Raw genomic sequence first — 115343 nt, 5'->3', positions numbered from 1 at the left:
AAATCAGTTTGCAGAAAAAGCGAAAGGGCTGACAACGATCGGCACGATTACTCTTATGGTTACGTCAGTTATGACGATGATGATCGTTGAATCGTCGTTTAATACAATCTGGCGTGTACGTAAGTCCCGTCCACTTGCACAGCGCATTCTAGTGTATTGGGCAATTATTACGCTAGGGCCACTATTAATCGGTGCAAGTTTATCGGTATCATCTTATTTACTTACGCATTCGATGTTTGCTAGTACAGTTGCTAATGTAGCCGGTGTAGCATCGGGCGTTGCGTCACGCGCAATGCCAACATTTGTTGAATGGGCTCTAATTGGTGCAGTATTACCGTTGTCAGTACTAGCTTTTACATTATCATATGTTTATTTGCCTAACTGCCGGGTAGCGTGGTGTGACGCACTTATCGGTGGATTATGTGCAGCGATTGCATTTGAGCTTGCTAAGCGAGGTTTTGGATTTTATATCTTACATATTCCGACCTATACAGCTGTGTATGGCGCATTTGCAACAATCCCAATTTTTTTGCTGTGGGTCTATCTAAGCTGGCTAATAACGCTATTTGGCGCGATGTTGACGTCTGCGTTGCCTGAGATTCGACTCGGGCATTTCCATCGCGTTGACTACGCTGGGAGCGATTTACTTGATGCGCTAGAATTAATTGCCTGGCTTAATGAGGCTCGTAATATGAGCCGCGCTCGCTATACGCTATATGAACTCGCGAGCTTACAGCGCTGCGGGTTGAAAACGGCTGCTCGTTTACTAGATAAACTTGAGGCAATTGACTGGATCGCGCGGATACGGTCTCAGAAAAAACCAGATCACTATGTACTTGTAGTAAATCTGTGGCATGTGAGCCTACGTCATCTTTATCAATTATTTGTTATTGATAAAGATGAATTTATTTACCAGCTGAATCTCGATACTGCGCATATTAATAGCCTGACTTTACTTACTGCGCTTGATCATCATGGCCTAGATATATCTCTAGCTACATTATTAGCCGAACGCTGTGCATACATCCCATCAAGTGGGAGCTGCTATGCATAATCAGTATCAGCGGATTCATCGCACTCACTTGATGTACGTCTGGCATAAATATTCTTTATTTGATTACTTAGTTAAGCTATATTTCCAATCAGTTTTTCTCGAAAAAGCTACTGAGTTACGCGCACTTATGCCCGAGTATAAGTGCTATCCAGCACTATGCTAGGTGCAGCATGGTAGACAACAAGGCAAGTAAATACTACAGCTTAAATAAAGTACGTTCTATCGAACCAATTATAATAAAGCCATAAACTCGTACATACACCTTTTTTAGGAAAGTGCTTGTCTGAATTAAAATTAAGAATAGCTAAACATAAAATAAATACATCATGTAACATTTAATCTGCTATTACGATGTATAAGAGGGATTAATAAAATTTAAATTTATAGACGATATTATTGTTCTAATTCTATAGGGTATAATTCTTTTCAAGAAAAAATTAACTTTATTACAGTAATGTAAGCTAGCTTAGCTTAAGATCTTATTAAGATAGCATGTGTGACTTGATGTCATATCCATGCACAAAACCACGCGTGGTATGCTTATTAAGTTATGCCCTGATTCCATAGTAAGTACTCCACAAATACTTTTTTTCAATTACTAAGCGCGCCCGTAAAGTTTAAAAGGTATGTATCAACCTTCCCATGAGATTAGCATACTGAGTTAGTAAAATTATTTTTATATTCTGTGAATATAAAAATAATTTAGTAGAGGCGTTATTAATTTAATCATATACCGGAAGGTGGGCATGAATGAGGGGAAGATTATGCTACTTAAGCACTATACGCATTAATTTTTAGTATTAAATACACATAATAAATGTGAGCTTATTAATACTAAAATCCCTGAGATTCTTCAGCAGAAAATTTGTTGTTAGGATGCATTTATGCGATGTTTATACTAAACTACTGTCTATGCTATGTATCTTAATTTAGTTGCTAGCGTTTCTTTAATCGAGTTTATAGCTCTTCTAATCACTTAATGCCCCCCCCGCAAAGAATAAACAGTTCGGCACTTCAAATCTAGGAAGTAGTGCATCCTACCTTTACGCAGTAGTCTAAAAATCTGGAAGCAGATCGTCAATAATTTTAACGTAGCGCTTTCATGTAATATGCGAGGGCATAACTATAAGTATGCAGTGAGCAATTAATCTGGAAAATAACCTTCCCTAGAATACTTAATTCTAAGTAGCTTAGATTTATCACATATTCGAGTAGTTTGGTCCGCCATTCTCGGGCGTGACCCATATAATGTTTTGCGTCGGATCCTTAATATCGCAGGTCTTGCAATGTACACAGTTCTGTGCGTTTATCACTAGCTTCGCCTCGCCGATTTCATTGCGCACGAACTCATACACAGCTGCCGGACAGTAAAGGCTTTCTAGACCCGCATACTTGCGTAGATTAATTCGAACTGGTGTGCTTATATCCCTTAATATTAAATGAGCAGGCTGGTTTTTATTATGATTCGTGTTCGAAAGAAGCACTGATGAGAGCCGGTCAAACGTAATCATTCCATCAGGTCTAGGATATACAATCGGTTGGTACTGCGCTGCTGGTTTTAGCTGCTCGTGATCTGCTTTCTGATGATGTAATGTCCATGGTATGCACCCACCTAGTAGCTTTTGTTCGATAAATACCATTAACAAGCCTATATATAGGCCCCTGCTCATCCACTGTTTAAAGTTACGCGCCTTATATAGTTCCCTATACAACCACGAGCGCCTAAACGCTTGCGGGTACGCGAGTAGCTCATCATTGGACCGCCCTGCTTGCACAGCCTCAAACGCAGCATCGGCAGCTAACATCCCAGTCTTGATCGCAGCATGACTACCCTTGATGCGCGCAGCATTCAAAAATCCCGCTTCGTCTCCTACTAGTGCTCCACCCGCAAACGTGAGTTTAGGCAGTGACATCAGTCCGCCTGCAGTTATTGCACGTGCACCGTACGCTATTCGCTTGCCACCCTCCAAAAACTCTCGGATAGCTGGATGTGTTTTGTAGCGCTGGAATTCCTCAAACGGTGACAGGTACGGATTCTTATAGCCTAATCCTACCACAAATCCTATTGCTACTTGATGGTTGTCCAGGTGGTAAAGAAACGATCCACCATAGGTTTTTGTATTCAGTGGCCAGCCAGCTGTATGGATGACAAGTCCCGGCTTATGCCGGGATGAATCTATTTCCCAAAGCTCTTTAAGGCCAATACTATATACTTGCGGATCTATTCCATTTCGTAGCTCAAAGCGCTCCTGCAGCTGTCGTCCTAAGTGCCCATGCGTTCCCTCGCAGAAAAGCGTGTATTTTGCATACAGTGCTATACCTAGCTTGAAGTGTCCCGTGGGATGACCATCTCGACCAACTCCTAGGTTGCTGGTGGCTACTCCCCGCACTGTGCCACACTTACCATATAGAATTTCAGCCGCCGCAAATCCCGGGAAAATCTCCACCCCTAGCGCTTCGGCTCTCTGGCTTAGCCAACGAGTCACGTTGCCTAAGCTCGCTACGTAATTTCCGTGATTCTTCAGATTCTCTGGCAGCGCCCAGTTAGGTATCTTTATCGCTCCCGTACGGCTCATAAATAAAAAATGCTCCTCTACTACTGGCACTGTTAGTGGTGCACTCAGCGTACGCCATTGAGGAATTAGCTCGTTTAGTGCGCGTGGATCTATCACTGCTCCTGATAAAATATGTGCGCCGATCTCTGATCCCTTTTCTAATATGCAGACTGCTAGCGTTACCCCTTTTTCTATCGCTCGTTGCTTGAGCCGGATTGCAGCAGATAGCCCCGCTGGACCGCCCCCTACTACTACTACATCATAGTCTATGGATTCACGTGGTCCATACTGATCGATCCAGCTTTGCGGAGTCATTGGTTCCTTCCTGTGAGAAAGATTTAATTATGTTCTATTACCCGTGGAATAATCTTAATAGAACAACTTGAGATACAACTCGAGATAATAAATTATAGAAATTTTTTTATTTTGATATGTCTTGCGTTACTTGCTAAAATAAAGCAAATAAATTCAAGAGCTAGGCGATACCAGTTACCGGTACAGTCTAATCACCTATGCGGATTGCTCATGTCAGTGATTTTCAGATAAAAAGTAGTCTTGTAAGTCGTATATCCCAGAAAATAGAGGAGAGTATCATCGATATTCGAAAAAAACGCGAAAGCTAGCTCAGTAAACCGCTAGTGCATCTCTAGTTGGATACTATAAGCAACCCGCTAAATACAGCATTTATTTCCGCAGAATTTACATATCGAAGAGGGAAATCACTATCTATTAAATAAGTGACTTGTTGCCACACACCCCTACATGTATCTGGTACCTATAGTCTAGGCACCTAGCTGCCTCTTTTGTAATATTTTTCTTCGAATCCTTAATAACTTACTAGTTAGCTAAAGTATGCTAGCTTATATAGATAAATTCCAGACGAAATCTAAGCATTAGATTTTTATAGTAAATACTTGTGTATGCTTAATCTACACACTGTGGCGCATAGCGCAAATAATAATTTCGCTCTACTTAGAGCGCACCGTCTCTCTGTCCAGGACCTGTAATCTTCCTAATTCATTTAGAGCATATACAAACAGGAAATCGCTTCTTTTAATGAACTGAAGTATTGCAAACTTATTTGCAATATACATCTTAAGTATTTTACAAGCCTGCCAGGCAAAGCCGATTAACGAATACTATTTGTTAGGAGTAGTAACCAAACCGGATTTTTCGGATATAAGCTAGATATTAGCACTAATACAACACAGGTCAGTATTAAACCTGACATGCTACAAACGTACTTATATATACAGCTCTAAAACTCTATCTATATTGTTAAATATGGCCCATATCCGATAGCTCTTTATCAGTCTAGACTAGCAATTATGCATGATATAGATCATGATGATGATAAGTTTATTTTACACTAATACTAATAATTAGCATATTTGATGCTGATTATATTAATGAGCACTACTCAGTGCTCTGAGCTACCGCATAACTCATAACGACTACTAGTTTAATATATAACAAACATTTTCTAGGCGACCAGCAACTGCATTATAATAATTAGGTAATACTGGTAGCTTCAGTAAGAAAATTATAGAAGGGCGTAGAAGTCCTACATAAATTCCACTAAAGAGCAAAATATAAACATTCCTAAATGTAACAGTTCATAATAGTATGTTGTGCTATATGCGCGCATAGCACGCAAGATAGATCATCGAAAATATGCATATATCACACCACAGCTATACTGCTATGATCCAGCTAATATTAGCGGGGCATCGTGCTTGCGCTAGATATTTGAGTGCTTATTTAAGTTAACATTGCACTAAAAATGTGCAACTAAATTTAAGCAAATTGACTATACGCTAAATAGTAGCTTACGCATCGTTAATGACAAACTATCTCGCCAAATTTGCATTCCAGTGTCCGATCATCTTATTACACTCATCAGTAGAAGTCATTTAGAGTAGCGCTATTCTAAATCATTATGTTTTAGAGGGATTGCTAATCTGCATTCCATTATGTAGTCTATCAGACAGCGTCGATAACTTAAATAGATGTGCACTTCTAACGAATCGAGAGATACTAACTACTATATAGTATACTGTTACGCTTTGAAATATAAGACCAGAACATATTAATATAAATTTAATTATTACATGTGTAATATTAATACAATTTATATTAATCAATATAGTATATGGTATGAAAGAATAAAAAGTTAATCTTAATTTATTATTAAAATTAATAGAAAAGCTTAAGTTAATTAAAATTTACTTATCTAGTGTGAGCGCGCCAGAATTTTATAGGCTTTCAATTAAGATGCTGATTAATTTTGTTGTTGATATAGCTGAGGTGTGTTGTATTGTGTTGATGCACATATAACATTTTTATAAGCGCTATTGCTTAGCGATGTACGCATAAAAGATTTTATTTATCATATACGGCTAAATTTTTACAGTGCAAGAATGTTAAAATGTATTACATAATTAGAGAGTTTGCTTGCGAGCCGGAAAACACATCATGTTAGGTATATACTAAAGTCAGATAGTGAAAAACTTATTATCCAAATACCTTACTATTTCCACGTAATGAAAATCTGCACACCACCCTATTCAGGTGCTTCTGCTTAGGGTTATCAGCATACAGCTTACTTAATAAATAAATATCGACTTATAAAGCATGCTTTATTATCGCTATTAAGTTGACAGGGGGGGTGATTAACTTAGTATGAAAGCCATACTAGCAGATATGACTAGGTCATCTTGAGATACCTGGGGTCGTACGTTCGTACGGTGAAATATACTAAGTTACCTTTGCAAGCGTGTCCTTGGGGATTTTGCTATTCCAGTGAGATTTCCCGGTTAATCGGACTGAAAACGTAATGTATCAAAGTGCAAATTTTATTAGTTTAATTGAGAAAAATATAAATTTCTCTTTTTCATAAAACACTTGGCAGAAAATAAAACCTTCCTTAAAATTGGATTTATTTGGGGCTTGTAGCTCAGTTGGTTAGAGCACCACCTTGACATGGTGGGGGTCGTTGGTTCGAGTCCAATCAAGCCTACCAATAAATGCAAATTTAATGCTGCGCAAAAAATACGTGCAAAAAGCAGCTTATAAGTAAAATAGCTATGATACTTAAAAATTTTTTGATATAACGACAGTGAGCGTTTTTTCAATCCCTTGTTTTATATTGAACCTAGATACGGCCCTTATTAAGGGCCGAATTTTTTCAGTGGTTATCTTACTCCGACCTAACCATACATGGCACGGAACCAGGAAAACACAATGATTTCGGTACGACTGCCCGATGGTTCTACTCAGCAATATAATCATCCGGTAACGATAGCAGAAGTAGCGGTATCGATCGGTCCAGATATTATACAAAGCGCGCTTGGCGGCAAGGTCAATGGCACTCTCGTAGATATGTCAACTTTGATTCGGCATGATGCTAGTGTTTCAATTATCACAGATAAAGATCCGGAGGGGCTTGAGATTATTCGCCACTCGACAGCACACTTGCTTGCGTATGGGGTTAAAGAGTTGTTTCCACAAGCCAAGGTGGCGATCGGTCCAGTCATAGAGAACGGGTTCTATTACGATTTTGCTTATCATCGTGCCTTCACGCTTCAAGACCTACAAAATATCGAACGGCGTATGCGTGAGCTTGCAAAGAAAGACGAACAGGTATTGCAGCGTGCTGTATCCCGTGATGAAGCAGTCAACTACTTTAAATGTATAGGCGAGCGCTACAAGACTGAAATTATAGAGGCAATTCCTCAATGCGAGCAAATTAAGCTGTATTCGCATGGTAGTTTTACAGACCTATGCCGCGGACCTCATGTGCCATCTATGGGTAAGCTTAAATACTTTAAGCTTACGAAGCTAGCTGGTGCATATTGGCGCGGTAATGCAAGTGGTGAGCAACTGCAGCGAATCTACGGGACGGCGTGGGCGAGTGAGGAAGATCAGATCGCGCACCTCCGTATGCTCGAAGAAGCTGAGAAGCGTGATCATCGAAAACTTGGTAAGCAGCTAGACTTATTTCACCTACGGGAAGAAGCTCCCGGACTTGTGTTTTGGCACCCAAATGGATGGATATTATGGCAGCAAGTAGAGCAATACCTCAGACGCCGGCTTAGTGCGGTAGGCTACCTTGAGGTAAAAACGCCAATGATTATGGAAAGATCACTATGGGAGCGATCCGGACACTGGCAGAACTATCGCGAGAATATGTTTACGACAGAATCGGAGAAACGAGATTATGCGATTAAACCGATGAACTGTCCTGGGCACGTGCAGATGTTTAATTATGATCTTCATTCATACCGCGATCTTCCGCTACGTTTTGCTGAGTTTAGTTCATGTCATCGAAACGAAGCTTCAGGTGCTCTTCATGGTTTGATGAGGGTGCGTGGATTTGCGCAGGATGACGCACATATCTTTTGTACAGAAGACCAAGTGATATCAGAGTCTGTCGCGTTTAATTCATTAGCGATGAGTGTATACAAAGATTTCGGCTTCCGGCAGATCAACATCAAACTAGCACTGCGACCAGAAAAACGCGCAGGCACAGATGATACATGGGATCGCGCAGAGCAGGGCTTGCGTGCGGCCCTATCTGCCTGCGGTCTACAGTGGCAAGAACTTAATGGCGAAGGAGCCTTCTATGGTCCAAAGGTTGAATACCATATTAAGGATGCCCTGGGAAGATCGTGGCAGTGCGGAACTCTTCAGCTAGACTTTGTACTACCAAAGCGCCTTGGAGCGGAATATGTATCAGAAAGCAATAGTCGATGCTGCCCAGTAATATTGCACCGAGCGATTTTAGGTTCGATGGAGCGCTTTCTTGGCATTTTAATTGAGCACTATGCTGGTGCGATGCCATTATGGCTAGCTCCAATGCAAGTTATTGTGCTCAATATTGCAGAAAGTTCAGTTGTCTACGCAAATATTGTTACCCAATTGTTGAAAAAACAAGGGTTTAGGGCGTCCGCCGATTTGCGTAACGAAAAGATTAGCTATAAAATACGAGAATACGCGCTAAAAAAAGTCCCATATTTAGTAATTGTTGGTGACAAAGAGCGCGATAAGCAAACGTTAGCCGTGCGCGCCCGTGGCGGCATCGACTTAGGTGTGATGCTATTCGAAGACTTTCTCGATCGCCTGCGCAATGAGTTGCAGGTATCTTAGTAAGATATATGCAGTACATCGCGGTAGTTTTTTGATTTTTATAGGAAACTGAACATCGCTACTGATAAATCGTTACACCGTATCAACGGTGAGATTAATGCACCAGAAGTGCGTTTAGTGGGTCTTGATGGAGAACCCATTGGTATCGTAAAGCTGGTTGAGGCGTTCCATTTATCGGAGCAGCAAGATGTCGATCTTGTCGAGATTGCTCCGCAGGCGAATCCACCCGTATGCCGCTTAATGGACTATGGCAAATTTAAATACCAAGAATCCAAGAAGCAGCATGAAGCAAAGCTTAAACAAAAAGTGATCCAGGTAAAAGAAGTAAAGTTCCGACCGGGCACTAATGATGGAGATTACAACGTCAAGTTGCGCAACTTGACAAGATTTCTTGAGGAAGGTGATAAGACAAAAGTTACGTTGCGTTTTCGCGGACGAGAAATGGCCCACCAGGAAATTGGTGCGCGCATGTTAAGCCGTCTTCGCCAGGATCTAGATGACTATGGTCAGGTAGAACAAATGCCAAAGATGGAGGGTCGTCAGATGGTTATGGTTCTAGCCCCTAAAAAGAAGAAATAATAGATGTAAACTATGCGCGCGGCATAGTGCCGATTTCAATAGGGAAGACTACATCCAAAAGTAATGCTCTGTCTTGTAAAAGAGCGCCTCTTAAACGCAAAAACGCGCCGACCACAAGTAGTTCCTGGAGCTCATAAGAGTAAAGTCTTCAGCCCCCGTGTCCAAAAACTGGAGTGGTAGCAATGCCTAAGATGAAAACCAAAAAAAGTGCGTCTAAGCGCTTTGTCGTGCGTCCGGGTGGTACTGTTAAGCGCGGTCAAGCTTTTAAGCGTCACATCTTGACGAAAAAGACGACAAAGAATAAACGCCACCTGCGTGGCAGTACAGATGTTCATACGTCAGATATCAATTCCGTTCGTGCAATGATGCCGTTTGCGTAACTCTAAATCAAATTCATAGGAGAGAAATATGCCACGCGTTAAACGTGGAGTTACCGCACGCGCCCGTCATAAAAAGATCATTAATCTCGCAAAGGGTTATCGTGGCCGTCGCAATAGTGTATTTCGGATTGCGAAGCAGGCGGTTATGCGTGCTGGTCAGTATGCATACCGCGATCGTCGCAACAGGAAGCGCCTTTTCCGGCGCTTATGGATCGCACGTATTAATGCAGCAGTACGTCAACACGGTATCACCTATAGTATGTTCATGAGCGGATTGAAAAAAGTATCTAGTGAACTTGATCGTAAGGTTCTTGCCGACATGGCAATATTTGATAAAGCAGCTTTTTCTGCGATTGTAAGTCAGGTAAAGATTGCTGTTGCCAGCTAATTATAATAATAGGTTATTAGTACCATTAGTATATTTCGCGACTCGCTGTGCCAGCTAACTTAAAGACTTACACATGGAGCTCCTGCTCAAGCCCCTATGTTTGCTTAGCGAAAACTCTTTCATTACAGACAAACGTTGAAATTATGGGATCTCTTGATCTTAAGCGTATTGTCGCCGATGCGCAGCGCGCCTTTGATAATGCCGCGGATACCGTAACGCTCGAAAATGAAAAGGCGCGTTTCCTTGGAAAAACTGGTGCGTTAACGGAACTGCTAAAAAGCTTAGGTAAGCAGCTAGATCCGCAAGTACGAAAAAGCAAAGGTGTTTGTATTAATATCGCTAAACTTCAAGTGGAGGCGGCACTAAATAGGCGTCGGAAAGCGATTGCTGATGCTTTGATGAATCAGCGACTCACGTCTGAAGAAGTCGATGTAACACTGCCCGGGCGATGTTCGAGCGTAGGCAGCTTACACCCAGTAATGCAAACTTGGGAGCGCATCGAGCAGATTTTTAATTCAATTGGATTTGATATAGTCGATGGCCCCGAAATCGAAACCGATTGGTACAACTTTACCGCGCTTAACAGCCCAGAAAACCATCCAGCACGATCGATGCAGGATACCTTCTACCTGAATAAGAAAGACGAAAATGGTAGGGCATTATTATTGCGTACCCATACAAGTCCAATGCAAATCCGGTATGCGAAAATGACAAAGCCACCAATAAAAAGTATTTTCCCGGGGCGTACCTACCGTGTTGACAGCAATGCAACGCACTCTCCAATGTTTAACCAGGTAGAGGGGCTGTGGATTGACAAGAATATTAGTTTTGCAGACTTAAAAGGTGTCTATACAGATTTCTTAAGAAAGTTTTTCGAGCGCAAGGATATCCTTGTGCGTTTTCGTCCATCATACTTCCCGTTTACCGAACCATCCGCCGAAATCGATATGAGATTTGAGTGTGGCAGAAACGCAGGTCGTTGGCTCGAAATTTCTGGCTCTGGACAGGTACATCCACACGTGTTACGCAATATGAACCTTGATCATCAGCGCTATATTGGCTTTGCCTTTGGAAGTGGTCTTGAGCGATTAACAATGCTTCGCTATGGTGTGGACGACTTGCGTACGTTTTTCGAGAGTGATCTACGTTTTTTGCGTCAGTTTGTCTAATTCAATTTTTCACTCCATGCAATTTGCAGAATCCTGGTTAAGAAGCTTTGTTAATCCGAAATTATCTACTGATGAGCTATCGCATGTGTTGACGATGGCGGGTCTTGAAGTTGAGTCATTAGTGCCAGTGGCACCACCGACATCGAAAATTGTCGTAGGAAAAGTGCTAAATGTTGCTAAGCATCCGAATGCAGATAAGTTGAAGGTGTGCAAAGTTGACGTTGGCAGTGGACAAGCTTTAACAATCGTGTGTGGTGCGCCAAATGTGGTGCCTGGTATTAGAGTGCCGACAGCGTTAGTCGGCGCAACATTGCCACCCAAAGAAGAAGTGGGCGGCGCTTCGTTCAAGATTGAACTATTGAAAGTACGCGACCTCGAAAGCCAGGGTATGCTATGTTCAGCTGGCGAACTAAAGTTGTCGGATAATTATAGCGAATTATTAGTGCTACCAAGCGATGCTCTGATAGGACGCGATATCCGCGATGTATTGCAACTTGATGATATAATTTTCAAGATTAAGCTGACACCAAATAGAGCTGATTGCTTATCAGTATTCGGCATCGCACGCGAAATAGCTATGCTTACTCGTGCACCACTAACTACGATTTCTCACAACCTTATTCCGGTTACCTGCAATGCACACTTACCAGTGTGTATCGACGCGCCTTATCTTTGCGGACGATTTTCTGGCCGAGTAATTCAGAATGTTAATCCTTTGGCCAGCACGCCAACATGGATGGTTCGGCGATTAGAGCGAGCAGGACAACATAGCATTTCAGCGCTAGTTGACATTTCAAACTATGTGATGATTGAGCTCGGTCGTCCATCACATATATTTGATCTAGATAAAATTAATGGTGGTTTGCGTGTGCGTTGGGGAGAGCGTGGAGAAACGCTAAAACTGCTTAATGGTAATACAGTTTATCTGAATGAATCGGTCGGCGTAATCGCAAATGATCTGGGGCGTGTTGAAAGCCTAGCTGGTATCATGGGGGGTGATAATACAGCGGTAACACTTAACACCAAGCATATCTATTTAGAAACAGCATTTTGGTGGCCGGATAGCATCCGTGGACGAGCTCGTCAATATAATCTCTTGACTGATTCTGCGTATCGCTTCGAGCGAGGTGTAGATTACGCAACTACTGTTGAGCATATTGAGTACTTGACATACTTAATAACGATAATATGCGGTGGAAACGTGGGCCCGGTGGAAGATCAGATAATTAATCTACCAGAGTATAGACCGATCTCGATGCGCGTCTCACAGGCAAGCCGAATTATTGGCGTGCCAATTAATTCGAACGAGATTAATAGTATCTTCACACGTTTACATCTATCGTTTAAACGCACAGTAGATAATATGGTGTTTATTGTAACACCTCCAACTTACCGTTTTGACCTCGAGATTGAGGAAGATTTGATCGAAGAAATTGCCCGTATCTGGGGATTCGAAAAGATCCCCCTACGCCTGCCGGTAGTAACGAGTAAAATACGAGTTACGAAAGAGAGACAGCGTTCAATCCATGCGTTACGTCGCATGCTAGCGACACGTGACTATGTAGAAACAGTCAATTTTAGCTTTGTTGATGCAGAATCAGAGCGGGATTTTGCCGGTAATGAGCACCCAATCTCAATTCTTAATCCAATTGCAAGCCAGCTGTCAGTAATGCGCTCCACATTATTTGGAAGCTTGGTTAATGTGCTACGGTACAACATAAATAGGCGTGTAAAGCGTATTCGCGTATTTGAGGCTGGGCGAGTGTTTCGCGCAGATCCGACAGTAAAAGCAAATATATTAACCGTAGAAGGCTTGACCCAACCAAAGATGATTGGTGCGCTTGCTTATGGCTCAGTCGTTGACGAACAATGGGGAGTAGCGGAGCGACATGTTGATTTCTTTGATGTAAAAGGTGACGTGCAGGCACTATGCACACCAACTCTACCCCGCTTCATAAAAGCCTCACATCCAGCACTGCACCCTGGGCGCAGTGCTCAGATAGAAATCGATGGTCATATCATCGGTTGGATCGGTGAACTGCACCCGTATTTGCTACGAAAATATGATTTTTCGCATGCGCCAGTACTATTTGAGATCGAAGCTGATAGGGTGGCAACGCATGCTTTTCCAAGCGTGACTAATATCTCTAAACTCCCACCAGTATATCGTGATATTGCGGTGGTTGTGCAGAAGAATATCGAAGTTCAATCAATACTTGATGAATTTGATCGGGCTAGGCTTGATAATAATGCGCTTCAGTTCGCTCAAAAAATGGTTCTATTTGATGAATTCCATACATGCGACGCGAAGAAAACCGATGCCGGTAGCGTTTTAGACGGGCTATTGGCTAACGAAAAAAGTCTTGCATTCCGAGTAACCTTACAAGATTCTGATAGGTCTCTTCAGAATAAGGTAATTCAACTTGCCATGAAAACCCTAGTAGAACGTTTAGCGCAAGTTTTTGGTGCAAGGTTGCGCAGCTGAATTAAATTCTATTCGATCAAAAAACTAAAAACTATTTTTATACAATAAGTATCTAATGAACCCGAATAAATTTGAAGCACTGCTTGCTGCGCAACGCAGTGCTATAAGTTATACCATTCTGCTTACGGCACTCTAACGGCATCAGCAATGCCAACGTTGACAAAGGCCGAGATAGCCGAGTTGCTATACGACCAGGTCGGTCTCAGTAAACGTGAAGCAAAAGACATAATCGAAGCATTTTTTGAAATAATTCGAAATTCGCTTGAAGACGGTAAAAGCATTAAGATATCTGGCTTTGGAAGCTTTAAGTTACGCAACAAACCGCAACGTCCGGGACGTAATCCGAAGACTGGAAAAGTTATTCCAATCTCTGCGCGGCGCGTGGTAACTTTCTATGCTAGTAAAAAGTTAAAGGCGCAGGTAAATCAGATATCATAAACCTGCAGTTACGCTAGATATAGCGATATTAGAATCAGTTTTATCTTTAATACTGTCATATATCAATTTTATTAAGATACTAATTAGGGTGAGTATTCGCGTAGTTAACCCCTGGTTAGGCACTGTGGAAACTAATTCCAGTATTGCTAATATAAAATGTTATTTACAAATCATATTATTAATCTGCTTTGTAAGCAGAGATTTACAACAAACAGTATGCGTCACTACTGCGCTGCATAGGGTGCTGCATCGTTAATAGTAACTTAGGCAGGTCCAGCTAACTGAGCTTAGCATCTCAGTTGGACCCAATTTGTTATCTTACTCTTTTCGACGATTTTTATATACTACCCATGTCGCTAATTTATTAAATATAGATTTAGAAACATTCTAATTAAAAATAGAGCTGTAATTAGTACAGTAGCATTCGCTATTTATTTAAAAATCCATATCCTTATTAAGGATTTTGCTATACTACTTTTTATGCTGATATGCTCAATTAGTTCCTTTTCGATGAATAACCGCCATAAAGGAACCAATTGAGATTTCTATTAACTGCATTACAATAAGTAAAACAAAAAACAATAAGATGAGATCAAGATTTGAAGATCTTAATAAGCACGAGATATAATATCTTATGTATAAACTTCTAACGAAGAGTCTCTTCTATAAAAAATAAATAATTGATTTTAGTAAACGATTAGTAATCCACTTTATGAAACTACACCACATATTGTCGTCAATCAAATTAAAGACGAAATTAATAATATGTATGTGGTAGGTAATGTACAAGAGGCATTTCGCGTGCAGCAGGGAGGGGTAAGAGAAAATCAAAAAATGTCAGATAAGAAAATCGAGAAAAAAATTAAAAAACGTTAAGATTCTAGAGTATGCGAAGAATATTAAGTTCGAAAAGCCGCGAAAATACTAAAGCAATTATAATAATTACAGAATCGCAAATTTGTCATAATAATAAATCCCTCGGTCTAAAGTCGGGTCATCGAGCTAGTGTGTTACACATGCCAACATTGGATAACATTGCAGATCAATGCTAGACTAGTTTTGAGTGAGAATTGTTCTTATTTCTATCTTTATATACTATCGGGAAAAATATCAATGACCTATTTTCGTCTGATCCGTGCTATTGCGGCGGTAGCATCATTTGCTTTATCAATAAATACTCCCAGGGTAATGGCTGCCGAGTATCCGCTAGGTAAGCCACAGATCCAGGGCGGCATGGAAATCGGTGCAGTATATCTGCAACCGATTACAATGGACCCAGCGGGCATGATGCGCAAAGCGTCTAACTCAGACATTCACCTGGAGGCAGATATCCATGTAACCAAAAATAACCTAACTGGGTTTGCTGAGGGTGATTGGATGCCATACCTTCGAGTAGACTACGAGTTAACAAAACCAGGCACAAACTACATACAAAAGGGTAATCTAATGGCGATGGTAGCAAGCGATGGTCCGCACTACGGTGATAATGTGAAGCTTTCTGGGCCTGGAAAATACCACTTGAATATGTTTGTCGCGCCACCCGAGCAGACTGGACGCACAGCTTTTGGTCGCCATATTGATAAAGAAACCGGTGTTGGTCCTTGGTTTAAGCCGTTCGAATTACATTATGACTTTCCATTCGCTGGAATTGGTAAAAAAGGTGGTTACTAATTAATGAAATACGCTATTAAATTTCGGGGTATAGTGTGTTTGCTATCCTGGAGCATTATATTTGGCAGCCTTGGATACGCTGCAGACTTACCTACATTTCGGTTAGAGATAGCTGACGGCAAGCTTAATCCGACGCGTATTAAGGTACCGGCCGATCAGCGTATTAAACTAGAGTTATACAATACTGGACAAGGTGCTGTTGAGTTTGAAAGCATGCAACTGCGCAAGGAAAAAGTGCTGGCGCCAGGCGCTGAGTCATTTATCGTAATAGCGCCACTATCGCCAGGTGAATATAAATTCTTCGATGATTTCCATCAAAGCGGGCAAGGCGTAATAGTTTCAGAGTGATGGGCTATTAGCTATTGCGAAGGAAGAAGTAATGGGTCAAATTCTGTTTGTTGTATGGCGAGAAAGCATCGAAGCACTACTCGTAATAGGCATTCTGCATGCCTGGTTAAATAACGGCGATGCTTCCGCACGTCAGGGATTACTCTGGTTATGGCTTGGTGTTGGTGCAGGATTACTAGCGGCAATTAGCTTGGGTGCTATGCTAGTCGGCCTCACCGAAGTACTATCTAGTGATGCGCAGGATTATTTTCAGGCGGCGATCATGCTACTTGCGTGCGCACTCATCGTACAGATGGTGCTATGGATGCGGCGGCATGGTCGTACGTTTAAGTACGACATAGAAATGTCTTTAGCTGAAAAAAAGCGTAATTCAAATTGGTTTGGCATCTCACTGCTTGCAGCACTTGCGTGTGCTCGAGAAGGTAGTGAAACTGTAATTTTTTTATATGGCCTGGGCTTCGGCCGGTCGGGCCATATTGACTTGATACAATGGCTAGGGGTATTAGTTGGTATAGCTCTTGCGTTTCTTACGTTTTATCTGGTACAACTTGGTGGTCGGATATTTGCGTGGCGTACATTTTTTCGTGCAACAGAAATCATACTCTTATTCCTTAGCGTCGGTTTATTCGAGGCTAGCATCGATAAGTTAATTGATAAAGGGGTCATTCCTACCGGGATCGATATGATTTGGGATACATCTTATATTTTAGATGACTCAGGTATAGTCGGCTCAGTAGTAGCGACGTTAACTGGATATCGAGCACATCTAGCACTAGCCAACCTACTCGCATATGCATTGTTCTGGTTAGTAGTCTGGGTGCTGCTACGTCGGACCCAGAACCGACAATTCTCATGTACCCAGGTGGCTACATATGAATCTACTGCCCGCTCTACACACTAGCCGGTTAACAAGGGCTGGACACTGGATGCAGCGCCATTATGTGATAATCCGAAGTGTGCAGTGGATTGTTTTGTTTGCTTATGCGATTTTAATTTTAATTCCGCCGTTCATGTCACTGCCGGGAGATACCGCGCATATCTGGTCCAATCTCACAGTATTTGCGCAATTTGTATTGTGGGGAATCTGGTGGCCGTTTGTTTTGCTATCGATGGTGATACTTGGGCGTGTATGGTGCGGTGTGCTATGTCCAGAAGGTACATTATCTGAGTTTGCTAGTAATTATGGTTTGGGGGGGTCAATTCCGCGTTGGATACGCTGGAGAGGATGGCCATTTATTGCATTCGTACTCACGACCATCTATGGGCAAATGATTAGTGTGTATCAGTATCCGAAGGCTGCGCTGCTAGTGCTTGGTGGGTCAACGATTGCTGCTGTTATCATTGGTTTACTATACGGTCGGAGAAAACGAGTATGGTGTAGGTACCTCTGTCCAGTTAATGGCGTATTCGCACTGCTAGCGCGATTTGCTCCGCTCCATTATCGGGTGGATGGGTATGCATGGCGTTTTTCATACATGCAAAATCAGCATGACCGTCGAGCAATTCCAGTGAATTGCGCACCCCTAGTGCCATTGAGAAGCATGAAAGGAGCGTCAGCCTGTCATATGTGCGGTCGTTGCAGCGGCTATCGAGATGCGATCTCACTGCAATGGCGCTCACCAGCACAAGAAGTTGTTGAGCTAGGTGAGCAAGGAGCAAGCCGTTGGGATACCGTGTTAATTCTATATGGGATGCTTGGTATTGCGAACGGTGCGTTTCATTGGAGCGTTAGCCCGTTATTTATCTTAATTAAGCAATTTCTAGCTACATGGCTAATCGATCACCGTATCTTATGGCCACTAGAAACTAATGCATCATGGTTTATTTTTACGCACTACCCCGAACAGAATGATGTATTCTCGTGGCTAGATGGAAGTTTAGTAATTAGTTACATAGTTACGACTGGCTTTTTCTATGGTACAACACTGCTCGGATGTATTGCATGTGGTAATTTTATACTCGGCCGGTGGAGTACATTACGGCTACATCATTTTACGCAGGCATTAATTCCAATAGCCGGTATTAGCGTGTTTCTAGGCTTATCGGCTACCACTATATCGCTGTTGCGCGGTGAGCATCTGCTATTATTAGTTAGCTGGGTTCAAAACTTAGGGCTTGCATTGCTAGTAATGGCTAATATAGCAAGCCTATATCTCGCGATAAAAATCGTTATGAAACATATGCGTCGCATCGGTTCTAGTGTTTTACGAAGCGCAGGAGCACTATTATGTTTTATCGCAGCATTATCTGTTGCTGATAGCGCATGGTGGCTCATTTTCTATGTCTGGGTATAGTCTAGAGCTTCAGCAAAAAGTTTAAATTTGGTCAGGTATAGAATACAGGAAGAGTTATCGGGCGTGAGTAATCTAGGTTTTAGAGTAATGCGTTAGATTGAAGCTAGTGCTAAATATCTGTATATTTCTCGAAAGTTTTCCGAAAAACTATATTCGCCGCCTCTGGCGAGGGCAGCCTATCTATCAAACCAATATAGCAAGACGGGCTGTGTAGGTATATGCGCCTTCTGCGAAAATACACCCGTCCTTTAATTGCAAGATAGGTCTGTTTAATAAGCGTAGTAATTAGCAATTTAGGGTGCCTCTAGTATTCTGGGCAGTGTTAACACAAAGCACCAGTACTAATAACTAGCCCCCCCCTACAAGGCTCTTATAAGATAAAACATAAAGGAGATAGTTTGATGACTTTTTTAAGTACTTAAAAAATGTATAGACGTGATTCGTATAACTATAATTATTCGACTAAGCTAGGCAATCCACAAGCTACTGCGTTAAAGCCGCTGTCAACATAAATAATCTCAGCAGTAATCCCTGAGGACAGCTCTGAGAGTAAGAATGCAGCTACGTTTCCAACTTCCTCGATAGTTACATTCCGGCGCAGCAGTGAGTTTCGCTCGACAAATTGTAAAATTTTGCTAAAGTCTTTAATACCACCGGCCGCTAGCGTTTTAATCGGACCTGCTGAAATACCGTTGACACGTATACCTCTCGGCCCGATCGAAGCCGCGAGGTAGCGTATACTGGCTTCTAATGAAGCTTTAGCAAGTCCCATTATATTATAGTGGGGTATTACTCGATCGGCGCCTAGATATGTCAAAGTTAGTAAAGACGCGGTGTTTTCTAACATTGGGGCGGCAGCCTTAACCATAGCCGAGAAACTGTAGGTAGAAATATCGTGAGCGATTCGGAATCCTTCTCGCGATAGGCCGTCGAGGAAATTACCAGAGATCGCTTCTCGCGGCGCGAAGCCGATAGAATGCACAAGTCCATCTAGGTTTTCCCAATACCGCTTTAGCGATATGAATAGTGTATCGATTTGCGAGTCATGAGCCACATTGCAGGGAAAAACTAAATCGCTACTAAAGCGGGCAGCGAACTCAGTTATACGTTTTTTAAAACGTTCATCAACATAGGTAAAGGCAAGTCTCGCACCTTCTCGGTGAGCGGCTTTTGCGATACCGTACGCAATCGATCGGTTTGATAGTAAACCAGTAATTAAAATGCGCTTTCCAGATAAAAAACCCATAAGTACTTCCCATATCATCGCATATTAATCGAACTATTAGTGTTCTCATGCATAAGTGAGACATACTAATTTAGTACCGATTTTTATAAAAAATCATATAAATTTAACTCTAGGCTGTTTTTATGATTACAATTGAAAATTATTTTCTTTCTGATTTCTGGGTATTTCTTAGATTACTGACCTTGTTCTATAGGAGTCTAACCTCGGAGGGTTTTATACTTTGATCAAGAATTCCTGTGCCCATTAGATTATATTCTGTTATTGGCATTTAGTGTGTTAGATATTGTGCTTACACATTACGAATGTATAAATTCGTTGTGTTTCAAAAGTAACTTTTTAAGTTGATCTAACGTTTATTTAGACATTAATTATCTAACATTCAGACGCACTAGAGATGCTTTAGGGGTTTTAGGGGTATATTATTAATACCACTATGCGAATTGAGCTAAACTTTAAAAGACTATTAGAAATAAATAATCATCTCAATAATGCTTTGATAGGGGAATAGTATTACTTCATGACGCGGTAGCACGCTTTTAGCTTTTATAAAGAAGGTCGTACCGTACTCTTTATGTTAGTTATATACCACGACGGTACCGTACACTAAAACGCAATGAAATCTATTGCAAAATTGATATTAGAGATCTCGTTGCTCGGCTTATATTAGTGTCTAATGCTTAAGACAATATCTATTCTCATAGATAGTCTTTCGTATATATATATGTTAGTACTAATAACGTGCATTACACGATTATATTTGCATTATTTCAAATATATTATGTTTACCATAATGGTGGTCTAATCAATTATCTTGAAACGCTATGCTACGTATATCAGGCTTGAACATGGCTACATAAATTTGTCAAGATTTTTTAAATTACGTGATGTAAACATGAATTAGAGTAGATTATTGTATAATACGAACAATTTTTTATAGGACGAATTTAGTAAATAATAAATTACATTAAAATACGATAATCATAATTAATACATTATTTTAAATAACTAGCAGAAAAATAAACTTTAGAATAAATTATTCGATCGAGTTATTATCCGTTCTGATAAATAGAGTAAATAGAATGCACACCGACGGATGACATGGGAAGCTAGAAGAAAAATTCTAATACTAGAGCAGAAAAGTGTATATAGTTAGCGGTATAAAGCTGCACGACTCAGAGATATTCTCAGAACTGCTGTTGAAATAACAGCGCTCGAGTAGCTTTCAGAGTGACTGCACAATTCATATCCTAGAGAAAATTCTTTTAATTGATATCTATATCACTTAATTCGATGTGTAGTTATATAGTACAATGTTTGTATCAAGTTATCGCCTGGTCCTTAATAGAGATGCATATTGATCGTTAAGGCGAATCTATTTATATATTCTAAGCTTCTTACGTGTACCAAGTACAAAATTTAGTGATATATCGATATTGCCTCCCCAGAGAGTTAGTGATTATCCTAGTCGGATTTTGGAGATTGGGTATATAGGAAACAGCCCGCGCAAAACAACAGATATTTCAACGAAATCTCAAGCATAATCAGCGCAGATAGTATTTATGCGCCACGATGACTAGGTCATTAGCATATGTTATAGGTGGGGTAATTTAAGCATACCGATATAATAACGTCGTGATTAATCCCGCGGCTAGGTCTCGAATCTATTATTTTAATGACTACTTCCGTACGTACCCGCTTCGCGCCGAGCCCAACTGGTTTTATCCACCTTGGTAATATTCGCTCCGCGCTCTATCCCTGGGCTCTTGCCAGGAAACATTACGGGACTTTCATTCTTCGAATTGAGGATACGGACCTTGAGCGCTCAACCGAGGCGGCTACACAAGCCATCTTTGATAGCATGAAGTGGTTAGGGCTTAATTTCGACGAAGGGCCATATTATCAGATGCAGAGGATGAATCGCTATCGCGAGGTAGTCAGGAAAATGCTTGACCAGGGCTTAGCATATCGGTGCTATATGTCGATCGAGGAACTAAATGCAATGCGCTCGCTACAGCGCGAGGCAGGGCTAAAGCCTAGATATGACGGTACTTGGCGACCTAAACCAGGTAAATTTCTATCAGCTCCCCCATCTGGCGTGCAGCCTGTCATACGATTTAATAATCCGATTACCGGAACAGTAATATGGGATGATGCAGTTAAAGGTCGCATCGAGATTGCTAATGATGAGCTTGACGACCTAATTATTGCGCGATCTGATGGCACCCCTACATATAACTTTTGCGTTGTCGTTGATGACTTAGATATGGCGATTACACACGTAATTCGCGGTGATGATCATCTGAATAATACTCCACGCCAGATTAATATCTTGCGTGCTCTAGGCGGCACACCACCTATTTATGGGCATTTGCCTACTGTGCTTAATAAGCAAGGCGAGAAAATGAGTAAGCGCAATGGTGCAATGAGCATAATGGAGTATCGCAATGAGGGCTACCTTCCTGAAGCGATATTAAATTACCTTGCCCGGCTTGGTTGGGCTCATGGCAATGAAGAAATATTCTCATTAGAACAGTTCATAGAATGGTTTGACCTCGAGCATTTGGGTAAATCTCCAGCGCGATACGACGATAATAAACTGAAGTGGCTAAATAAGTATTATCTGAAAAACATTGACAACTCACGGCTCACGTCACTTGTACTACCAATACTGATTGAGCTAAATGTCGATGCTACGCAGGGAGTTCCGCTGGATGAGGTTGTCGCATTGTTGAAGGATCGTGCGAATACCGTCAGGGAGATTGCTAGAAACGCTGTAATATTTTATCGGACACCGGCACCTATAGAGCATGAGATAAAACAATATCTAACGGATATTGTACGTATAGCGCTCTCTAGATTTATTGAATCCCTTTCTGGGATTCCTTGGACGAAGAATGCAATTGGTATGGCGTTGGAGGTAGTACTAAAAGCTTACAAACTAAAGCTGCCTCAGCTAGCGATCCCAGTGCGTTTACTGATAGTTGGAACAAAACATACCCCACCCATTGATGCAGTTCTGTATCTATTCGGCCGAGAGACGGTACTCAAGCGGCTACAAGTGGCGCTGCCTTGATCTAAGATATAAAATCACGCACAAGAAGACTTTACAAAAAATTGTTTTTTAAAATTTTCGTACTGGGGGTATAGCTCAGCTGGGAGAGCGCTTGCATGGCATGCAAGAGGTCAGCGGTTCGATCCCGCTTACCTCCACACTCATATAACACAAATACAAGTAAAATTTACCACAAATAATATATTTTATATATTTCATTTGTTTTTTGGTCAGCCTAAAAATATTGGTTTTCGCAAAAAACAATTCCATTTTTTATTTAAAAAAATAATAAAACCTTAAAATTCTAGTGCTGAAATTACCACTAAAATGTAAAAAATTTTTACATTAAATTATTTATTATCAATAGTAATCTACTATAATCACAAGCACTCATTAACTTACTTGGTAATCATTACAAAACAGTATTTATATATAGTATAATTTCTTTAGAACCATAATTTCTATTTAAAAAATAAATATAGTATGTGACTATATCATAAAAAAATTATAATTGAATATAATTCACGGCATAAATCGTAAATATAAATCATTAAAAATTACTATGAGTTCTTAATATAGTTAATAACTATATATTTATATATAAAATGATGTGGAAAAATTAATACTCAAAATTATTTGAGGATATAGATATCAAAATGATTCGTACGTTATTAAATCTTGGCTTGATTAGAAATAAGTAGTATTTATAGATATATTTAGGATGTCTAATCCTATCTAATGTATGCATATTTACTACCAATGACCTAAAAAACTTACACATAGTGTAGCTTAAGACATGTAACATATCAAAATCCAGACCGATTTAAGAGCAGTTCTTAATCTATGCCCCGAATTCTTGCTATTGCTAAAAGCAATATTTTTAATTCTGGGTACATTATTGTGTCTAGTTGACATGTATGAAGTTTTCATTGAAATCAAGAAATATCAAAAAAGACTTCACAAACGTAAAGAAGTTATCCATAATCAACTATAGTTAAAATTTATGTCCCCTTCGTCTAGGGGTCTAGGACATCACCCTTTCACGGTGAGTACAGGGGTTCAAATCCCCTAGGGGACGCCATCTACTTTAAAAGTAAATAGCATATAACACTATAAAACTCATTGGAGTGGTAGTTCAGTTGGTTAGAATACCGGCCTGTCACGCCGGGGGTCGCGGGTTCGAGTCCCGTCCACTCCGCCAAAGTTAAAAAGCCCGCGCAAGCAGGCTTTTTATGTTAGTTAATATTACTATTCAAATAAAAAAATATAAGATGATATATATCTTGTTTTTTATCTAAGAAATTATTACCCCTAAGGTAAAACTTAGGATGTGATATCTAAAAGACGTGTGTTGTGCTAGAGCATTGCGTAAATCTAATCCCATATAGAAAATCTTTTTATGCACATTCTTATTTAGGATACCAAGAGCATGATCTGTATTTACAATATTAAATAATATTATTGAGAGATTCTCATATCTACTAACGTACTATCGCTAGTTAGCGAGTGCTTTTTCAGAACACCCTTGGTTGACTTATAGTACCGCACTAATACTATCCATAAGCTTAAAGTAGCCTAAATTCTGGCTTAGATCCTAGTCTAGTAGTTGCATAAAGTTATAGCTAGAATATGGGGAGTTAGTCATCAGGGCCTCAATCTAGATTATTCATACTAAAATATTACGATGCTTAGTATTGAATAAATCAGTAAACTGTATTAATTTCGACTGAGCTTCAAAGCTAATAATTCAGAAGCAGTAAAAACCGTAAGCAGTTCGCTGTATATACTTATATAAAAGGAATACAGTTGTTAGCAATGAATTTCTAGCAAACGTAACAATCTGAGCACGATTTTAATCTATGGGGCGCCTCATAGAGCGTTCTTATCTTCGCCGTCGTCCGTCTGTACTATGCCGCAGTATGCATAACTGAGTTTATCATTACCCTATCGATTTGAGGAATTTTTTGCAGTGTTAGTTAGTTGAGTGAAGTTTAACGCTCTTAATAAGTACTATCGGCGTAGACCTGTAATTCAGGAGTAATAGCAAATTGCTCAGTGCTCTAATTAGAATTCTAGCTAATATAATAGATATGTACTATACTAAATAAGTACCATATTACAAAATACGCCTACTCATAGAGAAGTTCGCTAGGTGCCATTGAGCTATCGAAATAAATCGTGCGGATTGTTTTTCTAAAAATTATAGAGAAATAGACTATTTATCTCACACCACAATAATACAAATTGTTATTAAGATACATGCGATAATACGTTGGTAGCTGAGGATCGCTTATCTGTTAGATTACATGACCCTTATGCCTAATTATAAGATCCGTTCTTAAAAAAACAATACAGTATTTAGGTATCTAAATCGGCGCTATTAGATAAAGAAAGAGAACCGCTATCCGGGGCGGGGCTAGCTACATTAGTAGCTAGCCCTATGTAGTATATTGCGAGCAACATTAGCAGGTACCTATAGCGCCCCCCCCCCTTCGATCTATGCGGGCAATGTTTACTTCGCGATCCTTGCACTAGCAAGGCTTCCAAACTTTTGTCGGAATCTTTCAACTCGGCCAGTCGTATCTAAAAACTTATTTTGTTCACCAGTATAAAAGGGGTGCGATTCAGAAGATACCTCAACCTTCGCGAGAGGATAAATTTTTCCATCAATCTCAATCTTCTCGCGGGTCTTAATTGTTGAGCCTATGATAAATGTTTTTCCATTAGACATGTCCTGGAATGCGACTGCATGAATATCGGGATGAATATTTTTTTTCATAATGCGTTTAATTTTAAGTGATAGCAATTGCTGCGGAGTAATACTCACCTCAACACTAGTTTGAGAGGCTTTGACAAAAATAGAAAAACAAGAATTATGAATTAGCGCGTTGGTAACTAGATTTTATATTAATAAATAATTAAAAGCAGATAGTATAAATCTCAATAGTATTTAGAGAACTTATTATCTAGATTCAGAGCAAGGGGATTAGATAATTGTATTTATCCTATATAAAATAAAAGATGTAGTGGAATCAAGTCCAGGTGTTAATTAGGGGGGGGTATTTTAGATGATTTGTTTTATTAGATAGCTATGTCCAGGCTTTGCTGATCTATTATCATCCGCTTATAAGCTATAGGCTACTAACTTAGTTATCGATAGTTTTGTAGATCACAATCTGTTTATACCATGAAATCTGTTTTTTACTTATGCCTTTAAAAATCTAGTTTGCAACCGGTAAAAGTCTAAGCACTAGTATCTATAGTAGGTCTGTTAGTTTAATCGTTCTCATCCATGATCATCATGCTTTTTCTTTGGTAAAACTAAGAAACTATCCAGTAAGAAATATTTCCGTCAGATTCGCTTCAATATCCTGTGCGCGGCAAGGAATAGTTATTAGATAGGTGCTCCTGCGCATAAAGTTAAAGTTTTACTAAATACATCCTGTCATAGCGATTTTTGAGTGGGAGCGTAGCTACAGTAGCGATACCGTAAATTACTAGTAATTTCCCCAATTCAGGGTACAACGTCTAATGTTTTCCGGTATTTTAGAAGAATCTAATACTAAAAATGGTAGATTTGACAAAATACGTTTCTTACAGAGAACGGACTAATATGCGCGACTAGCTCATACTACTATAAATGCTTAAGATAATACTTGTTATTGCTAACAACCGAAATCGCTAATAACCGAAGAGTACCCCAGGAGTCAGGTCGCATAATACTGCCCATATATATAGATACTAGGGTGTTATCACAGCTATTTTAGCGGTCACAGCTAACGCCTATTCTACGCAGCGCGCGGTAAAAATAGAGTTTTTATAAGCCTAGAGTGGTGCTATCTTTATAGCATGCTGTAACTCACACGTGCGCTATAAATTCTAGCTGTTTTAACATCATATTTAACATCATATTAACCAGCCTCTAATCGTATAGAAGCTCTATCTTAAGGCGCACTGTTTTTTAGCTCACCAAGATTTACGTAGTACGTTTATCTTGGGGTTTATACAGACATATGGTTAAGAACATATAGATAGTATCTCGAACAAATCTTCAGCACCATGCTTTTACCATACTTATATAAACTTTTGCACTTTATTTACAGAAGATGACCCACTGGCACAAGCATCTGCGGCTAATGTATTGCTAAGAGCTATAGATCAAAGATGTGTACTCTGAAACTATCCACCACGGCGCATCATGTCAAAGAACTCCGAGTTATTTTTAGTCTGTTTTAGTTTATCAAGCAGGAATTCCATGGATTGGATTTCATCCATATCATGGATAAACTTACGCAGTACCCAAATCTTTTGCAGGATTTCTGGCTTAATGAGTAATTCTTCTCGACGGGTACCTGATTTATTTAGGTTGATTGATGGATAAACCCGCTTTTCCCCAAGGCGTCGCTCTAGATGTACCTCCATATTGCCGGTTCCCTTAAACTCTTCATAAATAACATCATCCATCCGACTTCCGGTTTCTATAAGCGCAGTGCCGATAATTGTGAGCGAACCGCCTTCTTCGACATTCCGTGCTGCACCAAAGAAACGCTTCGGGCGTTGTAATGCGTTGGCGTCTACGCCTCCAGTTAAGACTTTGCCCGACGCCGGAACAACAGTGTTGTAAGCACGCGCGAGACGCGTGATAGAGTCTAGTAGAATCACTACATCGTGCTTCATCTCAATGAGTCGCTTCGCTTTTTCTATGACCATTTCAGCAACCTGCACGTGACGCGCTGCTGGTTCATCAAACGTAGACGCAATTACCTCACCAGCTACCGAACGTTGCATTTCAGTAACCTCTTCAGGGCGCTCGTCGATTAGTAGTACAAATAATATAACATTCGGATGGTTCGACTTAATTGCATGCGCAATGTGCTGAAGCATTACAGTCTTTCCAGACTTTGGCGACGCTACTAGGAGTCCGCGTTGGCCTTTTCCGATCGGTGCGATCATATCAATGATGCGTCCAGTGACATTTTCTTCGCCTCGCATATCTCGCTCGAGAGACAGGGGCTTATTTGGATGTAGTGGCGTGAGATTTTCGAACATAATTTTATGTTTCGACGCCTCTGGTGGATGTCCGTTAACTTTATCTACTTTGACAAGTGCAAAATATCGCTCCCCGTCTTTTGGCGTACGCACTTCGCCCTCGATTGTATCGCCAGTGTGCAAGTTAAAACGTCGGATTTGCGACGGACTAATATAAATGTCGTCAGTGCTCGCTAGATACGATGTTTCAGGTGAGCGTAGAAAACCAAAACCATCTGGCAGTACTTCGAGTGTTCCGTCGCCAAAAATTGTTTCACCAGTCTTGGCCCGCTTCTTTAAAATTGCAAACATTAACTCCTGTTTGCGCAAGCGATTCGCATTTTCGATTTCTAGACCATGAGCCATTTCGATCAAAGCGGATACGTGTTGCGACTTGAGCTCGGACAAATACATACAGGAATCCCGCTAAGGAAAGAGAAGAAGCGACAAAAGGGGAGCCGTCAGGCGACGGGCTTAATTATTATACGGTTTGAAACGTATTCGCTTTATGATATCAGCATAGCCGAATACGGTGCTTATTACAAAATGTAACAAGCACCGCCAGGGTTTAAATACTGACGAGAATCAAATATAACTATCAATAAGTGCTGTAATTTGTGCTTTCGATAATGCGCCAACCTTAGTTTGAGCCACTACACCGTTCTTAAACAGAATTAATGTCGGGATTCCTCTAACGCTAAACTTAGCCGGTGTTTCTGGATTCTGATCAACATTGATCTTCCCAACCTGCAGGCGATCGCTATATTCACGTGCCACCTCGTCTAGTAGCGGCGCAATCACTTTGCACGGGCCACACCATTCTGCCCAAAAGTCGAGTAGGATGGGCTTGTCTGCCTTAAGCACGTCTTGCTCAAACGAAGTGTCAGTAATATGCTTGATTTGTTCGCTCATTATTGCGTTACCTTTAAGCTTACGGGGGGTATAGCTTTATAATGCTCGATACACCCGATCTCCAAAAATCCGCTCAACGTCAGCATATCGTCGAACGGCAGTCTTCGCGAAACGTAGGGGCAAGACCTACCCCCTCTGATCGTTCGCATATTCTATAGTCGCAATCTTAACGTAATTTGTTCCATGTCGGGCGTACTAGCGTTGCGATATAATCTAGTGCTAAAATGTTTCTTGACGGGCCTCCTCGCATGGCGGTAAGGTCAACCTGGTCAGATCGGGAACGAAGCAGCCATAGCCATTTTCCGCTAGTGCCGAGGGTTGGGCTCGTCACCTTCTTCTCGAAATTATCTTGATTTTAGACTAATTTACCCAAGTTTAGACTAATTTACCCAGGGTAGCCTGGTGATAACATGCCTATGCGTTATGCACCAGTTTTTGCCTCATGCCTCATATTCCCCCGTTCTTTACTGGCATACCCGCATCGCAAGCCTAGATGGCCAACTTCGCGAGTATCGCCCCGATTATTACTGATATAATTTTCGATGATTCATCAAGTTCTTGCGCGTAAGTGGAGACCCAGAGATTTCGCATCGTTAGTTGGCCAGGAACACGTAGTGCGTGCACTCACCCATATTTTGCAAGCGCAACGGTTGCATCACGCCTATTTGTTTACTGGAACGCGCGGCGTCGGCAAAACAACATTGTCGAGGATCTTGGCAAAGTCGCTCAATTGCGAAACCGGTATTACTGCTACTCCGTGCGGTGTATGTACGGCATGCTGCAAAATTGAAGAAGGTCACTTTGTTGATTACCTTGAAATGGACGCAGCCAGCAACCGAGGTGTTGACGAGATGGCGGCACTACTCGAGCACGCTGTATACGCACCAGTCGATGCGCGCTTCAAGATTTATATGATTGATGAAGTACATATGCTAACTCATCATGCTTTTAACTCAATGCTCAAAATGCTCGAGGAGCCTCCATCGCATGTGAAGTTTATTCTTGCTACAACCGATCCCCAGAAAATTCCTGTCACAGTATTATCACGCTGTTTGCAGTTTAACCTCAAACAAATGCCAATAGGCTATATTGTGTCGCACCTAGAACTTATACTAGCTAACGAAGGTATTAGTTTTGAGATGCAAGCATTGCGTCTGTTATCACGCGCTGCTGACGGTAGTATGCGCGACGCACTGTCGTTAACTGATCAAGCGATTGGGTATTCAGCTGGCATGATTACTGAACAAGCTGTACGCAGCATGCTTGGTGCACTAGACCAGAGTTATCTAACACAGCTGCTCGATGCGATTATTATACGCGATGGTACTACAGTTCTCTCAATATCTGATGAGATAGCGGCACGCAGCCTCTCATTCTCGACTGCGCTACAAGATTTGTCTGGATTGCTGCATCGTATTGCGTGGGCGCAGATAGTTCCAGATTCGATACTAGACGAATGGCCTGAGGCAGAGAATATTCGGCATTTTGCGGCGCAGATAGCACCGGAAGATGTGCAGTTGTATTATCAGATCGCAACAATTGGTCGTGCTGAGCTAGGTCTGGCCCCGGATGGGTATGCTGGTTTCACAATGGCGCTATTGCGTATGCTTGTGTTCGATACTATGCATACGGCATGCGGGTCTGTATCAGGGGATACGCAGCCTACTTCTAGCACACCTCTAGTGGGCTATCCAGATGCCGAAGGCTTAATATCTAGTAGAATATGCGTCCCCGAGACAGGGAAAGCGTCCATATATTTTCCCCGCTTACCTAAATTTGTACAAGATAGGGCTAATACGGACGAGGTAATACAAGCAGAAGAACGCAGCATGCAAGTAATGTGCATGAATGCAATAGGGCAGATCAACATTAGTGCTGATTTAGGTGGTATAGATACAGCTCGGTCACGGCTAGATGAGATTCACGAAGTGAAGATAGCGAATGCACTATCGGATGTAACGGAATCCTCTTCGATTCAACTTGAATTAAAGGGGGATATTATTGCCCCATCCTTATCCAAAGCAGCTGTCTCATATCTAGACATATTGTGCGTTAATACTCTTGCTAAGAGCAAGATACTTAGTCTGCGGAGCCAAGTAGATAGTATTTCCAGTAGGTGCACTCGTACACCGGCGGTCGCATTAAAGAACTCTCCATTTGAGGTGAGCATAAAACCAGGCATACAAAGAACTTCTTTTAAATCGGAATCATTCGTATCCCGAAATGATACGTTGCCAAACAACCAGTCCGTACCACTCTCTGCTTCTAACCGTACCTTCGATGTTAATACACCTCATTTCACCTCAATGGTAGATAACGTTACACACGACGTGCGGACTACGGTACCGTCTCCAGTGCCGGATATATCTCTTAATTCTCTTGGTTATGACGGCGATTGGCCAACGTTAGTGACATTACTCCCGCTCCGCGGCATTGCATACCAGCTTGCACTTCATAGTGAGCTTATAGCGTGTAACTGTGACGAACTTGTATTAAGAGTATCGGTTCCACAATATACCAATGTAGCACACGTTAATAGGTTGAAAACTGCAATTGAACAGGTTCTGGGTAGGCTGATTCATGTAACCGTATCTGTCGGCCCTGCATACCAAACAGCTGCAGCTGTAGAATTCGCGCGCCGGGCACAGCAACAGCAGAAAGCCGAGCAGGAGATTAACTCGGACCCGTTTGTGCGGGGGTTAATCCGCGAGTTTGGGGCAACAATCGTGCTAGATTCGATTCGCCCACTGGCCGTTCATTATTAATCATTAACTACATGTTATAGGATAATGCAGTATTCTTATTTATTTGAAGGAGTTCTATTATGATGAAGAGTCAACTGGCTAGTTGGATGAAGCAAGCGCAGCAAATGCAAGAGAACATGAAGAAGATGCAGGAGCAACTCACGCATATTGAAATTGAGGGCCAGTCTGGTGCTGGTCTGGTAAAAGTAACGATGGCCTGCAAAAACGAAGTGCGTCGTGTCTCAATCGATCCGAGTTTATTAACCGATGATAAAGAGATGCTTGAAGATCTAGTTGCTGCTGCATTTAATGATGGAGTGCGTAAGGCAGAGGCAATAGCACAGGAAAAAATGTCTGGCATGAGTGCAGAGTTTTCTCTGCCACCAGGCTTTAAACTGCCATTATAATTTTACACAGGCCCCCTTCTATGAACGCATGTGTCGCGTTTCAACTGCTAGTCCGTATTGGCACAAACCATATATGAAGAGGAGGCAACCTTCCGTGCTAGCAACAATGATTGATGCGCTTCGCAGACTGCCTGGTATTGGGCCAAAGTCCGCGCAGCGCATCGCTTATCACTTGATGCAAAATGATCAAGAGGGAGCGCAACGACTTGGCCGGTCTCTGCTGCACGCGACACAAGTACTTAAGCACTGTGAACGATGTAATACGTTTACTGAGCATGAAGTATGTGAGCTATGCAGAGATGAGCGGCGTGATTCAACACTGCTATGTGTGGTCGAGATGCCTACGGACCAAATTATGCTTGAGCAAACACTTACTTATTGCGGGCTATATTTTGTACTAATGGGGCGCCTAAGCCCGCTTAACGGTATCGGGCCATGTGAGATTTATTTCAACAGATTAATGCGCCGAGCTACTGATAGTGTGGTCACTGAAGTTATGTTAGCCACTAACTTTACAAACGAAGGCGAGGCAACTGCGCATTATTTAGGCCAAATGCTTAAATCTCGGGGCTTAACTGTCACGCGTCTCGCTCGGGGTGTACCTGTCGGTAGTGAACTTGAATATGTCGATGCTGGCACGATCGCCCGTGCGATACTAGACCGTCGCTCAGTCTAAAATTTTACAGCGCGAAGTAAGATTAATAGTTTGCGAGAGATACACTACTTCGTTATCTCTAGCGTACACAAATAAATGTCCTTGACGTTATGCGTTCTGTAGCTACGCCGCTAGATAGCAGGCTCTCGGTTCTATCCGAGGCTGCTCGCTCCGATAACACCTCTAACACCGAAGGCATCATATGCTCATGCCCCCCCCAATTCTGTAACATATCTAACCGTAGCTACTCTAAATTCCCCGTGTCTTTATATGCTATTTGTTGCCGAGATAATTTTTGCAGGATTTTTTAGTGCGTGCTTTGTTAGTTTAAAGCTGCACTTTCTATCGTAAGACGGCTTTAGTGATAATTACTTCATGAAGATTTTGTTTAGTAATGATAACAGTTATCTAGCACTCGCTCTTACCACGCTTACCATGCACCTACACACTTAGGCTAAGTAATGATGGTTGTTCGGAGTATTATTATAATGGCGCATCAAACTCGTTAACGTTATGGAGACTTATACTTATCTTAGTCTTTGCTGCCGAAAATAATGTTCGCAATATGCATTGCACGCTTACTAATTGTGTACACGTGATACTAACCTGGCTACTGGGTAATAAGCCAGACTCAGGTAGTATTTGATACTAAAAATAGACAGAACACAGGTGAAAATACGCTGTATTTTAGCACTGCTGCGGAAGATGTCTAAAGACTTTAGTTCGGTATTCCATTAATCGGTTTCGCTAGTGAACAAAGATTGGGCACACTTAGAATTAAGAATATTAGTTACAAGCACTACTGTCTACCTATACGCTACTAAATATAAATATATATCCTAGATCCGACTTATTCTGAAATAAGAACTGTCGTGTTACTCAGATCGGTCAGTATAGCCATCACAATCCGAGCAAGCGATCCGCTCAAGTGATGGGCTAGGGCTATATATTTGCAAGCGAAGGCGCAGACTTTCATGCAGTGCGACAGCTGGCGTATCTTACTTACACTGCTACAACTAGATTTGACTGATATGCAATTGATTTCTTCGCTACGGGAATGGATATAGAGTGCTCAATTTAATCTATAAACGTACTAGATTAGTGTAACTAGATCCGTACTGTTAGCATCGAGACTGCCCTAAAGCTGATAAACATGCGAATGCACGAAGATTTTAATTCAAGGAGAGTATTTGATATACAACTGTATTAGTTGAAATTAGTAGAATCTACGTATGGGCTTTATTTATAAAATATGAAACTTTTTCAAGAAGAAATAGCGCCGAAACAGTTGTAAACTATACAATTATTAGTCAGTAGATGCAGGCTACACGAGTTTATTAAAAGACTAGGCCTCTTATCAAGCCCTAGAAAAGGCTTCCTCTAACCATCGTGTTTATGCGAAAATTGGTGGTAGTGCAAAGCTATTTTTCAGATCCGCATATATTTGCTCGGAAAAGTCATTATATAAGCCCGTCAAAAACGAATACGCATCCGATAGGCTTATAAAAATTCGTTCCTACCATAATAGTAGGAGAGACTATAATTTCTCAAGAGATTAGACTATTTGATACTGTTATTAATGGACACTATAAGTGTCTTTTATAGCTACGCCCCCCCCAAACATATTAGGGGGGATATCTAGAAAGCTTAGCATCCTATATCACCTAATGGTCTTTACAGTTGCAAGAAATATGTGCTCTTATTATTAAGCTAGCCTAGAGTGGAAAACGTCACAATTTATAATGTAGTCTTGAAGAGCATATTGCGGAGTAAAGTGTGAACGCAAATCTGGTGAAGGTTGAGCAAACGATTTTTATCGTAGCACTTCTAGTAATGCTAACGGCATGTTCGATGCGGCCAGAGCAGCCTACCCCCATCATTGATCATAGTACCACGCTTCTTTCCGGTAGCGGCGTTACAGTATCAATTGAGCTATCAGATTCTCCAGCGCCATTAGGATACTATCGTGTGAAGTTAGGTGACACCTTATATCGGATCGCACTAGAGAATAATCAGAATTACCGCGACATCGCTTTGTGGAATAACCTAACAAATACGCTCATCAAAATTGATCAGTTATTACTAGTTGTTCCACCAAAAACGAATATCTCCCATTCGTCTAGAATTGTATCTAAAACTAATTCAGCAGCGTATTTATACGATTCGCGTCAGTAATCAGATCCATTCCAGTACTATCAAAATAGCATATGGAAATATTCACTTTATACGCCTATCCGCAGGCGAGTTCTAAGTCATCTCGATAAATCAAAGAATAAGAATATAACTCTTAGCACTTCACAAAGTGAAATGCTAAGATCCCCCCCCGAGAATAGACGCATTGTTTATGTCGGAGACAAGCTGCACAGATATAAAAATCTTACAATTATTAAGTAAAAAACTTACTAACTGCTTAACTAGTTAAAAAAGTTTTTTAAAAACCAGACATTTTCTGAAAAAAGACGTGTAAATTTGAACAAATCAATACTGTATTTTAAGATTTATAAATAAGTGGGGGGGGGGCTATTAATCTAGGAAACTAGCTTTCGCCACAATAAAAAATCTAGAATAAATAAAGCAAAAATTAATCTTTTAACTAAAATGTTATATACTTTACCCATAAAGACATATTCTGGATAATAATCTATATTATATTATGTATGTATAAGTACATACGCATCAGTACATTGTAATAAACTAAATCTAATTTTACCTAAACCACACCAAAATAAACTATTTCTAATTTCCGCAGATTGCGTTAAGCGGCTTATAATTCAATTATTACAACTAGTACTACGTATCACAATTAGCTAAGTAAGATGGGGTGCTGACACGCGACCATTTTTATCTTTTTACTGTATTAATCTAAACGGCTAGTTAAAACTGTTTTGGATTAAATATTTCAGCATTGTCACTCGGATAGCTTATGCGGGAAGATGGTAATCACTATTAAGTGTAGCGAAGAATTAACGTAGTAATAAGTGCGAATTATACGTGACTTGGACACTGCTGATTTTATGGATTGTACACTTCAATATGTAACTAACAAGAAAAATTTTGCAGACCATATCAGAGCTATCGCTCATTAGACGGGCGCGCTCACGCACGCCCGTCTATCTAACTTAGTTATTGCGGTTCCCACCTAAAATGCCGAGGAACACTAGCAGATTCGTGAACACATTATATAAATCTAAATAAATCATTAACGCTGCGCTAATATAGTTTGTTTCTCCGCCCTTAACTACACGTTGCACGTCTAGTAGCATGTAGGCGGAGAAGATTATAATTGATAAAATCGACACCGTTAGCATAAGAGCAGAGAGTTGTAAAAAGATATTTGCGATAGAGGCAAATGCCATCACAAATACGCCAACAAATAACCATTTACCCAAGCCAAAAAAATCTCGCTTGCTTACTGTGGCAATAGTTGCCATCGTGGCAAAAATTAAACCGGTTCCACCAAAAGCTAGCATGATCAATGATGTGCCATTTGTGAATCCAAGCACAAGGCTTAGGAGATGCGAAAGCATGAGACCCATGAAAAATGTGAAGCCAAGCAAGAGGAATACACCTATTGCTCGGTGCTTAGTCTGCTCGATTGCAAATATAAAGCCAAACGCGATCACAAGGAAAGCTAACACACTTATTATTGGCGAAGTAGCGGTGAATAGAGAAAAGCCTGTTATGACTCCGATCCATGCACCAAACACGCTTGGAATCATCGACAGTGCTAATAGCCAATATGTATTACGTAGTACTTTATGTTGAGTTTTAGTAGACACAATGGTGTCGGTATGCCCAAACCTATAGATATGAGGGTCAGCCATAGTTTCTCCTTACAGTATTTGCCTTACTAACGATGCTTGCATCGCCTTAGTTATCTTATGACGACAATTTAATGTCAAGCTGCGCGTCATATAAGTTATAGTCTTGCGGTATTGTGGGCTCTTTCGGTAATGATACACCGCTTCATGCTAGGATGGCAGTTGTGTAGGCCCTATAATTCCCTCATTTTCGGAGCTTTTTCATGACGATAGAGCGAACTTTATCGATTATCAAACCCGATGCTGTCGCAAAAAATGTGATTGGTCAAATATATAGTCGTTTTGAGAACGCCGGGCTAAAAATTATAGCGGCCAATATGGCCTATCTGTCGCGCTCGGATGCGGAAAAGTTTTACGTGATACATAAAAATCAGCCTTTTTTTAAGGATCTAATTGAATTTATGATATTAGGCCCACTTATGATTCAAGTGCTTGAGGGTGACGATGCGATTGCGAAGAATCGTAGGCTTATGGGTGCGACTGATCCCAAGAAAGCTGAAACAGGTACAATTCGTGCGGATTTTGCGGTTAGCATCGATGCTAATGCGATACATGGCTCTGATTCGCAGGAAACAGCGGCTACTGAGATCGCCTTCTTCTTTCCGGAAATAAACGTCTACTCTCAACGTAACGTTTCGTCAGGCACTTTTTAAAAAACTAAGCGCAATAATGACTAACGTAGTAAATCTTCTTGATTTTGATCCTACAGGTCTGGTCGAGTACTGCGCGAGTTTTGGAGAAAAACCATTTCGTGCTCGTCAGTTGCAGCATTGTATTCATCATCGGGGTATGAGCAATTTTGACGCAATGACTATTCTTGCGAAATCGCTACGTGATAAGCTCAAAACCTACGCATCAATCCGCTATCCAGCGGTTCTCAAAGATTACACATCTGCAGACGGCACGAGAAAGTGGCTACTCGATGTCGGCGAAGGTAATGCTATAGAGACTGTTTATATTCCAGAGCAAAGACGCCGTACGCTTTGCATATCATCACAGGCTGGCTGTGCTGTAAACTGTTGTTTTTGTTCGACTGGAAAACAAGGTTTCTCGCGTAATCTCGTCGTTGGAGAGATTATTGGGCAGTTATGGATGACCGAGTTTGCTCTACGTGCCACTCACGGCAGATTTTCTGCGGGTGAGCGAGTAATTACGAACGTTGTGATGATGGGCATGGGTGAGCCACTACTAAATTTCGATGCAGTAGTATCTGCTATGCGATTGATGCTTGATGACCACGCATACGGATTATCACGTCGCCGAGTAACACTTTCTACATCCGGGGTTGTGCCAATGATTAACCGGCTCGCAGATGAGTTACCTGTAGCACTAGCCGTGTCATTGCACGCACCCAACAACGCGTTGCGCGATAAATTAGTGCCGCTGAATCAAAAGCACCCGCTTGAAGAATTAATGGTGTCATGTAGCCGATATCTTCGTGTCTCGCCACGAGATTTTATTACGTTCGAATATTGCATGCTGGATGGTATTAATGACAGCGATAAGTGCGCACAACAGCTACTTGAATTAACTAGCGATGTATCGTGTAAATTTAACTTGATACCCTTCAATCCATTTCCCGGATCCAGACTATTGTGTTCTTCTGCGGAGAGGATTAAGCGGTTCACGCATATTCTGATGGATGGTGGTGTTACAACGACCGTGCGTAGAACACGTGGCTCTGATATCGATGCAGCTTGCGGCCAGTTAGTGGGCGAGGTTCGTGATCGCACCAGGGCGGCAGAGCGCGTGCAACAAGGCACCAATGCTGGTCTCATACTGACTAGTAAGTGCTCTAATAATATATGATAACGGAGGGGAACAAAACGTAAATAAGATCCTGCTTTGGAAAATCTGGGATAGTAACGATATCCAAGGGAATGCTATCTAGGTAGGATATATTGCGTTCTACTGATTTTATGTCATTCGCTCCCATCACGAATTATAATTCGTAGGTTATTATCTTTCTGATAAATAGCCCTTTCTGATCCAATTTTTTAAACATTTGATTCAATCAGGTCATCGGTATGGCAAGGCAGAGAGCAGCGCAAAGAATTCTATAAGGAATTAAGGATGGATAATCAGCAGCATCCGATGCTCCATAACTCGAGTGTCACAGATAAAAATTTAGATCCGAGCGTTGCGATAGAATCCGCTCGGCGGGTTGGTGCGCAGCTTGAAAAGCTACGCAAGGCTAAAAGCTGGTCAATTGAAGATGTATCCGCGCGCTTAAAAGTCTCGCCGAACAAGTTGCGCGAGCTAGAATTAGGAGATTACAGCCACCTGCCGGATACGATGTTTGCAATTGGCGTAGTGCGCAGCTATGCGAAAATGATCGGGATTAATCCCATGCCATTAATCGATACTCTCCGAGATGCTGGTGTACCAATTAAGCCCGATATCTCACTACCCACAAACAGTGGCATTGGATTACCACGAGAACGTATCGTTATGAATTTTAGAGGCACCCCCAGACTTCGGCCGTGGATGTGGATCGTCGGACTTGTGATTACATTAGCGGCAATCGTAGCAGTATGGTTTGCTGGCGGAGGAGAGTTAGCTTATTCGCTGAAAGCTTGACAGTACTAATATAGTTATAGATATCACCACTCTATTATTAGGTATGTAATTAGTATTAGTTTGAGCATACTTATTACATTTCCGCAATACGAGGTAGTCAAGGGGAGTTAGCTTTAGTGTTCCTACAATTCTGGTAAGCGCTATGCCGGGAGATATGTTGGTAACACTAGACGGCATGACTATTTGATAGTAAGGATGGGGGAATCATCAAGGTGTCGCAGACAGTTAGTCTAATTTAACATATCATCATAATATATCGTCATTTCTTCTAAATTTCAGAGAAACGTCTCACGATCTAGTCTACAGTGATACTAGATATAGCTAGTGTAGTAAGCCTATGGGCAGTCAATTTTGCTACGCCATAATGCTACAAAGATTAATGTATTATACGGTGACATAATTCAATTCCTTCTGGGTTCTGTTTGAATCCGGTACTGTGCTGATAGCGAGCTTTATAGTGTCGAGTAAACAAGTATTTGCTGGCTCTGCTCCAAGGCGTCAAGCGCATGCGGTTATAGTACGCTGGCAAGACCATTCAGTAATGATTGGCGGTAGCGCACCAGTTTGTGTGCAATCTATGGCGAGCACCGATACTGCCGATCCAATTAGTACGGCCATTGAGATTAAAGATCTTGCGCAAGCAGGCTCTGAGCTAGTTCGTATCACGATTAATACACCCGAGGCCGCAACCGCGGTGCCAGTAATCCGTGAGAAACTTGATTGTATGGGCGTAAACGTGCCCCTTATTGGCGATTTCCATTATAACGGTCATCAGCTGTTGCGCGACTACCCGGATTGCGCGCAAGCACTCTCGAAATACCGAATCAACCCTGGTAATGTTGGGCAGGGCGCTAAGCGAAGCGTGCAATTCGATCAGATTATTGAGGCAGCAATTTTCTATAATAAGCCAGTGAGAATTGGCGTGAATTGGGGCAGCTTAGACCAGGATCTAGTTGCTCACATGATAGATGAGAATTCACGACGTGTAGCACCATGGAATGTATCAAGCCTGATGTACGAAGCACTGATCCAGTCCACAATTAGTTCGGCTGAGCGTGCTATCGAACTTGGTTTAGGACATGATCGTATTGTGCTTTCGTGCAAGGTTAGCAGTGTGCAAGATCTGATTGCAGTCTATCAGGAGCTATCGATTCGTTGTAGTTTTGCCTTACACCTAGGACTTACCGAAGCGGGGATAGGCTCAAGAGGTATTGTTGCATCAGCTGTTTCTCTATCGGTGCTATTGCAAAAGGGCATTGGTGATACGATTCGTGTCTCGCTTACGCCGGAACCAGGGGCTTTACGTACTAGTGAAGTTATTGTTGCCCAGGAAATTTTACAGACGATGGGGCTACGCTCGTTTATGCCGATGGTGATTGCATGTCCAGGGTGTGGTCGTACTACAAGTGCCGTGTTTCAGAAGTTAGCATCACGAATTCAAAACTATCTTCGAACGCAGATGCTAGTGTGGAAAAAACAGTATCCTGGTGTCGAAACGATGAATATCGCAGTTATGGGCTGCATCGTTAATGGTCCCGGCGAGTCTAAGCATGCAAATATCGGCATTAGCTTGCCGGGAACTGGCGAAAATCCAGCGGCGCTTGTGTTCATCGATGGCGTGAAAACGACCACGCTGCGCGGAACGCGCATCGTGGAGCAATTTCAGGATATCGTTAACGACTATGTCCGGCGTACTTATAGTGTAACAGTAGCGAGCTAAAAAAGCATGTTACGCACATTCTGAACCCGGAGTATCCTAGAATCGACATGATAGAAAATAAACACAAACCAGATAAGTTAACCGGCGTTAAAGGAATGAACGATATCTTGCCATGCGACGTCGGTCTGTGGAGATTTCTTGAGAACGCTATCAAATCGATATTGCATGCCTATGGATATCGGAACATCCGTACCCCAATTCTTGAATATACGTCATTATTTAGGCGAAGTATCGGTGAAGTAACGGATATTGTTACAAAAGAAATGTATAGCTTTGTCGATTCATTAAATGGGCAGCAATTGACGATGCGTCCCGAGAATACTGCTGCGGTAGTCCGTGCGGCGATCGAACATAACCTGCTATACGATGGCCCCAAGCGGCTTTGGTATATCGGGCCGATGTTTCGCCACGAACGTCCACAACGCGGTCGCTATCGACAGTTTCATCAAGTTGGTGTCGAAGCACTTGGATTCGCGGGTCCGGATGTAGATGCGGAAATTATCTTGATGTGCCAGCGACTTTGGAGCGACTTAGGACTTACAGGTATTCGTCTTGAATTAAATTCCCTGGGGCACAAACATGAACGCGCCGCTCACCGAGATCAATTGATTACCTACCTAGAGAAATATATCGAGTTGCTCGATAATGATTCAAAGCATCGGCTATATACGAACCCATTACGTGTGCTAGATACAAAAAATCCTGCACTGCAGGATATTGCAGCGAATGCACCTAAGATAATTGACTTCCTCGGGGAGGAATCGCTCGGGCATTTTAAGGGAGTGCAATCCCTGCTTAGTGCGAATAATGTCTCATTTACTATTAATCCTCGGCTTGTTCGAGGGTTGGACTATTATAATATGACAGTATTTGAGTGGGTAACTGACAGGCTTGGTGCGCAAGGTAGCGTCGGCGGTGGTGGCCGATATGACCCCCTAATCAAACAACTAGGTGGTAAGCCAGCACTGGCGTGCGGCTGGGCTTTAGGTATCGAGCGTATTTTGGAACTGCTACGCGAGGATAATCCGGTTCCATCAGACGACGGTTGCGACGTTTATATTGTGTACCAAGGCGATGTAGCTCATAGTCGTGCATTTGTTATGGCTGAACAGCTACGCGATACGGGGTTAGATGTGGTCTTGCATTGCAGCACAGACAATACGTCGGTAAGTTTGCGGTCACAGATGAGGTTCGCTGATGTGAGCGGTGCTATGTATGCAGTGATAATTGGTGACGACGAGGTGCGGCAGGATGAAGTGTCGATCAAACTGCTTCGTAGCGATCGAACGATCACGAACGCAGATCGTATTCAACAACGGGTGCCAACTAAATGCTTGGCTGAATTTCTAACTAATTTAATAGCAGCCAAGACGAAAAAGTATTAATCAAATGACGAGTAAGTATAAACTGCAGTGAATGCTGCTTATACAATCTTAGATGCTGCAGGCAGCCGTGCTCTAAACATGGCCAGCAAACCTAGGAGACAACCACTAGTCCAAGCATATTCTAATGGATCTAGAGACATGCCTTAGTATGTCTGTTAATTCATTACTCAACGTGACGTCGGCTGCTATAAAATACTTGTAAGTAAATATTGTAGATTAGACATGCGAAATAGGTTTATAGGGATAATAAGATCGTAGTTTTCTATGTTATTGATCGATTATCAGTTTAATTTCTATTAACCGCCTATATGTTATTAATTAATGAATTTTGTTATCTATTACGTTCGACTGTTTGCCTACCTACTTCCACCAGCCATGCTTGCTGCATGCTCGTTTACTAAAGGTATACATTGTTCCTCGACGGCGCTAATCCCGATCAAAACTGCGCATGAGATATCTGAAGTTTGGAGGATTAGTGTAGGAAGATCTGGGAGATATTTTTTCGTCCCATCTTCTGTAGGCGATTATGTATATGCAGCCAGCAAAAACGGGTCCGTGCTAAAGATTGATGCGACTAATGGCAAAGAAATTTGGCGCACAAAATTAGGCGTAGACCTGTCCGCTGGTGTCAGCAGCGATGGAATGATAACTGCAGTTTGCACGCTTGAGGGTAGCGTATTTGTGCTTGACAATGATGGAAAGATCTTATGGAAAGCAAATGTGCTTGGAAAAATCATTACACCACCAGCAGTAGGTCAGGATTTTGTACTTGTACGGACGATTGATGGACGTATTACGGCATTCAACTCACGGACTGGCGAACAAAAATGGGTTTATGTAAACCGCTCGGTGCCTTTAAATCTGCAGACTATCGCTGGTATTACGTTAGCGGGTAAGAATATGCTGTTAGCAGGTTTCCCGGATGGATCGCTTTCTGCAATCAATTTGCAAAATGGTCATGAATACTGGCAAACATTAGTTTCCTATCCACATGGTACAACTGAGGTTGAGCGTATTCATGATGTAGTCGGTGCACCTACGGTCGTAGGCTCACGAACTTGTGCGGTAAATTTCCAGGGGCAAATTGGTTGTTTTGATGTTTTAAGCGGGCGCGTACTGTGGAAACAACCGTTTTCTAGTTATAGTGGATTAGCTCAAGATGATTATGCGGTAGTATCTACAGACGAAGGGTCTGGCATATCGCTATACGATTCCACAAACGGGAAGTCTCTATGGCATAACGTGCATCTACAGGGATACGCTGTCACTGCGCCAACAATTATCGGTAATATAGTAGTGGTCGGCGACTGCCACGGATTTATTCACTTTCTATCACGTGATACCGGGGAATTTGTTGCGCGTAGAAAGACAAGCGGATCCATAATTGCGCAACCGGTTGTTGCTGGGAACACATTAGTTGTGCAGACCAGCGACGGTGATTTATACGGTTTCCGACTACAATAAGTCAGCACATGTGCGTTTTGGAAAAGTAACATGAAGCCCGTAATTGTACTCATTGGGCGCCCTAATGTTGGAAAATCTACGCTGTTCAACCGGTTGACGCGCTCGAGAGATGCACTAGTCGCAGAGCTTCCAGGACTAACGCGAGATCGCCATTATGGCGAAGGACGAGTCGGTGAACGACCCTACCTAGTCATAGATACAGGAGGTTTTGAGCCAGTTTCCAAAGATGGCATTCTATATCAGATGGCCCAGCAGACGCGTCGAGCAGTTGAGGAAGCTAATGTAGTAATATTTTTAGTCGATGGCCGTAATGGCCTTATGCAGCAAGATAAGACAATTGTCCATTATTTGCGCAAAACAGGTCGCCCAATCTTTCTGGTTGTTAACAAGGCTGAGGGCATGAAATATAGTGCAGTATCGGCGGATTTCTATGAACTCGGCTTGGGCGACCCACGAGCAATCTCTGCCGCACATGGAGATGGCGTTACTGAGATGATTAAACAAGCGCTTACTCTTGCCTATACAGACCGAGTGTCACACAACCAAGAGCACAAGATACATGGAGTAAAAATAGCTATCGTAGGTCGGCCTAATGTAGGTAAATCAACATTAGTAAATACCTTGCTTGGCGAGGAGCGAATGATTGCATTCAATCTACCTGGAACAACGCGCGATTCTATTTATATCGATTTTAAGCGCCATGGTCGACAATATACTCTGATCGATACCGCCGGTCTTCGAAAGCGAGGGAAGATGTTTGAGGCAGTCGAAAAGTTCTCGGTAGTTAAAACACTGCAATCGATCGCTGATGCTCATGTCGTAATCCTGCTTCTTGACGCACAGCAGGATATTTCGGAGCAAGATGCACATATTGCCAGCTTTATTGTTGAGCAGGGTCGGGCTCTTGTGATTGGGGTTAACAAATGGGATGGCCTCAATGAACACGTGCGTCAACGCACTAAAACTGACTTAGCTCGCAAGCTCAAATTCCTCAGCTTTGCAAGCGTGCATTATATCTCAGCAGTAGAAAAGACAAGAATAGGTGCATTAATGCTCTCGGTGAATGCAGCGTACACAGCCGCAATGGCCAAACTATCAACACCTAAGCTTACACGGGCACTAATCGCTGCCGTACAGTTCCAGCAGCCACGCCAGCGCGGCCTAATTCGCCCTAAGCTACGTTATGCCCATCAGGGAGGGCAAAATCCCCCAATTATTGTGATTCACGGTAATGCTTTACATGCGGTTACCGATACGTATAAACGTTATCTAGAAAGATGTTTTCGAGAAACTTTTAGCTTAGATGGCACCCCATTGCGCATAGAATTTCGTCTTAGTCGTAATCCTTATACAGACTTAGACTGAATCTTCTGTGATTATTTGCCTATTAAGTGCATTAAATTAAATCTATAGTAAAAGGATTCCCAGCGTTATCTTTTTTGTCGCTTATACTATTAATCTGAAAAGATTAACTCGGAGTTTTCTATGAGTAACAAAGGGCAACTGTTACAAGACCCGTTTCTAAACGCACTACGCAAGGAGCATGTGCCTGTATCGATTTATCTAGTTAACGGTATTAAGCTACAAGGTAATATCGAGTCATTTGATCAATATGTAGTATTGCTTCGCAATACTGTTACACAAATGGTGTACAAGCACGCAATCTCGACTGTCGTACCCGCGCGATTAGTGAACTTTTATCCTGATTCAGAAGAGTCTAATCCGATGTAGAGATAGGTACCCGCTAATTGCATGAAAACTCTTTCCACATCTAATATTTTATCAACTTGATTAACGCGGCGCTTATTAGCATAGATTTTGGAAGAGGCTCTTTTCAAGCTGGATTTGAGGAACTAGGTGCGCTCGCCAATAGTGCTGGAGCTTGCCCGGTGCTTATGCTAACGGGGCGACGATCCAGTCCAAATGCTGCATATTTTATAGGCAGTGGAAAACTTAAAGAACTTCAATGCGGTATTCAAGATCATAATATAAAGATTGTTATCTTTAACCATACACTATCGCCCGCACAGCAGCGCAATCTAGAATACGCGCTAGAGCGACGTGTCGTTGATCGTACCAGCCTGATTCTTGATATCTTTGCGCAACGCGCGCGTAGTTATGAGGGTAAGTTACAAGTAGAACTAGCGCAGCTGCAATATATGTCTACTCGCTTAGTGCGAGCGTGGACCCACCTAGAACGGCAGAAAGGTGGAATCGGATTGCGAGGTCCTGGCGAAACTCAGCTGGAGACTGATCGGCAGTTAATTAGTAAACGAATTAAAATATTGCGCAGCAAATTAAGTAAACTTAAGCGTCAACACGGTATACAGCGAAGACAGCGCGATCGTAATTGTAAATTGTCAGTGTCATTAGTTGGCTATACAAATGCCGGAAAGTCAACACTATTTAATGCATTAACCAAAGAAAAAACCTACGTAGCCAACCAATTATTTGCAACATTAGATACGACATCACGCCGCCTCTATCTCCGTGAAGCGAACAATGTCGTGATTTCTGATACAGTTGGCTTTATTCGTGACTTACCACACCAATTAGTTTCGGCTTTTCGCGCAACGTTAGAGGAGACTGTGCATGCTGATTTACTGCTGCATGTCGTCGATGCGTCTAGCGCAGTGCATGTAAATCAAATTCAGCAGGTCAATGATATATTATGCCAGATTGGCGCAGCATCAGTTCCACAAATTATTATCTTCAATAAGATTGACCAAAAACCTGAGTTAATAAACCAAGGTAACCCTATTAAGAGGAACGATCACGGAAATATTGAGTGCATTTTTTTAAGTGCGCGGACTGGTCAAGGACTTAATGCTTTGTACGATGTGATAGCCGAAAAAGCGCTTAGCTTACAAAAGTGAAGGTGCGATCTAAATAATATTGTCACCAATAATCATGTTACTCATCCTGAACATAATGGAGTTGTATTCAAACAAAACTGACGCAGTAGCTAATAATGCAGTTATACGATAACTGCATTTCGTAATAACCGGCTGCAATAACCGGCTGTAATATGGTCAAAAACAAAAGCATTCAAAGTGTATGGCAGCGTACAAACGCCCTACTTTCAATAACTGCTCCAGCATGGAGCAGCCAAGGAAATAGCAATGTATCATTACATCCACAGAATCAAGGCAATACCAACAAAATTAACCAAGAAGGTCCGCCCGACTTAGAAGAGTTATGGCGCAACTTTAATCACCAAATCAAACGGTTGTTCAGTCAAAGAGATCTTAGGAGCAAAAGTGAGAGACCTGATCCACCAAACTCAAATAGTGGCTATGGTGGATATTTAGGTTTAGGAATCATTCTTAGTGCACTAATTGCTATTTATATAGCTAGTGGTATTTATATTGTGCAGGAAGGACAAGCTGGTGTCGTACTGCAATTTGGTAGATATATGTATACTACCGGTTCTGGAATTCAGTGGCGCTTACCGTATCCTTTCCAAAGCAATGAAAGTGTTAATCTCTCACAGGTACGCTCTGCTGAAATCGGACGAGACAATATGATTCGTTCGACAAACCTAAAAGACATGTCGATGCTAACTCAAGATGAAAATATCATCGATGTACGCTTCTCGGTCCAGTATCGTGTGAAAGATCCAGCTGCATTCCTTTTTAATAATGTCAATACAGAGGACGCAGTAACGCAGGCCGCTGAAACCACGGTGCGTGAAATCGTAGGTAAAAACACGATGGACTATGTATTGTATGAAGGACGTGAACAGGTCGCACTGGAATTGTCCCAGCAAATCCAACAGATACTGGATCAGTACAAGACAGGTATTAGCGTGAGCAGCGTAACAATGCAGAATGTGCAGCCACCACAGCAAGTGCAATCTGCATTCGATGATGCCGTAAAAGCTGGGCAGGATCGTGAGCGTGCGAAGAATGAAGCCCTGGCATATGCAAATAACGTAGTACCGCGCGCTCAAGGCACTGCCGCTCGGATAGTGGCGGATGCTAACGGATACCTTGCCCGAGTAGTAGCTCAAGCTGAAGGCGATGCTGCGCACTTTAATCAAGTACAAGCTGAGTACGCGAAAGCACCAGCCGTTACCAGTGAAAGGATGTATCTAGATACAATGCAACAAATCTACACAAATGTCACAAAAATAATGGTAGATAGCGAGGTTAGCAATAACCTTCTGTACCTCCCATTAGACAAAGTAATGCTTTCGCATAGCTCCTATCCACAAGTTGGCAAAAATATTTCTGAAAATAGTCTTCAGAATAAAGTGTTAGCAGATGAAAGCTTGTCCGATACGCAGGCAGCTCAAGATCAACCCATACTTAATACACCAGTTAATCACAACATGCCCCGATCTCGAGATCTTTTCCGAAATCGCGATAAAGGTCAGTAAGGGATTATGTTATGAATCGAATTATCGCCCTCGTTATTACCATATTTATAATGATGCTTGTTGGATCCTCAATGATATTTATTGTTGACCAACGGAAGTATGCAATCGTTTTTTCATTTGGTGAAGTCAAGAAGATTATTTCAGCGCCTGGGCTACATTTGAAGGCTCCACCACCCTTCCAAAATGTAGTCTATATGGATAAGCGTATCCAGACAATTGATAATCTAGAGGCAGATCGCTACATCACTTCTGAAAAAAAGAATCTACTTGTTGACTTATTTGTAAAATGGAGGATTATCGATCCACGTAAGTTCTACATTAGTGTTCGTAGTGATGCCTCACTAGCACAAGATCGATTAATCCAGGTCATCTGCGCAGCGCTAAACGAAGAGTTCACAAAACGCACAGTTTCGGAGGTGGTTTCTAACGAACGCGAGATTGTGATGAAGGCGGTTCGTAAAAAGGTTGAGCGTGATGCATCAAACTTGGGAATCGATATTGTTGATGTGCGGCTACGTCGTGTTGATTTACTTGAGAATATCAGTGAATCTGTATATCAGCGAATGAAGGCGGAGCGCCAACAAGTTGCTAATAAGCAACGTTCAACAGGTGCTGCCGAGGCTGAGCGCATTCGTGCTGACGCAGATAAGCAACGTGAAGTAGTTATTGCTAATGCATATAAAAAAGCGCAGGAGATTAAAGGAAACGGAGATGCTAAGGCTGCGGCGATCTATGCAAACGCATTCGGTCGAGATCCAAAATTCTATGCTTTCTATAAAAGCTTAGAGGCCTATCGGCGAAGTATGGGTAAAGGTGATATAGTAATCACTGATCCGAACAGCGAATTCTTCCGATTCATGAAAAATCCTGCAGGCTTGTTAGCTACTCCAACTTCAAAGAGATCTAAGCACTAGGTTGTACGGACTCTCCGATCGGATGTGGCTAATTCTTGCAAAAAGTGCGCCATAGCTTTACACCCCAGCTCCTGATCAGATGTATTTTAATCTGTAGTATTTCGCCGATGTTATACCAGTACACTTCTTGACAATATTAGAATAACCGCTGCTAACGCAAATTCGGCGGCATGCCGATGGCAATTGATCTTAGGTTATACTTCTACTAATGTCGGCGAGCTTATCAAACCATACTACGTCACGCTATTAGATTTGAGCTCATGCCAACTTGGTTGTTGCCTGAAAATATTTCCGATGTGTTGCCATCGGGCGCTCGCAAGCTCGAAGAGCTTCGTCGTGTGCTACTTGATCGTTTCCGTTCGTATGGCTATGAGATGGTCATGCCACCGCTTCTTGAGTATCTTAAGTCATTGTTAACCGGTAGCGGTAGTGACCTAGCATTACGCACATTCCAGCTTGTTGATCAGTTATCTGGACATATGCTAGGATTACGTGCAGATATTACCCCGCAAGTCGCGCGTATCGATGCGCATTTACTAAATCGCCAGGGCGTTACGCGACTGTGTTATGCGGGCCACGTGTTACATACGCGTCCACGTGGTTTGCATGCAACACGGGATCAAATTCAGATCGGAGCCGAAATTTACGGACATGCAGGATTAGAAGCAGATGTTGAGATACAGCAACTGATGCTTGATAGCTTGCGCCTCGCAGAGTTGGGGCCAGTACGACTAGACTTATGCCATGCAGGTGTGCTAGCTGCCCTTCTAGGGGCCGACGAACGTGCTGTTGAGCTAGGTCCCGCGCTATATGAAGCGCTAGCTGGTAAAGATGTACCTAGACTGAATGAGCTTACGCGCGGCTTAGAGAAGCCAGTACGTGATGCACTGCTCGCATTACCAATGCTTTATGGAGACGCATCAGTGATTGATGAGGCGCGCTCTAGACTACCAGCATGGCCAGCGCTCACATGTGCACTGAATGAGCTTGAATTTCTCGTGGCGCAGATTGACGATACGCACGTAGCAATTGACTTGGCCGATTTACGCGGTTATGCATATCACAGTGGTGTAATGTTCTGCGCATATGTCGATGGCGTGCCGAATGCTGTGGCACGCGGTGGTCGCTATGATTATATTGGTCTTGCGTACGGGCGAGCAAGACCAGCAACCGGTTTTTCGCTAGACTTGCGTGAAGTAGCTAGAATTTCGCCGAGACAGGCACGCTCTAGTGCCATTATGGCGCCATGGAATCATGATGCTGCGCTGCGTGCTACTGTAGCACTGTTGCGAGATAGCGGGGAGACAGTGATCCAGGCGTTTCCTGGTCATGAGCACACTTTAGATGAATTTGCTTGCGACCGTGTACTTGTTCAGCAAGGTGCTGCTTGGACTGTTGAGCTACGCTAAAAATTAAAAATATTGCATTTGAATATCATCAATAGTTCTATCCAAAAACGTAGGTAGAATACGTTTTTAACCAGTCTAAATAATATTATGTCCGCTAGCGCAGATCAATCAATTCAAGCGATAGCCCAATTTGGACGCAATGTCGTTGTAGTTGGCACCCAGTGGGGTGATGAAGGAAAAGGTAAAATTGTCGATTGGCTTACCGATCACTCTCAGGGTGTTGTGCGTTTTCAAGGCGGCCACAATGCTGGCCATACGTTAATTATTGGTGGAAAAAAAACTGTTCTACGGTTAATACCATCAGGCATTATGCGCAATGGGATTGCGTGTTATATTGGCAATGGTGTTGTGCTATCGCTCTGTGCCCTATTTAAGGAAATTTCTGAGCTCGAAGATGCTGGCATCAACGTACGTAATCGACTGTTCGTATCTGAAGCAGCTACGCTGATCTTACCACAGCATATTGAGATTGATCGGGCGCGTGAGTCAAGGCGTGGCGCTAGCAAAATTGGCACTACCGGGCGCGGTATTGGGCCAGCGTACGAGGATAAGTTTGGACGACGAGCATTACGTGTGCAGGATTTGTTTAATAAACCAATATTCGAGGAACAACTACGCGAAAACCTCGATTTCCATAATTTTGTACTCACGCAATATCTAGGCGCACCGGCAGTTGATTTCCATAAAACACTAGATTTGATGCTTAGCTACACAGATCGACTAGCGCCGATGATTATTGATGTGTCGCAGCGGTTATATGACGAAAATAACGCTGGGCGAAACTTGCTATTCGAAGGTGCTCAGGGCACTCTATTAGATATTGACCATGGTACATATCCATTCGTCACATCCAGCAATTGTGTCTCGGGTGCTGCGGCGGCTGGCGCTGGTATTGGTCCGCATAAGCTCCATTATATTTTAGGGATCACTAAGGCTTATTGTACGCGAGTAGGCGCCGGGCCATTTCCAAGCGAGTTATATGACGTAGATAATCCAAAATGTCAAGACCCTATTGGGTCAATGCTAGCTAGTGTCGGAAAAGAATTTGGTTCGGTAACGGGCCGACCTCGTCGCACTGGCTGGCTTGATGCAGCTGCACTGAAACGCTCGATTCAGATTAATGGCGTAACTGGATTATGTATTACAAAGCTAGATGTGCTTGATAGGCTAGATGAAGTTCGACTATGCACTGGGTATAAAATCGATGGATTGGATGTAGATATTCTGCCGCTCGGTGCATCACAAGTAAGCCGCTGTGAACCAGTGTATGAAACTTTCCCGGGTTGGGAAAAAAATACTGTTGGTGTTAGGGAATGGGATGCACTACCTGTGGAGGCCCAAGCGTATTTGACGCGCTTAGAGAAGGTGACCGGTGTGCCAATCGATATGGTATCAACTGGTCCTGATCGGGATGAGACAATTCTGCTACGACATCCATTTAAAGGAGGTGTGTAATTTTGACACTACTGAATTAGCCCAATATAACGACTAATAGCATCTATATTTAGGATTGTTATTGCCGCCCGATAAGGCGGCTTTTGCAACAGGCCGGCCCAAATATTGCTAAATTTAATCAAGCCTAGATTATTATCTAATAATACTTATTATGTGGATTTATTATTTTTCTCCAGATTTTCTGGGATGAGTTATAGGCAGGATCAAAATTAACCTAGCAGACATATTTTCGATAGCTCTCAGTATTTAAATGTTGAGTGGCGAGCTGTACGTTAGTACAGCTAATCCTATACCTATATAGGATACAAACTATTACGATATAGGATCGTAAATATCTCAAGCGGGCAGTGTCTAACTATCTATTGTATCCATAGATTTAGTGGTATTTAGTATAAAGCACTATATAATATCCTGACTAATTTATGGTGGATTTGTTAGTCAAAACCAAACTCACTCAGTATATTCATGCGAGCTTGCGCCGTGTGAGTTGGACTACAAGTAACAGCACCGAAATATTACACCAAAGTACCCATATTCCATTAGGACTAGTCATAACTCTGTCGGTTTTAGTGATATTCATACTGAAGAGTGGACAATTTTCCTATATCTTTAATTATTGCTAATTCCGACGCCAAATTGAATCTGACTATTCATACGATAGTGATATATGACCCAAATCTGTAGGTAGATGCTTAATCTAGCAATAATTTTCTGGTTCGTCATACTCGTCCGATAGATAGATGCTATATTTTGTATTGTATATATCTGTGTAATTGAATACTTAGTCTCTAGCAGAAAGCCCAGCAAGTTACGTGCTGAGCTTGCTTTCTTGGGCTTATTTATGCCAAGACTCTGTATAAAGATACAAAATATTTCAAACAAAACTAATTCACGGCGCGAAGTATAGCCGGGTGATGCTTGATCAAGCGCTGTGCTAACTAGAGGAGGTGCGTTATTATCTAGAAAGCGCCGACCGAGAAAAGAAATCATCGCCTCTAAGGCAATACTGCTTTACTGCGTTAGTTGCTCATCTAATTGCGTTAGAGTATGTAACCCATGAGTCCTTTAATAAAAAAGCAGAAATTTAACTGAATTATGTGCAGCGTATAAAAATCCACCGCATTTTTTATACCTCCGGACAGATAATTTAGAAAGATTTTCACTACTACTGGTAAATTAGTATTTCTATTTTCTTTTATAAGAGTTAGAAAATCTTAGCGTGGTCTGCGCGACTTAGTAAATGATCTACACTATCAATAATAACATTCGTGTATATAGTAACGTTATGCGATAGCATTCCCATTATGAAATCTATAATAGTACAATAGTATATTGTCTTGGTTGCGGGCCGCTCGACAGAACACTTTAAAAGTAATCTGATCGATCCTAAGTAAAGCACCATGTCACATATTATTAACTCTAATGTTTTATTTAGACAGCGTATGGGTGCGGCCGGTTACGTATACGCTATCTGGAAACGTTAGTATAAGCACGCGCTGGGCATCGTCAGCGAGTTGTTTCTGCTGGAGTTTTCGATATGCTAATACCATTATATGTAGAGCGTCCTCAGTTGCTGTTGTATTTTTGTATTTTTTTAGCACTATTTGCGCACGGTTGATAGCGGCAACATATGCACCGCGACGGTAATAATAATCGGCGGTGTTTACTTCATGTTCAGCTAATACGTTTGCGATGTAACGCATACGTTGTGTAGCATCAAGCGCGTACTTACTGCGAGGATACTTTTCGACGATGATACGAAACGAATCGTATGCGTTATGTAACATCTCTGGGTCATATTCGACTATATTCTGAGCTATAAAATAATCCAATAGACTTTGATCATTATTAAATCCAATTAATCCTTTTAGATAATATACATATGCGATATCCGGATGATCCGGATATAACTGAATAAACCGGTCTGCTGATTGTTTAGCTGCCTCCTTTTCATTATCTTTCCATTGACAGTATGGAATGTTAATTTGTGCCTGTTGTGCGAAAGAACCAAATGGATCACGCTCTTCTAGCAATTTAAAGTACTTCGAGCACCGACTCCAGTCACTGGAGGTAAAAGCATTCCGAGCCTCCAGGTATAATTCTTGATTTGTCCATCCTGCCATTTCATCTATTTTCTCAGGAAAACTATAGCACCCGGTGACAATTACCGTTGTGATAGTTATAGCAGCAATCCTCAATATATTCAGCACTCGCATTTTTAGTAAAATCCAGATGAATCATTCTAATAACCGGCCCAGTTCCGGTGTCTGTATGCATGATTATAGTCTAAGTGAAAGTCCAGTTTGCCTAGATGAGCAGATTGCGCAGGTACCGTTAGCACTGGCGGGCGAGCGGCTAGATAAGGTGCTTGCGAGGCTATTTCCAACCTTCTCGCGTAGCCGACTTCAAATATGGATCGATGCAGGCCGAGTGACTCTAGATGGCATACGAGGGTGGACGCGTCAGCGGGTGCATCCAGGTGCAACCGTACGGCTCGCTCCAGATCTGCTACCGCAAGCATTAGCGTTCGTGCCTGAACCAATACCATTGGAGATCCTCTACGAGGATAAAACCCTAGTTGTAATTAACAAGCCGGCCGGGCTAGTTGTGCATCCAGCCCCGGGCAATTGGAGTGGCACGATGCTTAACGGTCTGCTTTATCATTATCCAGATGCCGCCAGACTACCGCGCGCTGGCATTGTGCACCGTTTAGATAAAAACACCTCGGGCTTAATAGTGGTCGCGCGCACATTAGCTGCACAGATCAATTTGCTCAGACAGTTGCGGGCGCATACGGTTAAGCGTCGCTATATCGCGCTTACCTGGGGCGTGACACCGCCCAGCGGATCTATTAGTGAGTCGATTGGGCGTGATCCACATAAGCGCACGCGAATGGCAGTTCTTACTGGAGCTACCAGCAAACCCGCGCATACACACTTCGTAACTGTAGCTACTAGTTCATGGTCCGGACATCCGGTATCGAGGCTATACTGTGATTTATATACTGGACGCACGCATCAAATCCGAGTGCATCTCGCGCATGCTAGTTATCCATTACTCGGAGACCAGATGTACGGCTGTGTGCGCAACTCGCGGAAAAAGCCCACTCTTCCCCATGGATTTGCTCGACAAGCGCTTCATGCGTGTCGGCTTGAGCTTTTAAATCCGTCTACTAACGTTCCGGTAGCTTGGCACTCAAAAATGCCGAAGGATCTGGAGAAATTAACTTCTACTCTCGGGCTATTAAACGTGCTTGATGAGGAATGTAATACACTTCTGACGAAAAAGGGTAATTTTGAATTTGATGGATAGCTCGACATTTCAAGGCTTTACTAAATTATCGATATCTAACTGTATTAGACCTAACTGGCGCGTAAGTTCCCGCGTATGTGCCCTGATCACTACGCGTGATGGCGGAGTGAGCTGTGGAAAATATGGTATGTTGAAAAACCAAAAATGCGTTCCTGGCGGCTTAAATTTAGGTCTGCATACTGGTGATAATATAGATGCAGTTCGTGAAAATCGTCGACGTGTTATATCGCTGGTAGGCGCACATGTGGCATGGCTTAAGCAAGTGCATGGCACATGCGTCGTTCGTGCAGACAAAGTAATAAATAGAGATTTTCTAACGGCTGATGCTAGTGTAACTAACCGCAGTAAGATAGTTTGTGCAATATTAGTAGCCGACTGTATACCGATATTAATTTGCGATGAAGATGGCTCCGCTATCGGCGCTGTACATGGTGGATGGCGTGGTCTTATTGGTGGCGTCATTCAGAATACCGTCGACTCGGTTCGCTCTTTAATTCCGAGTTCACGGCGCGCAGGTAACTCGCTACACGCGTACCTAGGCCCATCAATCGGGCCGAGTGTATTTGAAGTTGGGGAAGAGGTGCGTACTTCGTTTCTAGAAGCGTCTTGGCCCGATGAGCGTGATGCGACCAATGCGGCATTTATTGCGTTAACTGGGTGTGTTAATAACACTATAGATGTATATAGTGATAGCCAATATAAATACTTAGCGAATCTCGGCGAACTAGCTCGCATAAGGCTAGCACGTGTTGGTGTACATTACGTGAGCGGCCCCCATGCATGTACATTTAGCGACCCATCCCGTTTTTATTCCTACCGACGGGATCATACGACAGGCCGCATGGCGGCATTAATATGGCTGACTTAAGAGTATATGTGTACATATCGACATTAATAAATTCTGATTTAATAGCATTGTGTGGCAGAGTTGGTCACTCTAACTTAATGCCGTGACAGATAGCATGTCCCAAAGAAAGCATGCAGCAAAAATCCTAATTATATTGCGTAGTCAATACTCATTTGGTATACAACGCAGCGTCTCACCTATCTATGATAGGTATTTAAGCTGCTAATACTACTCAGTAGCTACGTTGCAAATTTCTAGGTTTAGACTACTTTAATGTAGCTAAGATAATAGTAGAAACTTTAATGTATAGATTTTCTCTATAAGAGCTTCAAGCAGGAAGCTGAAGCTATCACGTTAGTTTCAAAGTAAATATCTTCCTCTCTTTTTACATTTCATCCTAACCTAACTCCAGTATACAAGTGACGTAAGGTAAACAGTGTAGACTTACGACTTAACTCAGCTTAATTAGAGAATAAGTTGACCTGTTTCGCCTATTTACTTCTCAATAAGTAAACGAGCTTGAAACCAATAGTTGAATTTTATTTAAGAATGGAGCGCGAAAAATGATAGTGGTTTATCAATTAACCTCTATCTCATGCTTAAATCGAAAAGTCAGAAAAATACTAAAAGTTTTCTGATTAATAATATCACCCCTAATTATTATCGACTTATAGGGGGAGTGCGCTAAATAATCGAGTAGTGTTAAAGGTTTCTAGTCAGGAAGAGATAGAAACATTAATATGTCTATAGATGAGAGCATATAGCTTTCTATACGAGACATTTAAGTACTATTAATAGTAGTTTTTTGCTGTAGATTGAAGTAGATAATTTTTTCTTCTTTGCATTTTTATAGTCGTTTTAGATTACGACGATATCAGAAAATATTCATTGTATTCTAAAAGATTTTTTGTTGTGATTTCAACGGGTTAGTTCTGCGTTAGACGGTTACTCAACATTGCTATATGCAATCATAGTCAGATTGCATTAATACTTATATAGTTAAATCATATTATTCTCGTGTCGTATAATATGCTGGAGGCAGTCTCCGAATCACGCTTTGATTCTTAAGAAGATATATAAAAACTGCTTCAATACCTTTTGATAAAACTAGGATGTAATTAGATAAAATTATACACTAATAAAATTATTATGACTATTTAGATCGGGGTTGATTCTACTATTTTAGTAACTCCATCTGATTTATACCATATACTGTATTATTACTAATATAGTAGTACGTGATATACCTTATTAAATTTACAAAAGATGTTATTATCAAGGTTATCGAACTAAGTTCAATGGCGTATTAATTTAATTAAGATAATTAATAAAGATATTCAAAAAAATATTAGGCATACCCTGGGGTACCAGGCGATTTATGGGCTGAGTTGACTCATCTTGCGTTGCGAGCATAGTCCGGTTTTGAATCTTTCAGCGTCGACAGCATAGGAATCGATAATAATTTTCCTAAACTTGAAGGAAAAACGCGACTCAGATTGGCGTAGAAATGCGCAGCGCGCCATAACTTGCGCGCGATCGGCACGCAGATGTAAATTATCTGGTAGTAGCGCATTACAACGAGAAGGAGGTCATTGTGCACTATTATAGCCATCCAGGCTATCTTCGATCTCGAATGTTTATTTCGAATATGTGAAAATAGACGACGATGTATTGGTACGGACAACGCATATTCTCCTAATCGAGAGCATGCCGTACGGTCCGACTATTATCATCTAATAATCGGCTCTGGTATTGCCGATCTGATAAAGCCAAGTATAAGACTAGCTAGAGGCACCCAGGTCTATACTCATAGAGTACTAAATGTATCTGCTATCAATATCTATCTAGCGTAAGCTCAGCATCGTAGCGGAGATCGACAATACCTATTCTGTTGGGTTCTCGTCTAAACTATTGAATATGACGCGACATCTCGGTATAGGCATTGACCAGGTACCAGTCTGGTGGCAACGGCGCCCTGATGGGTGCGACAATCACCGAAGGATCATGCTTATATCTAGCGTAAAGCACGCTAGAATACGCTTAGGTATTAGTGTGTCAGCTGACGATTGCTGGCTTGTGCTGCACAGGTTACCCCGATTGAGGCGCGCTATCATGCATGCTCGTGTAATACGTCGCTCATCGTCTCTTGGCTAAGATATTGTTCTGCAGTTTCTACATTTGGCATTTGGCATTTGGCATTTGGCATTTGGCATTTGGCATTTGGCATTTGGCATTTGGCATTTGACGACTGATCTAGCTATGCACTAGAAGTGCAATTCTCTAGTTGTAGGGGGAGGGCTATTTTCAATTGTGTTGAGCCCTCGCTATACAACAGCTCAGCTAGATGCATTCGTCAGGGGGGGGTAAGCTATTTCCACTTAGCTAGAGTGGGGGGTGGGGCTTATAATTTAGTGATGCCTTATGAAATTTCGCCGATACGCACTGTTGGTAAATGGTCACATCGTGGTATGCTGTTTTTTCTATATTAGTACAGAAGATCTTCGCTCCGATATTGAGCATAGCAGTGCTCGATATTTCTCGGTATTTAAGCTAGCAGACTGCTGGAGATAGTTAGTAACTCTTGCATAGATCGCGTACCGGGAAACGAGTACAAGCGTTGCTATATGCCTGTTCGAAGTATATAGGTATTGAAGCTATAAAGGTGCACTAAGCTCCAAGGTGCATGTTAATGTGCTTTAGAGTGTTAATATTTACATCGTTCTTATACTTTTGAGCCAAAGAGTCAAATAAACGCGGCAAATTTTGATAATGTCCGGTGGACGCTCACCCTAACAGCATATCCTATACTGCTAGAGATATTAAAAATATTGGAGATATTAGCGCTGTATATCTTAAGATGTCTATCCTGTCTAGGGATGGGTGCTTGCTAGCCTCTAGAAATATTTTATTGAGCATACAGCACTTTCTAATTTCAGAGATTTTTAATGCTAATCTATAGCACGTGATGCTGACTCTATCAATAACCCAAGCCCAGAACGCTGCTTAACTATAGTTAAGCAGTTTGATCTGTAGCAATGTCTTGCAATCGGATTACGAACCCAAATTGCAAGATGAAATCTTATTGAAGGCGCCATCTGTTTTCTATCGTGTTATTAGATGCAGCAGCATCGATGGTATATATAAGATGTAGTCTTTAATCTACCCATCCGGAATTTCCGGAAGGAATCTAAAATAGATTAGATGCAACGCCTCATGAAAGTACAAACTAACCACTTCTATTTAGCAATAAAATCTATTTAAATTTTGTAAAAACATATAGCTTATAAAGCGTGATTTTAGCTATTATCTAGAGCGATAGGGCTAAAAGCCTATAGTCTTAATTATTAGTGTACTAGGCATATTAATCCCGTATTCTTCGACACATTGCTGGCTCATCTACAAGCAATGAGATGTTAAAATAACCAAACTTTCCCCGCATTCCGCCCGGAGGACGTCCCTGTGCTGTCTACTGCGAACCTTACAATGCAATTTGGGTCCAAGCCCTTATTCGAAAATATCTCCGTTAAGTTCGGCGAGTGTAGACGTTACGGACTAATTGGTGCGAACGGCTGCGGAAAATCCACATTGATGAAAATCCTTGGTGGCGACCTAGAGCCTAGTTCTGGTACCGTTGTGCTTAAGTCGAATATGCGTCTAGGAAAGCTACGCCAGGATCAGTTTGCGTACGAGGATATGCGAGTTCTTGACGTAGTCAAAGTCGGCCACACCGAGATGTGGAAGGCAATAAGTGAGCGTGACGCAATCTATTCGAACCCGGAAGCAAGTGATGACGATTACATGCGAGCGGCAGAGTTAGAGGCGAAGTTTGCTGAGTATGACGGCTACACCGCCGAGGCGCGTGCAAGCGAATTGTTGCTTGGTATCGGCATTTCGATAGAGAATCATAATGGACTGATGAATAAGATTGCACCCGGATGGAAACTGCGCGTGCTTTTAGCGCAGGCCTTGTTCTCTGATCCGGACTTACTATTGCTGGATGAGCCAACAAATAATCTGGATATTAACTCAATCCGATGGCTCGAAAACATCCTGAATGAGCGCAATTCGACCATGATTATTATTTCTCATGATCGTCACTTCCTAAACCAGGTTTGCACGCATATGGCAGACATGGATTACGGAACGCTAAAGATTTATCCGGGCAACTACGATGATTATATGCTCGCTTCGGCTCAGGCGCGAGAGAGACAAGCTGCTGCGAATATGAAAGCCAAAGAGCGTATTGCGGATCTTCAAGATTTTGTTCGTCGTTTCTCCGCCAATAAATCTAAAGCTCGCCAGGCGACAAGTCGGCTCAAGCAAATCGATAAAATTAAGCTTGAAGAATTCAGGCCATCATCGCGACAGAACCCGTTCGTCCGTTTTGAGTTCGACAAAAAATTACACAATATTTCAGTACTCGCAAAACAAATTACGAAGAAATATGATCGCATAATTTTTCAGAATCTGAGCCTATCTGTACAGCCAAGGGAAAAGATTGCTATTGTTGGTGAAAATGGTGCCGGGAAGACTACATTGCTTCGTGCGTTATGTGGAAAATTGCATTTAAATCATGGGCGTGTGCATTTAGCAGAGAATGCGAATATCGGTTACATACCGCAGGATACGTCTGAAGATTTTCCAGAGGATATAACATTAACTGAGTGGATCAACCAGTTCCGTCAAGGCGGAGACGACGAAACGATGGTGCGGGGCACGCTCGGGCGTCTACTATTTTCTGGCGACGATGCAAAGAAGTCCGTTAAGGTGCTCTCGGGCGGTGAGAGAGGTCGCTTGCTATGGGGAAAGCTAATGCTTGGCCGGCACAATATGTTGCTGCTGGACGAGCCGACGAACCATATGGATATGGAGTCTATTGAGTCTCTACAAATCGCGCTTGAGAAATACGAGGGCACAGTGATCTTTGTATCGCACGACCGTGAATTTGTTAATGGACTGGCAAATCGAATTATAGAGGTCCGAGCGGATAGCTCAATTGTAGACTTTCCGGGCCGCTACGACGAATTTCTAGCTAGCCAGGGTCTTGAATGAGCGCAGCTGTGTCACATCAGAAGCGGCCTACAGTTGCAGTATTAGCGACCGGTGGAACAATTGCAGGAGAAGCGCCAGTCGCAGCTCAGACTAGCGGCTATAAGGCTGGCGTAATCAGCGTAGACCGACTACTCTCCGCTGTACCAGAATTAGATAGCGTTGCAGCGATTCGTTCTGAGCAAATTGCGGGAATCGATAGTAAAGATCTTGACGACTCACTATGGGTTACATTAGCGCACCGAGTCAATGTATTGCTGGCGCAGGATGATATTGACGGACTCGTAATTATGCATGGCACTGATACTCTTGAGGAAACTGCATATTGGTTGCACTTAACCGTTGCGAGCGTCAAACCGGTTGTACTAACTGCGGCAATGCGACCATTTACCGCATTATCGTCTGATGGCTCACTGAATCTTCTCGATGCGGTGACACTTGCTGCGTGTCCGGATGCAGTAGCACGTGGCGTGCTAGTTGCCTTCGCAAACCGGATTCATGGCGCACGCGATATCACGAAAGTGAGTACCTATGCGGTTGACGCATTCGCGTCACCCGAAAGTGGTGTATTGGGCTGGGTCCAGGACAGACGGATTGAATTTCAGCGACGTGTAACGCGCGCTCATACGATTAAATCAGTATTTAGGCTGAATGATATAGATACACAGAATCCGCTACCTATGGTCCAGATTGTTGTTAGTCATGCTGGTGCGGTTCGTGTAATTGTTGATGCGCTAGTTGATGCAGGCGTACGTGGAATCGTTGTCGCTGGAACTGGAAATGGTTCTATTCATTCAACGTTGCAGCAAGCACTGGTTAGTGCGCGAGCACGCAGCGTTGCGGTAGTGCGTTCCTCTCGTGTTGGGTCTGGGCATGTAATGCGTAATGGTGCTGCACCAGATGACATGCTAGGTCTAGTTAGCGCTGGCACGCTAAATCCATATAAAGCGCGTGTACTATTGATGCTTGCACTCTCGCGCGGTTGGAGCGAGCCATTGATATTACAAAGCCTATTTGATCAGTATTAATTTCGTATAAAATACGTACAGAATAGCTGGATTGCATCCCCATAATACGTGCATCCAAATAAATAAAACTCAAAAGTTACTGATTATAATTGACAACAACCCTTAGAGTCCCAGCTATAGGTTAACATTACCCTTCTCTTATTTTATAATATCAATGTCATCTATTATAAACGGATGCCTATCCATGTAGAAACAATAACCATGATACTAAGGCGGTGAGTAAAAATATATTTCTTACAAGAATATTAACTAATTAAGCAAACTACTTAAAAACTTTTCATTCCTCGCATAAAAGATTCTTTATTACTATTAAGTGCTCTTAGCAGTGCGCACGGCATTAATAATGCTATTTAATTAAATTTCTAAAAAATAAAATTTTGTACAAAATTATTAGTATTTTTATAGAAAATGTGTCGAGGATTTTAAGAGCTTTTATATTCTAGTTAATATCTCTCTTCGAGATATTAAAAATAAGCTGTAATTGTACCGTTAACTATAATTAAAACTTTAAAATATTTTGCAGACGGATGCATTATATAATTTTACACGGAATCTCTCATTATAAAACTTAATCATCTCTAAGATGTTCATTAAGATTGTTTTCAACTTATATAGCTATTAGTAAGCCGAAATTCTCAATGGCTTAGTTCTCAATTAGAGAAATCTACTATTGATTAGAGTTCTAAAATTTTATCGGTATAAAATTCGCGCCTTAGCTGTAACACGCTAAGGCGTATACAGCATAGAAAAATTTTTTGTGAACCATAGGAATTTGAAGCTCGTTAAATTTAGAACATATGCTATACGACGCTGCGTTATTAAAGCACCTCTAGCTATGTCTACGGTAAGATTTACCTTAATGATAAGAGTGCTTAAATAATTAAGACTGATTTAAATTACTCTAAAACAGATAATTGATTGAATATACTTAGCGGGTAAGCTACAATGATTACTTCTTTCCTTGCCACATCAGTTCGACGCTCAAGTGGCTTCTATCCATAAGGAATTCCTATGCGTCACTATGAAATTACACTCATTGTACACCCCGACCAAAGCAAGCAAGTACCCGCAATGATCGAGAAGTATAAATCAATGATTATTAGTCACGGTAATCATATTTACCGTATTGAAGACTGGGGTCGACGACAGTTGGCTTATATGATCGAAAAACTCGCAAAGGCACACTATGTTTGCATAAACATAGAATGTAATAAACTCGCACTTAGCGAGCTAGAACACGCATTCAAATTTAATGACGCGGTTTTGCGATACCTTATTGTCAAAACAAAGAAAGCTGAAACTAGTCCATCACTAATGATGAAAGAAGTGCAGCGCGAAGAAGCAAAAAAATCGGCTGTGCAACCACAAACCCCGCAAGGGTAATCATAAAACTGAGACTTAATTTCAGAAAAAGTCAAAGTCTGTTATACTTATATGTTAAACCGATTGCAACTAGTAGCTAGCATCATTAGTCGCGATCCAGTGCGTTATACACCATCAGGTATTCCAATTGTAAGTTGTGTATTACAACACAAATCTGAGGCTATTGAGGCTGGCTTTAGTCGCCATATTGAGCTGACAATTTCAGCGTTAGCTGTCGGCGACATTAGTAGTAAAATAATGAATTGTGAACTAGATGTTTGTGTAAATTTCGATGGTTTTCTAGCACGAAAACACTATAACGCAAATATTCTTATATTTCACATTACAGAATTGTTGGATATAGAAAAAATTAATGATCATGGCTCGTCCCACTAATAAAAAATTTGATAAACGTCGCCAACAACAAAACCCGCTTTTTAAGCGTAAAAAATTCTGCCGCTTCACCGCTGCTAGCGTTACATACATCGATTATAAAGATATTGAGACACTGAAAGATTTTATAGGAGAAAATGGTAAAATTACGCCAGCGCGGCTGACTGGAACAAAAGCCCACTATCAACGCCAGCTTAATACAGCGATTAAGCGAGCTCGATTTCTTGCGCTAATACCGTATACGGACTTGCACAAGGCCTAATTCAGAAAAAGGAAGGCAAATGCAGGTTATTTTATTAGAAAAAATCGTTAAACTCGGTAATCTCGGCGATATTGTTAAAGTTAAAGACGGCTACGCACGTAACTTCTTAATTCCTCGTCGAAAGGTTCGTCACGCGACCAAAAATGCGATCACTGAATTTGAAGTGAAGCGTGCAGAACTCGAGAAAATAGCAGCCGATAAGCTAGTTGCCGCACAAACGCAAAGTGAAAAGCTAAAAAGCCTAACGCTGCAGGTTAGGCAGAAGTCGGGTGTTGATGGTCGTCTATTTGGCTCAGTTACGAATCAAGACATCTCTGCCGAACTTAAACAGCAAGGATTTGCTATCGAAAAAGCGCAGGTTCGACTATTAAAGGGTCCGATTAAGACTCTTGGTGAACATCTAATACAAGTAGTATTGCACACGGATATAGTGACAGATGTCACAGTATCAGTGCTAAACGCACAGGAATAATATTGCCTCATACTGTTATTATTATGTGCAAGCAGGATTCGGGTAAACCCAATCCTGCTTTTTTATTTCATACCATTGCGTGAATAGCTGAATTATTGATAATCGGTTTCCATGAACGCGTTGAATAACGATTTGCAACTTGAATCACTAAAAGTTCCGCCTCATTCAATCGAAGCGGAACAGTCAGTGCTGGGTGGTTTGCTGCTTGATAATGCCGCGTGGGATCAAATTGCAGACTTTCTAGATTATCAGGATTTCTATCGCTTTGATCACCAGCTTATTTACCAGCATATCGGAAAACTAATTATTACCTCTCGGCCGGCAGATGTAATTACGGTGTTTGAGTCACTTTCTACAGCGGGCCAGACGGATTGTATTGGCGGTCTCGCCTATTTGAATGCGCTTGCGCAAAATACGCCAAGCGCAGCGAACATCCGGCGGTACGCCGAGATTGTACGAAATCGGGCAGTTTTAAGAAAACTAGTAACTGTTGCTGACGAAATTGCTAGTGATGCTCTCAATCCACAGGGTAAAGAAGTCCGGCAGCTTCTCGACCAAGCCGAGGCTAAAATTTTCTCGATCGCAGAAGAAGGCCAACGTGGCACTCAAGGATTTCTTGAAATTGGGCCGCTATTAACACAAGTAGTTGAGCGGATTGATGCTTTATATCACACAGACAATCCGAGTGATGTGACAGGTACACCAACTGGCTTTATTGACTTAGATCGAATGACTTCGGGAATGCATGGTGGCGAATTAATTATTGTTGCGGGACGGCCATCAATGGGAAAAACTGCATTTTCGATGAATGTCGGTGAATATGTTGCAGTAGAATATGGTTTGCCGGTTGCTGTATTTTCAATGGAAATGCCTGGCATACAACTTGTAATGCGGATGCTTGGTTCGATTGGTCGACTCGATCAACACCGAATGCGTACCGGACGACTAACTGATGAAGATTGGCCTAAGCTAACGCATGCGGTGCGCAAGATGAGTGAGGCACAGATTTTTATCGACGAGACAGGCGGGCTGAATCCAATGGAATTGCGCTCGCGAGCGCGAAGATTAGCGCGTCAGTGCGGTAAGCTAGGGTTGATTGTTGTTGATTATCTTCAGTTAATGAGTGGCTCATCATCAGGAGAAAACCGAGCAACAGAAATCTCTGAAATTTCGCGTTCTCTTAAAAGCTTAGCTAAAGAACTTGACGTGCCGATTATTGCACTATCTCAGCTCAACCGAGGCTTAGAACAGAGGCCAAATAAACGACCTGTGATGTCTGATCTGCGCGAGTCTGGTGCAATTGAGCAAGATGCAGATATAATTTTGTTTATCTATCGTGATGAGGTCTATAACCCAGATAGCCTTGATAAGGGGATAGCCGAGATTATTATTGGTAAACAGCGAAATGGGCCGATTGGACCTATTCGCCTAACATTTTTGGGTCCGCATACAAAATTTGATAATTTTGCTGGTGTATCATCATTTTAGACAAAATATAATTAATATTTAGAAGTATTACCTATTAAGTATCTAGTTAGTCCCGCACTTTATTATCATAATGTTATCGTAGAGTGGGAGCGCATATTTTTTCGGCTAGTCTAGCGACGTTTAGATGTAATATTGCACTCCTGTGTTGGCGCCTATTACTTCCGAGGGATTCATGTTCGGACGCTTTATGCCTACTGAAGGCAAGTTCTTCGAGATATTTAATGCTCACGCAAAATGCATAGTCGATGCTAGTCTCGAACTCGAGCGGTTAATCGAAGATCTGCCTAATGCGGAGTTGCACAAAAAAAACGTGCAAGCAAATGAAAAACGTGCAGACAAGCTAACGCATGAATGTATCGATTTACTACATAAAACCTTCATCACACCGCTAGATCGAGACGAAGTTCATAAGCTGATCACGACTATGGACGACATTCTTGACTTAATGGAGGATGTTGCTACCGCGGTATCGCTATATGATGTACGGATAGTTACCTCCGAGGCAAATGAACTTGCGCATGTCTGCCGACTCACCTGCGAGCGTGTTCAAATAGCAGTAGCTATGCTACATGATATGAAGCGCGCCAGTATGATCCTGAAGGCTTGCGAAGAGATTGATCGTTGCGAGTCTGATGCAGATCGACTATTGAGATCAGCAATATCTAAGCTATTTCGTGAAGAAGATAACGTTAAAACGTTAATTAAGCTAAAGGCAATTTTTGAGTTGCTCGAAGCCGTGACAGATAAATGCGAAGATGTCGCTAACATTATCGAAGGCATTGTACTAGAAAATGCATAGACGGAGTAGCTAATGCATTCGATTCAACTTGCTATATGGGTAATTACGCTACTAGTTTCTGTAGCGTTGATATTCGATTTCATGAATGGTTTCCATGACGCAGCAAACTCAATCGCGACTGTCGTGTCGACAGGAGTACTTAAGCCGTATCAGGCCGTAGTATTCGCCGCTAGTTTTAATATCATTGCATATTTTATATTTCATTTAAAAGTAGCGACTGCAGTTGGTAAGGGCACGATCGACCCTAGTATTATCGATCACTACGTAGTATTCGGCGCTTTATTTGGGGCCATTGGCTGGAACATCGTAACTTGGTATTACGGGATTCCATCAAGTTCCTCGCATGCCATAATTGGAGGCCTAGTTGGCTCGGCAATTGCTAAGTCAGGGTGGGGCGCTTTGAATATAAGCGGATTGACGAAGACAATCTCTTGCATTTTTTTATCGCCCTTACTTAGTTTTGTATTCGGGTCGCTTTTTATGCTTCTGGTCTCTTGGATTTGCTTCCGGATGCGGCCAAGTCGTGTTGATTGTTATTTTCGAAGGTTACAACTTGTGTCTGCGTCTCTATATAGCCTGGGACACGGAGGTAACGATGCACAAAAGACAATTGGTATTATTTGGATGCTGTTAATAGCAACGGGAGCATCATCTCTTGCCGATTCTGCTCCGCCGACATGGATAATCGTTGGCTGCTATATGTCAATGGGGTTAGGAACATTATTTGGTGGTTGGCGAATTGTGCGCACAATGGGGCAGCGCATTACGCGGCTCAAACCGGTTAGTGGATTTTGCGCAGAAATTGGTGGTGCAATTATATTATTTATAGCGTCATGGTTAGGAATTCCAGTTTCGACGACGCATACAATTACTGGTGCGATCGTTGGGGTTGGAGCGACGAAGAAACTTTCAGCTGTGCGTTGGGGTGTCGCTAGCAATATTATATGGGCTTGGATTCTGACAATTCCAGCATCCGCCGCACTTTCTGCTGCCGGATGGTGGCTAGGGAAGAAGTTGCTATAAGTGCATTTTTTGTGCTTGCACGCAATGTTACATTTCCATAATGGATACACATCCATCTTTAGTAGACTGACAGCATATAAATGTTTGGCATTATATTTTCCGTTATCTTAGATGTTACTTTCTTAGTATGGAATAGTATTAATATACTAAATATATTTAGTGGCTTTAAATTACGAATAAATTAATTTCTTAATCGCAAGCTTTTCCACTTGCATGTTTTATAAAAAATTTATTTTTAACTAGAACAGGAAAATGTACGATACACATATATATATTATTGTATTGCTCTTATTCAAATACTTGCAGCGATTAAAGACACTTAGATTTATTATTCCATTTTTTTCAAAAACCTAATCATCTATAGATTTATATATTGACTACTAGTAGTAAATACCGTTTTTATTAAAAATACAAGTGAGATATTATCAAATATATCTCTTATAGTACTGAGTCAGTCTAACACGTATTACCTAATTTTATCTCATTTTTTCTTATAATTATTACTTCTTTAAAGCGTGCATTACTACTTAGGTCTACTATATAACTTATAACTAGAGGTGCAGATAGTTAATATTACTCATATTAACTATCTGTTTGATTACGGCGGTAATATTCTGCTCTAACTTATATATTATATTTATAATTTCCTCTAAAATTTAAAGATTTTAGGATATATTTTATCTAGTACTACCTTAGTTTTATATGCGCTGGCTAGAAACGCTCTTCGAATCTACTTAGTAGAATAGACTAAAGCATTAGTCTCTTTACTGAGCAGTAATTTAATTTTAAACTGCACTTTCAATTAATATCTCATAGCAAAGTACTTCTAGTATAGAACTCTGTAATTTCATTTAAGCGAGCGAGCGATCCCAACCCGACTTGTGCAGCAACATCAGTTAAATTGTACTTACCTCTACGTAGATCGTATTCCATTCCGTCAAAATCAGTTCGCGTTATACCATGAAGCCGGTACTTTTAAGCGAGCTGTGCTTTATTATCGTTATTTATTATAAGCGCACCACCCTCAATTGCTATAATATTTTTATTACGTGTAAGCGAGCGTATAAAGCTAATTCAGCGAATACTGGGGTTGCACCAACCTCGTAGATCATATTGCTAGCAGCTACTTAGATACGGTGTAGTTATTACTTCGTCGCTGGGTCTAATACTGGCGATACACAATGCGATGGCTATCGTGCGGCGGGTACCTTAAAATTAAAAGTTCGCACTGACCAGCCATAGCACTAAGAGAGCGCCGCTTCAAAACGAGCATTTTGCGGGCCGGTAGTAATCTAACCACTGCATAGAACATCAACGACGCCGGACATTGTTTCCTCATTAACATAAGTCGAACGAACGGCAAAAAAGGCAAGGGGATTGTGCTCATATTTTATCTCATTCAGTTCTCTTAATAGGAGAAAATCTTTTTCTGCAACAGAATAGCTACGCCGAGCATATTGCTACCAATAGCAGCAAAACTTCAAGCCCGAAATAGCGTCATAGAATGAGCATTAATTGATCTAAAGAATAACGCTTATTGCATAGCATAAAAGCTATTAATGGTAAGCTACTGCGATTAATAGATATAATTTTGACATTAAAAATTTAAAAAATTAGAATAATTAACCGAATCCATACTAATTTTAAGCGGCAACTATATGCTTATATATATTAGATTTTTCTAGAAAAATATACGTAGCAGAAATTGAATTCATGCGCCAAAGCCCGATTTACGGTTGAAGTTTAGCTATAATAACGCTTTGCGAATCGCACGCAATTACCCTCATAAGCATCTGGCAGTAGCTAGCTGGTTATTAGTACTGACAATAATTAAGTATACGTAGTCTACGTGTAACCCAGCAATAGAATATCAGCCGTATTAGGGAAAAACATTCCTATCAATTATCTATTTTTAGTAGATTTCAGAGTATGGCATGTGCAGGTGCGCATGTTTATTACATATCAAAAAATGACTAAAGATCTGACATATATTAGCTATATTTATATTTTTTCGATTAGAATCGCGAGTACGACTTTGCGTCTCTCTGACATAAGGATATTATAGGTACGACACGCAGCCTGAAAACTCATTGTCTCGATACCAATACACTGGCGTGTCAGTACATTAGTTATTCGTGGATGCGCAAAGCGTTGCCGTGCTCCAGTTCCAAAAATTACGACTTCAATCTTAGATTCGCCAGCAAACGCAACTAGCATGTCAAAATTCTCTGGCATCAGCGTATCAAACGAAAACACCGGCCACGGCACAACCGGCTGATGCGGGAATATTAAAATGCTGTAATCGTAGCGTTGTCGATTAACCTCAACATAGTTAGCGCCATAACCAGTGACAGTATTCATACTACCAGTAGAATCTAGGTGTAATTTCAATGTAATGTCTATATATGTTTGATATTTATGGGTGCTTACCACGTGTGGCAAACGAGACGATCAGTTCGAGTTATGAGATAATGGAAACGACCAGCCCGAGCTCAATGCATTCCGCTATGCGGTTTACCGGATAAGGGAATAGTTTGATGCATTGTGTGACTACGCTAAAATCCGCTAGATTACTCTTTAGTGTCCTTAAGCCTGTTAGATCACGCGAGCGGCCTTTGTATCGGTCGCTATCCGGCGAATAGTCGCTTTTTTTATCGTAAGCGAGCTTTTCTTTACCAAGGCATTGGATATGAAGAAGTCCATCATAAAATTAAATAAGCTATTAAATATCTGTTATGGCATATACAGATCTCTTTGAAATAAGGTTAAACGCTTTCAAGAAAAAGGGTATCAAAGTCATTAAGCCAAACATTGGTAATGTTGACGCTCTCGTCTTCGATACGCTAGACGAGGGTGCCACTGATATAGTTAGAAACCTACCGGCATCATCTAGTTTTTTTCGGACTCAAAGTCTATGTTTTCAGCGTATAAATCTATTGTGTATCACGGGCAACAAAAAACATTGTTGGTGTTAACTATTTTTTACTAGCAATAACGCGTCGGAGTTAATAGTGATAACGATGCAAGGCCCGCTAAATGATAACGATAAAGTGCCATTACTACGGTTTAGTGACCTATTATTGGCAGAACTAGTTAGTCTATTAGTAGAAGAAAACTGCTACTGGTGGGGCAAATATAGTAGTCGTCTGTTAGATTCAGACGGTATTAAAGCGAAGATTTTGCTCAATATGCGAGTCTCAGCGATTGCTAACTTTCATAATCTGACCAATGCGGTACTGATACTCAAGCTTGCATATCAGTACCAGCTAACCGTATTCTTCGATAAGATCTGCGATAAGATTATTATCTGCGACGGGGCTTATATACGCCGAGGTAGCGCATTTTACCATATATACCCACTACCGTCTTTCATGGAAAGCGACCTTATACATGTTTCTGTGAATAGATCTAGCCATCTATCTAGTGTGCGATAGCTAAGATTATTCTAGAACTGCTGCTGCAAGAGCGAGTTTTTGCTAATTTAGCGCACCGGATTAGCGCACCGGATTTAACTAGCTAGATCCTGAGTAATTTTAGATCGCATTTTTACCTAATGTCCATAACCCGAGCAATTCGATAAGCTGTAGTGCAAGGTTTCTGGGCGGCTACTGCAAGCGTACGAGCGCGTTGCCCCTTTTTATGACATACACACGCGGGATCATGGAACCGATCAAAGTAGGATTATTAGGCTTTGGCACCGTTGGCAGCGGAACGTTTAATGTATTGCGCCGCAACCAGGAGGAAATCGGCCGGCGGGCTGGCCGGGGAATCGAGATCACGAGAATCGCGGTACGTAATCCAGCTAAGGCTCAGAAAGTCTTGGTTGATCCACTCCGTACCGTAACATTAACGTCGGACTTTACATCGGTGGTCAATGATCCATCTCTAGATATTATTGCAGAAATGATTGGTGGTACCAATATTGCCCGTGAACTAGTATTGCAAGCGATCCAGAATGGTAAGCATATCGTGACAGCTAATAAGGCGTTACTTGCGGTTCATGGAACTGAAATATTCGAAGCAGCTCGCGCTAGAGGTGTAATAGTTGCCTTTGAGGCCGCGGTAGCTGGTGGTATCCCGATCATTAAAGCATTGCGTGAGGGTTTAACGGCGAACCGTATCCAGTATATAGCCGGTATTATTAACGGCACTACAAACTTTATCTTATCTGAGATGTGCGAGCGCGGCCTAGATTTTGCGACTGCGCTGGCTGATGCTCAACGTCTTGGCTACGCAGAGGCGGATCCGTCATTTGACATCGAGGGCGTTGACGCTGCACATAAGGCTACTATTATGGCAGCGATCGCATTTGGAGTGCCAGTACAGTTTGATCGTGCTTATGTCGAAGGAATCACTCAATTGCATACATTGGATATTCGTTATGCGGAGGAACTGGGTTATCGGATTAAGTTACTTGGTATTGTGCGACGTACTATTCAAGGAATTGAGTTGCGGGTTCATCCGACGCTAATTCCAGCTAAGCGTTTGATTGCAAACGTACAGGGCGCAATGAATGCAGTCCTTGTCTATGGCGATGCGGTTGGGGCAACACTGTATTATGGTAAAGGGGCGGGTGCAGAGCCAACGGCATCAGCTGTAATTGCCGATTTAGTTGATATTGCTCGGCTACATACAGTAGACCCCAATAATCGCGTGCCCCACCTTGCATTCCAACCAGACCGTTTGGCAAGCACACCAATCCTGCCCATTGACGAAATTACTAGTAGCTACTATTTGCGACTTCGTGTCGTAGACCAAATAGGCGTACTTTCCGATATTACACGTATCCTTGCTGCCTTAGATGTTTCGATTGATGCGCTGCTACAAAAGGAGTCAGAGTTCTCTGACAAAGGCCAGATAAGTGAAACTATTATCATTCTAATCACGCACGAGACGCTAGAAAAAAATATCAATGAGGTGATTTCTCGCATCGAAGCACTATCTACAGTGCGATCGAGTGTGACTCGGCTACGCATGGAAGCATTGAACTAAGATTAATCGCCTTAGCCGATAAGCGAAGAAGTAAAGGACATTTTAAGATGAAATATATTTCCACGCGCAGTTCCGGGCTCGGGAGGCGTTATTCGTTTCTTGAAATTCTACTTGGCGGTCTTGCAGAGGATGGCGGCTTATATATACCAGTACAGTATCCACGCGTGTCCGATGCCGAATTGTCACATTGGCGAACACTATCATATTCGGATCTAGCATTCGAGATTCTTAAGAAATTCTGCAATGACATACCAGTTAACGATTTACTGGCATTAACACGTCGCACTTATCGAGCTGATGTTTACTCAAATATACGCGACGCTAGTGGATCCGAGCGTATCACGCCCCTTAGAACACTGGGAATTGAAGGTGGTACGCCCCTGTCGCTGCTAGAGTTATCTAACGGGCCAACGCTCGCTTTCAAAGATATAGCCATGCAATTGCTTGGCAACCTGTTTGAGTACGCTCTAGCAGCATATCATGACCAGAAATTGAATATTCTTGGAGCAACATCCGGCGATACTGGTAGCGCTGCTGAATATGCAATGCGCGGCAAGTGTGGCATGCGTGTCTTTATGCTATCACCTTATCACAAAATGAGCGCATTCCAGACTGCTCAAATGTTTTGTTTACAAGACCAGAATATCTTTAATATTGCAGTCGAAGGAGTATTCGACGATTGCCAAGATATTGTTAAAGCAGTCTCGAATGACTGCACATTTAGAAAAAAATACCAAATTGGTACGGTTAACTCAATCAACTGGGCTCGGATTAACGCACAAGTTATCTACTATTTTCGAGGCTATTTTGATGCGACATGCCATAACAACCAGCGCGTATCGTTCACGGTTCCATCAGGTAACTTTGGTAATATATGCGCTGGTCACGTCGCTCGGATGATGGGCTTGCCGATTGAAAAGCTAGTAGTTGCTACTAATGAGAACGATGTACTTCACGAATTTTTCCGAACCGGAAAATATCGATCACGATCAGCGGCTGAAATTTACCATACAACTAGTCCTAGTATGGATATCGCGAAAGCGTCGAACTTTGAGCGCTTTATCTTTGACTTGCTAGGCTGCAATTCTAAGCGCGTATTACAATTGTTCTGTGACCTCGAGACCAATGGTAGCTTTGATTTATCTATGTCGAGCGATTTTACCCGCGTGCAAAGGTTCGGTTTCGTATCTGGTTGCAGCACGCATACTGATCGCATTTCAACGATCCGTGATATCTACCGTCGATATCAGGTAATAATCGATACCCATACGGCGGATGGAGTGAAAGTAGCGCGCGAATACCTAGAACCTGGAATTCCTATGATTGTGCTCGAAACCGCACAACCTATAAAGTTTAGGGATACGATTCGAGAGGCGCTAGATCTAGATCCTCCATGTCCTCCAGCCTTTAATAAACTAGAGACTTTGCCCCAGCGTTTCACTGTTTTACCGGCTGATGCTGCGTGTATTAAAGACTTTATCCGCGCACAGATTGATATCTAGGTGCTGTATGCTAAGTAACAAGGTTATAACCTATACACTTACTTATATAGTGCTGATGATCTAACTATGCTAGCAAGCATAGTTAGATAAAATGTTCTCGTTAGAGAGACATTCAACCAATACGGGACCGGTTAAACTGTGTAGTATCAATCACAAATTCGGATTTCGGGCGGTGTTAAACGACCTGTTAGGGACATATTAATAGATATGTAGTGTCGTGGAATTCACTTGCTAGTTAAAGTAGAAAAGTAGAAAAGTAGAAAAGTAGAAAAGTAGAAAAGTAGAAAAGTAGAAAAGTAGAAAAGTAGAAAAGTAGAAAAGTAGAAAAGTAGAAAAGGAAATTGACTTGGGTCTTATACTCAAATAATAGTGTTTATGCGTGACTAGTTGCATAGCATGTTGTTCTAATACTAAGACTCAGATCACATCAAAAGTCTTAGTCGATGAGATATCAGTTGATCAAGATTCAGAATTTAACTATTGTCCTAGTAGCCATACTATTATGGCGCTTATAAAAATAGATTTAATGAATCAAATTAATATCTTCTATATTACAGCTTATAGCAATTCTCTTAATCTATAGATACAGCTATAGTAAATTTATGAGTCGAGTAGAAAAGTGGTAAAAATATATAAATATTTAGATAATATATCGGAGTGATATTTAATCAATTATAAAAGCGATTACGATCCGCTTCCCAAGCTTGAGAGAGATAAAAAAATAGTCAATTCTTCGGGGCAGTATACGGTAGCATTTATGTGTTCTTAATGCACTTTGCTTGTCTAGGTAGCTCAAAAATTGAAGTGTACTCATTGCTAGTACAAATCAAGACCACCCATCATTCAGTATACTATCTGCGGCAGAGTTATATGGTCAGATGACAAAATCACTATTCATTTAAGCGCCATATTCTAATTAGACTTTATCGCTGAACATGATGGTCAGTTATACAAGCACTACCTGTATTAATCTCTTAATCTCGGATATCTACATATTAGCATACTGCAATGCAAATACGTTTATATTCCCTCGCGAAATCTTACGCGCAATCTTTTCTAGTTAAGTACACTTTATAGTACATAATCACAGTATTCTTCTAACATATTAGAAATATTAGAAGAATAGTGTACCCTGTAAAAGTTACCTAAGAATAAGCTATGTTAAAGCACGTATACTAATCAGCCGAACATTAGCAGTATTGCCTCAGCTTGCCCAGTATCCTGCAAACATAAGTGTTTTTTCTATCACCAGAACCTAAGATGACACTAATAATACCAGCTATTCTTTACACAGAGTTTCCTTATTTATTGTAGATAATCTACACATTGTACAGTCTGGGCTAGAAATATCTGGCTGATACTAGACAATTGGGGTCTATTTGAGTATGTAAGTTCTCAAAGCTATCTCTGAATCAGCAAGAGGTCTTATAGCATTGTTAAATAGTGCGCGTACTATTTTGAGACTTAAAAAAAGATTAACATATTAAATAAACATGTGATTATTGAGCAATAAATCTGGCCGGATTATAGAAAAATTTATAAAACCTATGCCAAATGGTCTCATCACATATACTGTTACTGCTGCTATTATTATCAGCAGCCAGATAACTTGTAGCGCACTTAATGCACAAGACATCAACTATAAGAGTGCTATACAAACTTAAGTATCACCCTTGACCATGCCTCCAGAGATAGTGCATACAGTCACCAACCATCGTTCTTCGATGGCGTTGCTATCCGAATTTTAGCAGATGCGTCAATCAGAATCTGAATTAGCTAGTGAAAAAGTTCCTCCACCGATACAGGGGATGCATATCCAGCGAGAAGGTATTCAGCACTGGCTGGTAATCGATAAATCACTGCGCGTACAAATTTGGCCTAAAGTACGTCGTTTTTTGGAGCGAACAAGGCTTCGTTTTATTACTAGACTCATACAATTGCAGTATTTTGGAGACAGACTGGCGTGAAACCTGCCCGCAGAGATCATATAGACCAACTCACGATATTTTTCCTAAAGCACTTACTTCCTCCAATACAGCAAGTGTTCCCGATAAATATCGTACTCGGCTCGAAAATACACCGGATGGTAAAGTATATGTGTTTATCAGTCGGTGCAGGCTATATAAGCAGTTCTTTGGTATAAATAACGCACACAGCCAGCGGGAAATTCAACAGAACGATCCAATATTAAAAGCTAAGTATTTTAATCGATTAATGCAGGTATTAGCAAATAATTAACTTTGTAATATATCTACTAGAGCTGTTAGTTATATTCGAAAATAGAAAGAAACTAGTTGAGACGGTGCGATGTAAATTAATCACACATACCACTATGTTCTCTAATTTTTATGAATATGCATAGTTTACAAGTCTGGATTAAGTTAAATTAAAATTTACGGTTCATTATCATGATCGTACGCATGGATTATGTTTCATGCGTTATAGTGCGGGCTGCACTATTAATGTTCGACTAAAAATATTTTTTAGATTAAAAATCTATAACTCATAGTATAATGGAGAGTAAACAATATTGTCTAAATATATATTCCTTAGTTAAAGACACACAAGTCCTAGTTATACGTAAAAATAGAAGTACTAAAAATTTATATTACTGCCAATCGAAGTATCTAATTACATGTAACTCGAAACCGTTACGTTAACCTTAGGAACCAGCATTTAGTACTTATCTAAATATCCAGTAGATAAAGTGTTTACTATATTAATTCATCATATGCATTAGTAATTATCAATAACATCTGGAATTAAAATAATTATTCAGTTTGAATTATCTTTACAATAATACTATACGCTCTGTACTAATAAATAGTTGTTGTTTGTAACTTGCGGCTATAGAAACAATACTTCATTTTGAGAGGTATAGATTCTATGGTGGTAGAGCGATACGCGACCTACTTGTTAAATAGAGTATTCGGCATCAGCTTCTCGAGTTTTTTCAAGGCTGCTTCTATCTATCTATCTATCTATCTATCTATCTATCTATCTATCTATCTATCTATCTATCTATCTATCTATCTATTTATTTATTTATTTATTTATTTATTTATTTATTTATTTATTTATTTATTTATTTATTTATTTTAAAATCGATATTCCTTACATAATTTTTTTTCGTTTCGCTAGCACATTAAGCGTATAATTCTGATATATATACTATATAATTATAATCCCAGTAAATATGTGCCCAATAAATCTGTTAATAACTTAGTAGGACCTCCCACAACATATTCTATCGTTTTATTATTTTGTTATATTTTGAGGTACCAATATTAGTAAGTCTCTACTTACAGTGGGTCTATAATCGATCTATGTATATTTATTACAAAATAATAAAACAAGCCATAATTTGAATACTCTTTAGTAGTTTACTACTTAAGTAAACTAATCTTCAAAGAACACACTTGAATATTTATATTATTAAATGGGAAATATATTTCTGTTAGAAAACAGACTAACTATAGCAGAAATACCATTGCTTTACACAGACATGAGTAAATTATAGTAATAATTTTAATTCAAAAAAATAATCTCATACTGAAAGTGCATAGTTCGATCTTGATTTATCGAACTAGCATGTGGAATTGCTAAGCTATTTAATCAATTAGAAAACGCCACCACTATGTAGTTGATTCGATATTAACGGAACAGTATACGTCGTGATCGGTTTTCAAATAATCGTGCCTAGAGCATATCTAAATCCTTGTGAGCTGATTACATCGACATATTGAATATATAAGCCACACTAGATAGTACTGTTGTGGGGATCGTATAAACGATGCGACTGAACATGCTTAAAATCGAGATGTATAGAATATCAGTAAATAGTGATCTATTCTTACTGCGAATAAAGACTAAAATGCATTTTGGCAAGCTTCGCCGTTTTATTTTATCTAGTAAATATTATCCTTAACCATAAATACTGCAGCGCTTTAAACCCCGCATAGTGAGATAGAGCTAGGTCAACTAAAGCTTGTCGGGGCTGACAACATAGCTTTAAGCTTGAATTTATACATTGCACTATTAGTACTTTCTAGACTTTAGTTATAAAATTAAGCATACTCACTTTAATCTACTATATCGGCAGAGTTTTGGCTTGACTTATATGCGGTGTTTGTTTTAGAGTACTACCAATTTACGATAATAGTAAAGCTACTATGCTCGCTAAGATACTTTGCAGTAAAGCAAATTTACCATGCCTTGGTTTTTAACCAACTTTGACAAGACCTATAAAATAAAATTAGATAAATTATACTACATAATACTTCAAAAAGTTGCGATTATATTAAAATATCTATGTACTGATTTTAAATCATTTCGCAACTAAAAAAGAAAGATCTGGTGTTTCGCATGATTAGATCATGACATCTCGTTTATAAATTGCAATGCTAACGCATTATAATTAGTATTCTTGATTTAAGGTAATCAAGCCAGGAAAATACCTCAAACTAAAAGTACACAAATCTCAATTGCTTTAACTATCTTTCTAAAGCTTCCTAGAGTCCGTGAAGTCTGTCGACTCTTTAAACGATGAAATCTCTGATTGTATAATCCCCGTTTTAAAAATGGGGTTCAAGTTAAAACAATTAAAGTATTTAAAGCTCATAGAAACTGGATATTGATTCCGGTCAGCTGTTCTATAATGCCTGTTTTCATAGATCGACTAAATCTAAAGAAATTACTGCAGTATTTTCGTAAAGCGCCTCAAAGCTTAAGCCTAGCCTCGGCTAATCACGATGGCAATATGGAGTACATTTAAAATGTTTTGTTAATACTCGCCAAGTAGTTAAGAGACTGTAGTGCATGAATGCACAGGCGCTATGACATATTAGATAAACTATTACTATATGCGATAACCAAAGTATTTTTTCGATTTAAAAGAATCGCTAGATGCGCTGATTAAGCTGAGATACCACTTATCACAAAGATATCCGATACCTGCTGCCGCACTTATAGCATTAAAATTGATGAGAGTCATTAAATGACCCAATGTCGCACGACATTTGTGTGATATATCCCCCCCCCAATACCAGCACGACTAAATAGTGTGCGCTGGTATTCTAATACCCAGAGGTTGTTTTGAACGAAAAGCACGATCTCGATTCTCCTGAGTCAGGTCCTATCCGTGTAGTATCCGCGTATAATCGCGAGACAGGCCAACGCTCATTTCTGGTACCGCTAACCGCAGAAGTTAAAGGCGGTGAAGAGGAGCGTCCGCGCCGCGGTTTGCGAAGGGGACTACGAAGCTTAATGGCTCGCCGTCGAGCGGTTACAAAGTTAAAAGCGACCGTTGTTATTAATACTGATTCTAAAGCAAAATCACTTGATAGCAATACTAGCTCTCAAACACGTATGTCCCCTAAAAATTCTGCCCCCATAACTCAGAGTAAAAGCGACAAACGTGATAGGCGCGTAGCTCTAACAGGCCCCATGAATAAAGGGGGCGGGCGCATCGATGATGCATTTACCTATGTTACGTCGCCAGCATTCGATGCGGACAATATTAATACAGGAAGCACCCCCTCTATTAAGCGGGTATTATTAGCCGAGGATGATGCACCAAAGCTACATAAGGTGTTGGCTGAGGTGGGCATGGGCTCACGTCGAGAAATGGAGGAATTAATTATTGCTGGACGCGTATCTGTCAATGGCGAGCCGGCGCATATAGGCCAGCGGATTATGCTAACTGATCAAGTGCGTATAAATGGTCATCTAGTTAAACGAAGGTTGCCATATAAGCTACCACGCGTGCTAATTTATCATAAATCGGCGGGCGAGATTGTTAGTTATGCAGACCCGGAGGGTCGCCCATCCGTATTCGATAAATTGCCATTAATTAAGGGGGCAAAATGGCTGGCTGTTGGTCGACTAGATTTCAATACTGAGGGGTTGCTACTGCTAACTACATCCGGTGACATTGCAAACCGCTTTATGCATCCGCGCTACCAAGTCAAGCGTGAATATGCAGTGCGAATTATCGGCGAATTAACAGAGCGTGCGCGACAAAAAATGCTAAGCGGAATCGAGTTAGACGATGGTCCAGCAAGCTTCCTACGTATTCAAGATGGCGGTGGGGAGGGCGTTAATCGCTGGTACCACGCTGCGCTTTTAGAAGGTCGAAACCGCGAGGTGCGTCGCATATTTGAAGCCGTAGGTTTAACTGTTAGTCGGCTAATTCGAACACGCCATGGTCCGATCGTTCTGCCTCGTAATCTTAGGCGTAGCCGTTGGGAAGAGCTAGAGGATAAGCAAGTTCGTTCTTTAATGTTAGCTGTTGGATTAAAAGATCCAATTGAGGATAAAGGAGGAGGGCGCAGCAAGGTGGTACCACGTCGTCATCCGGATCCAATGCAAACGGCAATCGGCTATATCGGGTATGATGCACCTGGCCCTCAGCGAGGGTTGGGCTGTAGCACGCGTAGCGGTACGAACTGGAGTTCGCCCTCCAAGCGAGTACCTGGGTACACCGGATTTTCCTCCGTGTATAGGGGACATGCTAATACAAAAAAAGATGGAAATCTTAGTAACCGCGACGTTAATGGAAACCAGACATCAGGAAAAGATACACTAAAAAACAATACGCCTAGTAGGCGAGGTGCAACAGTGCCACACCAAGGTGGAATAAATCTTCGCGGTGCGCCGCGTAGACGCTCACGTGTCCGCTAAGCGCACGAGTTCCTCTGTAGAGCCGTTCTACATACGATATCTAATATGTCATACAACATACTTAGTTTTTCTATCTTGTCACGTTTGGTTGCGCTTTACTATGTAAATTGCAGATCACCTCGAAAAATACTATAATTAGCGGATGCATTAGATATGTGTTATTTGCAGTACGCTTTCAATGCGTAACCACAATAAAAATGGGGCGTGTTATCGCCCATTTTTATTGTTTTACAGGTGTAGTATTGCCCTAGAAAATACTCAGGTAGTACTGCACAATGATACTGCCGCTATACGCAATACTTTATAAGGCGTACTTAATACGGCAAAATAGAAAATTGGGGCGCGTGTTGCGCGCGGGTCCGTACTGCATGAGGGCAAACAACATGCAATTGTCGGAACTAGTTAAAAATAGCGTTACTGGACTCGGATATGAATTTGTGGATTTAGAGCGGTCCAGGCGCGGCATATTGCGGGTGTTTATCGATCATCCGGCGGGCATCTCGATAAATGATTGCCAGAAAGTGACACGCCAGCTCCAACGCGAGCTTACCGTTGAGAATATTGAATATCAACGTCTTGAAGTTTCGTCACCAGGTTTAGACAGGCCGCTGAAGAATCGAGCAGATTTTCTACGTTTTGCCGGCAATAAAGCTATGGTAATCCTCAAACATCCGCTAGATCATAAAAAATCTTTTTGCGGAATTTTGCATGCGCCTAATGGCGACATAATAAGCTTGGAAGTACAAGAGAAAGACGGTTCAATAATGCTAGATTTTAATCTTGCTGACTTAGACCGTGTTCGTCTTGTTCCGCAAGTCGATTTTAGGAGCCGAAAATAATGAGTCGCGAAGTGTTGATGCTGGTGGATGCTCTGGCGCGTGAGAAAAACGTCAACACGGGTGTAGTATTTGCTGCGCTCGAGGCAGCACTCGCTTCGGCTACAAAGAGGCTCCTAAATAAGGATGTTGATATACGAGTGTCAATCAATCGTGAGTCTGGCAAGTATGAGACTTTTCGACGCTGGAGAATTGTTCCAGATGAGGCGGGTTTGCAGCATCCAGACCAGGAAATACTACTTTTTGAGGCACGTGAGCAGTATCTAGATGCGCAATTAGATAGTTATATTGAAGAGCTTATTCCTTCGATCGAATTTGGTCGCATAGGAGCACAAGCAGCTAAGCAAGTCATACTGCAGAAAGTACGGGAGGCTGAGCGAGAGCAGATCCTAGACGATTTCCTTGAGCGTGATGAAAAAATTATGAGTGGCTTAGTAAAGCGACTCGAAAAAGGCAATCTGGTTGTTGAATCTGGACGTGTTGAGGCATTGCTGCGCCGAGACCAACTAATTCCTAAAGAGAATTTACGTATAGGCGATCGAGTCCGTGCGTATATCACTAAAGTAGACCGCTTAGCCCGAGGAGCGCAGATTGAGCTCTCTCGCACCGCTCCAGAATTCCTGATAAAGCTTTTTGAGCTTGAAGTACCAGAGATTGAGCAGGGTCTGTTAGAAATTAAGTCAGCTGCGCGCGATCCTGGAGTTCGGGCAAAAATTGCAGTGATAGCTTATGATAAGCGTATTGATCCAATTGGGACTTGTGTTGGTATTCGCGGTTCGCGAGTACAAGCTGTGCGTAACGAGTTGGCTGGCGAGAACGTTGATATCGTGTTATGGTCGGCAGATCCTGCACAGTTTGTTATCGGCGCCCTTGCTCCAGCCGCTGTTCAATCTATCGTCGTTGATGAAGAAAAACATGCTATGGATGTTGTCGTCGATGAAAACGAGCTGGCTGTAGCGATTGGACGCAGTGGCCAAAATGTACGCCTCGCTAGCGAGCTAGCTGGCTGGCAGATTAATATCATGACACCAGATGAATCAGCCGAAAAACAATCACAAGAGCACAGCGTACTACGCAACCTATTTATGGAGCGCTTAGATCTTGATGAGGAGGTTGCTAACATTCTCATTGATGAAGGCTTTACAAGCCTTGAAGAGGTTGCGTACGTGCCGATCAATGAGATGCTTGAGATCGAGGCGTTTGATGAAGAAACAGTTCGCGAGTTGCGTAATCGCGCGCGTGATTTTCTGCTAACGATGGCTATTGCAAATGAAGAAAAAGTCGAAAACGCATCAATTGATCTGAAAAGTCTTCATGGAATGGATAAGCAGCTTCTTGCTAACCTCTCTGAACACCAGATATATACGCGTGAAGATTTGGCTGAGTTAGCTGTCGATGAACTAATCGAGAGAACCGGCCTTAAAGAAGGAGTTGCGAAAGAGCTAATTATGAAGGCACGTGAACACTGGTTCCAGTGAAACGTGAGAAGAGTACGATAGTACATTAAATTAATACGGCTTGATAAGCCGCGGTGGGATATCAACTGCAAAGACTTTTTCTTTGCCCTAAGAGGGATGAATGGCGAGCAACAACGTAGCTCAATTTGCCGCGGAACTAAAAATGCCTGCAGGCCTTCTGCTCGAACAGCTTAAAGCTGCTGGCGTACAGAAAGCCAACGCCGATGATGTATTGTCCGAAGCAGACAAAGCGCGTTTGCTAGATCACTTGCGCAAGTCGAACGGCAGTACTGACACTGATAAATGTAAAATTATGCTAACGCGTCGGCAGACGTCGGAAATTAAGCAAGCTGACGCAACTGGTAAAGCTAGACTAATCCAAGTCCAAGTCCGAAAAAAGCGAGTGTTCATTAAGAGCGATAAACCAAATATCGCAGTGCCAGATAGCGGTGGAGAGAACGATGCAACTACTAATCATGAGCAGCGTGAAAAACAAGCGTGCTTCAAAGCTGAAGTATTGGCCCAGCAAGCTCGTGAATTGCATGCGCAGCAAGAGCGTCTTGCGTGCGATGAGGTAGCTAAGGCTGCCGAGCATGCTGCTTTAAATTCCCCAAAAATAGTCGAACAGCAGCAAAATTATGCTATGCAACATCGGGTTGATTGGCCTACTAATGATACTATTCATTCAGCTAATGAGCGGGCTACCGAAAAAAAGGTAGAAAACGACGCCCAAGTTGTAGCGGAAAAAGCCTGCCTGCAGCAGGAAGTGATTCACAAGCGGCGAGAGGCAGCGGAAGCTGAAGCACAGGCTATCCGTAAAATGATAGCAACGCCGCGCAAAGTGATGATCACTAAGCCCCCTGAGCCGCCAAAACCAATCGAGCGAGTTAAAACCCCCGAAGTAAAAAGTATACTGCATAAGCCTGCCAAGCCAGCAGCCAGCGCAAAAAAACCGATATTAGCATCTACAACTGCTCCATCTGGGGATAAAAGAAAGATTCCAAATAAAAGCAGTTGGCAGGAAGATGCAGCAAAGCGGCGCAGCATTAAAACACGGGGAGATTCAAGCGGTGGAATCGATCGAAACTGGCGGGGCAGTCCACGTAACCGTGGCAAGAATCAAGATACACATACGAACTTTCAGGTACCAATTGAACCAATCGTTCGCCAAGTACACGTACCCGAGACGATCACTGCAGCTGATCTTGCGCATAAGATGGCTGTTAAAGCCTCTGAAGTCATTAAGGTAATGATGAAGCTTGGCCAAATGGTGACAATTAATCAAGTGCTGGACCAAGAGACTGCGATGATAGTTGTCGAAGAACTGGGCCATCATGCGGTTGCTGCAAAGCTAGATGATCCAGAAGCGTCGCTCATTAAAGGTGAAATAACCGATGTTGAGATGCTACCGCGTCCACCAGTTGTTACTGTCATGGGGCATGTCGACCATGGAAAGACGTCTTTGCTCGACTACATTTGTAACGCAAAGGTTGTTTCTAGCGAAATAGGTGGCATTACACAACACATCGGCGCTTACTGTGTCGAGACGTCACGTGGCATGATTACCTTTCTTGATACGCCAGGCCATGAAGCGTTTACTGCTATGCGTGCAAGAGGTGCAAAATCAACAGACATTGTAATCCTAGTAGTCGCAGCAGATGATGGTGTTATGCCACAGACACGAGAAGCTATTTCGCACGCGAAAGCCGGAAGCGTACCAATTGTCGTAGCGATTAACAAAATTGATAAACCAAGCGCAGATCCAGATCGAGTTAAACAAGAATTAATCTCAGAAGGTTTAGTATCAGAGGAGTATGGAGGTGATTCACCATTTCTTGAGATATCCGCTAAGACCGGAAAAGGTATTGACAATCTGCTTGAGAATGTGTTGTTACAAGCCGAGATTCTCGAACTAAAAGCGCCTATTGAGGCGCCCGCTAAAGGCATTGTAATCGAGGCAAAGCTAGATAAAGGTAAAGGTCCAGTCACTACAATTTTAGTGCAGTCTGGAACGCTATCACATGGTGACGTTGTATTAGCGGGCTCTTCCTATGGCCGTGTACGAGCGATGACCAATGAATTTGGTAAAGCAGTAAAATTAGCTAAGCCATCGACCCCAATCGAGATTCAAGGGCTATCGGAAGTACCGCGTTCAGGCGACCCGGTGATTGTTTTACCGGATGAACGTAAAGCACGTGAGATCGCGCTGTTCCGGCAAGGAAAATTCCGTGATGTAAAACTTGCAAAGCAGCAAGCCGCAAAACTTGAAAGCATGCTAGATCAGATGGATGCTGGTGAAATACAAAACCTGCCCCTAATTGTGAAAACTGATGTGCGCGGCTCACAGGAAGCATTAATATATGCGCTACAAAAACTGTCCACAGACGAAATACGTGTGCAGATTATACACAGCGCGGTAGGCGGCATCAGCGAAACAGACGTAAATCTAGCAATCGCGTCTAAGGCTATAATAATTGGCTTTAATACACGTTCAGATATTCAGGCTCGTAAGCTAGCTGAAACGAATAGTGTTGATTTACGCCACTACAACGTTATATATAATGTTATAGATGAGGTAAAAGCTGCGATGTCCGGTATGCTGTCGCCAGAAAAATGCGATACAGTCATCGGCATGGTTGAGGTACGGCAAGTTTTTAGGGTTCCCAAAGTCGGTGCGGTCGCTGGCTGTATGGTAATAAATGGCATTGTCAAGCGTACCGCGTTAATACGGGTGCTCCGCGCCGGCATAGTTATTCATACTGGCGAACTTGATTCGCTTAAGCGCTTTAAAGACGATGTAAAAGAGGTAAAGCAGGGCTTCGAATGCGGTATGTCACTAAAAAACTTTAATGATATTCAGGAAAGCGATCAATTTGAGGTATTCGAGGTTACTGAAGTGGCAAGAGCTGTAATCTAACTATCTTCACTAAGGCAAACGCCATAAAGCTTGGTCTTTTTATGGAGAGAGGCTTAATCTATGAAAAAACTCATCAGCGGCAATCGCCGCGTGCGGATTGCCGATCAGATTAAGCGAGATTTAGCGGAATTAATTATGCGCGAAATCAAGGATCCCAGAATTGGTCTGGTAACAATTCAGACTGTTAGGCTAACGCCAGATTATGCGCATGCAAAAATATTTTTTACGACCCTAACTGGAGATCCCAGACGAACGGAAGTAGCACTTAATCACGCAGCGGGATATTTACATCACTTATTATTTAAGCGACTGCATATCCATACAGTACCAACGTTGCATTATATATTCGATAAGTCAATTGAGAGAGCCGAACAAATATCGAAATTAATTAAAGAAGCAAACACAACACGCAATTACCAAAACTAATCTAGAAAGCTTATCATATCGGTATAATACAACCACTTAATTCAGCGCCCCCAAGCTCTGTCTCGCGTCCCATCAACGGCGTGTTATTATTAGATAAGCCAATAGGATTTTCTAGTAATGACGCTTTAATACGCTCTAAGCGCTTGCTCAACGCAAAAAAAGCTGGGCATACCGGAACGCTCGATCCGCTTGCATCCGGTCTGCTGCCATTATGTTTTGGCGAGGCAACTAAGTTTTCGAAAGATCTTCTTGATGCAGATAAGACTTATGATGCAACACTAAAACTTGGCATATCTACAACAACAGATGATGCGGAGGGCGAAGTACTAAAAACTCGACCAGTTACATGCGACTATACTGCGATTAATGCAGCGCTTATCGCGTTTCGCGGGCCTATTATGCAAGTTCCACCAATGTATTCAGCACTAAAACGCAACGGAAAGCCGCTGTACGCATATGCGCGGGAAGGTTATACGCTCCAGCGTGAGGCTCGTGCAGTAACAATCCATATGCTGGAATGCGTTAATTATATTTTAGGTGTAGTAGCTTCAGTGACAATCCGTATTACGTGTAGTAAAGGTACTTATATTCGTGCACTTGCGAGGGATATTGGGGAGAGCCTGGGTTGTGGTGCACATTTGTCAATGCTACGACGTACTAGGGTTGGAGAATTAATGCTAACCGATGCGGTAACGTTAGATAGATTATCTAAACTCGATGAGTTAGGGCGTTTAGCTTATCTTAAGCCGATCGATGCTTTGTTATTAAAATTTGCGTTCGTCGATTTAGATACTGAAATGACCCGGCGATTTATGAATGGTCAGCAATTGCAGTTAGTCAACAAATTTAAAGTTCGCGAAAATGATAGAGTTAGAGTGTATAACGCCGGCAATCATCAATTAATTGGAATTGGCCGGTTGCAACGTGGAGTACTATTTCCTGAGCGACTAATCTCGCACTCTCCCGACATTAATATCATACCCTATAAATTATAGGTCCTGCTACGCTGCTGCTCTAAGTAGTATTTCAGATATCAATATAAGCGATCAAACGCAATGATAAACTGTTCGAGCGTTATTTTGACTGTGTACTAAAATTTAGAATTTATAATCGATTCCAGCAATCTTACTATGCTATTAACGGATTTATTGCGCTCAAACTATTTTCGAGAGTCATTAATAAAAGTATTAAAAATATGACATGTTTAATACTTGCTACTTTTTACAGGAATAAATAACACAAATTTTGTAAACGTAGAAAGTAATCTTTACGCTGTTTCGGCGTATATATAATATATAGTCAAACTACTTATATACTCTTTAGTAGAAATAAGCTTTAACAACACTATAGTTGAGTGGCATTTAATTTTTATAGTTTATTAGAACTATCTAGTTGCATAAAGCCATGGATGCTAGGTTGTCACAATGTTAGAAATTCTGTTACATATAACAGAATTTCTAAAGCTATTATATATAATTAATCTCAGATGTATTGACTAATGAATAGTATCAAGTATCGCCGATACAGGCAGTTGAGAACCATTTGTATTTATAGAAATAAGATCTAAGTTATTTTTTGCTACTACAATAAAAAATTATATTAAAGAAATAATACATATTAAAAATATGAGAGGAAACAAAAAATTTATTTATTAAAAATTTATCGTAGGCTAGATAATTTTATGATCAATCACCTTAAATTCTACCTTCTATATTTATTAAATAAATAACCTTAAAAACTATAATAGTATACATTGTGATTTCGATGTCAAAGGGATCGCTCTTTACGAAAGTAAAAATAACAAAATTTCGAAAATACTAACTACTACTATAAGTAGCGCTATATACTATTCTGGATATAGTAAATATGTGTCTTTCGTATAAATTACTAGTTTTTATCAACGCAGATATATGTAGACGATGATAGAACAACTACGACTATGCAAATAGCATATTTATAGTATATAAGTATCGATAGATAAATAATAAATACTATAATTATCTTATAATTTGTAATAACTACTGTACTAATATCAATACTAATATTGATATTAGTGAAATTAATTAATATCTTTGATATGTTATGGTTGATAGCTATTATATCAAAGCTGAGTCTTATACTCAGCAGGGTATATTTTATTGCAGTTAATAATAATAAATTCATACCTCATTTTTAAAAAGAAATAGACTTCCTATAAGATAATACGGTCAGTAACTCATCTAATATTTAAGAGTATATTAAGCACTAATGTGGTTAGCATAATCTTCTTTTTTTATTCCTTAGTCCAAAGAGAGATATGCATATTGCCTATGAATATTACCTAATACGAGGCGTGATAAAATGAGCTCTTAAGGTTTAACACTGTGCTTGTATCTCTAATAACTATAGAGCAAACTCGAGGCTACATATAATCCGCTTTGCGTTGCCTCGGAACTCTTTTCTAATGCACCGCGTTCAAAAATACCACTATATGACACGTCTGATCCGAAATATCGCTATCATCGCACACGTTGACCATGGTAAAACCACGCTTGTAGATCAACTACTCCGGCAGTCTGGCACGTTCCGTGAAAATCAACAAGTTACTGATCGTGTCATGGATTCGAACGACCTTGAGAAAGAGCGCGGCATTACGATTCTTGCAAAGAACTGCGCAGTTAAGTATAAAGATACACATATTAATATTATTGATACGCCTGGGCACGCTGACTTTGGTGGCGAAGTCGAGCGAGTGCTATCAATGGTCGATTCAGTTCTTTTATTGGTTGATGCAGTCGAGGGGCCGATGCCGCAAACGCGTTTTGTCACGAAGAAAGCTTTGGCCCTTGGAATTAAGCCAATTGTAGTTGTTAATAAAATTGACCGTCTAGGTGCACGTCCAGATTGGGTTGTTAACCAGACATTTGATTTGTTTGATAAGTTAGGTGCAAATGATGAGCAGCTCGACTTCCAGATAGTCTATGCATCCGCACTTAATGGATACGCTAGTATGAATAAGCAAGTTCGTAATGGTGACATGCGTCCCTTATTCGAGGTGATATTACAATATGTTCCAGTGCGTAACTCCAATCCATTCGCGCCACTACAGCTTCAAATTGTATCGCTAGACTACTCTAGCTATGTCGGCCGCATTGGGGTGGGCCGCATCACGCGCGGGCGCATTAACGCTGGCCAAGCAGTCGTAATGCGTTTCGGACCTCAGGGTGAACTGTTGAACCGAAGGATTAATCAGGTTCGTGTTTTCAAGGGGCTTGATCATATACAGGTAGCCAGTGCTGAAGCCGGTGATATTGTACTAATTAACGGTATTGATGATATTGGAATTAGTGCGACGATCTGCTCTTTAGAGGCACCAGACGCATTGCCGATGATTACTGTCGACGAGCCGACCTTAAAGATGAATTTCTGCGTGAACACGTCGCCGTTGGCTGGCAAAGAAGGTAAGTTCATCACTAGTCGCCAGCTCCGTGAGCGACTCAATCGTGAGCTGACTCTTAATGTTGCATTGAGAGTTAGGGATACTCTCGACGAGACGGTATTTGAAGTATCTGGCCGAGGTGAGCTGCATCTGACTATCTTAATCGAGAATATGCGCCGCGAGGGATACGAACTCGTCGTATCGCGTCCGGGTGTAGTAATTCGAGAGATAGATGGTGTCAGCCACGAACCGTATGAGTTGCTGGCAGTAGATCTTGAGGAAACACATCAAGGTTCGGTGATGGAAGAGATTGGCCGCCGTAAGGGTGAACTAGTAGACATGGCATCTGATGGACGTAGTCGTACACGACTAGAGTATCGGATTCCAGCGCGTGGACTAATCGGTTTCCAGGGCAGATTTCTTACACTGACGCGTGGCGCTGGCTTGATGAGCCATATCTTTGATGCATACAAGCCTATGTGCAATGGTGCAATCGGCGAGCGGCGAAATGGAGTGCTAATTTCGCAGGATAATGGAGATGCTGTTGCATATGCATTGTGGAAGCTACAAGAGCGTGGCCGCATGTTCGTATCGCCTGGTGATGCGTTATACGAAGGGATGATTATCGGCATTCATAGCCGTGAGAATGATCTAGTAGTTAATCCGATTCGTGGAAAGCAACTGACTAATGTACGTGCATCAGGGACCGATGAGGCGGTACGGCTTATTCCACCGATACAGTTGACTCTCGAGTATGCGGTCGAGTTTATTGATGACGACGAGCTTGTCGAAGTCACACCCCAGTCAATCCGACTACGGAAGCGACATCTAAAAGAGCATGAGCGTCGACGTGCGAGCCGCAAGGCTACAACAGATTGAATTTGCAGGGTAAGAGCGCTATTGTCAGGCAGTAAAGCTTTTAGTACTGATCGATTTTTAGATGATGTAATGCAGGACCATCCGTTTTCTAATCTAATCTATTGAAGCGTAGACGTTGACATGCTTCCGGACAAGGTAAATAGCTGCAATATGCTAAACGTGATAAGCTTCTTCTATAAATTTTTGGGTCCTTCCAAGCTAACTTGATTCGCGCAATCCACTACACGGTCAGGCCGTTGCGCGGAGGGTTTTTAACCCTCTATTTCTCGAGAAACTCGAAGAGAGGTGAGCTTCAAAATGAAGAAGCAATTCCAGCTAAACTCATATTTGTTTGGCGGCAATGCTCCATACATAGAGGAATTGTACGAAGCATATCTCGATAATCCAGCTTCCGTTTACGAAAATTGGCGCAGCTATTTCGATATATTGCAAGATGTACCATCCTCAGATGGCCAGAATGCGAATGATGTGCCACACACACCAATTATTGAGTCTTTCGCTCAACAAGCCAAAGAAAGCACGTTTATTCTGCGTAGCAGCAATAACGATCTATCTACCGCACGAAAGCAAGTCTACGTTCAATCGCTAATCGGCGCCTATCGTTTCCTCGGCTCGCAATGGGCTAATATTGATCCCCTGAAACGACAAGAGCGTCCGCATATTCCCGAACTTGAACCGGTTTTTTACGGTTTCACCGAAGCTGACATGGACCAAATATTCCATGCGGCAAACCTATACTTTGGCTTCGAGCAAGCATCGTTGCGTTATATCGTACAAGCGCTACGTAATACGTATTGCGGTACGATTGGCGTAGAGTTTATGTATATCAGTGACCCTGAGCAGAAGCGCTGGTGGAAAGAGAAGTTAGAGTCTACACGTTCAACACCAAATTTCTCACGGGACAAAAAAAAGCATATTCTTAAATGTCTAACTGCAGCTGAAGGCCTAGAACGCTACTTGCATACAAAATACGTTGGCCAGAAGCGTTTTTCGCTTGAGGGTGGCGAAAGCTTTATAGCGGCAATGCATGAAGTTGTGCATCATACGGGCATCCAGGGTGTGCAAGAGATTGTGATCGGTATGGCCCATCGCGGCCGACTGAACGTGCTCGTTAATGTACTTGGCAAGATGCCAACAGACCTATTTGCTGAATTTGAAGGCAAAAACGTCGATAGCTTGCCTGCTGGGGATGTAAAGTATCACAAAGGATTTTCATCTGATGTTTCAACAGCCGGTGGTCCTGTACACCTATCGCTAGCGTTTAACCCATCGCACCTGGAAATTGTCAACCCGGTAGTTGAGGGCTCTGCAAAAGCACGTATGGACCGTCGTGGCGATTTAAACGGTCTGCAGGTCTTACCAGTGCAGATTCATGGCGATGCCGCTTTTTCTGGTCAGGGTGTGGTGATGGAAACGCTAAATCTAGCGCAAACACGCGGCTATGGTACCTGCGGAACGCTGCATATTGTTATTAATAATCAGATTGGGTTTACTACCTCCGATCCCAGGGATACACGCTCAACGTTATATTGCACTGACGTCGTTAAGATGATTGAAGCGCCTGTGTTGCATGTGAATAGCGACGACCCCGAGGCAGTTGTATTTGCCACACAACTGGCAATCGATTTCAGGATGAAGTTTCATAAGGATGTCGTGATTGACATCGTTTGTTTCCGTAAGCTTGGCCATAATGAGCAAGATACTCCGTCAGTTACGCAGCCGCTAATGTATAAAAAAATTGTACAGCATCCTGGCACGCGTTCGCTATATGCAGAAAAGCTTATAACGCAAGACGTGATCTATCCTGATGAGGCTAATCAGTATGTAAAGACTTATCGCAAGGCAATGGACGAGGGGCAACATACGACCGATCCAGTTCTCTCAAACCATACGAGCAAACATGCAGTTGATTGGCTTCCGTTCCTAAATAAAAAGTGGACCGATGCGGCGGATACTGCTGTACCACTAGCTGATCTTAAACGTTTGGCTGAACGAATCGTGACGATTCCAGAGAACTTCAAGCTCCATCCTCTGGTGGAGCGTGTAATTAATGATCGTCGTAAGATGGGAGAGGGTAAGCAATTACTGGACTGGGGTATGGGTGAGCATCTTGCATTTGCATCGCTAGTTGCCTCTGGTTATGCGGTTCGCTTGACTGGACAAGACTCAGGCCGAGGCACATTTACGCATCGCCACTCGGTACTACATGATCAAAATCGTGAACGCTGGAACGATGGCACGTATATTCCACTGCAAAATATTACAGATGGGCAAGCAAGCTTCACTGTTATTGATTCGGTATTGTCCGAGGAAGCGGTGCTTGGCTTTGAGTATGGATATTCGACAGCTGCACCGAATACGCTGGTAGCATGGGAAGCCCAATTTGGAGATTTTGTTAATGGCGCACAAGTCGTCGTTGATCAGTTTATATCGTCTGGTGAGGTTAAGTGGGGCCGCGCTTCTGGACTAACAATGCTATTGCCACATGGCTACGAAGGTCAGGGTCCAGAACACTCGTCGGCTCGTATTGAGAGATACTTGCAATTATGTGCAGAGCACAATATACAAGTTGTACAACCGACAACGCCAGCACAAATATTTCACCTATTGCGACGCCAGATGATCCGTTTGTTCCGGAAGCCGTTACTCGTGTTAACACCGAAGTCATTATTGCGTCACAAGGAGGCACTATCGAACCTGTCCGAATTGGCGAATGGCAAATTCTATCCGATACTTAGCGAGACTGATACGTCAATTGACCCTCACGGGGTTAAACGTGTACTTATTTGTTCAGGCCGCGTCTACTACGATTTGACTGCGTATCGCCGCGAGGTAAAAAGAACCGACATAGCTATCTTGCGTATCGAGCAATTGTATCCATTTTCGCATAAACAATTAGCAGATGAACTGAAGAAGCACGATAACGCGACCGAGGTTGTTTGGGTTCAAGATGAACCACAGAATCAAGGACCTTGGTTTTATATTAAGCATCTTCTTTCTGAGGAGATGCGAGATGGTATGAATCTAGCATATAGTGGTCGGCCGGCAGCCGCGTCACCAGCAGTCGGCTATTATGCGAAGCACTACGAGCAGCAGAAGGCTCTAGTCAAGGGTGCGTTTGGCTAGCTTAAGAGTACAACGCTTATCAAATAACTCAAAAATACAGTCAGAGGGATCTCCGCGTCTTAGCGCCTGATCGCTCCATACGTATTTAGGATAATGATCATGGCTATTGTTGAGGTTAAAGTTCCGCAGCTTTCGGAGTCAGTATCTGAAGCTACGATGCTTAACTGGAAGAAACAACCAGGAGAATCGGTTGTACAAGATGAAATACTAATTGAGATTGAAACCGATAAAGTTGTGCTTGAGGTGCCTGCGCCAGCTTCAGGCATACTTTCTCAAGTGCTTAGGCATGCTGGTGACATAGTTATTGCTAATGATGTAATCGCGAAGATTAATACTGAGCTAAAAGCTAGCGCTATAGTAAACATTACAGCGATCGAAGGGGTTGCAATATCAAACAACGAGGAAAAAGTTACCCCGAAAACCTCATCTATTCCGACATCGCCATCACTTAACAAAATAGCTTCCCCGGCCGCTTCAAAGCTGCTTAGAGAAAAAGAATTAAGCGTCCATCAGCTTGTCGGAACTGGGCGGGGAGGGAGAGTCATCAAGGGTGATACACTAGCAGCCAGTAAGAGACCACTGGATGCTGTATTACCGCAGGCTACTGCATCAAGCACAAATTCTTGTCTAACTGATCGTCCAGAACAGCGTGTGCCAATGTCACGTCTTCGCATACGGATCGCCGAGCGACTACTAGAGTCGCAACAGACTAATGCGATTCTGACTACGTTCAACGAGGTCAATATGGGGCCGATTATAAACCTGCGCAACAAGTATCAGAATTGCTTCGAGAAGGAACACGGCGTGAGACTTGGATTTATGTCTTTTTTTGTAAAGGCAGTAGTACACGCGCTAAAAAAGTTCCCGATTGTGAATGCCTCCATTGATGGCAATCATATTGTCTACCATGGTTACTTCGATATTGGCATTGCAGTCAGCTCGCCACGCGGCTTAGTTGTACCTATTCTGAGAAATGCAGATCAGATGGGTTTTTCTGACATCGAAAAGAAGATTACTGAGTTTAGTGCCAAAGCTCGAGACGGAAAGTTATTAATCGAGGAAATAAGTGGTGGCACGTTCTCAATATCAAACGGCGGTATATTTGGCTCGATGCTGTCAACACCAATTATAAACCCGCCTCAATCGGCAATTCTTGGTGTACATACGACAAAAGAGCGACCAGTCGTTGAGAATAACCAGATCGTGATCCGGCCGATTAACTATCTTGCTCTATCATATGATCATCGGATTATAGACGGTCGCGAGGCAGTACTCTCGCTTGTTGCGATAAAAGAAATGTTAGAAGATCCGGCACGCTTTCTACTTAACATTTAAGCGAAAATATGAATAAAGAATTTGACGTCATTGTAATTGGTGCCGGACCCGGTGGCTATATTGCAGCAATCCGTGCTGCACAACTTGGCAGAAGTGTTGCTTGCATTGAAAAGTGGAAGAATCCAGCTGGTAAGCTTAGTCTCGGTGGAACTTGCCTGAATGTTGGTTGTATACCATCAAAGGCGCTGTTGGCTTCGTCTGAGGCGTTTGAGAATGCCTCGCGTCACCTCCACGATCATGGAATTTCGGTATCAAACGTAAAAATTAATATCGCACAAATGCATGCCCGAAAAGATGCAATTGTTAATAAGATGACCAAGGGTATCGAATTCTTATTCCGCAAAAATAAAGTAATATGGCTTAAAGGGCATGGAAGTTTTGTCGGTAAAACCGACACTGGTTATCAAATTAAGGTAGAGGGCGAAGATAGAACAGAGTTAGTGGGCGCGCGTAATGTGATTATTGCAACCGGGTCAAAAGCGCGCCAGTTACCATTTTTAAAAGTAGATAACCAGATTATCGTCGATAATGAAGGGGCACTAGCATTTGACTCGGTACCTAAAAAGCTAGCAATAATCGGAGCGGGTGTCATTGGGCTGGAATTAGGTTCGTTGTGGAGACGTCTTGGTGCAGATGTTACAGTGCTCGAGTCTTTGCCATCGTTTCTCGGCACCGCTGATCAGAGCTTAGCCCAGGAAGCTGCAAAGCAATTCGAGAAGCAGGGATTAAAAATTCATTTAGGCGTTCAGATCAGTAAGGTAAGCGTACTTAATAATACGGTAACAATTTTATATTCTCATAAAAACGTTCATGCACAGAAGCTTGAAGCTGACCGGTTAATCATATCTATTGGCCGCGCTCCGAATACCAATAATCTTGGTCTGGAAGAAATCGGACTGACGGTTAACAATTATGGATTTATCGACGTCGATCATTATTGTCGCACTAAGCTACCGGGAGTCTATGCGATTGGCGATATAGTGCGCGGTCCAATGCTCGCTCATAAGGCTGAAGATGAGGGTATGCTAGTTGCCGAAGTAATCGATGGACAAAAGCCACATATCAACTATAACTGTATTCCGTGGGTTATCTACACGGATCCAGAAATTGCGTGGGTTGGAAAAACAGAAGCACAGTTACAGGCAGAAAGCCGACATATCAAGATTGGAGAATTCCCATTCATAGCTAATGGCCGCGCATTAGCTATGAATCGGAGTAATGGTTTTATAAAAATGATTGCCGATGCAGATACGGATGAACTGCTTGGCGTACATATTATAGCCGCGAATGCATCCGACCTAATTTCTGAAGCAGTTGTTGCTATGGAGTTTAGAGCTGCATCGGAGGACATTGCACGGATTTGCCATCCGCATCCGTCTTTTTCTGAGGTGATGCGAGAAGCAGCTCTAGCCGTTGATAAGCGTGCGTTAAACATATAAGCAGCTTAAAAGCGGGGTCAAAATATAGCAATCGATACGCCCATTTTTGCACCAATGAACATTGCGGAACACTGCGAAAAAGAACTAGCTAAACGCGGCTATCAAGCTGATTTATCGCAACAGCAGGCAATCAGCCATTTGCAACGTTACTACGACGCCTGGATGATCTATAAAGCACAACGTTCTAATCTGCTAAAAAAATGGGTTCTTCGACCAAATTTGCCTCAAGGAATTTACATGTGGGGTGGTGTTGGGCGTGGAAAAAGCTTCTTAATGGATATTTTCTATGCTGTTGTGCCGATACAACGAAAAACACGACTGCATTTTCATGAATTTATGCGCGAGGTACACTGTGAGCTCAAGAACTTACAGGGTTATATCGATCCACTAGAGGAACTTGCGAGACTAGTTGCAAAACGTTATCAATTTATTTGCTTTGATGAGTTTTATATCTCAGATATCGCTGATGCAATGATTTTATATCTATTGCTATTAAAATTATTTAGTAAAAACGTACAGTTCATCATAACTTCTAACCACGAACCCAGCATGATATACTGGAACGGGTTAAATCGTAACCGAGTTTTACCTGCAATCGACTTAATTTATAAAAAGCTTGAGATACTACGCGTAGATGCAGGTACTGACTACCGACAGTGTACGAAAACACAGGTTCGAGCCTACTATACCCCCTTAGGAGTCCAGGCTGATAGCCTATTGCATATGGCGTTTAGTCAGTTGGCTACAGTACAAGACTGTAACCCGGTGATATATATTGAAGAACGACAGATTAAGGCTATCCGTCGAGCTAAGAGTGTTATTTGGTTTGATTTTTTAACGCTATGTGCTGGGCAACGATCGCAAAATGACTATTTAGAGTTGGCGACACGATTTCATACAATCATTTTATCGGATGTTCCACAAATGACGCTATCTATGCACTCGGAGGCAGAGCGCTATACGTGGTTAATTGATATATTGTATGATCATAAGATCAAACTATTAATGTCTGCTGCTGTTCCTGCTGAACAACTTTACATTGCAGGACTAATGTCCAATAAGTTCGCACGGACTATATCTCGCATTGTCGAGATGCAATCTCAGGAGTATTTCGAAGCGCCGAGGCGCTTTAGCAAAAGATTTTTAAGGTAAAAATGCTATGCTTTGGTGTTGTGCAAAGCCTACTATTTCTTAGTAAGTCTATAATAGTTTTTAACAGTACACCGCTAGTTATAAACTGTATAATAGGTAACTTCTAATAGCATTAGATTTTATGAAGTTAGTGCTGGTCTAGTCCAGCTCAACATACCAGTTTCTGGTCGACGCGCATGGCTTGTATTTTTTCACTTTAGTTTTGCTATTGTCTAGATTCAGGATACTCTTTATCTTCCCAGCTATTTTCTGTTTTTATCTTGAATCTGCATTTAAAGCTGTCTATTTTATATACTAGCATTTAGAAAAATACTGAAAGCTTTTAAGTAGGTGTTCACCTGCTAACTGGCTATATTCTTCCTCATCTTTACGCAGTTCTTGACACAACGACGTTAGATTAAGACAATTAAGGTTTGCGCTGCTTACGCAGAAAGCTGCCCAGGTGGCGAAATTGGTAGACGCACTAGTTTCAGGTACTAGCAGGTAAATCTGTGGAGGTTCGATTCCTCTCCTGGGCACCAACCATCGCACTATTAGGCGGCAAGAAAATAATATCCCAGAAAAACAAAGATTTTATGTCGAGGTATTCTTTTAAAGTACTAGCGCAATTTATTAGTCCATTCACTTCAGTATGCGTACTATCCTTAAGAATCAGTAAGAAAAAGTATTTACTTTAAATTATCTATACTCAGTATAAAAATTAATTTTTAGTAAATTACTAAATATATCTTGTTCCAGTATAGTGCGATACTTGACATGATAATTCTCGTATTTTATACGGTTTGATAACCTTTATCGACAAGGCTTTGAACAAATACCCTTATTTGATTCCCAGTCGTAGAGAAATTCGTAGTGTATTGTGCAAAACACAGCAACCACTTGGTAGCAATGACATTGCTAAAATGCTTTCAATTAAGCAACAAGAGCGCGAAGGATTTTTTAAGCGTCTGAGCGCAATGGAGCGCGATGGTCAGATTAGACTTGATAAACTAGGTTGTTATCATCTAACAGATCTATCAAATTTTATCTCTGGTCGGGTTCAGGGCCACCGAGATGGCTACGGTTTTCTAATTCGCGACGATGCTGGTAGCGACTTATTTCTGTCTAATACAGAGATGCAAAAAGTTATGCACAACGATCGGGTTCTTGCGCGAGTGATAAGTCATGCTCGTCGAGGCCGTTCGGGGGCACATATTGTCGAAATCACCGAGCGCAGAGATAAAACAATTATCGGACGACTGCTGAATGAAAATAGTATATGGGTCGTTTCTCCAGAGGATAAACGTATCAGTCATAACATTCTCGTGAAGCAAATGGGCAAAGTTACGCCTAAGTCTGGTCAGGTTGTCTCAATTGAGTTAACAGATTTTCCAGGGTACCATTCACAGCCAATAGGCAAGATTGGCGAGGTGCTGGGCGATATTAACGATCCCGGTATGGAAATTGAGATTGCTGTGCGTAAATATGGCGTACCGCATCAGTTTTCAGATGCCGCACTAGTCCAAGCCGAGAAGCTGCCCGAACAGATGCTTGAATCGGATCTTCGCCATCGTATTGACTTGCGTGATATGTCATTCGTAACAATCGATGGTGAAGATAGTCGAGACTTTGATGATGGAGTCTATTGCGAGCCGATTCGCATTGGCCAACAGAATGGGTTTCGATTGCTAGTAGCTATTGCTGATGTATCTCACTACGTTGCCGATGGAGATAGCCTTGATCATGAAGCGTTTAGTCGAGGAACAGCTGTATATTTCCCGCGTCGTGTAATCCCAATGTTACCTGAGAAACTCTCAAATGATTTATGTTCGCTAAAACCAAACGTAGATCGTTGCGCGCTTGTATGCGATATGATAATTAACCCACGTGGTTGTATTCAAAAGTATCAATTTTATCCGGCAGCAATACATTCTGTAGCACGACTTACATATACCGAAGTAGCGGCCATCCTATCAAACCCGAAGGGGGGGGAATCAGCATCACGGTTTTCTTTGTTGCCGCATTTACAAAACTTACATAGCGTTTTCAAGATATTGCTACAAGCGCGGGAAAATCGCGGGGCAATCGAGTTCGATACAAATGAGACTTATATTGTATGCGATGCACAAGGAAAGATTGAGCAGATCCTGCGGCGTCAGCGCAATGATGCGCATAAACTCATTGAAGAGTGTATGCTAGCCGCTAATGTGTGTGCGGCTGACTTTCTTAAGCGGAATAAGCATCCCGGGCTATATCGAATTCATGCTAGCCCAATGAAAGAGAAGCTCTTAAACCTTCAAACTTTCTTATGTAGTTTGGGCCTAAAGTTAGGCAGTTGTGACAAGCCAAATGCGAATGATTATGCGGTTCTGATAAAAAAAGTGCAAAGTCGATCCGACGCAACAATGCTTAAGACGATGCTACTACGCTCAATGCAGCAAGCTGCCTATAGTCCCAATAATATTGGGCACTTTGGTCTTGCATATGATGCGTATGTTCATTTTACTAGTCCAATTCGCCGTTATCCAGATTTACTTATACACCGTGTAATTCACGCAATTTTAGCGGGCAAGAAATATCAGCCTCATACGCCCAAACATTATTATAGTGACGAAAAAGAAAAACATGCACGCTCTTACGATGCTATCTGGCAGACAATTGGCTTTCAATGTTCGGCTAATGAGCGCCGTGCCGACGAAGCCTCACGCGATGTTGAAGCGTGGCTAAAGTGCTACTTCATGAAAGATAGGCTCGGGAAAGAGTATAATGGAGTTATTAGCGGCGTGACGCCATTTGGTATTTTTGTGCAGCTCGATTCGTTGTTTATCGATGGGTTAGTCCACGTCACCGAACTGGGCTCCGATTATTTCCAGTATGATGAAATTAAGAACGAGTTACGAGGAGAGCGTAGTGGAATACGGTATGGCCTTGCTATGCGTGTACGCGTGCAAGTTAGTAATGTCAATCTAGATATGCGCAAGATTGACTGTAGACTTGTACAAGAAGTACCAGCTAAATCGGAATTTCTTCAGGCCCGCTGTTGTAAGCCGATTCACAATATAAGCCAACCTACACGCAAAAAAAAGAACAATGTTTATACCGAGCATACATCTTAATAAAGCCTGCTATACAAACAAGATTGCATCAAAGAAATCATGCCAACTAACTTTAACGCAGATAGATAAATTTAAGCTAAAAAACTGTAAATTACTTACGTTTTACTTTCTTAAAATCGGTCTTTATGGCACGTTTTAAAGTTTTATACGGATTCCATGCAATTACTGCACGGATACGTCATAACCCTTTGAGTATAGAAGAAGTTTTATATGATTCAACGCGGCGAGATCGTCGTATGCGAGATTTTTTGCAAGCGGCGCACTCATTTAATGTGCGGTTGATTGGTGTAGATAATGAGCGGTTATATGGACTATCTGGTACAAAACAGCATCAAGGTGTCGTCGCACGCGCTACAGATTTTCTGCCCGCAATTAGTCTAACTGATCTAATTGATACTCTGCTTGAACCTGCATTACTACTGGTGTTAGATAGAGTTACTGATCCGAATAACCTTGGAGCATGTCTTCGTGTGGCTAATGCCGCTGGCGTGCAAGCAGTGATTGCACCACGGGATCATGCAGCAGGCCTCAATTCAATTGCGACAAAAGTCGCTAGTGGTGCGACTGAAACTATGCCATACATTACAGTCACTAATCTTGCGCGTTCGTTGCATGAATTGAAAAAAGCCGGCATTTGGGTAATTGGCACTACTATTGACGCTCCACGTAGTTTATATACTACAGTACTAGATGGTCCAATTGCGTTAATTATGGGCTCTGAAGGAGGTGGTATACGAAGGTTAACGCGCGAAACCTGTGATGACTTAATTCACATTCCGATGATGGGTAGTATAAATAGTTTAAATGTATCAGTTGCTAGTGGAATTTGCCTATTTGAGGCAGTTAGGCAGAGAATAAGCACCAAAAAATTAATAGGGTAAAAAACTATTACCTTTAAATTAATTAATTTAAATTCCAAAAAATCTCATCTAAAATAAATAATTATTTTATGTTAATGCTATCGTAGAATTTTTAGCCTCACGGAAAAACAGAGTATTTTTATTAAAAATATTTGTTTTAGTTAAAAACTATGTGAAGTTACGTATAACCAATAAGTTAAAAGAAAAAGTTAAATATTTTTTATTATAACTTAATTTTTTAGTAAATAATTTTAAAAAAAATCTATAGTATTTAACTTTTTTAAAAAAATTAAGAGGTAATATTTAGAGTTTTATATAGATTAAGTAATATGCAGTTTATTCGGATAAACGATTACTATCTCGCACCTACTTTCTATAAATTGCATATGACTCAAGAAGAAATAAAGCGTCTTGTTGGTCAAGCAGCGGCCGATTATATAAACACTGAAGTACCTGAAGATTCAATAATCGGTATTGGGACTGGATCAACTGTGAATTATTTTATCGATGCCCTGACTCAAAGCAGGGCTCGATATCGAGGGGCTATATCAAGCTCTGCTGTGACGACACGTCGATTGATATCGCATAAGTTTCGAGTATTTGAGTTAGGAGATATTGAATCGCTACCTGTTTATATAGATGGTGCGGACGAAATTAATCCACATGGTGCAATGATTAAGGGTGGCGGTGGTGCATTAACCCGTGAAAAAATTGTTGCAGCAGAGGCTGATAGATTTGTGTGTATTGCGGATGCAAGCAAACTAGTACAAGTACTCGGTAAATTTCCTTTACCAGTTGAGGTGATTCCAATGGCACGTGTAGCACTTGCACGTCGCATTACAAAGTTCACTATTGGCACACCAGTTTTGCGTCTGATGCATAATGGCAAACCATTTGTTACCGATAACGGAAATGAGATTCTTGACATCCATGGCTTGACTATTGATAATCCAATTGTACTAGAGCGTAGTCTAAATCAATGGCCGGGTATTGTGACTATTGGTCTATTCGCCCTGCTTGGTGCTAACTTATGCCTACTTGGAACGGAGCAGGGAGTACATCGTATTAATTATATAAAACACGTCTATTCCTCTTAAACTGCTTTCTTCGGATACTTATTGAGTTAAAATTCATTAGACATCAAGACAAGTCTAGTATTTTATCTATTTATTATATTTCTAGGTGATATAGAAAAAATTCCAATACGACTTCTAATCGATTAGTGAGAAATTTATTAATTTAGTTACTCGAAATATAATGTTATGACTAAAACTTTTCTAAAAATACTCTAGATATTTCTTTTTATTGCCGAGAATTATAATTCTTTTAATATATAAGAATAAGAATTAGTGTTATATATAAATGCATGCTGCACTATACGCAGCACTAATTTAGTGGATTATCAAGCTGTAATCAATAAGGTTTTTCAAATAAAAATACATTAAAAAGTAGTTTTTATACTTAAGATTATAAAAATTATTATGGTGGCTATCTTTCTCTAAATTTTTAGCTCCTCACAAAAAATAGTTTTTATAATTTCCAGAGTATACCTATCTACTTATAGTATTTTGCGTGAGTTCTACGAGAGGTAGAATATTTAATTCTATTAATAATTAGATAGTACTGTTACGCATATTGCATGATATATATCTCTATATAAATATTAATATCATTAATTAACTGGAATAAATTATTGAACTAAAGAATTAGATTTTTAGGTCATTAAATGACCTCTGAAAAAAGAAATTATTTTATAATTCGATGGAGGCTAAGTTAGCTAAAGCAGGTTACAATGATATAGATTCGTACAAACTATTTTTGTAAGGTAACACTAAATTAAATAGTTCCAAGGACACTCTACGTTTCGTATTTAATTTAAATTTTTAAAAGAAGTTTAAATGAGTAAAATTTATTCATTTTCCGTTCGATCTCTTCAGGGCAATAATGTTATGCTGAAGCGCTATCGTGGAAAAGTTCTCTTGATTGTTAATACTGCTAGTAAATGTTACTTTATATTCCAATATAAAGAATTACAAAGTTTGTATGAGCATTACATGGAACGCGGCTTAGAGATACTAGTATTTCCATGTAACCAGTTTGGGGGGCAGGATCCGTGCATGGTAACGCAGATTAATAAATATAATCAGACAAACTATAAATTTGCACTTTCTGTATTTGATAAGGTCAATGTAAACGGTGCCTTTGCGCACCCACTATATCGCTATCTAACAAGAGAGGCACCTGGTATGCTTGGAACAAAATTAATTAAATGGAACTTTACAAAGTTCTTAATCTCCCGTGAAGGAAAGCCAGTCAAGCGTTATTCTCCAATTACTAGACCTAAAATGCTTGCATCGGATATTGAGAAGTTACTGTAAAGCTGATTAATATAGTATTCCGATTATATCGGATGTAATATATACGATATAATTATCTTAATTAAGTCTAAACTGTACTGTACTCATTGCCAAGTTAGGCGCGCAATGTATGCATACTACTGATCCATTGCAAGCTATAGTGCCCTATAAAATAGGTGAGAATAGTCGTGCAACGTGCATTGCCATACGCCGCCATGCTGGTGTTTGCTGATATTCGTTAGCTTGAACTGGATCAGACAATGCAAAATCAACCTCGAGCATAGCCGAAACCTCTAAGGCAAAAGTTGAGTTAACAATTAACAGCATAATCTCAAAGTTCAAGCGGAATGATCGATTATCAAGGTTTGCGCTGCCAACTGCAGCAGCAACGGAATCGATGAGTATAACCTTTTGATGAAGAAAGCCGGGTCGATAGCGGAAAATTTGGATACCGGCATGTACCATATCATGTGCATATAGTCGGGAAGCCTCAAAAACGACAATATGGTCCCGACGAGACGGAATTAGTACTCGCACGTCAACTCCACGCATAACAGCAAGTCTGAGAGCAGAAAACACGGCCTCGTCAGGTATCAAGTAGGGGCTAGTAATCCAGATCCGCTCGCGTGCCGCATGAATAGATGCGACAAAAAACAGTAGACACGTTTCTTGTCTGTCAGCGGGACCGCTAGCGATAACCTGGCAATGCATATTACCGTCGCATGGACGGATAGAGGATGTAGTATAAGGAAGCCGCTGAGTAGCCCAGAACCAGTCCTCAACGAATACAAATTCGATCTGTTTTACAACAGGCCCACGAACTTCAATATGCGTATCACGCCACGGCGATAATGATGGTTTTCCACCCAGATATTCGATCCCAATGTTGTGGCCTCCGATAAACGCGCATTCGCCATCGACAACGACAATTTTTCGGTGATTGCGAAAATTGAGTTGGAAACGGTGAATAAAACGACGGTTAGTTGTGAAAGCATGTACCTCCACGCTACCAGCACGCAGAGCGCTTAAATAGGCTACTGGTAAGTCGATACTTCCAACACTATCATATAGCAAATGTACCCGCACTCCTTGTGCCGCCTTAGCTATCAGTATATCACGCAGCATATCGCCGACTATGTCGGCGCGAATGATAAAAAACTGGATAAGCACATAATAACGTGCCGCATTGATTGCATCAAAAATCGCCGAAAATGTTGCCTCACCGTTAACGAGAGTGCGTACATGATTACCGGTTGAAAGCGACATACGCGCAAGCAAAGACAGTGCGGTGATAGTTTGTATTCCGAGCTGATTAACTGGATCGTTGTCTATCAAGTCAGATTTCTGGTGAATATTATTGACTAAATCTAAACGAAGATCCTGAATCGCTTCATACTCAACGCGTCTTGCATCAACATAACCCTTAAAACGACTGCGCCCCAGAAAAAGATACGGAACTAGTGTTAAGTGGGGCATCGCAATCAGGGAAACGGCCCACGCGATTGCACCTTGCGATGTACGCGTGTAGAGAATTGCATGGCAGGCTGCAAAAATGCCGAGCACATGAGCACAAGCGACTAATGTACCAAAATGAAGCCAATCTAGTTGCATGAAGATAGGCGAGCTAATAGCAGCCGCTCATAGCGGACTATACTTTTTATCTTATCTGTCATGAGACTTTTAATAAGTCTTTTATGATATGTATGATAAGCTGCTAAATATATTGGGGCGATGTAATGACTCACATGATAGTATGTTATTTATTTATAAGTGCTATATTACAGTAACACGGTTATTTAGGTTTTTTAATACGGCAAGTCTGCTGCATGTAGTAAAAAAACGCTATCGTTGCTAGCATTGGTTGGAAGCCATGTTAGTGGTAGGTTACCAAGTACAGTTTTTAACTGGTGTTTCTCATTGCCTATTTCAATAATTATCATGCCGTTATCAGTGAGCCAGTTATGCGCCGCACTGACGATTCGGCGCACAATGTTCATGCCATCACTGCCTCCAGCGAGCGCAACCCGTGGTTCATGGCGGTACTCGGCAGGTAAGACCCTCATGGATTCATCGTTGACATATGGTGGATTAGCAATAATTAAATCATACTGACGCGACGGTAGTGGCTTAAACAAATCGCCCTCAAAAAGCATAATCCGCTCATTCAAATCGTAGTTATCAATATTCTGTTGTGCTACTTGTAGCGCTTGCATCGACAAGTCGACCGCATCGATCTTAGCATAAGGAAATGCGTGAGCTGCCATAATCGCAAGGCAACCGGACCCAGTGCATAACTCGAGCACAGTAGTTAGTTTATCTGGCGCGGCAATCGATGGAAACAGCCTCTTAATCAGCAACTCTCCAATAAAGGAGCGTGGCACGATGACACGATTATCAACATAAAAGTGATAGCCATGCAACCAAGCTTCGTGTGTAAGATAAGCGGCTGGCAACCGCTGTGTAATTCGTTGCTCAATAATATCGAATATTGCGCTGATTTCGTCTTTGAGCAGACGAGCCTCAAAGAATGGGTCTAGCGTATCTATAGGTAGATGTAGAGTATGAAGTACTAAATATACGGCCTCATCGTAGGCATTTGAATTACCTTGTCCGAACACTAATTCGGCCTGGTTAAAGCGGGTAACTGCATATCGCAGCAAGTCTCGGACAGTTGAAAAAGAATGATTCATAGTGGGTAGCAGATGCAGCCTTAGCAGGTAAAGATTAGGCTACCACAGCCCTAGCTGTTCATAATATTAACAGGCAGCTACAAGAGCGACCAAACTACTGATATTATGCAATGAGACGCTCTAGCACACCACGATACACGTTTTTTAAAGGTTCTAGGTGTAATAACTCAATATATTCATCAACCTTGTGAATCGAGGCGTTACATGGACCAAACTCAATAACTTGCTTGCAAATCTTCGTAATGAATCGTCCATCAGAGGTACCGCCTGTTGTGGAAAAAATAGGGCATATACCAGTTTCAGCTTTAATTGCTTGCTCAAGCGAGCTGGAGAGTTCACCGCGCAGCGTTAAGAATGGCATTCCACTCAAGTTCCACGCTAATGTATACTCTAGCTGGTGGGCGTCAAGAATCTCATGCGTTTGAATTTTCAACTCGTTTGGCGTCGTTGCCGTTGAGAATCGGAAGTTGAAGTCAATGTTTGCGCTACCCGGGATCATATTGGTTACGTTAGTTCCAGCGTGCAATCTCGATACTTGCCATGTAGTTGGTGGAAAGTACTCATTGCCCCGATCCCAAGTTACGCGCACAAAGTCGGCTAGTGCTGGCGCAAGCAGATGCACTGGATTCTTGGCTAGGTGTGGATATGCCACATGACCCTGTATACCATACACAGTCAACATACCAGAAAGCGAACCACGACGTCCGTTTTTTAGTGTGTCACCAAATCTCCCTTCAGAAGTTGGCTCGCCAACCACACAATAATCTAAGTGAGTGTCTCTCGCTTCAAGATGCTCGACTACTTTGATCGTACCGCAGCGGGCCGGCCCCTCTTCATCGCTAGTGATTAAAAAACCGATAGAACCTCGGTGATCTGGATGAGCCGAAACAAATTCCTCGGCTGCAACGACAAAAGCAGCTAGAGATGACTTCATATCAGCCGCACCACGTCCATATAAACGGCCATCACGCTGTGTAGGAATAAATGGATCGGTACTCCAGTGCTCAATGGGTCCGGTCGGTACTACGTCAGTATGACCAGCAAATGCTAGAATTTTTCCAGCCGGACCATGAGCGCCACGCTTAAGCGCCCAGAGGTTAGTAACACCGCTTTCGGCAATAGTTTCGCAGTTGAATCCGAGTGTTATAAGGCGCTCTTTGATTAATGCTTGGCAGCCTTTATCCTCGGGTGTAACAGACGCACGGCTAATCAAAGATTCGGTCAGGGCTAGCGTACGGCTCATAGCTGAATAGTATTTGTACTACATTAGTAAAGAAGTAACCACCTGTGAGTGCTGATATTAATTAAAATCGTGTATCATTAAAGTAAGCAATTATTTTCAATTATTGATGCGCCAGCGTTGCTATCTGATTTACTGCTTTTTAAGAATGTCTATGTAGCACTATCTTTTTTAGGAATGTATCTGACCGCACCTCTAAATCAGATTTTTTCTATGCTACGGTCTCTATTATTTCTACGGATCGGGGTTACTGGTACATATTGTCCCGTAGTAGTTCATTAATTCCAACTTTAGCGCGGGTTTTAGCATCGACTTTCTTAACGATTACAGCACAGTATAAACTGTATTCGCCTTTAGATGATGGAAGATTGCCAGCTACAACGACAGATCCAGATGGCACACGCCCATAAATCACCTCTCCAGTCTCTCGATCATAAATTTTTGTGCTTTGACCCAGATAAACGCCCATCGAAATTACTGAGTTTTCTTCAACAATTACGCCTTCGACTACTTCAGATCGCGCACCAATAAAGCAGTTATCCTCGATAATTACCGGATTAGCCTGTAGAGGCTCGAGTACACCGCCAATACCTACACCCCCGGATAAATGAACGTTTTTTCCAATCTGCGCGCACGAGCCCACAGTAGCCCAGGTATCGACCATCGTGCCTTCATCGACGTATGCACCAATATTAGTATATGATGGCATTAGAATGACATTTTTCGCGATATATGATCCTCTGCGTACTATTCCTGGTGGAACAACACGAAAACCCCCATTAACAAAATCTTCTAGCTTGTAATTCGCAAATTTAGACGGAACTTTATCATAAAACTGCGAGTAGCCGCCAGCGGCCATAGACATATTCTCTTCGATCTGGAACGACAGTAACACCGCCTTTTTTAGCCATTGGTTGACGACCCACTTTCCCGCTCTCTTTTCCGCTACACGCAGTCTGCCTTGATCTAGCTCACCAATCACATGCGCGATAGCTTCACGGATATTGGTAGGGGTAGATTTTGGTAATAGCTGGGCGCGTTTTTCCCAGGAAGTATCAATGATTTCTTGCAATATTTGCGACATAGATTAATAATCTCGAGTGTAGTTAAGTTAAATTGATGCAATGCGCATACACAATATTTTAAATATGCTCGGCATGTTATAGGCCTTGGCAAAACTCTACAATCCGGTGTGCGCCTTCTATGCATTCCGCCTCATTCAGAACAAGAGCTAGCCGGACATAGTCGCACCCTGGGTTAGCGCAATATGTAGTGCGTGCCAGATATGAACCCGGTAAAACAATAACATTGTAGTCGGCATATAAGCGCCGTGCGAATGTGCGGTCATCTAACCCAGTACACGAAACCCGTATCCATAGATAAAAACCGGCGTCGGGCATCGTGACATCTAATACCCTAGATAGTATAGGAGTAATGGTTGCAAATTTCTTAGCGTACCGCTGACGATTATCAAATACATGCTGCTCGTCGTTCCAGGCTGCGATGCTTGCGGACTGGTAAACAGGGCTTAATGCCGAACCGTGATAAGTGCGAAATAAGAGAAAACGCTTTAGAAGCGACGAATCGCCGGCGACACACCCAGATCTCATTCCTGGAACATTCGAGCGTTTAGATAGGCTAGAAAACATTACGATGCGCTCGAAGCTCCGGCCCAGTATACAAGCCGCTTGTAGTCCGCCGAGCGGCGGATTACATTCGTCGAAGTAGATTTCAGCATAGCATTCGTCAGAGGCAATCACGAAACCAAACCGATCCGACAACGAGAAAATCTCCCGCCAATCGTCTAGGCCTAGAACAGATCCCGTAGGATTTCCTGGCGAGCACACATATATCAGCTGTGTGCGTGCCCAGACATCATCTGGCACCGTGCTGTAATCACACACGTAGTGTCGCATGTGATTACTATTCACGTAGTATGGTTGTGCTCCAGCAAGCAGCGCCGCACCTTCGTAGATCTGATAACCTGGATTTGGGCATACCACAACCGGCTGAAAGCCTTTAGAACTTTCGTAGTTCGAGTTGATAACAGTTTGCGCAAATGCGAATAAAGCCTCTCGAGAACCAACTACTGGTAATACGTCAGCGGATGGGTCTACCGACTGTAGTTTATAACGCCGGCGCAACCATGTTGCAATCGCATACCGCAACGGTAATGTTCCAGCAGTCGCTGGATACAGCGATAATCCATCAAGAGATGCATGTACGGCATCGCGAATCAGCGCTGGAGTTGGATGCTTTGGCTCACCGATTCCGAAATTAATTGACGAGTATTCTAGAGAAGGCGTGACATCATCCAACAGCGCATTCAGCTTTTCAAAAGGATATGGTTGCAGAAGTTCAAGCCGCGGATTCACTGATAGGCCTTTATAGCGACGCCGAGAATAAACATCGGTCCCGTTATGTTTAAAAGAGAGGATAGCCACTACTACATTGATGCGTACGCGGTTGCACTAAGCCCAGACTGATTACTATTTTTCTTAATGTAGCACGCTTATTAGCATAATTCAATTGCTTAGTCAGCTTATTAATGTTGTTATCTTTATGACTAAAGTAAATGCAGTAACATCGACTCAGCACAATACATGCTCCGCTAATCTCAGTGAGATCTATCTTTATAGACTTGCTAAGGCTCGAAAGTCGAAAGAATCCAAGCATCAGCGAAACAATTCTAAGGAGCTGGGAGTTATGCGGTAGTGTAAAATTAACGCGCAATAGTGGTATTCAAGAAAAATATTGATGTACTGTGCTAAGCAGGAAACACTTATTAACCGCACGACTGCTCTCTTGTGGAGAGGGTTGTGGGAGTTGCAATAGTAGGATTAGCAGTGGCTCCGATTCTTGGAGACCAAGAAACCTCATATTTAAAATATGGAGTAGATTTATAATAAAGTATTTTTAACCAACAGCCAAACCTATATGTAGCGTTTTTATCTATCAAACTGTTGTAGACATTAACTAAAATCGGTCTTTTGAGACTTTGCATATTAGACGCGAACCTATCATATAGCAGTATGTGTTTCGTCAAATTTAATATGTAGTTAGAGATACTGCTTATGTTTTTGTGTGACACACGCATTAATAATTAGTAATTTTTCTGTTAGATATTCTGATAACTCATTAGCTAGGTTTCTACATGTATGATGTGTGGGTACCTGCCCCATCTAGGGCAGGTACCCACTGGTCGCAGTTCTAAGTTTTTGCTCAGCACTATACTGAAATAACATTTCACGCAAATGCCAAGGCTTAGCTTCTAAAATAATTTTTATTATTAACAATCGGTTTCATGTTGCGCATGATGTTTCCGAAAATTGCTAACAGTCCATCTAAGCGCGCTGCATGGTTGCGTAATAAGATTAATCACGCTAATCACGCATATTACGTGCTCAATCAACCTGAGATCCCAGATGCAGAATATGATGACCTCTTCAAGGAACTCGAGAAAATTGAGACGGATAATCCAGATCTAATTACGCCGACCTCGCCTACACAACGCGTTAGTGGTGCAGTCGCTGAAGGTTTTTCTCCTATTATTCATGACGTTCCGATGCTCTCGCTAAATAATGGGTTCGAAGACAGGGATGTTACTGCGTTCGATAAACGCGTCAGTGACCTGTTACGGCATGGTGATGTAGAATACGCATGCGAGCTAAAGTTCGATGGACTAGCAGTCTCCTTACGCTATGAAAATGGCTGTTTCATGTCAGCGTCAACGCGAGGCGATGGCCTGACTGGAGAAGATGTCACGGAAAACGTAAGAACAATTAGATCACTACCATTAATACTTAGAGGCAATATAGTGCCGACACGCATTGATGTACGCGGCGAAGTACTAATGTTCAGACTCGATTTTGAGAAACTTAACAAGCAGCGGCTCGCGGCAGGACAGCGTACATTCTCAAATCCACGCAACGCAGCAGCTGGTAGCCTACGACAACTTGATTCCAAGATTAGCGCAAGACGTCCATTGTCGTTTTTTGTATATGGAATCGGCGTACTAGAAGGTTTGCCAATGCCCGATACACACTCAGCGCTGCTTGACTGGTGCGATAGCATGGGCTTACCGGTGAGCGGGGATCGAGCGGTTGTTCGTGGTGCAGCCAGTTTACTTGCGTTCCTTCGAAGCATAAGCGCGAAACGATCATTATTGCCATACGACATCGACGGTGTCGTCTATAAGGTTAATCGGCATGATGAGCAGGAAAGACTTGGTTGTGTTTCCCGTGCGCCACGTTTTGCTTTGGCACATAAGTTTCCAGCTCAGGAAGTACTAACTCAGTTACTAGAGATCGAGGTGCAGGTCGGTCGTACCGGCGCTATCACGCCGGTTGCTCGGCTTAAGCCAGTGTTCGTTGGGGGGGTCACTGTAACTAACGCAACCTTGCACAATGCAGACGAGGTACTGCGCAAGAATATCTTAATTGGAGACACTGTTGTCGTGAGACGCGCCGGAGATGTCATTCCGGAAATAGTCGGCGCTATTAAAGAACGCCGTCCGGCTGATGCGAGGCCCTTCACGATGCCAGCCAACTGCCCAGTTTGTGGCTCTGCAATCGAATACCGCCCGGCCAAGGCAGTCGCTCGATGTATGGGTGGATTAATTTGTGCTGCCCAGCGCAAGAAAGCATTGTGGCATTTCGCGCGACGTCAGGCACTTGACATAGATGGGATCGGCAAGAAAATTATTGCTCAATTGGTTGAGCAGAACTTAATCTATACCCCCGCAGACCTATTTAATCTAGTTTTTACTAGGGTAGTGAAATTAAATCGTTTCTCGGATAAATCAGCGCAGAACTTAATTAACTCATTAGTACGTGCGCGACAGACGACATTGCCGCGACTTCTCTATGCATTAGGCATCCCTTATGTTGGCGAGGAGACTGCAAAAGCGCTAGCTCAGCATTTCGGCTCGCTCGATGTGCTGATGGATGCTAGCGAGGAAATACTGCTCGAGGTTAACGACGTTGGCCCTATAGCCGCAAAAGCAATCCGCTATTTCTTCTTGGAGCCACATAATAAAATAGTAATTAAGCAACTTCGGGAGGCTGGCGTACAGTGGCCCGAGAAGCCAATAGTGCCCCACAAATCGCTTGGCCCGCTTGCTGGTATAACAGTAGTTCTAACTGGTACATTACCGACCCTATCCCGTGCAATAGCTAAGGAAATGCTGGAAACAGCCAGTGCTAAGGTCGCAGTATCAGTATCGAAGAAAACAAATTACGTAGTAGCTGGATCTAACGCAGGTAGAAAGTTGATGAAGGCTAAAGAGTTGGGTATTGCGATCTTAAACGAAGAAGGGATGCGTAGGCTTTTGGAGAGTTCGTAGGAACGTCTTACTTAATTTTAATATGCGTGGGTTAATGCGTATTTAGAATATGATAGTGAAATACATATTCACTTGCTAAAAATAGTAAGCACGCTAACGTTAAAAACGTTTCAGTAAATTTGAGGAGGCGTTGTGTATATAGAGCGCTAACGCTAGCCCTAGAGCCAGCGTTTTTATCAGTCTAATTTTTCACAGGTTTGTTATTATTCGTATAAAGGTAATGTAAATATGGTAAAAACTCGTGCATGCACACATACCATTTGAAAATAGATCAATATGACGAAGAATGTAAAGCAAGTAGCATTGCTAGATAACATCTTCCGTAGCTTAGGGTATGCGTAGTTTACTCAGTCATACAACGACTGGCTTGGCTGGGGCGTATTAGCCGACACAGTGAGTACCTCGTAGCCGGTTTTTGTTACTAGCACTGTATGCTCCCATTGCGCAGATAAACTATGATCGCGTGTCTTAACGGTCCATCGATCTGGCATCGTTCTGATCTCGCGACGACCAGCATTAATCATTGGTTCAATCGTAAAGATCATGCCTGGCTGGAGCTGTATGCCCGTTCCGGGGTGGCCGTAGTGAAGAATTTGCGGTTCTTCATGAAATACATTGCCGATTCCATGGCCACAATATTCTCGAACGACACTATAGCCGTGTGCTTCAGCATGACGCTGTATTGCGTATCCAATATCGCCAAGGTATGCACCAGGCTGTACCCGCTCAATGCCCAGCCACATGCATTCGTAAGTGACCTGCACGAGCCGCTTGCCCAGGATCGATCCTGGGTTCACAATGAACATACGGCTCGTATCACCAAAGTAACCGTCCTTGACTACCGTAATATCGATATTTAGTATATCGTTATTTTTTAATTTTTTATCGCTAGGAATACCGTGGCAAATTACATCATTCACAGAGATGCAGGTTGCTTTGGGATACGGTGGATAGCCAGATGGCTGGTAGTTAAGCGGTGCAGGAATTGCATACTGCTTATTAAGCATGTACTCATGACAGAGTTTATCTAGCTCATTGGTGGTGATACCAGGCTTAACAAAAGGCGTAATGTAGTCTAGTACCTCGCTCGCAAGACGACATGCAATACGCATTTTTGCGATGTCGTGTTCGTTTTTGATCGTGACAGTCATAGGTTTATGATAAGTAAAAGCACGAAGTTATTCCACATTATCGCATCTGTACTGCGCGTCAGATAAATGCTCAGTGTATGTTAATGAACATTGTGTGCGAAATGCGTGGAATGCTGTGCCGCAAAGATCTTGCAATTAGAGCTTAGGGAGCGACATCATAAAGGGACTGTCATATAAATTATGTTTATATTGAGCATTATCGTAGATTATCAATCTCTTAAGATTTTGCATGTCTGTCTTTGTTAATACTTAATCGCATAAACTCTCTAATAAACTCTGATTTACATTTGATGCCAAGCCTTTGTTTTAGCTCATAACACTTTATAAGTGGTTATATAACTAGACTTGATGAGATGTGCAAAGGCTCACTGGGTAAGTATTCGACTATATTCTGTGATTCAATACTTCAGATAATTTGAATACTTTATTCAATCCCGTTCTTTATCGACATATCGATTTCGAATAGGTCAATAGTTTACCATATATTGCCAAAGAACAAGAATTGGCATTGTTAGAGACGCACTAACTATTTTTGTGCGGTAAAAGAGCTATTTTGGGATAATGATAAACCCAAAAATTTCTCGCTAATTCAAGGTGAAGTAATATACTGCATTAATTTAAATATTAATAACCTATTTTTGAAAATCAGTATTCTCATAATTTTTCGTAGTCCAAATTATGTTTTCTGTAGAAAATTTAAAATAAAATAAGGATCAATCTAATTAATCT

The 115343-nt window shown here is 41.8% G+C and carries 75 protein-coding genes, 5 tRNA genes, 1 other RNA gene and 4 pseudogenes (1 of these 85 cut by a window edge); 68 read left to right on the top strand and 17 right to left on the bottom strand.

Translation table 11 applies throughout. The features are described 5' to 3' along the window. Positions 1-1054, top strand: the 3' portion of a protein-coding gene (locus GKR41_RS02665) for a YihY family inner membrane protein (protein WP_226809651.1). Its footprint begins 260 nt before the window's first position; 1054 of the gene's 1314 nt are visible here — the last part of the coding sequence; its start codon lies off the left edge, out of view; the stop codon is at positions 1052-1054. Between the two features lie 1199 nt (positions 1055-2253). Here the strand turns inward: GKR41_RS02665 and GKR41_RS02660 are convergent. Further along, positions 2254-3924 (bottom strand): electron transfer flavoprotein-ubiquinone oxidoreductase, encoded by a 1671-nt coding sequence (locus GKR41_RS02660; RefSeq protein ID WP_226809650.1) that lies wholly within the window; start codon positions 3922-3924, stop codon positions 2254-2256. A gap of 2630 nt (positions 3925-6554) precedes the next feature. Between GKR41_RS02660 and GKR41_RS02655 the strand changes: the two genes are divergently transcribed. From GKR41_RS02655 to GKR41_RS02600, 12 genes and pseudogenes are all read left to right on the top strand, one after another. Then, a tRNA-Val gene (locus GKR41_RS02655) sits at positions 6555-6631 on the top strand. A 221-nt stretch (positions 6632-6852) separates the two neighbouring features. After that, entirely contained in the window at positions 6853-8757 is a 1905-nt protein-coding gene (gene thrS / locus GKR41_RS02650; RefSeq protein WP_226809649.1) for a threonine--tRNA ligase, read from the top strand. Between the two features lie 54 nt (positions 8758-8811). After that, entirely contained in the window at positions 8812-9336 is a 525-nt protein-coding gene (infC, locus tag GKR41_RS02645; RefSeq protein WP_420885672.1) for a translation initiation factor IF-3, read from the top strand. A gap of 182 nt (positions 9337-9518) precedes the next feature. After that, positions 9519-9716 carry a 50S ribosomal protein L35 gene (rpmI, locus tag GKR41_RS02640; protein ID WP_226809648.1) on the top strand — a complete coding sequence of 66 codons (198 nt, stop codon included), beginning with the start codon at positions 9519-9521 and terminating at the stop codon, positions 9714-9716. Between the two features lie 28 nt (positions 9717-9744). Beyond that, positions 9745-10104, top strand: coding sequence for a 50S ribosomal protein L20 (rplT, locus tag GKR41_RS02635; RefSeq protein ID WP_226809647.1), 360 nt, complete (start codon positions 9745-9747; stop codon positions 10102-10104). A 143-nt stretch (positions 10105-10247) separates the two neighbouring features. Next, positions 10248-11273, top strand: coding sequence for a phenylalanine--tRNA ligase subunit alpha (gene pheS, locus GKR41_RS02630; protein WP_226809646.1), 1026 nt, complete (start codon positions 10248-10250; stop codon positions 11271-11273). A 16-nt stretch (positions 11274-11289) separates the two neighbouring features. Continuing rightward, positions 11290-13758: a phenylalanine--tRNA ligase subunit beta gene (gene pheT, locus GKR41_RS02625; RefSeq protein WP_226809645.1), complete on the top strand. Its 2469-nt coding sequence runs from the start codon at positions 11290-11292 to the stop codon at positions 13756-13758. Between the two features lie 55 nt (positions 13759-13813). Beyond that, a pseudogene (locus GKR41_RS02620) lies at positions 13814-14196 on the top strand (integration host factor subunit alpha). A gap of 1113 nt (positions 14197-15309) precedes the next feature. Then, positions 15310-15867: an iron transporter gene (locus tag GKR41_RS02615; RefSeq protein ID WP_226809644.1), complete on the top strand. Its 558-nt coding sequence runs from the start codon at positions 15310-15312 to the stop codon at positions 15865-15867. Between the two features lie 3 nt (positions 15868-15870). Continuing rightward, positions 15871-16215, top strand: coding sequence for a cupredoxin domain-containing protein (locus GKR41_RS02610; RefSeq protein WP_420885646.1), 345 nt, complete (start codon positions 15871-15873; stop codon positions 16213-16215). Between the two features lie 31 nt (positions 16216-16246). Continuing rightward, positions 16247-17116 carry an FTR1 family iron permease gene (locus GKR41_RS02605; RefSeq protein ID WP_226809642.1) on the top strand — a complete coding sequence of 290 codons (870 nt, stop codon included), beginning with the start codon at positions 16247-16249 and terminating at the stop codon, positions 17114-17116. Next, on the top strand, positions 17088-18509 hold the full coding sequence (locus GKR41_RS02600) for a 4Fe-4S binding protein (RefSeq protein ID WP_226809641.1): 1422 nt from the start codon (positions 17088-17090) through the stop codon (positions 18507-18509). The genes GKR41_RS02605 and GKR41_RS02600 overlap by 29 nt, the downstream gene beginning before the upstream one ends. A gap of 454 nt (positions 18510-18963) precedes the next feature. Here GKR41_RS02600 and fabI read toward each other — a convergent pair whose 3' ends face one another. After that, positions 18964-19755 (bottom strand): enoyl-ACP reductase FabI, encoded by a 792-nt coding sequence (fabI, locus tag GKR41_RS02595; RefSeq protein ID WP_226809640.1) that lies wholly within the window; start codon positions 19753-19755, stop codon positions 18964-18966. A gap of 1672 nt (positions 19756-21427) precedes the next feature. Between fabI and gltX the strand changes: the two genes are divergently transcribed. The 4 genes from gltX to GKR41_RS02575 all read left to right on the top strand — a co-directional run bounded on the left by gltX (position 21428) and on the right by GKR41_RS02575 (position 24008). Continuing rightward, complete coding sequence (gltX, locus tag GKR41_RS02590; protein ID WP_226809639.1) at positions 21428-22828, top strand: glutamate--tRNA ligase; 1401 nt, start codon at positions 21428-21430, stop codon at positions 22826-22828. 64 nt (positions 22829-22892) lie between these two features. Next, positions 22893-22965, top strand: a tRNA-Ala gene (locus tag GKR41_RS02585). A gap of 847 nt (positions 22966-23812) precedes the next feature. After that, positions 23813-23888: transfer RNA gene (locus tag GKR41_RS02580), tRNA-Glu, on the top strand. 43 nt (positions 23889-23931) lie between these two features. Further along, positions 23932-24008 (top strand) — tRNA-Asp (locus tag GKR41_RS02575). 1311 nt (positions 24009-25319) lie between these two features. Here the strand turns inward: GKR41_RS02575 and GKR41_RS02570 are convergent. The 3 genes from GKR41_RS02570 to trxA all read right to left on the bottom strand — a co-directional run bounded on the left by GKR41_RS02570 (position 25320) and on the right by trxA (position 28747). Beyond that, positions 25320-25586 carry a type B 50S ribosomal protein L31 gene (locus GKR41_RS02570; protein ID WP_226809638.1) on the bottom strand — a complete coding sequence of 89 codons (267 nt, stop codon included), beginning with the start codon at positions 25584-25586 and terminating at the stop codon, positions 25320-25322. A gap of 1400 nt (positions 25587-26986) precedes the next feature. Beyond that, entirely contained in the window at positions 26987-28249 is a 1263-nt protein-coding gene (rho, locus tag GKR41_RS02565; protein WP_226809637.1) for a transcription termination factor Rho, read from the bottom strand. A gap of 171 nt (positions 28250-28420) precedes the next feature. Then, complete coding sequence (trxA, locus tag GKR41_RS02560; protein WP_226809636.1) at positions 28421-28747, bottom strand: thioredoxin TrxA; 327 nt, start codon at positions 28745-28747, stop codon at positions 28421-28423. Between the two features lie 233 nt (positions 28748-28980). Here trxA and ffs point away from each other — a divergent pair. From ffs to recR, 4 genes are all read left to right on the top strand, one after another. Next, positions 28981-29079, top strand: an RNA gene (ffs, locus tag GKR41_RS02555) — signal recognition particle sRNA small type. Positions 29080-29289: 210 nt separating this feature from the next. After that, positions 29290-31512: a DNA polymerase III subunit gamma/tau gene (gene dnaX / locus GKR41_RS02550; protein ID WP_226809635.1), complete on the top strand. Its 2223-nt coding sequence runs from the start codon at positions 29290-29292 to the stop codon at positions 31510-31512. Positions 31513-31571: 59 nt separating this feature from the next. Continuing rightward, positions 31572-31898, top strand: a complete 327-nt coding sequence (locus tag GKR41_RS02545; protein ID WP_226809634.1) for a YbaB/EbfC family nucleoid-associated protein — start codon at positions 31572-31574, stop codon at positions 31896-31898. 73 nt (positions 31899-31971) lie between these two features. After that, the gene (gene recR / locus GKR41_RS02540) at positions 31972-32574 is read left to right on the top strand and encodes a recombination mediator RecR (protein ID WP_226809633.1); all 603 of its coding nucleotides are present in this window, start codon (positions 31972-31974) and stop codon (positions 32572-32574) included. 58 nt (positions 32575-32632) lie between these two features. Here recR and GKR41_RS02535 read toward each other — a convergent pair whose 3' ends face one another. Beyond that, on the bottom strand, positions 32633-32785 hold the full coding sequence (locus tag GKR41_RS02535; protein WP_226809632.1) for a hypothetical protein: 153 nt from the start codon (positions 32783-32785) through the stop codon (positions 32633-32635). 1544 nt (positions 32786-34329) lie between these two features. Here GKR41_RS02535 and GKR41_RS02530 point away from each other — a divergent pair. Beyond that, the gene (locus GKR41_RS02530) at positions 34330-34728 is read left to right on the top strand and encodes a LysM peptidoglycan-binding domain-containing protein (RefSeq protein ID WP_226809631.1); all 399 of its coding nucleotides are present in this window, start codon (positions 34330-34332) and stop codon (positions 34726-34728) included. A gap of 944 nt (positions 34729-35672) precedes the next feature. Here GKR41_RS02530 and GKR41_RS02525 read toward each other — a convergent pair. Further along, entirely contained in the window at positions 35673-36377 is a 705-nt protein-coding gene (locus GKR41_RS02525; protein WP_226809630.1) for a Bax inhibitor-1 family protein, read from the bottom strand. A 200-nt stretch (positions 36378-36577) separates the two neighbouring features. Between GKR41_RS02525 and ndk the strand changes: the two genes are divergently transcribed. The 13 genes and pseudogenes from ndk (at position 36578) to GKR41_RS02460 (ending at position 51682) form a co-directional block, all read left to right on the top strand. Further along, positions 36578-37027 (top strand): nucleoside-diphosphate kinase, encoded by a 450-nt coding sequence (gene ndk / locus GKR41_RS02520; RefSeq protein WP_226809629.1) that lies wholly within the window; start codon positions 36578-36580, stop codon positions 37025-37027. A gap of 16 nt (positions 37028-37043) precedes the next feature. Further along, positions 37044-38183, top strand: a complete 1140-nt coding sequence (gene rlmN / locus GKR41_RS02515; RefSeq protein WP_226809628.1) for a dual-specificity RNA methyltransferase RlmN — start codon at positions 37044-37046, stop codon at positions 38181-38183. Between the two features lie 264 nt (positions 38184-38447). Continuing rightward, positions 38448-38954, top strand: a complete 507-nt coding sequence (locus GKR41_RS02510; protein ID WP_226809627.1) for a helix-turn-helix domain-containing protein — start codon at positions 38448-38450, stop codon at positions 38952-38954. A gap of 454 nt (positions 38955-39408) precedes the next feature. Beyond that, complete coding sequence (ispG, locus tag GKR41_RS02505) at positions 39409-40674, top strand: flavodoxin-dependent (E)-4-hydroxy-3-methylbut-2-enyl-diphosphate synthase (protein WP_420885671.1); 1266 nt, start codon at positions 39409-39411, stop codon at positions 40672-40674. 47 nt (positions 40675-40721) lie between these two features. Then, positions 40722-42059, top strand: a complete 1338-nt coding sequence (gene hisS, locus GKR41_RS02500) for a histidine--tRNA ligase (protein WP_226809626.1) — start codon at positions 40722-40724, stop codon at positions 42057-42059. Positions 42060-42380: 321 nt separating this feature from the next. After that, on the top strand, positions 42381-43523 hold the full coding sequence (gene bamB, locus GKR41_RS02495; protein WP_226809625.1) for an outer membrane protein assembly factor BamB: 1143 nt from the start codon (positions 42381-42383) through the stop codon (positions 43521-43523). Between the two features lie 30 nt (positions 43524-43553). Then, entirely contained in the window at positions 43554-44888 is a 1335-nt protein-coding gene (der, locus tag GKR41_RS02490) for a ribosome biogenesis GTPase Der (RefSeq protein WP_226809624.1), read from the top strand. A 120-nt stretch (positions 44889-45008) separates the two neighbouring features. Then, positions 45009-45254 carry an RNA chaperone Hfq gene (hfq, locus tag GKR41_RS02485; protein WP_226809623.1) on the top strand — a complete coding sequence of 82 codons (246 nt, stop codon included), beginning with the start codon at positions 45009-45011 and terminating at the stop codon, positions 45252-45254. Between the two features lie 56 nt (positions 45255-45310). Continuing rightward, positions 45311-46381, top strand: a pseudogene (gene hflX / locus GKR41_RS02480) (GTPase HflX); the annotation flags it as partial. A 170-nt stretch (positions 46382-46551) separates the two neighbouring features. Continuing rightward, positions 46552-47904 (top strand): FtsH protease activity modulator HflK, encoded by a 1353-nt coding sequence (gene hflK / locus GKR41_RS02475; RefSeq protein ID WP_226809621.1) that lies wholly within the window; start codon positions 46552-46554, stop codon positions 47902-47904. An 11-nt stretch (positions 47905-47915) separates the two neighbouring features. Further along, positions 47916-48818 carry a protease modulator HflC gene (gene hflC, locus GKR41_RS02470; RefSeq protein ID WP_226809620.1) on the top strand — a complete coding sequence of 301 codons (903 nt, stop codon included), beginning with the start codon at positions 47916-47918 and terminating at the stop codon, positions 48816-48818. Positions 48819-49078: 260 nt separating this feature from the next. Beyond that, positions 49079-50227, top strand: coding sequence for an ATP phosphoribosyltransferase regulatory subunit (locus tag GKR41_RS02465; RefSeq protein WP_226809619.1), 1149 nt, complete (start codon positions 49079-49081; stop codon positions 50225-50227). A gap of 87 nt (positions 50228-50314) precedes the next feature. Next, a complete protein-coding gene (locus GKR41_RS02460) occupies positions 50315-51682 on the top strand; it encodes an adenylosuccinate synthase (RefSeq protein ID WP_226809618.1) in 1368 nt (455 codons plus the stop codon). Between the two features lie 609 nt (positions 51683-52291). On the opposite strand, the gene GKR41_RS02455 is transcribed toward GKR41_RS02460, so the two are convergent. Continuing rightward, the gene (locus tag GKR41_RS02455; protein WP_226809617.1) at positions 52292-52672 is read right to left on the bottom strand and encodes a hypothetical protein; all 381 of its coding nucleotides are present in this window, start codon (positions 52670-52672) and stop codon (positions 52292-52294) included. Between the two features lie 437 nt (positions 52673-53109). Next, positions 53110-53898, bottom strand: a complete 789-nt coding sequence (locus GKR41_RS02450) for an outer membrane protein assembly factor BamD (RefSeq protein ID WP_226809616.1) — start codon at positions 53896-53898, stop codon at positions 53110-53112. Between the two features lie 55 nt (positions 53899-53953). Here GKR41_RS02450 and GKR41_RS02445 point away from each other — a divergent pair, with 55 nt between their 5' ends. The 12 genes from GKR41_RS02445 (at position 53954) to GKR41_RS02390 (ending at position 67717) form a co-directional block, all read left to right on the top strand. Beyond that, positions 53954-54994, top strand: a complete 1041-nt coding sequence (locus GKR41_RS02445; protein ID WP_226809615.1) for an RluA family pseudouridine synthase — start codon at positions 53954-53956, stop codon at positions 54992-54994. Next, complete coding sequence (gene pgeF, locus GKR41_RS02440) at positions 54987-55862, top strand: peptidoglycan editing factor PgeF (RefSeq protein ID WP_226810233.1); 876 nt, start codon at positions 54987-54989, stop codon at positions 55860-55862. The genes GKR41_RS02445 and pgeF overlap by 8 nt, the downstream gene beginning before the upstream one ends. Before the next feature lie 1896 nt (positions 55863-57758). After that, positions 57759-57995, top strand: a complete 237-nt coding sequence (locus GKR41_RS02435) for a hypothetical protein (RefSeq protein ID WP_226809614.1) — start codon at positions 57759-57761, stop codon at positions 57993-57995. Between the two features lie 1305 nt (positions 57996-59300). Next, on the top strand, positions 59301-60893 hold the full coding sequence (locus GKR41_RS02430) for an ABC-F family ATPase (protein ID WP_226809613.1): 1593 nt from the start codon (positions 59301-59303) through the stop codon (positions 60891-60893). Positions 60894-60901: 8 nt separating this feature from the next. Then, entirely contained in the window at positions 60902-61918 is a 1017-nt protein-coding gene (locus tag GKR41_RS02425) for an asparaginase (RefSeq protein ID WP_420885645.1), read from the top strand. A 1011-nt stretch (positions 61919-62929) separates the two neighbouring features. Continuing rightward, positions 62930-63301: a 30S ribosomal protein S6 gene (gene rpsF, locus GKR41_RS02420; protein ID WP_226809611.1), complete on the top strand. Its 372-nt coding sequence runs from the start codon at positions 62930-62932 to the stop codon at positions 63299-63301. Positions 63302-63352: 51 nt separating this feature from the next. Further along, complete coding sequence (priB, locus tag GKR41_RS02415; RefSeq protein ID WP_226809610.1) at positions 63353-63676, top strand: primosomal replication protein N; 324 nt, start codon at positions 63353-63355, stop codon at positions 63674-63676. Then, entirely contained in the window at positions 63660-63935 is a 276-nt protein-coding gene (gene rpsR, locus GKR41_RS02410; RefSeq protein ID WP_226809609.1) for a 30S ribosomal protein S18, read from the top strand. The genes priB and rpsR overlap by 17 nt, the downstream gene beginning before the upstream one ends. A 19-nt stretch (positions 63936-63954) precedes the next feature. After that, positions 63955-64407, top strand: a complete 453-nt coding sequence (gene rplI, locus GKR41_RS02405) for a 50S ribosomal protein L9 (RefSeq protein ID WP_226809608.1) — start codon at positions 63955-63957, stop codon at positions 64405-64407. A 111-nt stretch (positions 64408-64518) separates the two neighbouring features. After that, positions 64519-65895: a replicative DNA helicase gene (locus tag GKR41_RS02400; protein ID WP_226809607.1), complete on the top strand. Its 1377-nt coding sequence runs from the start codon at positions 64519-64521 to the stop codon at positions 65893-65895. A gap of 172 nt (positions 65896-66067) precedes the next feature. Next, positions 66068-66694 carry a DUF47 domain-containing protein gene (locus GKR41_RS02395; RefSeq protein WP_226809606.1) on the top strand — a complete coding sequence of 209 codons (627 nt, stop codon included), beginning with the start codon at positions 66068-66070 and terminating at the stop codon, positions 66692-66694. Positions 66695-66706: 12 nt separating this feature from the next. Then, entirely contained in the window at positions 66707-67717 is a 1011-nt protein-coding gene (locus GKR41_RS02390) for an inorganic phosphate transporter (protein ID WP_226809605.1), read from the top strand. 840 nt (positions 67718-68557) lie between these two features. Here GKR41_RS02390 and GKR41_RS02385 read toward each other — a convergent pair. Together GKR41_RS02385 and GKR41_RS02380 are read right to left on the bottom strand one after the other, a co-directional pair. Further along, a pseudogene (locus GKR41_RS02385) lies at positions 68558-69104 on the bottom strand (DegT/DnrJ/EryC1/StrS family aminotransferase); the annotation flags it as partial. Positions 69105-69718: 614 nt separating this feature from the next. Then, positions 69719-70108 carry an Mth938-like domain-containing protein gene (locus GKR41_RS02380; protein WP_226809604.1) on the bottom strand — a complete coding sequence of 130 codons (390 nt, stop codon included), beginning with the start codon at positions 70106-70108 and terminating at the stop codon, positions 69719-69721. A gap of 620 nt (positions 70109-70728) precedes the next feature. On the opposite strand from GKR41_RS02380, the gene GKR41_RS02375 reads away from it, so the two are divergent. The 20 genes and pseudogenes from GKR41_RS02375 to GKR41_RS02280 all read left to right on the top strand — a co-directional run bounded on the left by GKR41_RS02375 (position 70729) and on the right by GKR41_RS02280 (position 104210). Continuing rightward, positions 70729-71151 (top strand): hypothetical protein, encoded by a 423-nt coding sequence (locus GKR41_RS02375; protein ID WP_226809603.1) that lies wholly within the window; start codon positions 70729-70731, stop codon positions 71149-71151. A 226-nt stretch (positions 71152-71377) separates the two neighbouring features. Continuing rightward, entirely contained in the window at positions 71378-72709 is a 1332-nt protein-coding gene (locus GKR41_RS02370; RefSeq protein ID WP_226810232.1) for a homoserine dehydrogenase, read from the top strand. Between the two features lie 47 nt (positions 72710-72756). Beyond that, positions 72757-74211, top strand: coding sequence for a threonine synthase (gene thrC / locus GKR41_RS02365; RefSeq protein WP_226809602.1), 1455 nt, complete (start codon positions 72757-72759; stop codon positions 74209-74211). Between the two features lie 1751 nt (positions 74212-75962). Continuing rightward, on the top strand, positions 75963-76178 hold the full coding sequence (locus GKR41_RS02360) for a hypothetical protein (protein WP_226809601.1): 216 nt from the start codon (positions 75963-75965) through the stop codon (positions 76176-76178). A 3127-nt stretch (positions 76179-79305) separates the two neighbouring features. Beyond that, positions 79306-80892 (top strand): pseudouridine synthase, encoded by a 1587-nt coding sequence (locus GKR41_RS02355; protein ID WP_420885644.1) that lies wholly within the window; start codon positions 79306-79308, stop codon positions 80890-80892. Positions 80893-81275: 383 nt separating this feature from the next. Continuing rightward, complete coding sequence (gene rimP / locus GKR41_RS02350) at positions 81276-81731, top strand: ribosome maturation factor RimP (RefSeq protein WP_226809600.1); 456 nt, start codon at positions 81276-81278, stop codon at positions 81729-81731. After that, positions 81731-83206 (top strand): transcription termination factor NusA, encoded by a 1476-nt coding sequence (nusA, locus tag GKR41_RS02345; protein ID WP_226809599.1) that lies wholly within the window; start codon positions 81731-81733, stop codon positions 83204-83206. The genes rimP and nusA overlap by 1 nt, the downstream gene beginning before the upstream one ends. Before the next feature lie 100 nt (positions 83207-83306). Next, positions 83307-86102 (top strand): translation initiation factor IF-2, encoded by a 2796-nt coding sequence (gene infB, locus GKR41_RS02340; RefSeq protein ID WP_226809598.1) that lies wholly within the window; start codon positions 83307-83309, stop codon positions 86100-86102. 60 nt (positions 86103-86162) lie between these two features. After that, a complete protein-coding gene (rbfA, locus tag GKR41_RS02335) occupies positions 86163-86528 on the top strand; it encodes a 30S ribosome-binding factor RbfA (protein WP_226809597.1) in 366 nt (121 codons plus the stop codon). Positions 86529-86554: 26 nt separating this feature from the next. After that, positions 86555-87523, top strand: a complete 969-nt coding sequence (gene truB / locus GKR41_RS02330; protein WP_226810230.1) for a tRNA pseudouridine(55) synthase TruB — start codon at positions 86555-86557, stop codon at positions 87521-87523. Between the two features lie 1475 nt (positions 87524-88998). Continuing rightward, on the top strand, positions 88999-90825 hold the full coding sequence (typA, locus tag GKR41_RS02325) for a translational GTPase TypA (RefSeq protein WP_226809596.1): 1827 nt from the start codon (positions 88999-89001) through the stop codon (positions 90823-90825). Positions 90826-91122: 297 nt separating this feature from the next. Next, a complete protein-coding gene (locus GKR41_RS02320) occupies positions 91123-93951 on the top strand; it encodes a 2-oxoglutarate dehydrogenase E1 component (protein WP_226809595.1) in 2829 nt (942 codons plus the stop codon). A gap of 99 nt (positions 93952-94050) precedes the next feature. After that, positions 94051-95286, top strand: coding sequence for a 2-oxoglutarate dehydrogenase complex dihydrolipoyllysine-residue succinyltransferase (gene odhB, locus GKR41_RS02315; protein ID WP_226809594.1), 1236 nt, complete (start codon positions 94051-94053; stop codon positions 95284-95286). Between the two features lie 8 nt (positions 95287-95294). Then, positions 95295-96725: a dihydrolipoyl dehydrogenase gene (gene lpdA / locus GKR41_RS02310; protein WP_226809593.1), complete on the top strand. Its 1431-nt coding sequence runs from the start codon at positions 95295-95297 to the stop codon at positions 96723-96725. A gap of 54 nt (positions 96726-96779) precedes the next feature. Further along, a complete protein-coding gene (gene zapE / locus GKR41_RS02305; protein WP_226809592.1) occupies positions 96780-97877 on the top strand; it encodes a cell division protein ZapE in 1098 nt (365 codons plus the stop codon). A 436-nt stretch (positions 97878-98313) separates the two neighbouring features. After that, positions 98314-98398: transfer RNA gene (locus GKR41_RS02300), tRNA-Leu, on the top strand. A gap of 285 nt (positions 98399-98683) precedes the next feature. Beyond that, positions 98684-100876, top strand: a pseudogene (gene rnr, locus GKR41_RS02295) (ribonuclease R); the annotation flags it as partial. Between the two features lie 221 nt (positions 100877-101097). Continuing rightward, positions 101098-101853, top strand: coding sequence for a 23S rRNA (guanosine(2251)-2'-O)-methyltransferase RlmB (gene rlmB, locus GKR41_RS02290; RefSeq protein WP_226809590.1), 756 nt, complete (start codon positions 101098-101100; stop codon positions 101851-101853). Positions 101854-102218: 365 nt separating this feature from the next. Next, a complete protein-coding gene (gene rpiA / locus GKR41_RS02285; RefSeq protein WP_226809589.1) occupies positions 102219-102929 on the top strand; it encodes a ribose-5-phosphate isomerase RpiA in 711 nt (236 codons plus the stop codon). 801 nt (positions 102930-103730) lie between these two features. After that, positions 103731-104210 (top strand): glutathione peroxidase, encoded by a 480-nt coding sequence (locus GKR41_RS02280; protein ID WP_226809588.1) that lies wholly within the window; start codon positions 103731-103733, stop codon positions 104208-104210. 144 nt (positions 104211-104354) lie between these two features. On the opposite strand, the gene cls is transcribed toward GKR41_RS02280, so the two are convergent. From cls to dapC, 5 genes are all read right to left on the bottom strand, one after another. Then, positions 104355-105800: a cardiolipin synthase gene (gene cls, locus GKR41_RS02275; protein ID WP_226809587.1), complete on the bottom strand. Its 1446-nt coding sequence runs from the start codon at positions 105798-105800 to the stop codon at positions 104355-104357. 194 nt (positions 105801-105994) lie between these two features. Then, entirely contained in the window at positions 105995-106879 is an 885-nt protein-coding gene (prmB, locus tag GKR41_RS02270) for a 50S ribosomal protein L3 N(5)-glutamine methyltransferase (protein WP_226809586.1), read from the bottom strand. A gap of 103 nt (positions 106880-106982) precedes the next feature. Continuing rightward, positions 106983-108122: a succinyl-diaminopimelate desuccinylase gene (gene dapE, locus GKR41_RS02265; protein WP_226809585.1), complete on the bottom strand. Its 1140-nt coding sequence runs from the start codon at positions 108120-108122 to the stop codon at positions 106983-106985. Between the two features lie 244 nt (positions 108123-108366). Further along, entirely contained in the window at positions 108367-109203 is an 837-nt protein-coding gene (dapD, locus tag GKR41_RS02260; protein WP_226809584.1) for a 2,3,4,5-tetrahydropyridine-2,6-dicarboxylate N-succinyltransferase, read from the bottom strand. Positions 109204-109279: 76 nt separating this feature from the next. Further along, the gene (dapC, locus tag GKR41_RS02255; RefSeq protein ID WP_226810229.1) at positions 109280-110494 is read right to left on the bottom strand and encodes a succinyldiaminopimelate transaminase; all 1215 of its coding nucleotides are present in this window, start codon (positions 110492-110494) and stop codon (positions 109280-109282) included. 929 nt (positions 110495-111423) lie between these two features. Here dapC and ligA point away from each other — a divergent pair. Next, complete coding sequence (ligA, locus tag GKR41_RS02250; protein WP_226809583.1) at positions 111424-113463, top strand: NAD-dependent DNA ligase LigA; 2040 nt, start codon at positions 111424-111426, stop codon at positions 113461-113463. 347 nt (positions 113464-113810) lie between these two features. Here ligA and map read toward each other — a convergent pair whose 3' ends face one another. Next, positions 113811-114614, bottom strand: a complete 804-nt coding sequence (map, locus tag GKR41_RS02245; protein ID WP_226809582.1) for a type I methionyl aminopeptidase — start codon at positions 114612-114614, stop codon at positions 113811-113813. Positions 114615-115343 lie beyond the last annotated feature (729 nt).

The organism is Candidatus Vallotia laricis (assembly GCF_020541325.1).
GTDB lineage: Bacteria > Pseudomonadota > Gammaproteobacteria > Burkholderiales > Burkholderiaceae > Mycetohabitans > Mycetohabitans laricis.
This window is presented reverse-complemented; position numbering and strand designations above follow the sequence as displayed.

Excerpts from the sequence above, each read along its gene's own strand:
- GKR41_RS02660 (WP_226809650.1), bottom strand. The coding sequence starts at position 3,924 with ATGACTCCGCAAAGCTGGATCGATCAGTATGGACCACGTGAATCCATA.
- thrS (WP_226809649.1), top strand. The coding sequence starts at position 6,853 with ATGATTTCGGTACGACTGCCCGATGGTTCTACTCAGCAATATAATCAT.
- rpmI (WP_226809648.1), top strand. The coding sequence starts at position 9,519 with ATGCCTAAGATGAAAACCAAAAAAAGTGCGTCTAAGCGCTTTGTCGTG.
- rplT (WP_226809647.1), top strand. The coding sequence starts at position 9,745 with ATGCCACGCGTTAAACGTGGAGTTACCGCACGCGCCCGTCATAAAAAG.
- pheS (WP_226809646.1), top strand. The coding sequence starts at position 10,248 with ATGGGATCTCTTGATCTTAAGCGTATTGTCGCCGATGCGCAGCGCGCC.
- pheT (WP_226809645.1), top strand. The coding sequence starts at position 11,290 with ATGCAATTTGCAGAATCCTGGTTAAGAAGCTTTGTTAATCCGAAATTA.
- GKR41_RS02615 (WP_226809644.1), top strand. The coding sequence starts at position 15,310 with ATGACCTATTTTCGTCTGATCCGTGCTATTGCGGCGGTAGCATCATTT.
- GKR41_RS02610 (WP_420885646.1), top strand. The coding sequence starts at position 15,871 with ATGAAATACGCTATTAAATTTCGGGGTATAGTGTGTTTGCTATCCTGG.
- GKR41_RS02605 (WP_226809642.1), top strand. The coding sequence starts at position 16,247 with ATGGGTCAAATTCTGTTTGTTGTATGGCGAGAAAGCATCGAAGCACTA.
- GKR41_RS02600 (WP_226809641.1), top strand. The coding sequence starts at position 17,088 with ATGAATCTACTGCCCGCTCTACACACTAGCCGGTTAACAAGGGCTGGA.
- fabI (WP_226809640.1), bottom strand. The coding sequence starts at position 19,755 with ATGGGTTTTTTATCTGGAAAGCGCATTTTAATTACTGGTTTACTATCA.
- gltX (WP_226809639.1), top strand. The coding sequence starts at position 21,428 with ATGACTACTTCCGTACGTACCCGCTTCGCGCCGAGCCCAACTGGTTTT.
- GKR41_RS02570 (WP_226809638.1), bottom strand. The coding sequence starts at position 25,586 with ATGAAAAAAAATATTCATCCCGATATTCATGCAGTCGCATTCCAGGAC.
- rho (WP_226809637.1), bottom strand. The coding sequence starts at position 28,249 with ATGTATTTGTCCGAGCTCAAGTCGCAACACGTATCCGCTTTGATCGAA.
- trxA (WP_226809636.1), bottom strand. The coding sequence starts at position 28,747 with ATGAGCGAACAAATCAAGCATATTACTGACACTTCGTTTGAGCAAGAC.
- dnaX (WP_226809635.1), top strand. The coding sequence starts at position 29,290 with ATGATTCATCAAGTTCTTGCGCGTAAGTGGAGACCCAGAGATTTCGCA.
- GKR41_RS02545 (WP_226809634.1), top strand. The coding sequence starts at position 31,572 with ATGATGAAGAGTCAACTGGCTAGTTGGATGAAGCAAGCGCAGCAAATG.
- recR (WP_226809633.1), top strand. The coding sequence starts at position 31,972 with ATGAAGAGGAGGCAACCTTCCGTGCTAGCAACAATGATTGATGCGCTT.
- GKR41_RS02535 (WP_226809632.1), bottom strand. The coding sequence starts at position 32,785 with ATGTTACAGAATTGGGGGGGGCATGAGCATATGATGCCTTCGGTGTTA.
- GKR41_RS02525 (WP_226809630.1), bottom strand. The coding sequence starts at position 36,377 with ATGGCTGACCCTCATATCTATAGGTTTGGGCATACCGACACCATTGTG.
- ndk (WP_226809629.1), top strand. The coding sequence starts at position 36,578 with ATGACGATAGAGCGAACTTTATCGATTATCAAACCCGATGCTGTCGCA.
- rlmN (WP_226809628.1), top strand. The coding sequence starts at position 37,044 with ATGACTAACGTAGTAAATCTTCTTGATTTTGATCCTACAGGTCTGGTC.
- GKR41_RS02510 (WP_226809627.1), top strand. The coding sequence starts at position 38,448 with ATGGATAATCAGCAGCATCCGATGCTCCATAACTCGAGTGTCACAGAT.
- hisS (WP_226809626.1), top strand. The coding sequence starts at position 40,722 with ATGATAGAAAATAAACACAAACCAGATAAGTTAACCGGCGTTAAAGGA.
- bamB (WP_226809625.1), top strand. The coding sequence starts at position 42,381 with ATGAATTTTGTTATCTATTACGTTCGACTGTTTGCCTACCTACTTCCA.
- der (WP_226809624.1), top strand. The coding sequence starts at position 43,554 with ATGAAGCCCGTAATTGTACTCATTGGGCGCCCTAATGTTGGAAAATCT.
- hfq (WP_226809623.1), top strand. The coding sequence starts at position 45,009 with ATGAGTAACAAAGGGCAACTGTTACAAGACCCGTTTCTAAACGCACTA.
- hflK (WP_226809621.1), top strand. The coding sequence starts at position 46,552 with ATGGTCAAAAACAAAAGCATTCAAAGTGTATGGCAGCGTACAAACGCC.
- hflC (WP_226809620.1), top strand. The coding sequence starts at position 47,916 with ATGAATCGAATTATCGCCCTCGTTATTACCATATTTATAATGATGCTT.
- GKR41_RS02465 (WP_226809619.1), top strand. The coding sequence starts at position 49,079 with ATGCCAACTTGGTTGTTGCCTGAAAATATTTCCGATGTGTTGCCATCG.
- GKR41_RS02460 (WP_226809618.1), top strand. The coding sequence starts at position 50,315 with ATGTCCGCTAGCGCAGATCAATCAATTCAAGCGATAGCCCAATTTGGA.
- GKR41_RS02455 (WP_226809617.1), bottom strand. The coding sequence starts at position 52,672 with ATGATTTCTTTTCTCGGTCGGCGCTTTCTAGATAATAACGCACCTCCT.
- GKR41_RS02450 (WP_226809616.1), bottom strand. The coding sequence starts at position 53,898 with ATGCGAGTGCTGAATATATTGAGGATTGCTGCTATAACTATCACAACG.
- GKR41_RS02445 (WP_226809615.1), top strand. The coding sequence starts at position 53,954 with ATGCATGATTATAGTCTAAGTGAAAGTCCAGTTTGCCTAGATGAGCAG.
- pgeF (WP_226810233.1), top strand. The coding sequence starts at position 54,987 with ATGGATAGCTCGACATTTCAAGGCTTTACTAAATTATCGATATCTAAC.
- GKR41_RS02435 (WP_226809614.1), top strand. The coding sequence starts at position 57,759 with ATGACGCGACATCTCGGTATAGGCATTGACCAGGTACCAGTCTGGTGG.
- rpsF (WP_226809611.1), top strand. The coding sequence starts at position 62,930 with ATGCGTCACTATGAAATTACACTCATTGTACACCCCGACCAAAGCAAG.
- priB (WP_226809610.1), top strand. The coding sequence starts at position 63,353 with ATGTTAAACCGATTGCAACTAGTAGCTAGCATCATTAGTCGCGATCCA.
- rpsR (WP_226809609.1), top strand. The coding sequence starts at position 63,660 with ATGGCTCGTCCCACTAATAAAAAATTTGATAAACGTCGCCAACAACAA.
- rplI (WP_226809608.1), top strand. The coding sequence starts at position 63,955 with ATGCAGGTTATTTTATTAGAAAAAATCGTTAAACTCGGTAATCTCGGC.
- GKR41_RS02400 (WP_226809607.1), top strand. The coding sequence starts at position 64,519 with ATGAACGCGTTGAATAACGATTTGCAACTTGAATCACTAAAAGTTCCG.
- GKR41_RS02395 (WP_226809606.1), top strand. The coding sequence starts at position 66,068 with ATGTTCGGACGCTTTATGCCTACTGAAGGCAAGTTCTTCGAGATATTT.
- GKR41_RS02390 (WP_226809605.1), top strand. The coding sequence starts at position 66,707 with ATGCATTCGATTCAACTTGCTATATGGGTAATTACGCTACTAGTTTCT.
- GKR41_RS02370 (WP_226810232.1), top strand. The coding sequence starts at position 71,378 with ATGGAACCGATCAAAGTAGGATTATTAGGCTTTGGCACCGTTGGCAGC.
- thrC (WP_226809602.1), top strand. The coding sequence starts at position 72,757 with ATGAAATATATTTCCACGCGCAGTTCCGGGCTCGGGAGGCGTTATTCG.
- GKR41_RS02360 (WP_226809601.1), top strand. The coding sequence starts at position 75,963 with ATGCGTCAATCAGAATCTGAATTAGCTAGTGAAAAAGTTCCTCCACCG.
- rimP (WP_226809600.1), top strand. The coding sequence starts at position 81,276 with ATGCAATTGTCGGAACTAGTTAAAAATAGCGTTACTGGACTCGGATAT.
- nusA (WP_226809599.1), top strand. The coding sequence starts at position 81,731 with ATGAGTCGCGAAGTGTTGATGCTGGTGGATGCTCTGGCGCGTGAGAAA.
- infB (WP_226809598.1), top strand. The coding sequence starts at position 83,307 with ATGGCGAGCAACAACGTAGCTCAATTTGCCGCGGAACTAAAAATGCCT.
- rbfA (WP_226809597.1), top strand. The coding sequence starts at position 86,163 with ATGAAAAAACTCATCAGCGGCAATCGCCGCGTGCGGATTGCCGATCAG.
- typA (WP_226809596.1), top strand. The coding sequence starts at position 88,999 with ATGACACGTCTGATCCGAAATATCGCTATCATCGCACACGTTGACCAT.
- GKR41_RS02320 (WP_226809595.1), top strand. The coding sequence starts at position 91,123 with ATGAAGAAGCAATTCCAGCTAAACTCATATTTGTTTGGCGGCAATGCT.
- odhB (WP_226809594.1), top strand. The coding sequence starts at position 94,051 with ATGGCTATTGTTGAGGTTAAAGTTCCGCAGCTTTCGGAGTCAGTATCT.
- lpdA (WP_226809593.1), top strand. The coding sequence starts at position 95,295 with ATGAATAAAGAATTTGACGTCATTGTAATTGGTGCCGGACCCGGTGGC.
- zapE (WP_226809592.1), top strand. The coding sequence starts at position 96,780 with ATGAACATTGCGGAACACTGCGAAAAAGAACTAGCTAAACGCGGCTAT.
- rlmB (WP_226809590.1), top strand. The coding sequence starts at position 101,098 with ATGGCACGTTTTAAAGTTTTATACGGATTCCATGCAATTACTGCACGG.
- rpiA (WP_226809589.1), top strand. The coding sequence starts at position 102,219 with ATGACTCAAGAAGAAATAAAGCGTCTTGTTGGTCAAGCAGCGGCCGAT.
- GKR41_RS02280 (WP_226809588.1), top strand. The coding sequence starts at position 103,731 with ATGAGTAAAATTTATTCATTTTCCGTTCGATCTCTTCAGGGCAATAAT.
- cls (WP_226809587.1), bottom strand. The coding sequence starts at position 105,800 with ATGCAACTAGATTGGCTTCATTTTGGTACATTAGTCGCTTGTGCTCAT.
- prmB (WP_226809586.1), bottom strand. The coding sequence starts at position 106,879 with ATGAATCATTCTTTTTCAACTGTCCGAGACTTGCTGCGATATGCAGTT.
- dapE (WP_226809585.1), bottom strand. The coding sequence starts at position 108,122 with ATGAGCCGTACGCTAGCCCTGACCGAATCTTTGATTAGCCGTGCGTCT.
- dapD (WP_226809584.1), bottom strand. The coding sequence starts at position 109,203 with ATGTCGCAAATATTGCAAGAAATCATTGATACTTCCTGGGAAAAACGC.
- ligA (WP_226809583.1), top strand. The coding sequence starts at position 111,424 with ATGTTGCGCATGATGTTTCCGAAAATTGCTAACAGTCCATCTAAGCGC.
- map (WP_226809582.1), bottom strand. The coding sequence starts at position 114,614 with ATGACTGTCACGATCAAAAACGAACACGACATCGCAAAAATGCGTATT.